Origin of the sequence: Paenibacillus sp. FSL K6-0276 (assembly GCF_037977235.1) — a bacterium.
In the GTDB taxonomy this organism is placed as follows: Bacteria; Bacillota; Bacilli; order Paenibacillales; family Paenibacillaceae; genus Paenibacillus_AQ.
The window spans coordinates 5,933,624-6,048,966 of the sequence record NZ_CP150276.1 but is presented as its reverse complement, the minus strand read 5'-3'; the positions used below and the strand labels follow the sequence as shown (position 1 = coordinate 6,048,966).

General features: G+C 43.0%; 101 protein-coding genes, 6 pseudogenes and 1 riboswitch (2 of these 108 running past the window's edge). Of the genes and pseudogenes, 64 read left to right on the top strand and 43 right to left on the bottom strand.

What is annotated here, in order from left to right:
• Both MHH52_RS28515 and MHH52_RS28510 read left to right on the top strand, forming a co-directional pair.
• Positions 1-418 carry the 3' portion of a hypothetical protein gene (locus tag MHH52_RS28515; RefSeq protein ID WP_340005842.1) on the top strand. Its footprint begins 701 nt before the window's first position, so only the last 418 of its 1,119 coding nucleotides appear in the window; its start codon lies off the left edge, out of view; its stop codon occupies positions 416-418.
• Positions 419-622: 204 nt separating this feature from the next.
• Positions 623-775, top strand: coding sequence for a hypothetical protein (locus tag MHH52_RS28510; RefSeq protein ID WP_340005840.1), 153 nt, complete (start codon positions 623-625; stop codon positions 773-775).
• 43 nt (positions 776-818) lie between these two features.
• On the opposite strand, the gene MHH52_RS28505 is transcribed toward MHH52_RS28510, so the two are convergent.
• On the bottom strand, positions 819-2,060 hold the full coding sequence (locus MHH52_RS28505; protein WP_340005838.1) for a site-specific DNA-methyltransferase: 1,242 nt from the start codon (positions 2,058-2,060) through the stop codon (positions 819-821).
• Between the two features lie 129 nt (positions 2,061-2,189).
• On the opposite strand from MHH52_RS28505, the gene MHH52_RS28500 reads away from it, so the two are divergent.
• The 12 genes from MHH52_RS28500 to MHH52_RS28445 all read left to right on the top strand — a co-directional run bounded on the left by MHH52_RS28500 (position 2,190) and on the right by MHH52_RS28445 (position 17,862).
• The gene (locus MHH52_RS28500) at positions 2,190-2,792 is read left to right on the top strand and encodes a hypothetical protein (RefSeq protein ID WP_340005836.1); all 603 of its coding nucleotides are present in this window, start codon (positions 2,190-2,192) and stop codon (positions 2,790-2,792) included.
• A 100-nt stretch (positions 2,793-2,892) separates the two neighbouring features.
• Positions 2,893-3,921, top strand: a complete 1,029-nt coding sequence (locus MHH52_RS28495) for a ParA family protein (RefSeq protein WP_340005834.1) — start codon at positions 2,893-2,895, stop codon at positions 3,919-3,921.
• On the top strand, positions 3,918-4,787 hold the full coding sequence (locus MHH52_RS28490; RefSeq protein WP_340005832.1) for an SIR2 family protein: 870 nt from the start codon (positions 3,918-3,920) through the stop codon (positions 4,785-4,787). Before MHH52_RS28495 ends, MHH52_RS28490 begins: the two co-directional genes overlap by 4 nt.
• A gap of 469 nt (positions 4,788-5,256) precedes the next feature.
• Positions 5,257-7,479 carry a hypothetical protein gene (locus MHH52_RS28485; protein WP_340005830.1) on the top strand — a complete coding sequence of 741 codons (2,223 nt, stop codon included), beginning with the start codon at positions 5,257-5,259 and terminating at the stop codon, positions 7,477-7,479.
• Between the two features lie 1,103 nt (positions 7,480-8,582).
• A complete protein-coding gene (locus MHH52_RS28480) occupies positions 8,583-9,881 on the top strand; it encodes a DUF4910 domain-containing protein (RefSeq protein ID WP_340005829.1) in 1,299 nt (432 codons plus the stop codon).
• Positions 9,882-9,961: 80 nt separating this feature from the next.
• On the top strand, positions 9,962-11,581 hold the full coding sequence (locus MHH52_RS28475; RefSeq protein ID WP_340005827.1) for an AMP-binding protein: 1,620 nt from the start codon (positions 9,962-9,964) through the stop codon (positions 11,579-11,581).
• A complete protein-coding gene (locus MHH52_RS28470; RefSeq protein WP_340005825.1) occupies positions 11,578-11,835 on the top strand; it encodes an acyl carrier protein in 258 nt (85 codons plus the stop codon). Before MHH52_RS28475 ends, MHH52_RS28470 begins: the two co-directional genes overlap by 4 nt.
• A gap of 4 nt (positions 11,836-11,839) precedes the next feature.
• Positions 11,840-12,331 (top strand): GNAT family N-acetyltransferase, encoded by a 492-nt coding sequence (locus MHH52_RS28465; RefSeq protein ID WP_340005824.1) that lies wholly within the window; start codon positions 11,840-11,842, stop codon positions 12,329-12,331.
• Positions 12,328-13,107, top strand: coding sequence for an AAC(3) family N-acetyltransferase (locus MHH52_RS28460; RefSeq protein ID WP_340005823.1), 780 nt, complete (start codon positions 12,328-12,330; stop codon positions 13,105-13,107). The genes MHH52_RS28465 and MHH52_RS28460 overlap by 4 nt, the downstream gene beginning before the upstream one ends.
• A 907-nt stretch (positions 13,108-14,014) precedes the next feature.
• Complete coding sequence (locus MHH52_RS28455; protein WP_340005821.1) at positions 14,015-15,079, top strand: sugar phosphate nucleotidyltransferase; 1,065 nt, start codon at positions 14,015-14,017, stop codon at positions 15,077-15,079.
• A gap of 97 nt (positions 15,080-15,176) precedes the next feature.
• Positions 15,177-16,358, top strand: coding sequence for a glycosyltransferase (locus MHH52_RS28450; RefSeq protein WP_340005819.1), 1,182 nt, complete (start codon positions 15,177-15,179; stop codon positions 16,356-16,358).
• Positions 16,359-16,677: 319 nt separating this feature from the next.
• Complete coding sequence (locus MHH52_RS28445) at positions 16,678-17,862, top strand: methyltransferase domain-containing protein (RefSeq protein WP_340005817.1); 1,185 nt, start codon at positions 16,678-16,680, stop codon at positions 17,860-17,862.
• Positions 17,863-18,137: 275 nt separating this feature from the next.
• Here MHH52_RS28445 and MHH52_RS28440 read toward each other — a convergent pair.
• Positions 18,138-18,455, bottom strand: a pseudogene (locus MHH52_RS28440) (integrase core domain-containing protein); the annotation flags it as partial.
• Here MHH52_RS28440 and MHH52_RS28435 point away from each other — a divergent pair.
• The 5 genes from MHH52_RS28435 to MHH52_RS28415 all read left to right on the top strand — a co-directional run bounded on the left by MHH52_RS28435 (position 18,423) and on the right by MHH52_RS28415 (position 27,799).
• Complete coding sequence (locus MHH52_RS28435; RefSeq protein ID WP_340005816.1) at positions 18,423-19,151, top strand: DUF6707 family protein; 729 nt, start codon at positions 18,423-18,425, stop codon at positions 19,149-19,151. The pseudogene MHH52_RS28440 and the gene MHH52_RS28435 sit on opposite strands and share 33 nt — an antisense overlap.
• A gap of 231 nt (positions 19,152-19,382) precedes the next feature.
• Positions 19,383-20,942 (top strand): hypothetical protein, encoded by a 1,560-nt coding sequence (locus tag MHH52_RS28430; RefSeq protein WP_340005815.1) that lies wholly within the window; start codon positions 19,383-19,385, stop codon positions 20,940-20,942.
• 582 nt (positions 20,943-21,524) lie between these two features.
• The gene (locus MHH52_RS28425; RefSeq protein WP_340005814.1) at positions 21,525-24,434 is read left to right on the top strand and encodes a response regulator; all 2,910 of its coding nucleotides are present in this window, start codon (positions 21,525-21,527) and stop codon (positions 24,432-24,434) included.
• 164 nt (positions 24,435-24,598) lie between these two features.
• Complete coding sequence (locus MHH52_RS28420) at positions 24,599-25,309, top strand: response regulator transcription factor (protein ID WP_060626247.1); 711 nt, start codon at positions 24,599-24,601, stop codon at positions 25,307-25,309.
• Positions 25,310-25,819: 510 nt separating this feature from the next.
• Positions 25,820-27,799, top strand: a complete 1,980-nt coding sequence (locus MHH52_RS28415; protein WP_340005812.1) for a methyl-accepting chemotaxis protein — start codon at positions 25,820-25,822, stop codon at positions 27,797-27,799.
• A 352-nt stretch (positions 27,800-28,151) separates the two neighbouring features.
• Here the strand turns inward: MHH52_RS28415 and MHH52_RS28410 are convergent, their stop codons facing one another.
• Positions 28,152-29,897 (bottom strand): methyl-accepting chemotaxis protein, encoded by a 1,746-nt coding sequence (locus tag MHH52_RS28410; RefSeq protein ID WP_340005810.1) that lies wholly within the window; start codon positions 29,895-29,897, stop codon positions 28,152-28,154.
• 236 nt (positions 29,898-30,133) lie between these two features.
• Between MHH52_RS28410 and MHH52_RS28405 the strand changes: the two genes are divergently transcribed.
• Complete coding sequence (locus tag MHH52_RS28405) at positions 30,134-30,700, top strand: NAD(P)H-dependent oxidoreductase (protein WP_340009867.1); 567 nt, start codon at positions 30,134-30,136, stop codon at positions 30,698-30,700.
• 126 nt (positions 30,701-30,826) lie between these two features.
• Here the strand turns inward: MHH52_RS28405 and MHH52_RS28400 are convergent.
• The 3 genes and pseudogenes from MHH52_RS28400 to MHH52_RS28390 all read right to left on the bottom strand — a co-directional run.
• A pseudogene (locus tag MHH52_RS28400) lies at positions 30,827-31,012 on the bottom strand (hypothetical protein); the annotation flags it as partial.
• Between the two features lie 184 nt (positions 31,013-31,196).
• Positions 31,197-32,021: an HAD family hydrolase gene (locus tag MHH52_RS28395; RefSeq protein WP_340005808.1), complete on the bottom strand. Its 825-nt coding sequence runs from the start codon at positions 32,019-32,021 to the stop codon at positions 31,197-31,199.
• Complete coding sequence (locus MHH52_RS28390) at positions 31,975-32,898, bottom strand: bifunctional metallophosphatase/5'-nucleotidase (protein ID WP_340005806.1); 924 nt, start codon at positions 32,896-32,898, stop codon at positions 31,975-31,977. The genes MHH52_RS28395 and MHH52_RS28390 overlap by 47 nt, the downstream gene beginning before the upstream one ends.
• Between MHH52_RS28390 and MHH52_RS28385 the strand changes: the two genes are divergently transcribed.
• Positions 32,875-33,222, top strand: a complete 348-nt coding sequence (locus tag MHH52_RS28385) for a hypothetical protein (protein WP_340005804.1) — start codon at positions 32,875-32,877, stop codon at positions 33,220-33,222. The genes MHH52_RS28390 and MHH52_RS28385 overlap by 24 nt on opposite strands.
• 176 nt (positions 33,223-33,398) lie before the next feature.
• On the opposite strand, the gene MHH52_RS28380 is transcribed toward MHH52_RS28385, so the two are convergent.
• The 8 genes from MHH52_RS28380 to MHH52_RS28345 all read right to left on the bottom strand — a co-directional run bounded on the left by MHH52_RS28380 (position 33,399) and on the right by MHH52_RS28345 (position 39,837).
• Entirely contained in the window at positions 33,399-33,536 is a 138-nt protein-coding gene (locus MHH52_RS28380) for a hypothetical protein (protein ID WP_340005802.1), read from the bottom strand.
• A 2-nt stretch (positions 33,537-33,538) separates the two neighbouring features.
• On the bottom strand, positions 33,539-34,135 hold the full coding sequence (locus MHH52_RS28375) for a glycerol-3-phosphate responsive antiterminator (RefSeq protein WP_340005800.1): 597 nt from the start codon (positions 34,133-34,135) through the stop codon (positions 33,539-33,541).
• Positions 34,135-35,367 (bottom strand): MFS transporter, encoded by a 1,233-nt coding sequence (locus MHH52_RS28370; protein ID WP_340005799.1) that lies wholly within the window; start codon positions 35,365-35,367, stop codon positions 34,135-34,137. Before MHH52_RS28370 ends, MHH52_RS28375 begins: the two co-directional genes overlap by 1 nt.
• Before the next feature lie 3 nt (positions 35,368-35,370).
• Positions 35,371-36,723, bottom strand: a complete 1,353-nt coding sequence (locus MHH52_RS28365; RefSeq protein WP_340005798.1) for an ABC transporter substrate-binding protein — start codon at positions 36,721-36,723, stop codon at positions 35,371-35,373.
• A gap of 20 nt (positions 36,724-36,743) precedes the next feature.
• Positions 36,744-37,559 (bottom strand): carbohydrate ABC transporter permease, encoded by an 816-nt coding sequence (locus tag MHH52_RS28360; protein WP_313640624.1) that lies wholly within the window; start codon positions 37,557-37,559, stop codon positions 36,744-36,746.
• A gap of 14 nt (positions 37,560-37,573) precedes the next feature.
• Positions 37,574-38,443 carry a sugar ABC transporter permease gene (locus MHH52_RS28355; protein WP_234534795.1) on the bottom strand — a complete coding sequence of 290 codons (870 nt, stop codon included), beginning with the start codon at positions 38,441-38,443 and terminating at the stop codon, positions 37,574-37,576.
• A gap of 420 nt (positions 38,444-38,863) precedes the next feature.
• Complete coding sequence (locus MHH52_RS28350) at positions 38,864-39,058, bottom strand: hypothetical protein (RefSeq protein WP_340005796.1); 195 nt, start codon at positions 39,056-39,058, stop codon at positions 38,864-38,866.
• The gene (locus MHH52_RS28345) at positions 39,034-39,837 is read right to left on the bottom strand and encodes an AAC(3) family N-acetyltransferase (RefSeq protein ID WP_313637128.1); all 804 of its coding nucleotides are present in this window, start codon (positions 39,835-39,837) and stop codon (positions 39,034-39,036) included. Before MHH52_RS28345 ends, MHH52_RS28350 begins: the two co-directional genes overlap by 25 nt.
• A 315-nt stretch (positions 39,838-40,152) precedes the next feature.
• Between MHH52_RS28345 and MHH52_RS28340 the strand changes: the two genes are divergently transcribed.
• Positions 40,153-41,865 carry an Imm51 family immunity protein gene (locus tag MHH52_RS28340; protein ID WP_340005795.1) on the top strand — a complete coding sequence of 571 codons (1,713 nt, stop codon included), beginning with the start codon at positions 40,153-40,155 and terminating at the stop codon, positions 41,863-41,865.
• A gap of 261 nt (positions 41,866-42,126) precedes the next feature.
• Here the strand turns inward: MHH52_RS28340 and MHH52_RS28335 are convergent.
• A protein-coding gene (locus MHH52_RS28335) for an IS1182 family transposase (protein WP_340003511.1) occupies positions 42,127-43,487 on the bottom strand; the annotation gives its coding sequence in 2 pieces (ribosomal slippage) (positions 42,127-42,917 and positions 42,917-43,487; 1,362 coding nt in all).
• A 243-nt stretch (positions 43,488-43,730) separates the two neighbouring features.
• Positions 43,731-45,161, bottom strand: coding sequence for a PLP-dependent aminotransferase family protein (locus MHH52_RS28330; protein WP_340005793.1), 1,431 nt, complete (start codon positions 45,159-45,161; stop codon positions 43,731-43,733).
• Between the two features lie 200 nt (positions 45,162-45,361).
• On the opposite strand from MHH52_RS28330, the gene MHH52_RS28325 reads away from it, so the two are divergent.
• Together MHH52_RS28325 and MHH52_RS28320 are read left to right on the top strand one after the other, a co-directional pair.
• Positions 45,362-45,898, top strand: a complete 537-nt coding sequence (locus MHH52_RS28325; protein ID WP_340005790.1) for a pyridoxamine 5'-phosphate oxidase family protein — start codon at positions 45,362-45,364, stop codon at positions 45,896-45,898.
• A 625-nt stretch (positions 45,899-46,523) separates the two neighbouring features.
• Positions 46,524-47,975 (top strand): IS1182 family transposase, encoded by a 1,452-nt coding sequence (locus tag MHH52_RS28320; protein WP_340005788.1) that lies wholly within the window; start codon positions 46,524-46,526, stop codon positions 47,973-47,975.
• A gap of 158 nt (positions 47,976-48,133) precedes the next feature.
• Here the strand turns inward: MHH52_RS28320 and MHH52_RS28315 are convergent, their stop codons facing one another.
• Complete coding sequence (locus MHH52_RS28315) at positions 48,134-48,979, bottom strand: alpha/beta hydrolase (RefSeq protein ID WP_340005785.1); 846 nt, start codon at positions 48,977-48,979, stop codon at positions 48,134-48,136.
• A gap of 193 nt (positions 48,980-49,172) precedes the next feature.
• Entirely contained in the window at positions 49,173-50,189 is a 1,017-nt protein-coding gene (gene adhP / locus MHH52_RS28310) for an alcohol dehydrogenase AdhP (RefSeq protein WP_340005784.1), read from the bottom strand.
• Positions 50,190-50,429: 240 nt separating this feature from the next.
• A riboswitch (glycine riboswitch) is annotated at positions 50,430-50,510 on the top strand.
• A gap of 134 nt (positions 50,511-50,644) precedes the next feature.
• Between adhP and MHH52_RS28305 the strand changes: the two genes are divergently transcribed.
• Entirely contained in the window at positions 50,645-52,003 is a 1,359-nt protein-coding gene (locus tag MHH52_RS28305) for an amino acid permease (RefSeq protein WP_340005783.1), read from the top strand.
• The gene (locus MHH52_RS28300) at positions 52,000-52,284 is read left to right on the top strand and encodes a WYL domain-containing protein (RefSeq protein WP_340005782.1); all 285 of its coding nucleotides are present in this window, start codon (positions 52,000-52,002) and stop codon (positions 52,282-52,284) included. Before MHH52_RS28305 ends, MHH52_RS28300 begins: the two co-directional genes overlap by 4 nt.
• A gap of 98 nt (positions 52,285-52,382) precedes the next feature.
• On the opposite strand, the gene MHH52_RS28295 is transcribed toward MHH52_RS28300, so the two are convergent.
• Entirely contained in the window at positions 52,383-52,613 is a 231-nt protein-coding gene (locus MHH52_RS28295) for a hypothetical protein (RefSeq protein ID WP_340005780.1), read from the bottom strand.
• A 192-nt stretch (positions 52,614-52,805) separates the two neighbouring features.
• Between MHH52_RS28295 and MHH52_RS28290 the strand changes: the two genes are divergently transcribed.
• The 6 genes from MHH52_RS28290 to MHH52_RS28265 all read left to right on the top strand — a co-directional run bounded on the left by MHH52_RS28290 (position 52,806) and on the right by MHH52_RS28265 (position 59,875).
• A complete protein-coding gene (locus tag MHH52_RS28290) occupies positions 52,806-53,879 on the top strand; it encodes an alcohol dehydrogenase catalytic domain-containing protein (protein WP_340005777.1) in 1,074 nt (357 codons plus the stop codon).
• 27 nt (positions 53,880-53,906) lie between these two features.
• On the top strand, positions 53,907-55,847 hold the full coding sequence (locus MHH52_RS28285; protein ID WP_340005776.1) for an alpha-amylase: 1,941 nt from the start codon (positions 53,907-53,909) through the stop codon (positions 55,845-55,847).
• Between the two features lie 16 nt (positions 55,848-55,863).
• Positions 55,864-57,000, top strand: a complete 1,137-nt coding sequence (locus tag MHH52_RS28280) for an extracellular solute-binding protein (RefSeq protein ID WP_340005774.1) — start codon at positions 55,864-55,866, stop codon at positions 56,998-57,000.
• A 21-nt stretch (positions 57,001-57,021) separates the two neighbouring features.
• Positions 57,022-57,681: a dihydrofolate reductase family protein gene (locus MHH52_RS28275; RefSeq protein ID WP_313637883.1), complete on the top strand. Its 660-nt coding sequence runs from the start codon at positions 57,022-57,024 to the stop codon at positions 57,679-57,681.
• Between the two features lie 74 nt (positions 57,682-57,755).
• Positions 57,756-59,120 (top strand): MATE family efflux transporter, encoded by a 1,365-nt coding sequence (locus MHH52_RS28270; RefSeq protein WP_340005772.1) that lies wholly within the window; start codon positions 57,756-57,758, stop codon positions 59,118-59,120.
• 170 nt (positions 59,121-59,290) lie between these two features.
• Complete coding sequence (locus MHH52_RS28265; protein WP_340005770.1) at positions 59,291-59,875, top strand: hypothetical protein; 585 nt, start codon at positions 59,291-59,293, stop codon at positions 59,873-59,875.
• A gap of 12 nt (positions 59,876-59,887) precedes the next feature.
• Here MHH52_RS28265 and MHH52_RS28260 read toward each other — a convergent pair whose 3' ends face one another.
• Both MHH52_RS28260 and MHH52_RS28255 read right to left on the bottom strand, forming a co-directional pair.
• On the bottom strand, positions 59,888-61,312 hold the full coding sequence (locus MHH52_RS28260; protein WP_340005768.1) for a HAMP domain-containing sensor histidine kinase: 1,425 nt from the start codon (positions 61,310-61,312) through the stop codon (positions 59,888-59,890).
• A complete protein-coding gene (locus MHH52_RS28255) occupies positions 61,309-61,905 on the bottom strand; it encodes a response regulator transcription factor (RefSeq protein WP_340005767.1) in 597 nt (198 codons plus the stop codon). Before MHH52_RS28255 ends, MHH52_RS28260 begins: the two co-directional genes overlap by 4 nt.
• Here MHH52_RS28255 and MHH52_RS28250 point away from each other — a divergent pair.
• Positions 61,895-62,222: pseudogene (locus tag MHH52_RS28250) on the top strand (nucleotide disphospho-sugar-binding domain-containing protein); the annotation flags it as partial. The gene MHH52_RS28255 and the pseudogene MHH52_RS28250 sit on opposite strands and share 11 nt — an antisense overlap.
• 58 nt (positions 62,223-62,280) lie before the next feature.
• Here the strand turns inward: MHH52_RS28250 and MHH52_RS28245 are convergent.
• A complete protein-coding gene (locus tag MHH52_RS28245; RefSeq protein WP_340005765.1) occupies positions 62,281-63,039 on the bottom strand; it encodes an SDR family NAD(P)-dependent oxidoreductase in 759 nt (252 codons plus the stop codon).
• 139 nt (positions 63,040-63,178) lie between these two features.
• Between MHH52_RS28245 and MHH52_RS28240 the strand changes: the two genes are divergently transcribed.
• From MHH52_RS28240 to helD, 3 genes are all read left to right on the top strand, one after another.
• Entirely contained in the window at positions 63,179-63,550 is a 372-nt protein-coding gene (locus MHH52_RS28240) for a MerR family transcriptional regulator (RefSeq protein WP_340009866.1), read from the top strand.
• Entirely contained in the window at positions 63,543-64,493 is a 951-nt protein-coding gene (locus MHH52_RS28235; protein ID WP_340005763.1) for an S-layer homology domain-containing protein, read from the top strand. Before MHH52_RS28240 ends, MHH52_RS28235 begins: the two co-directional genes overlap by 8 nt.
• A 292-nt stretch (positions 64,494-64,785) precedes the next feature.
• On the top strand, positions 64,786-67,209 hold the full coding sequence (gene helD / locus MHH52_RS28230; protein WP_340009864.1) for an RNA polymerase recycling motor HelD: 2,424 nt from the start codon (positions 64,786-64,788) through the stop codon (positions 67,207-67,209).
• Here the strand turns inward: helD and MHH52_RS28225 are convergent.
• Together MHH52_RS28225 and MHH52_RS28220 are read right to left on the bottom strand one after the other, a co-directional pair.
• Positions 67,173-67,677: pseudogene (locus tag MHH52_RS28225) on the bottom strand (VOC family protein). The gene helD and the pseudogene MHH52_RS28225 sit on opposite strands and share 37 nt — an antisense overlap.
• Positions 67,678-67,782: 105 nt before the next feature.
• The gene (locus MHH52_RS28220; protein WP_340005761.1) at positions 67,783-68,364 is read right to left on the bottom strand and encodes a TetR/AcrR family transcriptional regulator; all 582 of its coding nucleotides are present in this window, start codon (positions 68,362-68,364) and stop codon (positions 67,783-67,785) included.
• Between the two features lie 268 nt (positions 68,365-68,632).
• Here MHH52_RS28220 and MHH52_RS28215 point away from each other — a divergent pair, with 268 nt between their 5' ends.
• Complete coding sequence (locus MHH52_RS28215) at positions 68,633-69,901, top strand: MFS transporter (protein ID WP_340005759.1); 1,269 nt, start codon at positions 68,633-68,635, stop codon at positions 69,899-69,901.
• Positions 69,902-70,031: 130 nt separating this feature from the next.
• Positions 70,032-70,316 (top strand): alpha/beta-type small acid-soluble spore protein, encoded by a 285-nt coding sequence (locus MHH52_RS28210; RefSeq protein ID WP_340005756.1) that lies wholly within the window; start codon positions 70,032-70,034, stop codon positions 70,314-70,316.
• A gap of 195 nt (positions 70,317-70,511) precedes the next feature.
• On the opposite strand, the gene MHH52_RS28205 is transcribed toward MHH52_RS28210, so the two are convergent.
• Both MHH52_RS28205 and MHH52_RS28200 read right to left on the bottom strand, forming a co-directional pair.
• Positions 70,512-71,906 carry a HAMP domain-containing sensor histidine kinase gene (locus tag MHH52_RS28205; RefSeq protein WP_340005755.1) on the bottom strand — a complete coding sequence of 465 codons (1,395 nt, stop codon included), beginning with the start codon at positions 71,904-71,906 and terminating at the stop codon, positions 70,512-70,514.
• Position 71,907: 1 nt separating this feature from the next.
• Positions 71,908-72,618, bottom strand: coding sequence for a response regulator transcription factor (locus MHH52_RS28200; protein ID WP_340005754.1), 711 nt, complete (start codon positions 72,616-72,618; stop codon positions 71,908-71,910).
• Positions 72,619-72,771: 153 nt separating this feature from the next.
• On the opposite strand from MHH52_RS28200, the gene MHH52_RS28195 reads away from it, so the two are divergent.
• The 4 genes from MHH52_RS28195 to MHH52_RS28180 are packed head-to-tail and all read left to right on the top strand — an operon-like array spanning position 72,772 to position 77,019.
• The gene (locus MHH52_RS28195) at positions 72,772-73,668 is read left to right on the top strand and encodes a sugar ABC transporter permease (protein ID WP_340005753.1); all 897 of its coding nucleotides are present in this window, start codon (positions 72,772-72,774) and stop codon (positions 73,666-73,668) included.
• Positions 73,669-73,682: 14 nt separating this feature from the next.
• Positions 73,683-74,540 carry a carbohydrate ABC transporter permease gene (locus MHH52_RS28190; RefSeq protein ID WP_340005752.1) on the top strand — a complete coding sequence of 286 codons (858 nt, stop codon included), beginning with the start codon at positions 73,683-73,685 and terminating at the stop codon, positions 74,538-74,540.
• A 10-nt stretch (positions 74,541-74,550) separates the two neighbouring features.
• The gene (locus MHH52_RS28185; protein ID WP_340005750.1) at positions 74,551-75,657 is read left to right on the top strand and encodes an efflux RND transporter periplasmic adaptor subunit; all 1,107 of its coding nucleotides are present in this window, start codon (positions 74,551-74,553) and stop codon (positions 75,655-75,657) included.
• Positions 75,658-75,672: 15 nt separating this feature from the next.
• Positions 75,673-77,019 (top strand): extracellular solute-binding protein, encoded by a 1,347-nt coding sequence (locus MHH52_RS28180; RefSeq protein ID WP_340005748.1) that lies wholly within the window; start codon positions 75,673-75,675, stop codon positions 77,017-77,019.
• Between the two features lie 153 nt (positions 77,020-77,172).
• Here MHH52_RS28180 and MHH52_RS28175 read toward each other — a convergent pair whose 3' ends face one another.
• Complete coding sequence (locus MHH52_RS28175) at positions 77,173-77,805, bottom strand: GNAT family N-acetyltransferase (protein ID WP_313637900.1); 633 nt, start codon at positions 77,803-77,805, stop codon at positions 77,173-77,175.
• A 110-nt stretch (positions 77,806-77,915) separates the two neighbouring features.
• Here MHH52_RS28175 and MHH52_RS28170 point away from each other — a divergent pair, with 110 nt between their 5' ends.
• Positions 77,916-78,728: a helix-turn-helix domain-containing protein gene (locus MHH52_RS28170; RefSeq protein WP_340005746.1), complete on the top strand. Its 813-nt coding sequence runs from the start codon at positions 77,916-77,918 to the stop codon at positions 78,726-78,728.
• A gap of 151 nt (positions 78,729-78,879) precedes the next feature.
• Positions 78,880-79,791: an HPr(Ser) kinase/phosphatase gene (hprK, locus tag MHH52_RS28165; protein WP_313637902.1), complete on the top strand. Its 912-nt coding sequence runs from the start codon at positions 78,880-78,882 to the stop codon at positions 79,789-79,791.
• A 166-nt stretch (positions 79,792-79,957) separates the two neighbouring features.
• Here hprK and MHH52_RS28160 read toward each other — a convergent pair whose 3' ends face one another.
• Positions 79,958-81,409 (bottom strand): IS1182 family transposase, encoded by a 1,452-nt coding sequence (locus MHH52_RS28160; protein ID WP_340005743.1) that lies wholly within the window; start codon positions 81,407-81,409, stop codon positions 79,958-79,960.
• Positions 81,410-81,534: 125 nt separating this feature from the next.
• Between MHH52_RS28160 and MHH52_RS28155 the strand changes: the two genes are divergently transcribed.
• A complete protein-coding gene (locus tag MHH52_RS28155; RefSeq protein ID WP_340005741.1) occupies positions 81,535-81,717 on the top strand; it encodes a hypothetical protein in 183 nt (60 codons plus the stop codon).
• A 283-nt stretch (positions 81,718-82,000) separates the two neighbouring features.
• A complete protein-coding gene (locus MHH52_RS28150; RefSeq protein ID WP_340009862.1) occupies positions 82,001-82,882 on the top strand; it encodes an SMI1/KNR4 family protein in 882 nt (293 codons plus the stop codon).
• A gap of 122 nt (positions 82,883-83,004) precedes the next feature.
• Here the strand turns inward: MHH52_RS28150 and MHH52_RS28145 are convergent, their stop codons facing one another.
• Positions 83,005-83,442: a MarR family transcriptional regulator gene (locus MHH52_RS28145; protein WP_340005738.1), complete on the bottom strand. Its 438-nt coding sequence runs from the start codon at positions 83,440-83,442 to the stop codon at positions 83,005-83,007.
• A gap of 119 nt (positions 83,443-83,561) precedes the next feature.
• Here MHH52_RS28145 and MHH52_RS28140 point away from each other — a divergent pair, with 119 nt between their 5' ends.
• On the top strand, positions 83,562-84,149 hold the full coding sequence (locus MHH52_RS28140) for an NAD(P)H-dependent oxidoreductase (protein WP_340005736.1): 588 nt from the start codon (positions 83,562-83,564) through the stop codon (positions 84,147-84,149).
• A gap of 205 nt (positions 84,150-84,354) precedes the next feature.
• Here the strand turns inward: MHH52_RS28140 and MHH52_RS28135 are convergent, their stop codons facing one another.
• The 4 genes and pseudogenes from MHH52_RS28135 to MHH52_RS28120 form a co-directional block, all read right to left on the bottom strand.
• Complete coding sequence (locus tag MHH52_RS28135; RefSeq protein ID WP_340005735.1) at positions 84,355-85,461, bottom strand: undecaprenyldiphospho-muramoylpentapeptide beta-N-acetylglucosaminyltransferase; 1,107 nt, start codon at positions 85,459-85,461, stop codon at positions 84,355-84,357.
• Positions 85,458-86,444, bottom strand: coding sequence for an SDR family NAD(P)-dependent oxidoreductase (locus MHH52_RS28130; RefSeq protein ID WP_340005733.1), 987 nt, complete (start codon positions 86,442-86,444; stop codon positions 85,458-85,460). The genes MHH52_RS28135 and MHH52_RS28130 overlap by 4 nt, the downstream gene beginning before the upstream one ends.
• Positions 86,445-86,584: 140 nt before the next feature.
• Positions 86,585-86,904, bottom strand: a pseudogene (locus MHH52_RS28125) (catalase-related domain-containing protein); the annotation flags it as partial.
• Entirely contained in the window at positions 86,898-87,032 is a 135-nt protein-coding gene (locus tag MHH52_RS28120; RefSeq protein ID WP_340005731.1) for a hypothetical protein, read from the bottom strand. The pseudogene MHH52_RS28125 and the gene MHH52_RS28120, both read right to left, overlap by 7 nt.
• Before the next feature lie 199 nt (positions 87,033-87,231).
• On the opposite strand from MHH52_RS28120, the gene MHH52_RS28115 reads away from it, so the two are divergent.
• A complete protein-coding gene (locus MHH52_RS28115; protein ID WP_340005729.1) occupies positions 87,232-88,644 on the top strand; it encodes an alanine/glycine:cation symporter family protein in 1,413 nt (470 codons plus the stop codon).
• Positions 88,645-88,755: 111 nt separating this feature from the next.
• Here the strand turns inward: MHH52_RS28115 and MHH52_RS28110 are convergent, their stop codons facing one another.
• Positions 88,756-89,157, bottom strand: coding sequence for a RidA family protein (locus MHH52_RS28110; RefSeq protein ID WP_340005727.1), 402 nt, complete (start codon positions 89,155-89,157; stop codon positions 88,756-88,758).
• Between the two features lie 407 nt (positions 89,158-89,564).
• On the opposite strand from MHH52_RS28110, the gene MHH52_RS28105 reads away from it, so the two are divergent.
• From MHH52_RS28105 to MHH52_RS28095, 3 genes are all read left to right on the top strand, one after another.
• Positions 89,565-90,122 (top strand): TetR/AcrR family transcriptional regulator, encoded by a 558-nt coding sequence (locus MHH52_RS28105; protein WP_340005725.1) that lies wholly within the window; start codon positions 89,565-89,567, stop codon positions 90,120-90,122.
• Between the two features lie 5 nt (positions 90,123-90,127).
• Positions 90,128-90,664, top strand: a complete 537-nt coding sequence (locus MHH52_RS28100) for a DUF2798 domain-containing protein (protein WP_340005723.1) — start codon at positions 90,128-90,130, stop codon at positions 90,662-90,664.
• 240 nt (positions 90,665-90,904) lie between these two features.
• Positions 90,905-92,086, top strand: coding sequence for a multidrug effflux MFS transporter (locus MHH52_RS28095; protein ID WP_340005721.1), 1,182 nt, complete (start codon positions 90,905-90,907; stop codon positions 92,084-92,086).
• Between the two features lie 103 nt (positions 92,087-92,189).
• Here the strand turns inward: MHH52_RS28095 and MHH52_RS28090 are convergent, their stop codons facing one another.
• The 3 genes from MHH52_RS28090 to guaC all read right to left on the bottom strand — a co-directional run bounded on the left by MHH52_RS28090 (position 92,190) and on the right by guaC (position 93,985).
• A complete protein-coding gene (locus tag MHH52_RS28090; RefSeq protein WP_340005719.1) occupies positions 92,190-92,468 on the bottom strand; it encodes a hypothetical protein in 279 nt (92 codons plus the stop codon).
• Positions 92,452-92,868, bottom strand: coding sequence for a diacylglycerol kinase family protein (locus MHH52_RS28085; protein ID WP_340005717.1), 417 nt, complete (start codon positions 92,866-92,868; stop codon positions 92,452-92,454). Before MHH52_RS28085 ends, MHH52_RS28090 begins: the two co-directional genes overlap by 17 nt.
• A gap of 133 nt (positions 92,869-93,001) precedes the next feature.
• A complete protein-coding gene (gene guaC / locus MHH52_RS28080) occupies positions 93,002-93,985 on the bottom strand; it encodes a GMP reductase (RefSeq protein ID WP_340005715.1) in 984 nt (327 codons plus the stop codon).
• Between the two features lie 557 nt (positions 93,986-94,542).
• Here guaC and MHH52_RS28075 point away from each other — a divergent pair.
• The 7 genes from MHH52_RS28075 (at position 94,543) to MHH52_RS28045 (ending at position 102,531) form a co-directional block, all read left to right on the top strand.
• Positions 94,543-95,721 (top strand): hypothetical protein, encoded by a 1,179-nt coding sequence (locus MHH52_RS28075; RefSeq protein ID WP_340005713.1) that lies wholly within the window; start codon positions 94,543-94,545, stop codon positions 95,719-95,721.
• A 169-nt stretch (positions 95,722-95,890) separates the two neighbouring features.
• Positions 95,891-97,678 carry a hybrid sensor histidine kinase/response regulator transcription factor gene (locus tag MHH52_RS28070; protein WP_340005711.1) on the top strand — a complete coding sequence of 596 codons (1,788 nt, stop codon included), beginning with the start codon at positions 95,891-95,893 and terminating at the stop codon, positions 97,676-97,678.
• 197 nt (positions 97,679-97,875) lie between these two features.
• Entirely contained in the window at positions 97,876-98,472 is a 597-nt protein-coding gene (locus MHH52_RS28065) for a sensor domain-containing protein (RefSeq protein WP_340005709.1), read from the top strand.
• Between the two features lie 75 nt (positions 98,473-98,547).
• Positions 98,548-99,102: a polysaccharide deacetylase gene (locus tag MHH52_RS28060; protein ID WP_340005707.1), complete on the top strand. Its 555-nt coding sequence runs from the start codon at positions 98,548-98,550 to the stop codon at positions 99,100-99,102.
• On the top strand, positions 99,102-99,872 hold the full coding sequence (locus tag MHH52_RS28055) for a polysaccharide deacetylase family protein (protein ID WP_340005705.1): 771 nt from the start codon (positions 99,102-99,104) through the stop codon (positions 99,870-99,872). The genes MHH52_RS28060 and MHH52_RS28055 overlap by 1 nt, the downstream gene beginning before the upstream one ends.
• A 90-nt stretch (positions 99,873-99,962) precedes the next feature.
• Complete coding sequence (locus MHH52_RS28050; protein WP_340005702.1) at positions 99,963-101,186, top strand: amidohydrolase; 1,224 nt, start codon at positions 99,963-99,965, stop codon at positions 101,184-101,186.
• A gap of 286 nt (positions 101,187-101,472) precedes the next feature.
• Positions 101,473-102,531, top strand: coding sequence for a copper amine oxidase N-terminal domain-containing protein (locus MHH52_RS28045; protein WP_340005700.1), 1,059 nt, complete (start codon positions 101,473-101,475; stop codon positions 102,529-102,531).
• Between the two features lies 1 nt (position 102,532).
• Here the strand turns inward: MHH52_RS28045 and MHH52_RS28040 are convergent, their stop codons facing one another.
• Complete coding sequence (locus tag MHH52_RS28040; RefSeq protein ID WP_313637932.1) at positions 102,533-103,447, bottom strand: phosphatidate cytidylyltransferase; 915 nt, start codon at positions 103,445-103,447, stop codon at positions 102,533-102,535.
• Between the two features lie 95 nt (positions 103,448-103,542).
• Between MHH52_RS28040 and MHH52_RS28035 the strand changes: the two genes are divergently transcribed.
• Positions 103,543-104,085, top strand: coding sequence for a hypothetical protein (locus tag MHH52_RS28035; protein ID WP_340005698.1), 543 nt, complete (start codon positions 103,543-103,545; stop codon positions 104,083-104,085).
• Positions 104,086-104,236: 151 nt separating this feature from the next.
• Here the strand turns inward: MHH52_RS28035 and MHH52_RS28030 are convergent.
• Both MHH52_RS28030 and MHH52_RS28025 read right to left on the bottom strand, forming a co-directional pair.
• A pseudogene (locus tag MHH52_RS28030) lies at positions 104,237-104,494 on the bottom strand (transposase); the annotation flags it as partial.
• A 331-nt stretch (positions 104,495-104,825) separates the two neighbouring features.
• Positions 104,826-105,191, bottom strand: coding sequence for an HsmA family protein (locus MHH52_RS28025; RefSeq protein ID WP_340005696.1), 366 nt, complete (start codon positions 105,189-105,191; stop codon positions 104,826-104,828).
• A 418-nt stretch (positions 105,192-105,609) separates the two neighbouring features.
• Here MHH52_RS28025 and MHH52_RS28020 point away from each other — a divergent pair, with 418 nt between their 5' ends.
• The gene (locus tag MHH52_RS28020) at positions 105,610-106,182 is read left to right on the top strand and encodes a hypothetical protein (protein WP_340005695.1); all 573 of its coding nucleotides are present in this window, start codon (positions 105,610-105,612) and stop codon (positions 106,180-106,182) included.
• A 150-nt stretch (positions 106,183-106,332) separates the two neighbouring features.
• On the opposite strand, the gene MHH52_RS28015 is transcribed toward MHH52_RS28020, so the two are convergent.
• On the bottom strand, positions 106,333-106,572 hold the full coding sequence (locus MHH52_RS28015) for a hypothetical protein (protein WP_340005693.1): 240 nt from the start codon (positions 106,570-106,572) through the stop codon (positions 106,333-106,335).
• Complete coding sequence (locus MHH52_RS28010; RefSeq protein WP_340005690.1) at positions 106,569-107,171, bottom strand: sulfatase-like hydrolase/transferase; 603 nt, start codon at positions 107,169-107,171, stop codon at positions 106,569-106,571. The genes MHH52_RS28015 and MHH52_RS28010 overlap by 4 nt, the downstream gene beginning before the upstream one ends.
• Before the next feature lie 293 nt (positions 107,172-107,464).
• Between MHH52_RS28010 and MHH52_RS28005 the strand changes: the two genes are divergently transcribed.
• Entirely contained in the window at positions 107,465-108,019 is a 555-nt protein-coding gene (locus MHH52_RS28005) for a LemA family protein (RefSeq protein WP_340009859.1), read from the top strand.
• Positions 108,020-108,074: 55 nt separating this feature from the next.
• Positions 108,075-108,710, top strand: a complete 636-nt coding sequence (locus MHH52_RS28000; protein WP_313637923.1) for a response regulator transcription factor — start codon at positions 108,075-108,077, stop codon at positions 108,708-108,710.
• Between the two features lie 249 nt (positions 108,711-108,959).
• On the opposite strand, the gene MHH52_RS27995 is transcribed toward MHH52_RS28000, so the two are convergent.
• On the bottom strand, positions 108,960-109,625 hold the full coding sequence (locus MHH52_RS27995; protein WP_340005686.1) for a cyclic nucleotide-binding domain-containing protein: 666 nt from the start codon (positions 109,623-109,625) through the stop codon (positions 108,960-108,962).
• A 204-nt stretch (positions 109,626-109,829) separates the two neighbouring features.
• On the opposite strand from MHH52_RS27995, the gene MHH52_RS27990 reads away from it, so the two are divergent.
• Both MHH52_RS27990 and MHH52_RS27985 read left to right on the top strand, forming a co-directional pair.
• Positions 109,830-114,908 (top strand): AAA family ATPase, encoded by a 5,079-nt coding sequence (locus MHH52_RS27990; RefSeq protein ID WP_340005685.1) that lies wholly within the window; start codon positions 109,830-109,832, stop codon positions 114,906-114,908.
• On the top strand, positions 114,905-115,343 hold the 5' portion of the coding sequence (locus MHH52_RS27985; protein WP_340005683.1) for a response regulator transcription factor. It continues 215 nt past the right edge of the window; the window shows 439 of its 654 coding nt (coding positions 1-439); it begins with the start codon at positions 114,905-114,907; the stop codon falls past the right edge of the window. The genes MHH52_RS27990 and MHH52_RS27985 overlap by 4 nt, the downstream gene beginning before the upstream one ends.

Below are 115,343 nucleotides of genomic sequence, written 5' to 3'. Positions count from 1 at the left end.
TGAAAAGGGTAAGCAATTTGATGCGTACAACACAATCAAGAACATATTTGCAAATGTCAGAAAAGAGTTATTTATAGTCGACAACTATGTTGACTCTACTTTGTTTCTAATGTTGGAAACTGTAAATCTAGATGTTCGAATAAAGCTTTTGACCTCCAAAATGCAAGGCGATGCTCCTGTTGCAGTAGAAAAGTTCAAAGCCCAGAGAGGCAACTTTGAGTGGTACAAGGCCAAGGATTTTCATGATCGGTATATATTTGCCGACAATGATTGTTATTTGCTCGGTGCTTCGATTAAAGACTTTGCCAACAAAGCAACAACACTGGTGGCTATTAAGGATAAGCAAGTCATTAAGTTAATCAGAACCTATGCGGTAGATAAGTTTACAGAGAGTTCAACAATAAAGGATGAAATATGAATTAAGTAGATTGGTTTTGACAAATTTGTATTTTTAGATTATATTTCCATTATAAGGTGACAAAATCTTTAAGACAGTACATTTTTTTACTGAATTAATATATTTGTGTGTGATATATTACCGAAAATAGTTAAGCTTCTGTTTTTATAGAATGCTTGATTTTTGGAGAAATAACCAATAAATATTTAATTGAGGAGTGAGTAAATGACGAGAAAAACGCGAAGCGACAGTACAGTTGGGGCATTTGAAAAAAAGACAGGTTTACCCCCAGGTACTATCAGAAATGCTGATGGACGTGACACTAGAAGTGATAAACTAATAGGAACTATTAGAAAAGAAGCTGACAAAAAGAAGTAAGATAAGAAAGGTCTCTGGGTTATAATCCAGAGACCTTTCTTATTTATAATTTTGGGAAGATCTCTATTTGTTTAACTGAGGCCGATCGTTTCGAGTTACCATTAGGCGAGTTCTTCAATGTTTCCGGTAACCATTTATTATTTTTAATGCGTATCTTTCTTACTTCGTCTGTGAAAAGTTTATTTTTACCTTCTTGAATATCTTTAATTACCTTTTCATGAAATTCGATATCTCTAAATCGCTCTTGGATAGTATCCACTGGTCCGAGCTCTGACCCGATCCACTTCCGCTTAAGAATTTCACTTACAATAAATGTGGTTCCACTTCCTCCGAAAGGGTCGAATACGGTATCCCCTTCATTTGAGGCCATTGATATTACTCTTTCCAATAATTTCAATGGCAATTCATTACTTGTACGAGTCTTATATTTACTATGCCTAACTGGCGACAGATCGTACCAAATGTCACTCAAATTAATACCTAGTGGATTTAACTTATCTTTATATCCTCCATAGTCTCGAATGTCCCCTCCACAATGCCTACATACTTCAAGTGGGAGTCGCTCTCCATTAAAGGTATTCGGTTTTTCACCCTTTGTATAATAAAGCAATGAATAGTGAGCAGGATATAAACGATTTTGAATAGGCAATCTATATTTTATGTCGGCAGCTATCCAGTGCCTGAAAGTAAGATGCTTGTTTAAGATTTCGGAAATATGCGTACCCCAGACAGGAAGATTCCATATAAATAAAGATCCACCTTCTTTCAACAAATCAACGCAACCTAGTACCCATTCTTCAGTCCATTGTAGGTATTCTGCTTTGGTGAGCTTATCATTCATTCCGGATTCATAACTCTTATTTAAATTGAATGGTGGATCTGCAAAGACTAGATCTACAGATTCACGAGGGAGTGACCTGATGAGCGGAATGCAGTCTTCTTGATATAGCTTCCCTAGCTCTGTTTGAAAAATAGGGTTAAATTTTAAAATCGGTTTCTCTGGCTTCCCTTGTTCATCCACTTTCAGAATATCTAGTATCTGTGATGAGTGTGAAGACAAGAGCTTCATGAGATCGCTATTAATATGGCCAAGCCTAAGTTGAAGTTCTATTTCACTTAAGCCGGTTACAGCCAAAATCTTATCAATATCGCTTCTATTAGGATAAATCATTTCTTCAGCATAATATTTTAGCTTTCTGAAGTTCACTCCGGATTTCTTAGCAAATTCCTTGAGATCGGTATCATTAGTAACATTAAGAGTATTGTAAAAGTTGTTGATATTCATTGTAACCCTCCATAGTTTCTATTGTAACAATTTTTATAAGACAAGTCATTGACAGTATCTGAGCATTGGAGTATTATGTAATCCAGATGGTAATAATAAACATGCGGATCACATAAATGGAGGGATAATATGATAGTTAAACAGATAGTGCCAATAATCGAAAAGGGCGGACCCAACTCAACAAAGATCGAAGAACTCATGCTACAGATTGTGTCTTCTATCGGTCAAATGGAGCACCCAGCAGGTTCGGATCAATTCCTCCTTTACAATGAGAAAAAAGGAAATGGAGTTAAGCCGATTAAAGATACTTTCTTGGTAGATTTATTGCGGTTTAACTGGTTACTGGAACATCGTGTAGATGTTGGAGTAACCAATACGAAGCCAGGGCCTATTGACGCTGTTTATCCTATTGATAATAAATTTTTTGCCGTCGAATGGGAGACTGGGAATATCAGTTCCTCACATAGGGCTATTAATAAGATGGTAACTGGTATATTACGCAAACAATTACTGGGTGGGGTATTAATACTTCCGTCGAGAGAAATGTATGATTACTTGACTGATAGAGTTGGTAATTTTAGGGAACTCGCACCGTATTTTGATGTGTGGCGAATGGCTAATTATGATATCAGCGAAGGCTATTTGTACGTAATTGAGATAGAGCACCATGGATTGACGAATGATCCGGCTTGCAGAATTAGCAAGGGAACAGATGGACGGGCTTTATTATAGGAAGTGTTCTATGAAAATAACAAAGCAAAATAGTATGATTTTTTTCTAATCATATTGTTTATAATTGAAAAGTAATCAATATTAAATGGAGGTGTTATTTTTGAAGGTAATAACCTTTTTCAATAATAAAGGTGGCGTGGGTAAAACAACTCTTGGAGTTAATATTGCTGCATATTTTTCACTACAAATGAAGAAAAGGGTATTAGTTATAGATGTAGACCCTCAAGCAAATACAACACAAATGATAATTCCGGAAGATGAATGGGATTTACTGTATAGTGAGGATAAAAAAGAGATTAAAACATTACATGATTACTTAACACCACTTGTTCAAGGGACACCAGAAATTAACACAGCTCTTTTAAAACCTGCTACAGGAGATAAAAATCGTTTTGGAGTAGATTTAATACCAGGAGATCCTAATATATCGATTGTTGAGGATATTCTTAGTGATGCATGGAATAAAAGTATATCTGGTTCAATAGAAGGTTTTCGTAAAACTAATTGGTTAAATAGTATATTGAATCATTTCGAAGATACATATGATATTGCTTTTATTGATGTTGGACCTTCTTTAGGAGCTCTAAATAGAAGTGTACTGCTCAATTCAGATTATATAGTAACTCCCATGGGGTCAGATATCTTTAGCTTAATGGCTGTTAAGAATATATCCAAATGGATAAGGGGATGGAAAGAGGACTATTCAAATGGCGTTACCTTAATGCAGAGAAGGGGAACACCATATGAAGAGTTTAATATAAATTTGAATGTAGAAAAAGTAAGCAGTCTAATAGGATATTCTGTTCAACAATATGTTACTAAGTCATTTAAAAATGGACGCAGGCCAATCAAGTCTTATGATGCAATAATAAAAGAAATTCCATCTATTATTGAAAATAATTTACAAGAGTTGATTCCTGATAAATTAGATATTGATAAGTTGAATTTGGGCGATGTTCCGTACCTCTATAGCTTAGTGCCTTTAGCTCAATCCAGCAACACACCTATTTTTGGCTTGAAGGCAGCAGACGGAATTAGCGGTTTGCAATATGGGCATGTTGTTAGTTATGAAGAAGCTCTCAAGGGAATTTGTGAAAAAATTTCTGCTAACATGGGGGATTTATTATGATTGATTTTCCACCGAACTTAGTAAGGGAAATTGCTAATAAAAGATCAATATTTTTTATTGGATCAGGAATTTCTGCAAATTCTAAGAGCCAAAATCCACAAGCTGCAATATCAAGCCCCTTAACATGGGGAAGGTTTATTGACGGAGTTAAGGGTTTATTAAATCCGCTCAATCCAGCATTAAGTTATATAGATGATATGATATCTCAAAACGATTATCTTAAGGCATTACAGGCAATAAAAAATCATTGTGATTCGGGACGTTATGCTGATTATTTAAACAAAAATTTTGATGAACCTCATTTTGCTCCAAGTCAAATACATGAATACATCAAAGATATAAATTGCAAAATAGTAATCACAACAAACTTTGACAAAATTTATGAAACGTCATGTGGAACTCATGGATATACAGTTGTAAATTATTTTGACCAGATTAGTAAGATAGTTTCTAATATGAGATCTTCACAGAATTTAATTATTAAAGCTCATGGAACAATCGATGATGTAAACAACATTATTTTCACAGAAAATGAGTTTTTTGAGGCGAGAAGGAAACATCCAGAATTTTATTCTATACTTCAATCACTATTTTTAACTAATACGATAGTATTTTTAGGGTATAGTTTAAATGACCCAGATATAAATCTTTTATTGGAAATTGCTAATAGAACAAAAGTAGAAAGTAATCCTCATTATGTTTTCATGCCGAAAGGTATTAATCAAGAAGTACAAAGACACTGGAAAGACTGCTATAATATAAATATTTTTGAGTATGGTGATGACTATACATATTTAGAAGCGTGTATACAGGATCTGGCAGAGGAAATAAATACTCATAAGGTAACTTTCAATTTGCCGAAATAAGTAAAGTTCTCTAAAATGATTGAGGTTGTTCAACAGGCTCACTAAAGGTACCTTAAGAGGTACCTTTTTTTCTTTTGCTCTAGAATGGCTAAAAAACCGCTGAAGTGTAGCGATTATTAATTACAAAAGTTATGCTCGGTTGATGTGGATAGAAGTGCAGTAACCCTAACGAAGGGATACACCCTCAAAACACCAAGTCTAGCTATTTATATTTCTTTGTTAGACCAAATGTGGTTAAATTATCCATAGCTGTTCTACCTTACATGCAAAATCTTTACCTTAACCGCTCATAGGGCGCGGAAAGTTGCCTCTGCTTGGAGGGTGAGGGTGTGGCCAGTAAGTTCAATCTGAGACATGAAGGAAATAACAAAAGCAAAAGAGGAAAAATAACCCTTTACAATGTTCCTGGTTGTTCCTATAATAAAGACAGGAACAGTGAGGAACAGTGAGGAACATTGGAGGGTTGCGGATGGTTACATATTCGGCAAGGTTGACAAAAAGTGGAGTGAACAGCTGGGCAGTTGAGTTTAGACATCCTGTTCTGAAGGACAGGGAAGGGAAACAAGGAAGGAAGATCAGACGGGGACTCGGAGTTAATGAAGAAGAGTCTCAGGCTGTTGTAAATGACCTAAACCAGATATTGGTTGATCAATCGTATTGGTCACTAAGCGAGCAAAAGAGAGCGGCCAAAGATTTCAGCCCTAAGTCAGTTGATATTTTTTACGGTCAAATGGAAGAGGAACTTACACTTGATCCATGGGATCTAAGGGAAAAGAAAATTAGACTACCTGACCACAAAGATGGTTACTCTCGAGTTATGCTTCTTGGAACTACTGGGGCCGGAAAGACAACGGTTATACGTCAGTTGATAGGTACTGAACCAGATGAGATCAGTTTCCCAGCAATTTCTGCAAGTCGAACAACAACCTGCCATACCGAGTACGTATTCTCTGAGGGAAAATGGTATGGTGTTGTAACATTTAATTCACAAGCTCAAACAATAAAACTAATTGAAGAATGTGTATGGGAAGCTTTCAGAAGGGCCGTTTTAGGAGAAAATGAAAAAACTATAGCAAAAGCTCTATTATCTCACCCTGAGCAACGATTTCGGCTAAGTTACTTCTTGGGGCAATTTCGCACAACAAACCGTATTCATATAAAAGATTCTGCTCAGTCGGAGGAGATTCCATATCCTGATCAACAAGAGTTACAGGCGGATCTTGACTATATAATTAATGAAGTTCGGTCTTTGGCGGAGGAGGCAAAGGCTCAATGTCCCCCAGAAGGGGATGATATTGATGAGGTTATTGACCTTCTTTATGATGTTTGGGTTCGAGAGGACACAGAGCGTTTTAATGATGTGGTACAGCACATCTTAGTATTAATTAAAAAACGCTTTGATGTTATTGACCGTGGCTCATTGTATCGGGATACACGAGGCTGGCCTGAATATTGGTATCACGAATCAGAGGATAAAGCGCAAATACTAAAGACAATGAGATGGTTTGCAGGAAACGAAGGAAGGAGATTTGGCCAATTACTTGCACCTATTGTAAATGGGGTCCGTCTCCAAGGGCCGTTTAAGCCAAGTTGGTGGGAGGACGATAGTTCTCCACGAATGGTGCTAATCGACGGGGAGGGAATCGGTCATGACTCAAACATTACTACGAGTATCCCAATGGATGTTACTGCCCGATTCAAGGAGTCTGACGCAATCATACTTGTAGATAACGCAACTCAACCAATGCTTGATATTCCAAAAGTTATTCTGCGAGAGGCTGTATCTCGAGGGCAGTTGGACAAATTAATGGTTACGTATACTCGATTTGATCAAGTTCAAGGTTCCAACATGGTTGACGATGAAGACCGAATTGATCATGTGATGGGTATTCAAACCGGGGCCATTGAGGCTATGCAGGAAGCTTATAATTTAAACTCAGGCATGATCCGTCAATTGAGAGATCATCTTGCCGATCTAACATTTTTCTTTCCTAATGCAAACGAACTTCAAAGTCCACCTGAAGAGCTTGTCACTGAAATGAATCGATTTATTGAAGCTTTGGAAAGTAAATCGAGTAAAACACAGCTACACTCCACAAATGGGGATAACTCCTTCCCCGAATATGAGTTTGGAAGGCTAGTTCTTGTTATAAGCGAGACAGAGGAGCTCTTTATGCAGAAGTGGCTTGGGCTTTTCGGGCTGAGAGCTTCCTTATTTCCAAAACAGCATTGGATGCGTATTAAAGCCTTATCTAATCGCCTAGCGAACTGGCCCAAACTGGCCGAGTACAATGATTTGAAGCCAGCAGATGACTTGGCTAGCTATTTAATGCAAAGGGTAAATGAATTTCTTTACACTCCGAAAGCATGGTCAGCCACCATTCCTGATCAAGATAAAACAAGAATTGTGCAAAAGTTGTCTAGTCTGATTTCAGATAAGATTGATGAGCTAATTTACAAGCGGATGAAAATTGATAACCATACACAATGGATTATGGCGTATAACTTTAGAGGGGCTGGATCTACATTCCAAAGAGTGAGCGAATGTAGGAGCATTTTTGAAAAAGTAATTCCTCAACCTAGGATTTCGTATGATACTGCTTCTGGTGACTTATTGGACGAGATTAAGGCAATTATCGTTGAGGCTGTAGATGAAATCAAAGCAGAGGGTACTTCGATTGAGTCATTGTAATTTATGAGGCTATTACGAAGAAAAGTGGGGACAACTGAATCCTAATTAATGTAATGGTTTGGACAATTCTCAATGCACTAAAATTTAGCTGCGAGCGCTTACACATGAAGTTGTTTTTTGTAATATGTTAATTGTGAAGGACACCCGTTGGGGTGTCCTTCATTTCGCCCTATAGATGTTACGGTGAGCCGTATCATAAGTAAGGCGAAATTTTATTCATAAAAAACCAAATGACCGAGTGGAATCAGACTGAGGTGTTATTTCACCTGTGGACTGGTAATGGATGAGTTGTTTAAACTGACGCTTAAATAAGCTGCGAAGCTGGTCTGATAACAAGCTCGGTTACATTCACACCATCCGTCTACTCGATGGCGTAGGCTACGGAGCGGGCGATGGCGGAGATTGCCTAAGGGCGGATCCTGAACGAATGGCAAATAGAGCATTCCACCGATAAATATGCTGCCTCTAATTTTGATTAAGTCTGTCAAAGTTGAAGCATTTCACTAAATAGACTCAGATGGTTGGCTTTATAGCTAAATAAAGTTCAGCCCTTGCAATATACGACATATCATCGCTGGCATCTCCGCTTTGAAATTGCCAGATGGGTCACCCTGGATAATGTGCATATTCAAATGCAGTTAATCCATAAGTGCCGCCCAATGAGGGCTCCGAAGTGACAAATACCGAGATGTTTTTCGGCTGAGCAGTATGGGCTTGAACCAACGAGAATTACACCAAGTCTTCTCGGTTTGCCTTTATCCAATAGAATCGTAAAGCTGAATTGTATCATAAGTAGGATCAAGTTTTATTCGTTAATGTGGGTAGAAAAGTATTAAATACGGACTGTGTTATATGGTTCTTATCCAAAATGTTTCTCGGAAAGAATATGCTAACTCTTTCTTTAATGGTAGAGAACTATTATCTTTAATTTACGGGAAATAGAAATCTGTTGATTATACTATATAATAGAAATAAATCGATAAATTGTGATAGAGGATTATTCATGTAAATGTAATAACAATATATGAATAACGAACTCTATATCTCAAAGATCGACAACTTCTATATGTATTGAGGCAATACAATGAAAAGGAGATATAAATGTGAAAACTAGTGAACATTTTAACAGCAATGAAGGGCTATCCATGTATAAGTTGATGGAAAAATTATATCCAATCTGCCGTAGTATTACTGGAAATGGCGTTAGGGAAACATTGAGAATAATTCAAGAAGAAATCCCTTTGACCATTCATGAAATCCCTTCCGGAACAAAAGTATTTGATTGGGAGATTCCCAAGGAGTGGAATGTTAGAGACGCCTATATAATGGATAAAAACGGGAATAAAGTAGTTGATTTCCAAGAAAATAATTTACATTTGGTTAGTTATTCCATCCCTGTAAATAAGGAGCTCACTCTGGAGGAACTGCAAAAGCATTTATATTCACTGGAAGAGCAACCAGATGCAATACCATACATAACTTCATATTATAAGGAACGTTGGGGATTTTGTATAACCTATAACCAAAGAAAACAACTTAAGGATGAAACATACCGAGTATACATTGATAGTGAATTGAAGGAAGGGAATCTAACTTATGGTGAGTTAATTATTCCTGGAAAGTGCGAAAAAGAGGTATTCTTATCTACATATGTATGCCATCCATCTATGGCTAATAATGAGTTATCGGGGCCTGTTGTTACAACATCACTAGCCAAGTGGATCTTGAGTGCTAACAGAAAATATACTTATCGGATTATTTTTATCCCTGAAACTATAGGATCCATAGCTTATCTAAGTAGAAATATGGAAATTATGAAGGCAAATATTATTGCTGGATATAATATTTCGTGTGTCGGTGATGAACGAGCCTATTCGTATCTTTGTTCACGAAATGGAAATACATTAGCGGATCGAGTTGCATTAAATATTTTAAAATCGTCTCAACCGGAATTTATAAGCTATTCGTATCTCGAACGTGGAAGTGATGAAAGGCAATATTGCAGTCCAGGCATAGATCTACCTGTAGCGAGCATTATGAGGTCAAAATTTGGAGAGTACCCTGAATATCATACGTCATTAGATAATATGGAGCTTGTTACGGCGAAAGGTTTACAGGGAAGTTTTGAAATCTATAAGGAATGCATTGAATTAATTGAAAAGAACACAAAATATAAAATTAAATGTTTTGGGGAGCCTCAATTAGGAAAGAGGGGATTATATCCAACCCTCAGTACTAAAGAAACAGGTAAAATAGTTCGGGATATGATGAACTTTATTGCTTATGCAGATGGGGAACGGGATTTAATTCAAATAAGTAATATTATTCAAGTAAAAATAAAAGAGCTCTACAAGATTGTCGATAATCTATATGAGAATGATTTGTTATCAAGTGATGATTAAGTCCTATTAAAGATACCTTAATTCTCCTACAATTGTAGATTTTATCGGTGCGTAATTTTTGTACGAGAAAGGACAATTCAATGAATCAAAACATATCATGTGTAGGTGCCAAAGAGGATTGGTTAGGAGCTGGCTTTTGGAGATCAGCTGAACGCTTTCATGACAGGCCTGCTTTAGTTGTGCAAGATCAGGTTTACACATATACTCAACTTGGTGACAAAGCAATACAACTGGCACAATTAATAGAAAAGGTTGAAGCGGGGGAAGAGCAAGAAATGGCGGCCTTGTTTGCTGCACGCAGCCTAACTGCTTATTCAGGGATTTTGGGAATATTGACCTCAGGACGTGGCTATGTGCCGCTTAATCCTAAATTTCCTCTGGAGCGAACACTTTATATGTTGGAAGCTTCAAAAGTGACGACTATTATTGTGGGAGTTGAGGCATTTGAACTCCTTTTGAAATTGATACCCTTTGTAAATCGTCGTCTTAACATCATTGTACCCTTCATGGATCATAAAGAGATCCCAATTGATGTGTTAGACTGCAACCATCGATTCTTCGGTAAAGAGAATTTGCAGGAAGGCAATGAGTTGTGGAGCCCGTTATCATGCCAGCCTGAGAAGGTAGCCTATCTGTTGTTCACTTCAGGGAGTACGGGAAATCCAAAAGGTGTGCCAGTTAGCCACCGTAATGTAACTTCCTATTTGCAGCAGTTTATTAAATCGTATCATTTCAATGAAACTGACCGCTTCTCTCAAATGTTTGACATGACTTTCGACCTCAGTGTACATGATATGTTCGTTTGTTGGGAGAGTGGAGCCTGTCTACATACAGTTCCAGAACAAGCGGTAATGTCACCTGCAAAGTTCATCAAGGACCAGGAGCTGACAGTTTGGTTCTCAGTCCCATCAGTCCCTATATTCATGCAAAAACTAAGGTTGCTTAAAGGTAATGTGTTTCCAACTCTTCGTTATAGTTTCTTTTGCGGTGAAGCCCTTCCTCAAGGTGTTGCCGAGGTTTGGCAGGAAGCAGCAAACCACTCGATTGTAGTAAATTTATATGGTCCTACTGAGGCAACTATTGCAATATCACAATATCATTGGGATTTGGGGTACTCTCCTAGTGAATGTGTACAAGGATTAGTACCTATTGGACGTGTTTTTCCAACACAGGAGTGGAGAATAATTGGTGAGGACCTTCGCGAAATGCTAGTTGGTAATGCAGGCGAATTACTTTTATCTGGAACGCAAGTGACTAGAGGATACCTTAACGACGATGAGAAGACTAAGCAAGCATATATAACGTTTCCTAATGAAAACAAAAAAGTTTGGTATAGAACTGGCGACATTGTGATGCGTGACGAATCGAACAATCTATATTACTTAGGGCGTAAAGATAATCAACTTCAAATATTGGGCTACCGTGTAGAAATTCAGGAAATCGAGCATGTTCTTCTTACAACTGGAGCCACATTTGCGGTTGTGGTTCCATTACTGTTAGATAATAACAAGGCTGAGGGAGTATATGCCTTTTTACCAAAGGAAGAAGAAGCAAATTACTTAGAAATACTTAACTATTGCCATAAAAAATTGCCTGAATATATGATACCTAGGAAGTTGTTTTTTGTTGAAGAGCTCCCACTAAATGCAAATGGGAAAATTGATCGCAAACAGTTGATTAAACAATTGGAGGTATTATGATGACCGTAAAATACGAAGAAGTTGAAAATTATATATATAATATTTTACAAGATAGACTAGAACTTTTCGGGATTACACGTGGGGATTTTACCGACTCGTTTCAACTACTACCTGGTGTTATTGACTCCATTGGTTTTATAGAGTTAGTCGCTCAAGTAGAGCAAAACTTCGAAGTGGAAATGGACTTTGAGCATTCTGATCCTGAGCAGTATACAAAACTTGCAGGATTTATCAAATGCATTAAGGGGTTTTAGCCACATGGAGAACATTCAATACCTTGAGCTTTTAGCTACAGGTCCATTAATAGAACAAACTGAAAATTTGTTTGTTCGTATGTACGCTTATATGAATGAGAACGGACTGCTACTCCCATTAGTGCCCGGTGGTGAGAAAATGTGGTCAAAATCAATATTGCCAATGCTGGGTAAGTTTGGCGTTGTTTGGGTAGCTCATAATGGGAAGGATTCAATTGGTTTCGCACAAGGGACGATCAAAGTGCTTCCTAACTATTTAGGAGGAAAAAAAGTCGGTATTATTTCACATGTTTTTGTGAACTCGGATATGCGCAAACACGGTATAGGGAGTGAGCTCGTAAGTAGAGTCGAGGAGTGGTTTGTTGCGCAACAGGTAGATTCAATTGAGCTACAGGTACTTTATCAAAATGAAAATGGACGTGACTTCTGGAACAAGAATGGTTATGAATATGAGGTATGCCAAATGCGTAAGTTTATAATGGGAGCTTCCAAATGAAAAAGTTTACGAATGAGGATTTTCTGCAAGCCTTACAAGCAGCTAATGTGTACTCCGGAGATATGGTGTTTGTCCATAGCTCCTTGTTTCAATTGGGTAGGATGGAAGGCTGTCAGCCTCAGGAGATACCAGCCCAGTTATTACGTCTGTTACTTGACTATCTAGGGAGCGAAGGGACAATTGTAGTCCCGACTTTTAACTTTGGATTTATACAAGGATTGACGTATAATCGTCAGCAAACTTCATCCGAAGGAATGGGAGTGTTCTCAGAGGTTGTACGTCTACTGCCTGAAGGCCTTCGAAGCTGTCATCCACTTCAGTCAATCGCGGCGGTTGGACGACTTGCTGAGACGATTACTACTCCAGATACTAGTTCCTCATTTGATGCGAATGGTGCTTTTGGTCTAATGCTGGGTCTTGGCGCAAAAGTACTCTTGCTTGGAGCACCAATTCAGGCGGCCTCTCTAGTTCATTACGTTGAGGAACGTTTAGAAGTCCCATATCGACAATGGAAAATTGTCAGCGGTAACTATGTTGATAATGGAGAGGAAATGAAGCGTACATATAAATTCTTTGCACGCGATCTAGAACTCGATCCTCGTTTAAATTTAGAACCTATAGAGACCTGGTTAACGGAACGAAATCAATTTTATAAGGTACCGATGGGTAATGGGTATGTATCACAATGTGCATTTTCTGATTTTGTGGACGTAGTTTCTGAGCACTTAATAGATAATCCTTATTGTTTAATTAACTCAATGAAGACGAATCACTAGCACGAGATAGCATTAAAAGATGATGGGTAATTCGTTTGTCTATTTACTAGCCCATTAACTTGCAAGAGTAAAGATCCATATGCATTACGCTGGCCAGATACAGTCAGTTCTTAATGATTTATGCAAGCGAAATAAAAGTTAGAAATAGCCGATGCATACGATAAGGTGTTAGTTCAGATCGATCTGTTATGTCATTCTTAATGACATAACGGATCGGTCTTTTGTTGTTTTTTTAGGTGAATAACAGATCCATTATGTGTTTAGTTATCTTTTAGGTTAGCCTCTTTGATTTCGCTTTGTAGATGATACGGTGAACCGTATCATAAGTAGGGGCAAGTTTTTTTAGGGGTGGGCCCTCAAGGGAGCGCTCCATTCTTTTTTGTAGTTGTAGATGATAAGTGCTGCAAACAAAACTGTCACTCAGTGGTGGCGATTAGAGAAGCATCGTTATTAGCAGGCTACAATGATGTTAGCCACTTTGTAGCTACCTTTCGCAAGAAAGAGGGGAATTACTCCAGCGAAGTATAGGGAACTACACCTTTCCACCCAAGCTGGCGACTAATTTGCAGAGAGATGATGACCAATCTGATCGCAGATGTACTTTAACCGTAGCATTCCAATGACCGGTTGCATGAGCTGAATAAAAAAGAACCCGGCAGGCTTTGAACTAAACCGTGACTCGTAAGATGGAAACTTTAAAAAAGTGACCCTCCTACGGGTCATTTGTATTTTAATCTAATGATCAGAAAAAGTGGATGACGAATATATGCCTTCCGGATCATAGTTTAATAGGTTATTGCTGCTTAATATATACCCAAGCTCTCTCAATAGCTTGTGCATAAAGTATATAATAGCTATTTGCAACAAGTCTCGCAGTTTGCAAATTTAATGAGTAGGGGGGACGTTTATGAAAGGACTAATCTTGTGCGCCGGCCGGGGGACGAGACTGCAGCCTTCGACTTATACCAAACCAAAGTGCATGCTGCCTGTTAACGGGGAGTATATTCTTGTCTCAATCATTAACAAACTCGTTGCGGCCGGAATTACCGATATTGGAATCGTAGTGAACCCTTCGCAAGGAGAGATCCAGGAAATGATTGGGGATGGGGAGCGGTGGAAGGCCACTTTAACCTTTCTGCTGCAAAAAGAAGCTAAGGGACTGGCGGATGCGGTCAAAAGCGCGCAGCCTTTTGTGGAGGATTCCTCTTTTTTATTGATGCTTGGCGATAATTTGTATGAAGGTGATCTAGAGCCATTGATCCGATCACTGGATGCAGATCAATCTGCAGCTTCGATACTGCTTCAGCGGGTCAATGAGCCCCGTCAATTCGGTATTGCCGTGATTGAAGAGGGGAAGATCGTCAATTTGGAAGAGAAACCCCGTGACCCGAAATCGAATTTGGCTATTGTCGGCGTGTATGCTTTGACTGCAGCCATCTGGCCGGCCATTGAGAAACTTACGCCTTCACCCCGGGGTGAATACGAGCTAACGGATGCCATTCAAGGGGTAATTTCAGAAGGCGGGCATGTTGCGTACAGCATAGCGACTGCACCCTTTTTTGATATTGGAACCCATGAACGCTGGCTTGAGGCGAATCGGTACCAGATGGACCATGATCCAAAGAACGTCGTGATGCCGTCCTGCAATAACACCTCGGTTCAGTGGATCCCTCCGGTTAGGGTCGATCCGACCGCCCGTGTAAAGAACAGTATCATTGGACCTCATGTGTATATTGGTCCGAATAGCGTCGTCGAACATTGCATTCTAACCAATAGCATTTTGACGGATCAGGTGTGGTTGTCCCATGTTCATGCGGAGGGGAGTGTTTTTGGATCAGATGTTCATCTGGTTGAACAAGAAATTCAGGAGCAGCCTGCCCGTCATATCCTGGGAGATCGTGCAACGGTTACAAGAATCTGTCCTGACTGGCAGAACGATTCACAATTAAATCGGATCCGTACCGGGGATTAGTCCAATCCATTCACTGGGGTAATCACATACACTTAGAGTAGTCTAATGCATAAGGCGGCTATGCAAAAATACTTTTAAGGGTAGGTGATCCTTGAAAATGATTGAGTTGGTTTTGACGATCAACGATAAAGACGGGAGCTACACGGAGCATGCGGGTGTTGTTCTGGCATCAATTTTTTCCAATACCCAGCAAACAATTAATGTGCACATTGTGCATGATGATTCCTTAGGTGAAGAAAACAAGGGTAAACTCAGCCAGTTGGTGGATCTATTTCATCACAACATCTTTTTTTATCATGTTACAGTTCCTGGGGATATGCATGAAGTTGCTGCCGGCGTGCACAAGATCGACTATTGGACAATAGCTAGTATGTACCGTTTGTTGCTTCCGCTATTTATTCAGACCGACAGGATTATTTATATGGACTGCGACATTTTGGTCAATATGGATATTAACGAATTGTGGAGCATCGACCTGGGAGAACGGTATTTGGGCGCAGTGCTGGATCAAGGCCAAAATTTGCTGGAGTACTTTACTTCACTTGGCCTTAGTGCAGAGCTGTATTTTAACTCAGGCGTGATTCTGTTTCATCTGGACAATATCCGCAATAAACAGACCTGGTATGAAGAAATGCTCCATTTCTTGCGTAGCTATCCAACGATGACCATGCCTGATCAGGATGTTCTGAATTCTGTTTATAGCTCCAACTATTTGCAAATGGATCAGCGCTTTAATACGTTCGCGCATGCTGAACTCGAGTTAGAGAACAAAATTGTTCACTTCGCCGGGGACAACAAATGGTGGGATAACGATTCACCCTCAGCACCGCTATACGCTAAATTCCTTGCCATGACCCCGTGGGCTAGAGAACTTTCATCAGAGCCGGTTTACGAGCCGGAGCAGGCCAACATCGCGCCTGAGCCGCCCGCTCCAGAAATTCAGCCTGTAGCAATACAGCTACCGGAAAACCCGGTCCCTGAAGTGGTAGCCCCGGCCCCGGAGAACATTCCCGTAAAGCCGCACAGATGGAAACGCCGCAGATCGTTACGGTTACGGATAAGACGTAGACTGAAATTGAGACTGAGAAAGAAAAGAATGATCCGCGCCAAATACCGTTCAATAAAGCGGTTAAAACTGATCAAGCGTCTACATGTAAAGAAGAAAAAAGCACTACAAATGAGAAAGAAGAAACTGCAGCTGGTCAAAAAAAAGAGCAAACATGTGATGAAAATGGTACCTCCGAAAAAAAGCACATACCATTTGAAGCGTACCTCATAAGGGTCTATGAGAGCGATCCGCTCGGTGATTCGGGTGGATCGTTAGAGTTAGGGTGTTAGACAAGTCTTTAGTAGACTATTGCTAAGAAGCTGAGACAAAGACCCGCGAATTCGTTCTTCTGCAAAACTTGCCGCTTCAGCCAGCGCGGGGAACCGTATCATAAGTAGGGCGAAGTATCTAACCATAAAGGATGCCTTATTTCGAAGCCCACTCTCCTAGGAGATGGGTCTTTCTTGTTTCACATAAATCTCTTGCAGGTAACGTAACCAGATATACTAGGTTTAACGTTACTAGTTGTAAACGGGAGGGGGGAGTAAACATGAAGGAAACTACATATTTCACGACTGGACAGTTGTCTAAGTTGACGGGATTAACGCTTCGAACCTTGAGGTATTACGACCAGATAGGACTATTGACTCCAGACAAAGAGCATACAGGAGCTGTTCGAAGGTACGGAGTGGATGACCTAAGACGGCTGCAGCAAATTCAGACGCTGAAGTATGTGGGGTTGTCACTGGATGAGATCGGGGATCTTCTGGCTGCGGAGGCCGGTTTAGGTTGGAAGATTCGGAACTCGCTTCTTGCTCAGTTGGATGTGGTGCGGCAGAAGATGCTCCATACCGAGAATGTCGTGAAGGTGATCCGAGGGGTGTTGGAGGACGCCGACGGGTTAGGCGAGGGGGGATGGAACCATCTGGCGGACATTATTCAGGCCGTACAGACGGAGCAGAAGTGGGGGGAACAGTATCGGAATGCATCTCGGTTACAATCCAGAATACACCTCTATGACCGATTCTGTACCAATCCACACGGATGGCACAAATGGGTATTCGATCAGCTTGGGCAGGAGCCGGATGTTCATTTGCTTGAGCTAGGCTGCGGAGACGGTTCCTTGTGGCTATGCAATGCTGATCGTATTCCGAAGAGTTGGCGCATCACGTTAACGGATGTGTCTGAAGGAATGCTGGAGGAGGCGCGGAGCCGCCTCAAAGGCTTGCCCCAATTTAAGTTCTTGTTGGTGGACGCGCAAGAAATTCCTTTCCATGACGGACAATTCGATAAAGTAATCGCCAACAATATGCTCTACCATGTGCAGAATATTCAGCGGGCTATCCAGGAAATACACCGTGTCATGAAACAAGACGGCCACTTCTACGCCACGACGATGAGCTTGCGGCACCTGCAGGAGGTGGTGCAACTGGGGACATCTTATGACCCGGGAATGGAGGTACTGGACCGCGTCATTGAGAATTTTCATCTGGACAATGCGGGCGGGCTGCTCTCGCCCTTTTTCCGTGAGGTTGAACCGTTTATTTATGAGGACAGCCTAAGAATCACCGAAGTAGAACCTCTGATTGACTATATGATTTCTACTCCCATGAATGCACGGTTACGACTGCAGGGTCATGTATTGGATCAATTTCGAGCCTATGTTGAGGAAATCCTAAAGCGTGAAGGCGTCCATTATTTTCCATATTGTGATATTATAAATGAGTTGAGTTAATACGAATGGTCATTTTAGCAGAAATAATAAATTAAATGTTTAGAATTGAGAAATTGAAGATTCCCTTCGGAAGTGTCTGCTTACTTAAGGTCGAACATCGTTGAATCTAAGATTTAGCTTGCCAAAGTTCAACACGATTAATATTATCTGGAGCTAGATGATCGGGACAAAAGAGCTTATTGAACTTATTTAACAAGAAATGAGTAGTTTTGAAACATTATGGTGCTATACGATGTCAAGACAGTTATTTTGATATAGTTAAGGTGTGAAAGGATTCACATGACCTTGTGGATAAGGACGGCTTCTTTGTTATACACAGCAGAAGGTGTATGGTTTTGAAGCGATTGATGGGGCAAGTAGTGGTTGTGAAGATGGATGTAGCCCTTCACAACCTGCCGGGTCTCCCGCGGACTTTTATAGTCACGGAGATAGATTTCATTGTATTTCAAGCTGCGCCAGAATCGCTCAATCACGATGTTATCCTTCGCCCGCCCTTTGCCGTCCATGCTAATACGTACTTCTTTCTCCTTCAAGAGGTCGATATATTTAGGGCTCGTGAAATGGCTGCTTTGATCGCAGTTCACAATGGCTGGCTTCTGCCTGGCGAAGGCCGGTTGCATGGTCTCAAGGATGAATCCGATCTCCAGACTTTGGTCGAAATTTTATATACTGAAAGGAAAGTAAAAATGGATACGCAAATTTTTGAACAAATAATGGAGCAATGCCCTAAAAAAAAGGTTGTAAGCTTATGTAAAAAATTGATAAAAAAATGCTCTTTTAAAAGCGGTGCAGATATCCAAAATCTTAGTCATCTTGCTTATTGGCTTTATGTACATGGTGAGCCTCAGCTATCTTTAAAATGCATTTCATTTACTCATGATGTAGTTTTTGATCAAAATTACAATGTTTGGGACTTTATTCATGCTATGTGTGGACTGGAAATTCGACTTTTAAAAGAACAGAATAAACTTGATGAGGCACAGAAAATAATTGAAATAATTAATAATCATTTTCTAACGCCCACTAAAATCGGTACACCAGAGGATACAAAAACAAGAGAAGCAAAACGTCGTGAAAGGTTTACTTATGAAAGTGTAATTAGAAAAGAAAATATCGAAAGAGATTTACAAGACAATGATATTAAAAGTGCAAATGAGTGGAGATTTATTGCACTGTTTGGCATGATTGGCAATACCGAAACCGGACTGTATCCAAATTTAAATGAACGTAAAGATGAAATTGAGCAAAAGATTACTGAATACATTACTGAATTAACTAAAATAAAGTAACTGTTCAAAATAAAAAGAACGAAACCGCTGCGCGGTGGAGAATCAACCGAATAAGTAGCACAACCGAGAATCCTTTCATTGCAGCATTCCAAGGGTGCGGAAAGTGAGTGGATACATAAATTCTATTGGTCTGTTACGGTGACTTGTTATGGGAAATGGAGAAGTACAGGGAGTGTGAACGTTGGCTTCAGCTTGCCATTGACCGCATTCGAACACTGAAAGGAGTAACATATGTCGATACAACCAGGTGATGTATTCGGATTCTGGAATCCGCAATTGAACGCTTATGTCGCAAGTCAGATTACGCATATTGTGCCGGCAGACAAACCGGACGAAAAAGACAGCTATGCTGCATTGATGCTGCATTGGACCGGGAGGGAGCTTCCTTCCATTGATCAGCTGAAACAGGTAATGCCGCTTGTGATCAATTTTTATTTTTGGAGTGATCATCTGGATCATCTCATTAGTGCAGGTCCGATTCATCCGGAGTTTACCTATATTGGAAATTTTGAGATCCTTGTGGAAGAGCAGCCGAGAAGCTACGGAGAATGGAATCGTGGGAGCAGGCTGTATTGTCAGCTACAGTGGGAACGCATTCCAGAGAACAAACGACATAACTTCAAAGCTGCCAGCAAGGCAGATAGCAGCCAGCAGGTGGAAATTGCCGGAGTCATGGTGCGATGGGGCACCCGATCGCTTTCTCTGGACCGTATCCCGGACCTAACCGACTACACGGAATTGGATCGTCTGCCTTGTCTGACATCCTTGACTGTTTTCGATTGGAGCTCTGCACTGGAGAACTATGTAAGAACGCATGATTTTATCTACAAGCTGGAGCTGGAACTCAAGACAGCCGTGGAACGGATTGATTTGCAGCACACGCTCATCACAGAAATCACAATGAAGCCGCAAAACATCCATGAGCTGCTTGCTCCTAACGACATGGATCGGATGACGTTTGAAGGAAGTTTGCAGCATGATGTTTATATCAAGCACGAGCGGGAAGGGCGCGGTATCACGCTTCGATTGAATGGCGAGGCGGTGAAGTCCTATCGTTTCTTGTGGGGTCTCAAGCATTTGTCTGTGCTGGAGCTGTACTCTGCCGATGACATCGATCTGGGAGACGTCATCGATCGGTTTCCTTCGCTACAGAGCTTACGTATGTGGGGCAAGCCAGGCTACATCCGTGGTATGGAGCAGCTGTACAAGCTCGAACAGCTTCAAATGCTCACGACGGTGGACATGTTTGGCTTTTCAGGCGAGCATTTTCCACATCCGCATCAGTTGCCTCAGCTGAACACGTTGTGGTTGACCAGCTTGCCGGATGATGCTGCCAAGACGATCAAGCAAGCCTACAAACAAGCAGCGAAGCAAGGTCTGGATTTGTCCATTCGCCAACCTCGCAAGCCGGAATGGCTAGCCGATAATCTCGATAACCCTTTTCGGGCGTGGGACGGTCGAGAAGGAATTACACCTGCACAAGCGAAAAAGGCTGCCTCGCTGTATAAACAGATACGCGGGCAACTGCGGGAGTTTGCGGCTCAGGCGCAAACAAGTGATATGTCCTCCCAGGACGTGCAGCTGCAGCTCGAACACATCTTTTCCACCTATATCGAAGGGTTCAACAAACTAGACAAGCGCAAGTTGTTTATTTTTACTGAGGAACGAGAGGAGATTTTTGGTGCCGTAACTCCGCTTATATCCGGGCTTGTTAAGGAACTGCAGGCGATTCAGATCGAAATTGATGAACATGCGCTGTGGGAATATACTGACCAACTCCGCGATTTTTGATCCGAACAAAGAGTGCTGTCCGTATTGGAGAAAAAATGAGACGGATTAAATTAACAACAACCTCTCTCTCTGAATTGAATTGAATTGATCATAGTACTAAGGAGCTGACCGCGACAGCTCCTTTTCGCATTTTTCGCCGATAACTCGTTAAGCTGAACCTTATCATAAGTAGGGCGAAATTTTGGACTTAATCTCTTGCATGGTGTGATTTTGATGTATCGGTCCAATACGGAGCTAACCAGCCTGAATATGATTTGGTCATTGTTTAATTCGGACGGTTTCCATGTACTGCTCCCGAGTTTTGTCTTGCTAGCTCCCTTATAATCTACAAAGAAAAAGATGATCGTCACCAAACCCCTGGAAGCAGCCCGATATGACAGAACTTAGATAGTTAGTTAACTGACCTTGTATCTGCGCAGGATCTAGAACAGTATCAACCACGAAAAATAATTTTGAACTATATAATAACCGCACAAAGGAGTCTATCCGTAAATGAAATAGACCTTTAGTAATAAAGAGTAGTGCTCCCTGGCACATCATAGTATTCTTACTTTGAAGCATGCACAAATAAAGGGGTAAATCATGAAAATTTTTGAAGAAAATTATGCGAAAAAGTTGACTTATTTGATATTAATTACGATTGTTATAGCCTTTGTCCTAACGGGAAACATTGTATTGTCACAAACAAACAAGATAATAAAGGATGAAATTGAGAGCAAGCTAACATTACAAAGTAAAGCTCTGGCAGATCAGATGAATGCTTTTTTTATGCAAAAAGGAGCTATGGTTCGGCAAATGAGTACGAACCGTACGATCATTAATTATTTGAAAACGGCACAATCAATAAGCGACGTACGTACCAACACTAATTATAAAGATGTATCCTCAGAATTGGATGCAATTAAGGCGTTGGATAACAATGTGGAATTTGTATGGGTTGTGAGCAAAACAGCAAACTCTTTAATTGGAAGTGAAGGTGCAGTAGCAACGTCGGACTGGAACACTCAGGAACGTCCATGGTTTAAAGATGATCTTAGTTCAGAAGAGGTCACCTTTACAGAGCCGTACATAGATTATATAACGGGAAGGCTTGTCACTAGTGCTATTCTAAAAATCGTAGAAAACGAAGTCGTACTTGGCTTTATAGCTGTTGATCTATTGTTGGATGACATTCCAAGCATCATGGAAGCTTACCCAATCGGTCAAACCGGGTATACCATTTTACTTTCAAAGAATGGCACAATTATGTATCACCCCAGACAAGAGCTGGTTGGTAAGGACAAACTTTCGGAGCAACCAGGTGGTCTGGGCAATATAGGCGGAGAGATGATTGCTGGCGAGAAAGGGTTACAAATTGCTACTGTTAACGATCACAAAGAATACATAGGATATGCCCCTGTACCTTACTCTGGTTGGTCGGTTGCAACTGCACTGCCTACTAGCGAAGCGTTAAAACAATTAAATAATGCTCAAAGACTATCCCTTATCATAAATGTGATTTCTGTATGTATTGTTGTAAGTTTGCTGTATTTATTACTAAATTACATGTTGAATGGGCAAAGACGGATACAGGCGGAGCTGGTACAAGCAAAAGAAGAAGCTGAAGAGGCTAACAAGGCAAAGACACATTTTCTTGCCAGGATGAGCCATGAGATTCGGACTCCAATGAATGGGATTATCGGCTTGTCAGAGTTAATGCAAAAAACAAAAATGACGGTTAAGCAACAAGACTATCAAGGGAAGATTTATACTTCGTCCCATGTATTATTGCGATTAATTAATGAAATTCTGGACTTTTCCAAGATAGAAGCAGGGAAGCTGGATATAGAGAAAGTGGCCTTTTATCCCGAGGAGATTGTACGACGGCTATCTGATATGCTAGGAATTTATTTGGGGACAAAGCAGTTGGAAATCATTATCGAGACTGAGTCTGAAATACCCATGGAATTAATTGGGGACCCGCATCGTCTTGAGCAAGTATTGCTAAATTTGTGCAGCAACGCGATCAAGTTTACGGAACGTGGATTTGTTTCTCTAAGCATAACGGTGGAATATCAGCTACAGCATGAGATGTTCCTACGTTTTGTTGTTGAAGATACAGGGGTCGGATTGACGGCAGAACAGATACTCACTCTATATGAACCCTTTACACAAGCAGATGATTCAACGAGTAGAAGGTATGGGGGAACAGGGCTTGGGCTGGTGATCTCACAAAATCTGATTAAGATGATGGGTGGTAGATTAGATGCTTCTAGTGAATTAGGCAAGGGAAGTGTTTTTTCATTTACTCTACCTTTTGAAATATCATCAAATCAGAGAGGGAATAACCTCTATCTGAATCAAGGATATGGGGATCTGCCAGTCTTGATCGTAGAGGATCATGAGAGGATGCGGAATAATCTAGCTAATATAGTGAAATCCTTGGACTTATCTCCGACATGCTTGACTGGTTGGCAGGAGGCAATCCATCACTTGGAGCAGCAAGCGGGAGAAATTACATATAGCTTTATCTTTCTCGATATGGAAGCGGAGGATATGTATGGAGTAGAGACTTTAAGTCGTCTGGCAGCACTTATGCGGGGGAGCAATAGTATAACTATTGCAATGACGACAGAATACGGAAGGGATGAATTAGCGAGGATTGAAAAGGCAGTACAGCCTAATGCGGTCCTGATAAAACCGATCAATCGAATTGATTTATTTAGGTCTCTTCAAGCGGCTTTTGAGCAAAAAAAAGAGTCGTGTTTTGTAACTAACCAGCTTGTGCACAAGGATGATTTTCTTATCAGCGGTTATAAAGGAAAGATACTCTTAGCAGAGGATCATGAGATTAATCAACAAGTAGCAGTGGAATTGTTACAAGACCATGGATTTTCGGTCACGATTGCTAGAAATGGGCATGAAGTATTGAAAAATCTGGATGGAACAAGATGGGATCTCATCTTAATGGACGTTCATATGCCAGAGATGGATGGTTGTGAGGCGACTTTGCTTGTTCGCCAGGATAAACGGTATAAAAGCCTACCCATCGTGGCGATGACAGCAAGCGTCGTCAAAGAGGAGCACAACAATTGCTATCGCGTAGGGATGAAAGGTGTGCTTACTAAGCCAATTGATCCTAAAGTACTGAAAGATATGCTAAGCGAATATGTCCCACTACCCTACCTAGATATTCCCAAAGCTATGGAGCGACTGGATGGGAAAATACCAATTTATCACCATATGCTTAAAACGTTTGCGTGGGAATATGTAAGTTTTGTTGATCAACTTCAGGAAACGATACGAACGGAGGATTACTCTACAGCTAAACGGATGATTCATACACTAAGCGGAGTTGCGGGGAATCTTTCAGCGGAAAGACTATTTATAGCTTCTAAACAGTTTGAAGAAAAGCTTAACAACTCAATAGATTTGAAAAGGTATCAAGAATATATGAAGGAGCTTCGGCAACAATTAAATGATGTGTTAGCTCTAGTACATGAAATTTTATGATTAGCAGACAAAATCCCTAACATTTCCCTGAATAAATGCTTATAATAAAGTATAAATATCTGATTATTCGACAAAATATGAGGAAAATTCTAGGAGAGTATTAAGAAATATTTTCTAGTAAATCGTTTATTAATATTGTTTCTCTGGGAAAAGTGAGGGATGTTATGTACAAAATATTAATAATAGAAGACGATCAGATTATGGGTGAAATGTTAGCGATGTATTTGTCTGAAGAGGGGTTTGATGTACAGACGGCTGACAACGGCCGCAAAGGGATTGATTTGGCTAAAGAGTTCTCACCCGATGTTATCCTCTTGGATATGATGTTACCAGATACAAGCGGAATTGAATTATGTAATGAATTACGCAGTTTTTCAACCGTACCTATCCTGGTCGATTCAATGAAAACAGAAGTATCTGAACGAGTGGATGCTTTATTGGCAGGTGCAGATGATTACATTTGCAAACCATTTAGTATGAGAGAATTAACAGCGAAAATCGGTGCGATGATTAGACGAACTCATTTTTATCAGTCTACATCAGAGGTCAAGGATGAGATTGCAACGACGCTAAGTTGTAATGGCGAAGCGATTATGCTTGATGTCGAGAAAAGAGCGATCTACGTGAATAGTTTCTTTGTTGAAACAACCTTTTCTGAATTTGAGATTATGCGATTGTTTATTACTAATGAAGAAAAGGTCTTTAGTAGAGAAGAGTTACTCAATGAATTACGGGGGTTTGATTCGTTTGTTACAGAGAGAGCAATGGACGTTCATATTGCTAATTTGCGCAAAAAAGTCGAGATCAATCCTAAAGAACCGAAATATATTAAAACGGTTTGGGGCATAGGATATAAATTTGTCTCCAAAGGATAGAAGAGTGAGGAAAAAGCATCATCCCATGTGATGATGCTTTTTTGCGTTTGTTTATGTATAAATTCATACTTTTCTGAAAGTTACTCATCAACTCTTTTAATGTCTTCTATCTATAATATATTACATAGGTGTTTAACGCATGAAGGGTGAAAAATGTCATTAAAGATAGTGAGGTTAAACAGAATTAAGAAAGAATTGAAATATGCACAATCCTTAGAACTAGAACTAACTTTAGAACTAGAACTAACAGAAAGCGCTCAAATATCTTTTATAGACCAAGAGATGAATACATACTTTACAGCGATTAGCCCACCAGAGGAGTAGGATTGCCTTAGACGATTTTGGAATGCAATACCTCGCTTCAATACATAACGATTCTTCCGCTGCTGTATCATTTGCAGCAATGGGAATGCGACTGTGTTCAGGGATACCTATGAAGTAAGCCGCTTTGTGAACAAGATATACCGTCTTTTTTTGGAAAATTTAAATGAAGAATGGAGAAGGAAATTTATGTTTAAGTGGTTGAGAGGGCTCAGAGGAACGTTAAGGGCAAAGTTAATTGGTTCGTTTGCTATAGTTCTACTAGTACCAAGTATATTCATTGGCGTACTTTCATATCAGAGTGCCAAAGGGCAAGTGGAACATGAAATCCTTAGTAGCGCGAAGGACACGGTTCATTTTCTAAACAATACGATTGATCAGCTGGTTAGTCCTAAAATTCATCATATAACGTATCTCGCGAAAAGCCTGGAAGCACGGGAGGAGACACCAAGCCAACTGGAGCTAGTACAACTCCAGCTTGAGCAATATCAAAATCTTCAAACAGATGTTTTGTTCACCTATTTTGGATCGGAAACGGGCAGGTATATCGCGACTCCAGCTAGTCAATTGCCTGAAGGATTCGACCCGAGAGAACGAGATTGGTATCAACAAGCAATGGCTAGTAAAGGCCAAGTTGTCTTTACGAATCCTTATGAAGATGCCAGTTCGAAAGAGGTTGTCGTTACTATCGCAGCGGCATTAGCTGATGGATCGGGTGTTATTGGAATGGATCTTAGCCTTGAGAAGCTTCGTGAAGTGACTGGGAAATATACAATTGGCGAACAGGGATTTGCTTATATCTTAGACAAGACGGGTAAAATTATTGCTCATCCGCAATTAAGTAATGGTGTAGAAGCGAAAGGCAGTCTTTATGATCCTTTATTTAAGCAGGAGACAGGTCAGTTTGAATATACAGAGAATGGGGAGGGGAAGCGAACCATTTTTGAAACAAGTAAACTAACAGGTTGGAAGCTAGCGGGTACAATGATGTACTCAGAAATAGAACAAGAAGTCCAACCTATCTTTAACACAACACTACTGGTCGTCGTGATTTCCTTATTGTTAGGAACAGCTCTGATCATATTTATAATTGCTTCTATTATGAAGCCACTTCATGCTTTGATGGGAGTCACAGAAAAGATCAGTACAGGTAATCTGTCTGAGCGGGTCATCATTAAGAATAAAGATGAATTTGGGCAACTAGGTATTCGATTTAATCAGATGATAGATTCACTTTCCACTCTAATTATGGGGGTTCATCAAACGGTAGACCACTTAGCTTCATCCTCGGAAGAGTTGAAGGCCGGTGCGAAGCAAACGAGTCAGGCAGCCGAGCATATCGCTGAATCCGTACAGGAAGTAGCTATAAGTGCAGAAACGCAAGTTAAAAGTGTTCTAGAGAGTGAGCAATCCATTGAGCAATTCTCTGTGGGAGTCCTGCAAGTATCGAACAATGCTCAGAATGTAGCATCTACTGCTGCTCATACGTCTGAGTTAGCAGAACAAGGAAGCGTGTCCCTGGAAACTGCTGTTCAACAGATGGACAGAATTCATAATACGATCACTCATGTTTCCGAAGTGATACAAGTATTAGGGGTTCGTTCAGAGGAGATTGGTGAAATTGTAGGGGACATTACAAACATTGCTCAACAAACGAATCTACTTGCCTTAAATGCGGCGATTGAGGCTGCTAGAGCAGGGGAACATGGCCGAGGATTTGCCGTCGTTGCAGATGAAGTGAGGAAGCTGGCCGAGCAATCATCTCATTCCGCAGCCAAAGTTATTAAACTGATTGATACGATTCAAGATGAGACGAATCAAGCGGTGGTCTCTATTGATCTGGGGACAAAGGAAGTTATGACTGGGATGGAAGTTGTGCATACGGCAGAGCAGTCATTTGATAGAATTAAATATTCTATCCAAGATTTGAATGGACAAATACAGGAAGTGTCCGCAGCCTCTCAACAAATGTCTGCTAGTACTGAACAATTGTTAAGCACTTCAATCCTGATTAAGGAAGCTTCCTTGAAGACAGCGGCTGGAGCAGAAGAAATTTCTGGGGCTAGTGAGCAGCAGTTGGCTGCAATGGAGGAGATTGCTTCATCTGCTACCTCACTCTCTTCCGTGGCAGAAGAGTTGAAAGAAATGGTTAGCAAATTTCATCTGTAGAAAGATGAGATAAGAGCTAGATTGTGCTGAGATAAAGGACCATCCACTAGGATGGTCTTTTCCATGAGCGATGATATTCCAAATTAATGGGATAATGAACCTGAGTGGCTCATCAATTTGAGAGGGAGATTGGTAGAAAGATTAAAAGGCCAACGATCTTATTTTGACCAAGAAATGCCGAATCAGAAATGAAACATCTGAATACCAATTAATGTGGAACTTTGTGACGAATGAATAGAAATCCTGTTATAAAAGCTAATTCAAAAATACAAAACAGTAGCCGCACAGCTTTGGATGAGAATCCTATAAGCTGTGCGGCTATATTTATGCGATCAATCTTCATAGAGCTTTCTTAGACTTTATACGTACTAATCATCTCTTTTAGTTTTTGCGAAGCATCAGATAAATCAGAGACTAAGTGCTTCATTACATCAGAGGAGGCGCTAATCTGCTGTGCCGATGCCGATACTTCCTCTATCCCCGCAGCATTTTCCTCAGATATAGTAGCGACTTCCTCGAATGAAACTTTAAACTGGCCTTCTTTATTGGACATTAGTACTAAATGTGTTGCCATGGAGTTAACTAACTCATACATATTGGATATAACCAGCGATATATCTTGGAACGCATCTTCTGTCTTATGTATATTAACTCGTCCTTCATCAACTAACTCTAAGCCTACGTTAAGGACTTTTACCATATTATCCGAACTGTTATGAATATTACTCACAATACTAGTTATCCCGTTTACTGAGTCAGACACTTGTTCTGATAGTTTTCTGACTTCACTCGCAACAACGGCAAACCCTCTTCCGTGTTCACCTGCTCTTGCTGCTTCTATTGCGGCATTTAAGGCCAGTAAGTTGGTTTGTTCGGAAATACTACGTATCAATGTAACAAGTGTTTCCACTTCGCTATTTTGGGATTCTAAAGTTTGCACTTCGATTACTGATTGGGAGACAATGCTATGTATTTCTTCCATCTTCACGATAAAGGAGTTCAATAATTGAATTCCCATTTGGGTATTATTTAAGACTACATCCGTAGACTGTTTGATCTCGTGGCCTTGTTTATTTGTAGCCATAATAATATCCGTAAGCTCATTGATATCTTCTGAAAGGTTAGATGCTAAGTTGGCTTGTGATTCTGCACCAGATGCCATTTCATCCATTGTTATAGATACCTGGCTTGTTCCCTCATTTACTTCATCAGAAATGATATTTAAATTTGTACTTTGTTGATATAACGTTGAAGATACTTCATGTATCTTTATTATCATATCGCTTAAAGATACAGTCATTCCAGTAAATGACTTGTAGAGTTGGCCTATCTCATCTGACGAATTAATTCTATTATTTTGAATTAATGTCTTAGCCACTACAAGATCACCCATAGCGACAGCATTGGATACTTTTGTCAAATGAGTAAGGGGATTAAGTTTCCTTCCTAGAAAATAATAGACGATGATGAGAATAATAATATTAAGCAAGATAAAAATACTTATAATGATTGGAAAAGATTGTGAGGTAACTTCCTTCGTAACGGATTTGACAGCATTAGCGTCTATATCAATCGCAAGAATTCCCATAACCTGCCCATCGTCATCTTTAATGGGTGCAAAGACCGACATCATCTCACCATATTTCGGATCTTCTACAATTTTAGTACTGCTAGTCTTACCTAGTAGTACTGGGGACACAATTTCAAGGCTAATACCCTCTTCTTCTCCAATGGGACTGGCTTCTGCAATACTGGGTGCTCCCTCTATCATAACTTGAATGGTGTCATCATTCAGTGCCAATGTATATACGTAACGAGCTCCTGTTTTTTCCCTAAAGTCATTTAATTGAATCTGAATCTGCTTGTATGAGTCATTCACCTCGGGATGATCAAGAAAAGATTGATAGACATCGGGATCAATTGCAGAAGCTATTCTTTCAGCGTTCTCTATTCCGGTCACGGTTAGCGTTTGCTTAATCGAGTTAGAGGCATTCAAATACAAAGTAAATAAACTTACGATGATCAAAGATGTGATTAACATAAACAGCATTAGAATTAATGATGTTTTTAAAGATTTATTCTTTGGGATTTTTATCACAATCGTTCACCTCATGTCTGATTATAAGAAAACATAAAATATCTACAAAATAAGTATAAAGTATTAATCTTCTCACATAGTTGCTTCTCGCTAATCGCTTCGGATTTCATATCTTTGGTTATCTCACTAGTTACTTGATGAAGCGGCCGTGAAGGCCACGAATTTCTGAAATATTTCATTCTTGTCCATAAAATCACCTCTATATGAAACGATAGCAAAATGATTATCATAATACAATTATCTTTTTAAAACTAAATTCAAGTTATGCATTTTTAGAGGAAGTCATTCGCGATAGCCAGGAGAATACTACAATAGAAGAGGTTAAGGTACTGGATTTATATGACGTAGGCTTTAATCCGATCCTAGTGTTTAATAAACAGAAACGTAGAAGAGATATGCATAGTGACCCGGACTTTGCTAGGTACAAGGAACAGCTGATGTGGGCTGATAAAATTGTCTTTGTATATCCGATTTGGTGGGGACTTCCTCCGGCTATGCTGATGGGATATATAGATCAGATGTTTTCTTCCGGTTTTGCGTACAAGGAAATGGGCAAAATGTTACCAGAGGGACTTCTTAAGGGGAAGTCAGCGGTTTGTATTTCCGTTATGAAAGGCCCAACTCATTATCCGTTATTATGGCTAAATATTTCCCATAAAGTATTAATGCGCAAAGCACTGCTTAATTTTGTGGGGATCAAAAAGGTGAAGTTCTTTGAGTTTGGTAATATGGAGAGTCCAAAGGGGAAACATAAGGAGAAAATGAACAAGATCAATCGCTATTTCAAAACAGTGGAGCAGTAAAGGTTGATGTGGATGAACTGGTGTACCCTGCGCCACGTCTCTGATTAATGAAAATAACGAAGGCGGCGGTAGCACCGAATAGGTGACTTCGGCCGTCTTCGTTTGTGCATATGAACAATCCCAAATCATCCCTATTAATTGGAATAGCCCAATTTCTTTGCTACGGTGTTTAATAAAGATCGTATTGGCATAGAAAATAAAGATGGAAACAATAGCGACAAGTAAGATGGAGGCGGTCTTTATTGAAGCTGCTCCTTTAACCGACCCCTTTGTTTGGTGTCCATGGCGGGGTCATTATTGTAACGTGACGAATTTGCCCCGCTTCGAGCGAATGCATGGGCTCCGCGCATCTTTTCATTTGCCTTCGTTTTTTCGTTAACCGTTGTTATATCATCATGATTCATTAGCTGCCGTTCTATCGTTATGGATCATGAGACGTAATATTTAGCTATATTGTACCGTACTGCAAGATCAACTTAAACTGAACTTATCTTGCTTACCCTTCGCTATCCTGCAGCCACTGTTCCAGCTTTATCGCGACGCCATCCTCGTCGTTGCTCGTCGTCGTATCCGTCGCAATGGAAGCCAGCTCAGGAATGGCGTTGTACATAGCAACCGAATGACCGCAATATCGGAACATCGCCATGTCGTTATAGTCATCGCCGAACGATCCGATCTCCCCGCTGGATAATCCATGCCTAAGCGCGATTCCTTCAACGCCGGACGCCTTGCTGATCGTTCTTGGAGCCATCTCCACACAAGGCGCGCTGGACAGCCTATATACATTCAGCTCGTTTTGGAAGGTTTCGGACAAATTATCCATATCATAGACGCGAGGCAGAAGCATCTTGGACGGCTGCAGCTCCCGAATGGACTGTTCCGATAAAATAATGGGGTCCAATTGATCAGCGGGACCTAGGAAATAAGCTTTTTCCTCCTCGTAGAGCGGACGGTTGGCATGCCAGCGATCAGCCACCTCCCATATACAAATGCCATCCGAATGATGGTTCAGTACATGCCGATGGAACCGATACGCTGTATCGTTAGAGATGGGCTGCTCTACACGCCAGTCACCCCCGGTATTGACCACAACTGCTCCATTGTTATAGATGAAATAGTCCGCTACCGCCAATTGCGGAAATAACGGGAGCACCAGCCGCGGTGGTCTTCCAGTCGCTATGATGATGATGCCGCCGCTAGCGCTGTATGCTCGAAGCGCTCGCTCCGTGCGCGCCGACAAGGTTCCGTCCGAACGCAGCAGCGTCCCATCCATATCAAAGGCCGCCGCCTTGGGCTTCTTCCTCGTTACGTGAATCGACATCCACATTCCCCCCTATAATCTCCCAGTTTGACGTATAATCGATCCGCAGCATGCGCTGTGAGCCGGCGTTACTCTCCAACAGCCGAGCAAGCGGCTCCTCAATCCCGTATTGCCTCTTCATTCTACGAAGCATGGGATACCGGGAAGCCTGCCCAGCCAAGTAGTCGGTCATCACAATCGTAAAGGAATCGGCATGCCGCACCGCTTGTCCCTGATAGTGACATGCACGAAGACGCGATCCAATGGGCCGCGATAAATCGATCGTGTACTGAACGCCTTCAAACATGATGAACTGGTACAGCAGAAGCTGCGGCTTAAGCCAATCGGCGTGCGGCTCCTGCGATTTCTCATCATACCAGGAGGCGCTGACTTCCAGAGCGGAGAGCAGCTCCGCGCCCTTTATTTGAAACACGCTGAGAGAATCCATATACGGAAATATCCGCTGGATGTCCCCTCGCGTCAATTGTCCCGATGAAAGCTTCAACTGCTTCTCGCCCGCATAGGCTACAGCAGACAGCTGCGCGCGGCTCTCCTTCAACTGCACCCGGTGCATCCACTCCACAATGGGATGCTCGCTGCACGTCAAGTCGTGCCAATCATGGAGCTGCAAGCGCGAATCGCACAGACATAACACCTTGCCAAGCCCTGCTTCCGCTCTGTCGCGGATCTTTAGCACTTCTGCCACTACCTCTGCAGACTCCACTTGCCCGGTTATATCCGTAATCCGTCCTTCCGACACCATCTCTTTCGAATCTTCCCCAGTCAAAAATGTAAGCGTAACTTCCCCTATATCGGTACCGTGCGAGCCAGGCTGAAGCATCAGCGTCTTCCCCTCCCGCCGAACAAAGCGGTCATGCTGATGGCCCGTCAGCAGCACATCGATTCCTTCCACTTCGCGCGCCATGCGAAGCGCGGCATTCTCTTGATCCGGCGCGCCTTCCCGCTCCACTCCGCCGTGATAGCATACAACGACAGCATCAACGTTGGAACGAATATGATCTACGATCGCCTTGACCGTCAATACTTCGTCATGCCACTCCCAGCCCTCCAGCCGATCCGGGTATTGCCATGCCGGAACGCGCGTCGTAACGCCGATGAAAGCGATCCGCCTAGCTCCGAATTCCTTGATATGACAAGACTCCGCCAGCCTTTTCCCCGAACGATGGCGAACATTGGCGGCCAACCACACGCAGGAGGATGACGCGATGACACCCTTCAAATAAGGAATGCCGTAGTCAAAATCATGATTGCCGGGCACCGCCATATCCACTCCGCTTGCCCGAAGTAGATCACCAACCATCTCCGCTCCGCATTCTCCTTCATTCTGAGCGACATGACTCGCAAGCGGCGTGCCTTGTAACAAGTCGCCATTGTCGATCATCCATACATGTTTATGCGAATTCCTAATGTTCGCGGCATATTGGGCGGCGCAAGCGAGCGACCCGCCCGACTGACCGTCAGCGCGCGTCCAATGCCCATGCATATCGCTGGTGTACAGCAATGTAATGGTATCATCGTTATGGGGCATGGTGTTCCTGCTCCAGCATCTTCCATTCAATCGACCACAGCTCCGATTGGCTGGTCGACACCGCACAAGCGCCAGCTTCATATAGCTTCCCGACTTCCTCAGGCAACGTAATGAGTCCGCTCGCGATAATCGGCACATCGTATTGCTCGGACAGCTCGCGGACGCTCTTCGGCAAGTTGCCTGGAGCGATGTTAATGGCGTCCGGCTGCAAATCGGTAATCACCTTGCCGCTTAGCTCAAGTGAATAGCTATCGAGCAGGAACATCGTTAATATGCCGAATACGCCGAGTCTCTTCGCTTCTTTGACCACATGAGCCTTGTTGCTCACAATTCCACAGACGGCGACCTCATTCAGCAGAAATTGAACGGCTTCCTTATCCTGTGACAATCCGCGGATCATATCGAAATAGACGAATAAGCGCATGCCGCTTTTTTCCGCTTGCTTGCTGTACACCTTTAATTCGCTCAACGATGATCGAACCAGAAACACATTACGCACGCCCATGCGCTCGGCTCTCGCCATATCCAGCTCTGTCTTGACCGCCGCAATAACCGTAAAAGGGCTAAACAGATGATGTAATTTCATTAGGCCACTCTCCTATCGATAGATTGAATACGCAGCACCCCGAACAATGCCATTGTAAATACAAGAAACAAACCCGTTACCACCATAATGGCGTGGCTGAACGAGGCGTACTGCTGCAGCGCACCAATAAGCCAGGTGGAGCAAGCTCCTCCCGCGAAGCCGCAAGCAAAAAACAAGCCCATGCGCGAAGCTGCAAGCTCTCCCCAATAATGAACAGCCAGTGCGGTCATGGTAGGAAAAATCATCGCAATCGCTATTAAAAACACCGCGTATCCGAAAGCGCCAAGCACGCCGGGGACAAAGCTTCCCCATATCAGGCACAGGATAGCAAGCGCCGCACATCGGATGAGAACGCCGCTGTAGCCCCATCGCTTCACGCTACGGCTGACGCCAAGCCGCAGCGCCGTTAAGCCGGCAAACGCGACCGAGTACAGCAGCGTTGCAAGGGAGGGCTCCAAGCCATATTGTTGGAGGAGCAAGGGGCGATACCACACCGTAAGGCCAACCTCCGCTCCAACATAACAAAAGTACAGAAGTCCGAAGCAGGCAAGCGGCAGAACGGAACCGCTATTAATCCGTTGCACAGGCGGAGCCTCGCCCTTAGTCTTCCCCGCGAGCTCGTTCCTCCCGGGCTTGCTCCCCACGCTTGGCCAGGCAAGCCTACTCCCGGCAAAGGCGAGCAGCGAGCCGAATACGGCAAAAGCGAACAGGATCAGCGGCCAAGTCACAGCAGCCTGCGCAGTGGACTTCCCGCTTACGGTCAACTCAAGCGCAAGCGGTCCAATCATAAAGCCGCAGCCCATCATAAAATGTAGCCGTCCCAGCAATTGTCCCGCTCGCTCCGGTGAAGCGAGCGGCAGCGCTACGTTGCACACCATACCGACGATTCCGTTGGCGTAACCCGTCATAAGGAACAGTCCGCACCATGCTGCTGCAGAAGAAGCGGACAGCAACGCCAATAGGGCCATGCCTGCTGCAAAGATCACTTGATGTATACTAAAGGCTCTCTGCCATCCCCACAATGCCGTTACACGGCCGGCAAGCACATTGGCCCCCAGCAATCCAGCGGAGCTAAACGCAAAGATTAGCCCGCTTGTTTGCGCGTCAAACTGGTATTCGTTCAGAAAGAAGTCCGGCAAAAAACCTTTCATGGACTCCATCATTCCAGTAACCAGCATCGACAAGCCTGTTAGAAGAGGCAGCGCCCAACCAATCGCAGCTGAACGCTTCACCTGTTACCACCCCAGTATCTTTTTGATTTCGGCGGCGGCCTTATCGAGCGCTTCATCGCCAGTCATGTCGCCGGAGAAAGAGCCCTGAATATGATCAAGCAAGGTCCGCGTCGCGCGTGTGCCCGCATCGCCCGGCCAGTTGAACCATGGCACAATATCTTGCGCTTGCTTATAAGTAGCGGCCGCCTTCGGGTTTTCCTTCAAGTAATCGGCCATCAGCTCTTCGCGAGCGCTATTGCGCACGGTCATATACCCCATATTCTGCGCCAGCAGAGACGAGCTTTCCGGCGAAGTCGCGTACTTCACGAAGTCCCATGCCGCGGCTTCCTTCTCTTCGCTGCCTTGGAACACATACAGTCCCGCTCCGCCAGCAGGCAAGCGGCGAGGCGTTTGTTCACCCTCCCAAGTTGGAAGCAGCATAATGCCCAGTTTGAAGGAAGAGTTCTTCGACAAATTCGCTAAATTGCCCGTAGTAGCTACCAGCATGGATAGGTCGCCGCTTTGGAAAGCTTCCGCCGCTTGCGTGCCGTTCATCATCGGAATCGACTTATCCTTTTGCATCATATCCAGCCAGTAACGAAGAACTTCTTTGCCGGCCTCGTCATTGAACTGAACATCCTTATCCTTAACGGATGCGTAGCTTCCGCCTTTGGTTTCAAGAAGTGTCTGGAACATCCATGTATCAAAGTCCATCTGGAAGTAGACTCCGCCGCGGTCTGGCGCCGCCGCCGCAAGCTGCTTCGCCCAGCCGCGTACCTGCTTCCAGCTTTCAGGCTGCTCCACAACCGGAATACCCGCTTTCTCAAAGTGATCCAGGTTGACATAAATCAAAGGCGTACTGACGAGAAACGGCAGAGACTGCTGTTTGCCATCCGCGTCTTGTCCTAGCTTAAGCATCTGAGCCGTGTAGTCTTCGGTCGAATACCCTTCCTTTTCAATAAAGGTATGCATCGGGCGGATTGGCATCCGGGTGGACATAAACTCCCCGTTTGCGTAGCTGCCAATCGCGACCTCTGGAAGCTGCTTGGACACCGCCAGCGTTTGAAGCTTCTCCAGCAGTCCGTCATAGAAGCCCTGCGTCTGCTCGGCCTTTACAATGACCTTGTTCTGGGAAGCGTTATAACGATCCACCATTTCTTTAATCGCCTCGCCCTGCGTTCCGCCAAATACATGCATAAATTTGATCTCTACCGCTTTCTCCGTCTTGTCCTCTTTATTAGAAGAGGCTTCTGTTCCTGCCGGCGAAGCCGAAGGAGCCGCATTGTTCCCAGAATCGGCGTTCCCTTGTCCGCAGCCAACCAAAAGCCACATTAACGCTACTACCATCATTACATTCAAGCCGATACGTTTTTTCATTTCTATTCCTCCTGAAGTTCTTATTTAATCCCGCTTTGCAATGAACTTTCTGTAAAGTAGCGCTGCGCCAGTACGTATATTCCGATAACAGGCAGCACAGACAAAGTGGCAGCCGCCATCGTCGGCACCCATTCGATATAGCTGTCGTTGCGGAATTGGACGATAGCCACCGTCAGCGTCATTTTCATTTCATCGTTCAAAATGAGAAAGGGCCAATAATAATCATTCCAGTTGTTAACAAATTGAATGAGTCCGACACCAAACAAGGTAGGCACCGAGGCCCTTAAATAAATGTGATACAAGGTTTGGACGGAATGACAGCCGTCCACTCTCGAAGCCTCCTCGAGTTCTCGTGGAATAGCCATAAAGAATTGGCGGAGTACAAAAATGGCGTACGCGCTTGCGATATGAGGTATGATCACCCCCTTATATGAATTGACCCAATCAAACGAGTTGACGACCAAATATACCGGCAGCATAATAGCCTGCGGGGGAATCATCATCGTGCACAAGACGAAGAAAAATAAGGTTTCGCGTCCTCTGAAACGGTATCTGGCGAAGGCGTACGCGGCCAATACGCCGAGCATCAACTGACCCGCCGTCAATACGCTCGTCAACAGCACGCTGTTCATAAACCAGCGGGCTAACGGCGCCTGCTGGAACACTTGCAGGTAACCCTCAAGACTAAAGCTTGTCGGAATGAGAAACGCCACGCGCCGGAACGGATCGGAGCTTGGGGACAAGGATACCGTCAGCATCCAGATGAACGGCACCAGCACCACCAGTACGGATAACAGCAGAAATACATTCAACAACAGATGATTTCGTAACTTCAAGTTGCCAATCCCCCCTATACCCATTGTGTGCGCTTCTGCATCCAGCGCACCTGAATAACGGTCAATCCCAGCACAATGACAAACAAGATCGTCGCCGCCGCGCTCGCCGTACCCGTGTTAAAAAATTGGAACGCCTCCTGCCATATGAAGAAAGCCCAGACGTTCGTCGAATTGTTGGGACCTCCGAGCGTCATAATTTGAACTGTGGCGAACACCTGCAAGGAATGAAGTAGTGTGATCGTCCAGACGAACATATGCACCGGCATAAGCATCGGGAACGTCATATGGCGGAAGGACTGCCAGCCGCTAGCTCCATCAATCGCCGCCGCTTCCTTCACCTCGTTATCCAATTGCTTCAAGCCGGAAATGTACAAGATGACGTTGTAGCCAAAGGACATCCACACCCCTACAATAGCCAGCGCGTATATTGCCAGCTGCGTGTCCTGAAGCCATGCCTTCTCACCGATTCCGAATAGGCCAAGCCATTCGTTGATCAACCCGTTCTGAGGCGAGAACATGAGCGAGAACACTAGACCCGCCACCGAGACGCTGACAACCACCGGAACAAAAAATAATACCCGGTACAAGGACCTCAGCTTGCCCGCCCGCTCAATAGCCAGCGCGTATACCAATCCGAGCGCTGCGGACAGCGGCACCGTTAACGCCATGTACAGCAGCGTATTGCCGATCACCTTCCAGAACAACGGCTTGCCAAGCACCTCTTTATAGTTGCTCAAGCCGACAAACTGTTTCTTATCCAGCAGCAGATCCCACTCCATAAAGCTGATATAGAGGGAGAAAAAAAACGGGAAAACAAAAAATATCGCGTAAAGCACTAACACGGGGGATAAATACAAATAGGGCTGCCATGGTATTCGTCTCATCTTATGCCTCCTTTAAGCTGAAATAAACGCAACAAAGCCCGTGACTCCCCTTATGGTTCCATCAAGAATGGAGAAGGGGAATCACGGGCATTCTCTGCAATTAAGCCCATTGCTATCAGATATTCAATTGCTTGTTGACTCTACTTTAACCCAGCAATGTTAACGGAGTGTTTGCTTTATGTTGAAAATTGTAAATGTTACTAGCTAGTCTTTTTGAAGGTACACTAAATGAATCAGGAGGATGCCTCATGACGAAAATAAATCAACGTTCTTGGATAAAGCGTATAATTCACGTAACAGGCTAACGACTCATCCGGAGATATTACGTGTTGGAAGAAGTACCTCGATGAAAAGAGCATAATCAACCCGAAGTACGTGCAGGGCATGTAGAGCGCTATTTAACCCCAAGTCTAGCGAGGTTCAATACGTCCATTTCCAATAAAATGGTAACCCCACACTGGGTACTAATAAATTCGCCGTTAGAGTGATACGGAGAACCGTACCATAAGTAACGGCAAGTAATTCAGGCGAGGCAGGGAACAGCCTCATCTCAGTATCAGGGGGGCTGCAGCTTGCTGTCGTTAAAGTTCCTACACCCTGTTTCTTTCCATCCATGCAGCAGCCCAATCTACCAGCGGCCGTTGCTCCAGAAATCGGACTTCGGCGTTTCCGACTCTATGAATCTTGATATTCATTTCTTTATCATATTCGTCCCCCAAACGGACAAAATCTCCGTCGTCCACAGCCTGGGTTTCGTAAGTCACCCATTTTCGAGTTCCTTCCTCCATAATTGCACTACTTTCATGGACAAACTTCTTGGCAGGGAAAGTGGCTATAGTTTCAGCCAGGTGCAGCGACGTATTTTTATCATAGCCGACGCCTATTAAGAGTACATAACCATTTAGATGATATAATTTATCCAATGGGGAGCTCTTGCCGAAAATGTTGCATAAATCATGGTTCTTAGTTAGATATTCCGCATGCTTGCCTAATGCGGCAATTGATCGTGCCGGGTGATCCGACCTTTTGGCCCCCGGCCACTTGCGGAACATTTCAGCCACGACACCCATACCGATTGCAGGGGTTATTTCTTTATCATAGGCAGGCCAGTTTTCGCGAATTATCGGCCACCATTCCATAGGTGCTTCCCAGTGGACTCCCGTTGAAGGATCAAGATTCTTCCATGTCTGGGACGGCATCATCAAGGTCCCTTCTTCACCGACAATTTCAAGAAGGGACCTGATTAAGGTTTCGGGTCCGCCTACAACAAAACCAAGTTTGCTGAGAGAAGTATGTACGAAGATGTGTTGACCTTCTGTTAATCCGCAGTTTTTAAATGTGTGGATTAGATCTTCTTTCGTGAAGATGGCTCTTGTTTCTATTGGTTCAGTCATGTTTACCTCCGCCTTTCTTTAAAATAAGACAACCCCGCTATAAGTAGCGGGGTTGTCACTAGCGTGGCCAGGGAAACAGTGCCCTTCAATTGATTTCTTATATTATACAACTGTGATTCGTTTGCAACAATAGCAGAAAAACTTGCCGTTACAGACAGCGCGGAGAACCGTACCATAAGTGACGGCGAAAAAAATGTTGTGGAAAAAACAGGTGAGGGAGCCAATTTCCAATACCTACATCCCATCTGGTAGAATAGGGAAAACCATATTTCTCTATATTCTAGTAACTTGATTATACGCTTGGGGAGGTAGACCATGGACAAAGAACTAATCGCACAGCTGACGCAGTGGCATGAAGATGATGAACACCAGAAGATTGTAGACACCCTGATGGAGATTCCTCCAGAGGACAGAGATTACGAGGTGGTCAGCAGTCTGGCAAGAGCGTATAACAATCTGGGACGTTATGAAGAAGCGCTTGAACAGTTTGCGATGATTGCCGAACAGGGACAGAATGACCGTTTGTGGCATTTTCGTGTGGGATATTCCTACTACTATTTGAATCGATATGAGGAAGCAGTAAGAGCGCTGGGTATCGCCCATGACCTCGATCCTGACGACGAGAATACGGCCATGTTACTGAACTTCAGCCAGCGCAAGCTACGCAAAGAACAACACGCCGCGGCCAGACGGGCAATCAGAGAGCAGCATAATGATTCGGGGACGGCTGCAACTCCTTTTGAAGGAATGGATCTCTCCGACTTTTGGGACGATAGCGATTATGCGCTAAAAGAATATGTTTCTGCTCCGCCTACGAATGAGCTGATTGCTTCTGTAGAAGAAGAACTCGGTTACAAGCTTCCTGCCTCTTATATCAGTCTGATGAAGCAGCACAATGGGGGAGTTCCTTATAATACTTGTTTTCCGACGGAGGACGCGACCTCATGGGCCGAGGATCATATTGCGGTTACGGGCATTATGGGCATCGGTCGTGAGAAAAGCTATTCAATCTGCGGCGATCTCGGTAGCCCGTTCATGATTGAGGAGTGGGGGTATCCTGACATCGGCGTGGTAATTTGTGACTGCCCTTCGGCAGGCCATGATGTCGTGATGCTGGATTACCAGAACTGCGGGAGGGACGGCGAACCCGAGGTGATTCATGTGGATCAGGAAGACAATTATGAGATTACGTTCCTGGCCCAAGACTTCGAGACGTTTATACGCGATCTGGTGAGTGAGGAGGAATACGATACTTCTCAAGAAGATAAAGAGGAGGATCTGCGCAAAGTAGCCGTAGGCAAATTCTCGCCTTTGCTCGCGAAGCTGTGCAGCCGTGTGCCTGAGGTGGACCAGCTTGAGCAGAAGATCCGTAAAGTCTGTACTCGAATCGTTGAAGAGAAGGGACACTTTTCCTTTCATGCGGATGAGCTTTCTACTCTGATGTACGATGTGCAGTTCTGGCTGTACACAAGCTCTTATCCGAATACGAGCCGTCAACAATATCTGGATGTATATGAGAAAATGATCGCTTTTGGCGGCGAGTTCGGTCAAGGCGGGTATGCTCCCGGCTGGATCAGCGACTGGCTGGATGGGCGGATACGGGAAGGGCTGATCGTTCAGGAAAACGGGGTGTTATGCTTCACGGATCAAGCCCGCTCAGAGGTCATTGCACGGCTGGAAGCGGAAGCCGTAGAAGAGGACGTTGCCCCTTTTATACTCGTGGATCAGCAGGGTGGAGGCATGTCTGTCATTCTAAATGTCGGCAGCTACCGATCGGAACTGTTCGAGATCCGGGCAGACGAAGGGTTTGAAGGCAACGGGTACGATTGGGCTTCTTTAGCGGCTGTGTTTGTGAACGAATATATGCCTGAATGGGTAGATACGATTCATTTTGACCCGGAAGCGGATATGTTCTGTGCTTATTCGGAGAATAGCGAAGCTATTAAGCGGTTCGCGGTGCGGTTGAAGCAAGCCTGTGAGGATGAGACGGTGATTCGGGATCTATTCTCCCGCGCGGAGCTCGATTGATCACAACAGTATTCAAGGGCTGGATCACGCAGAAGGTTGAGAACAAGAAACGATTATGAAAAGAAAAAGGGTGAAAATTTTGATGGTAACAGGCTGCCGCAACGCTAGCCTGTTGAACTATCGCATACGTTGGTTGAATATTTCAAAGAAAGGGCCATCCCACAAAGGATGGCCCTCAGAGTGTCGAGAAACCCAGGTCATTTTACGACCGCGGGTTTCTTTTTAGGTTCTGGCATAAGTAGAATCGGAAAAGGGCGGGGGTTACCCCCTCTGTTCCAGGCGATCCAGGTGGATCGCCATCTTCTTCATGTTCTGCACGGCTGCCGTCATCAGTGCCTGTTCTCTGACATTCGGAAGTCCGCGCAACCGGCAATAGCGAAACCCATGGAGCTCTTTAGCATCCGCGAAGCTTCGCTCAATCGTCTCTTTTCGTTTGCGGTACAGTTGCTTGCCCGACTTACTGAGTCGGTTATTCCGCACCCATTCCTTGCTGTCCTCCCAGACGTGCCGGGTCACCACCTTTCGGTGATTTCGGGACTGAGTGCATTGGTCCAGCAATGGGCAACTCTTACAATGGTCCGGATCAGAAGCATACTGCCGGTAACCCTTTCGGTCTGTGGTCCGGTAATTCAGTTCATGACTGGCTGGACAAACATACAAATTTCGCTCGGCATCAAAGGTGAACTTCCATTTCGGAAACAATCCTTGCTTGGGATGAAATCTCCGGTGTGCAATCACCGCAAAAATCTTTCGGCTTTGTAATCCTCGACAAATCGGTGTGGTTAAGTAACCTGAATCGAGCGCAACGGCTTCAATCTTAAATCCAAAACGTTCTTGCTGACGGTCTAAACGCGACAAATATGGCACGGAATCATGAACATTGCCGGGCGTTACATGTACATCGGTAATGAGATTGTATTTGGTATCTACGGTACGGTGATCTAGATAAAAGAAGCCCTCCGGTTTGCCATCCCGGATCATATATCCACTATCTGGGTCGGTCTTGCTCACTTTAATCTCTTTCTCCTCGTTCACTTCCTCTCTTGGTTTCAGGGCTTTTTTCCATGCTCTTTCCGGTCTTCGGCCACAGCAGCGTTGAGTTCATTCACGTAATCTTTGGTGTTCTGCAGTACTTGTTGTTTGGTGTACTGGTGTTTATTCGCATTTGCTTTTACATGGGTTGAGTCGGTCACGAGAACCCGTCCACCGACCATCCGGTGCGAAATAGCCTGAAGAACAATCTCATCGAAAATGTCCTGAAAAATGTTCGTATCTTTAAATCGGGTTCGCCGGTTCCAACTAATAGTCGTATGGTCTGGAACCTTGTCGGTTAATCCCAGTCCTAAAAACCAGCGGTACGCCAAATTGGTTTGGATCTCTCGCTCCAATTGACGTTCGGAACGAATGCCGTAAAAGTATCCAAGAAAAATCATCTTAAATAAGATAACTGGATCAACAGCAGGACGTCCGTTATCTGCGCAGTACAACGGCCTAACTTTTTCATCGATAAAGGAAAAATCAATATACTTATCTACTTTTCGTAGCAAATGATCTTGAGGAACTAAATCTTCGATAGAGACAAACTCGTACGCTTGTTGTTTTTCTCGGTTGGAACGCAACATACAAATCACCATCCGTTCTATAAATAGTTACCTATATTATACAACATTAACGCGGTGTCGTGTAAAATTATTAAGACATAAAGAAGGCTGTCGAGACTTTCTCGACAGCCTGAGGGCCATCCCACAAAGGATGGCCCTAAAACTTGCCGTTACAGACAGCGCGGTGGCCTTATCATAGGTAGGGCGAAATCTTTGGATAAAAAGAGCATAGAGACACAGCGTAATTTACTTGTGGAGATGATTCTATAGGATCAACTCCGCAAGACGATGAATTCCCTGCTCAATCGCTGCTTCATCTACTTTTGCAAACCCCAATACCCATCCCTTTCTTTTGCTATCCAAACAATAGGGCCCAAGAGGGTACACACGTATTCCATGCTGTAGGGCTAACTTTGTCACGGCTTCTTCGTCGTATGATTCCTCAGCCTCAAGTAACATATGTAACCCTGTTTCTACTCCACTGAGTGTGAAACGCTCCCCTAAACCGCTAGCCATAATAGCTTTTGTCATGACTTCGTGTCTTCGTCGGTACACATTTCTGACTCTTCTCATATGTCGCATAAAATGACGATTCTTAATGAAGTGGGTTAGTGTTAGCTGATCCATAATCGGAAGATGACGGTAAGTCAGCTCCTGTACCTTTGCTAGTTGAGCAATTGCCTCGACTGGACCAACAATAGCCGAGATCCGAATGCCTGGAGCAATCATTTTAGAGAAACTCATGAGGTACAATGTATTATTAGACGCCTGACTAAATAGTGTTGGAAGCGGCTCCCCACGATATCGAAACTCACTATCATAATCGTCTTCAATGATCCAAAATTGTTCTTGAACGGCTTTATGTAGCAATTGTTGCCTCCGGGGTTCCGACATAACGACCCCTACTGCGCACTGGTGAGAAGGGGTGGCAAAGATCAGTTTGGATTGTGGGTGAATATGCTCAACGACTAGACCATACTCATCAACGGGAACGGGTACCACATTCATTCGGCGATATTTCATCGCCATCCAAGCAGCTGGGAAACCTGGATCTTCTACTGAGACAGTGTCCCCATCAGCTAAAAGTGACTGTGCGATTAAGTCAATACTATGCTGAGCTCCTGAGGTCAACAGAATCTGATTGGTTTGGATATGTATGCCCCGTTCAAGTGATAAATAACGCTGAATTTGCTCACGTAATGGTGTGAAACCATAGCAATTACCGTAAGCCCAGCTTGATAAATCCATCTCAGCAGATGCGTGGAGCAGCGATTGCCGCCAGTTCTTTTGAAATTGTTCATCCAAATAGGGTTCATGGGGACTGAAATCAATATCCACTTCTAACTGTTCTTTACCTCTGAACCAGTCATGTAATTGATCGACAGCTGAGTTCAACAAGGAAAGTGAAGGAGGGGTGGGACCCTCTGTTTCTATTTCCTTCGTTGACACAGTGACTTGCTTCCATTTACTAACTCGCGTTCCTCCTCGGCGAGAGGTAACTGTATAACCTCGACTTAACAATTCCTCATAGACGATCTGTATAGTTGAGCGTGAGACACCTACGATGTGAGCAAGTTCGCGGGTAGGTATTAGTAATTCTCCTGGCGCCCAGACTCCGCTAGTAATATTATGAATCGCTTGATCGAGCAATTGCTGCCAGATCGGTCTCTTATCATTACGAATTACTTTCATCATCGTACACACCTCCAAATAAATAGAAGCCCAATCATAATAATACTAATTATGGATTGCTCTAAACAGCGATTTTTGGATGTTTTAATGCAATCCATTCATTGATATACTACCGTAACAACGCTGGTATTCGCAATTTGGTCGTTGCCGCACTCTAGAAGATTAACGGAGTTAAGACAATTGAAGTAAGGAGAGATATCGATATGGATTCGGTTCGTTACAAGATCAGGGAATGCCAGGATCAAAAAAAGATTGAAAGGTTCCTTCACCAAGCGAGAATGGGTTATCTTGGGTTAGTTGATGGCAATCTACCCTATGTTGTGCCGCTTAATTATGTATGGACTGAAGGGAAACTCTATTTTCACGGGGCTGGAGATGGAAGGCGTAATCGGGTCATGAGTGATAATCCAGAGGTATGTTTTACGGTATGTGAGGAATACGGAACCATTACGGATCCTGTACCTGCCAAAACGGATACAGCTTATATGAGCGTAATGATATTTGGACAAGCAGAACCGATCACAGATTTGGATGAAGCCACTCATGTACTTCAGGAAATGATCAATAAGTATGTATCTGGTTACTATAATCGTCCCTTGTCCAAGCAGCATGTGGAAAAGTATAGGTCGGCTGTATTCGGCGGTCCGGTTCAAGTTTATCGGGTAATTCCGCACCGTATGACGGCAAAAGCAAGTCCTATTGAAGCAGAAAAAATGTATAAAACGGGCATGGGTACTTGACGAGAAGTTTAACCACAAGATACTGTTACAAGCGGAGTTACGCCAATTCCGCCTTCGGCAGCACATGCAGTCCTGCTTACTTAGTCAGCCAATAGAGCTTCCAAAATGTGACCTCTATTCCCCAATCGATGGGTATAGCGTCAAAGCCCCAATTTCGCTCTATAAATGTTAAGATGAGCCGTATCATAAGTAGGGCGGAGTTTTCGCCTTTAGATACAATGGTAAAACTCATTTGGGAGAAACCAAAGGGGCAGGAAATAAAAAAACACTAAGAATCAAGAGGCCACTGAAAAAGTCCAGTTACTAATTTAACTTAAGGCTATACATTTAAGGAGTAGGTTTAACTACGGGGAATATTTGGACTACCGGCCGCTGTTGTCTCCAGATTTCTTGATTAAATCGCTATTTGCGGTTGAAATCCGGAGACAAAGGCGGTCGCTATCGCTCCTCCAGTTCCAAATTTCCCCTTCGCTACACCCCTCTAATGTTTTTAAGTTCAAGTTATAAAGGCGCCTTTTAGAGGCCCATGAAAACTCCATTCCAGGACACCCATCCTCGATCTTTTCGAGGATGGGTGTCCTGTTTTGCTGTATAATGATTGTATTAATTTCAGGTGGTGACTCGGATGATTTCAAACCAACAATCCCTTAACCTCAGTCCATTTATGGCGATTTACGATATCGTCGTACCTAAAGATAATATGCTACGACAAATAAATGACCTCGTAGATTTTTCTTTTGTTCATGAAGAATTACAGAATAAATATTGCCTAGATAATGGTCGCAATGCCGTGCCTCCTATTCGTATGTTCAAGTATTTATTACTAAAATCGATTTTCGATTTATCCGATGTGGATGTCGTAGAACGTTCTAAATATGACATGTCGCTCAAATACTTCTTAGATATGGCGCCTGAAGACGATGTCATCAACCCTAGTTCACTCACGAAGTTTCGTAAACTTCGGTTGAAAGATGTGAACCTGCTCGACATGCTGATTCAAAAAACGGTGGAAATTGCATTGGAAAAAGAAATCATTAAAAGCCGCGCAATTATTGTGGATGCTACCCACACGAAATCACGATTCAATCAGCAATCACCCAAAGAAATATTGATGGAGAAGTCTAAGCTGTTGCGCAAGGCCGTTTATCAAATCAATGAAAACATGAAAGATAAATTCCCGCCAAAAACAACGACAAACGAATTAGTGGATGAACTGGACTATTGCCAAAAAGTAATTGACGCCGTGGAAAAAGAAGAAAGTATCCGCGAATATCCAAAGGTAAAGGAAAAGTTGAACTACTTAAAGGAAATCGTAGAAGATCACGTGGAGCACCTTCAATTTTCTAATGATCCAGATGCACGTGTGGGTCACAAAACAGCCGACTCTTCTTTTTTTGGCTATAAAACACATATTGCAATGAATGAAGAACGTATTATTACAGCTGCAGTAATTACAACAGGTGAAAAAAGTGATGGAAAACAACTTCAATCCTTGATTACTAAAAGTCGTAAAACGGGTATGGAAATCGATACGATCATTGGAGATACAGCCTATTCTGAGAAAGAGAATATCCAATATGCCCATGAAAATGGATTGCAATTAGTATCCAAATTACACCCATTAATTACGCAAGGAAAACGTAAAAAAGAAAATGAATTTGAGTTTAATAAAGATGCAGGAATGTACGTTTGTAAAGCCGGACAGATGGCAACTCGCAGGGCACGTACGGGGACAAAAAATGTAGGAGCAAATCAAGTAGATACCTATTACTTTGATATCGATAAGTGTAAGCAATGCCCCTTAAAAGAAGGTTGTTATAAAGAAGGAGCAAAATCGAAAACCTATTCAATCAGTATCAAATCAACGGAGCATAGCGAGCAGCACGCGTTCCAAGAAGGAGAATATTTCAAAGAAAAGTCAAAAGAGCGCTATAAAATTGAAGCGAAGAATAGTGAATTAAAACACCGACATGGGTATGATGTGGCAACTTCCTCAGGTCTTGTTGGCATGCACATGCAAGGGGCAATGGCCATATTCGCTGTCAATCTCAAACGAATATTGACGTTAATAAAGTAAAAAACATGAAGAAATCATAAAATAAAGGCGAAATCTTACTCGGAATGGAGTGAAATTTCGCCTTTATCTATTTAGGTACATTTTACAGATTCTTAAAGCATACGTTTTTCAGTGCCCTCGGAATCAACTTAGTGTTTTTCGTTATACAAAGGAAAACCTCAATTGCCCTCAAGAATCCACTTGCTTAGCTCTTTGTCAAAGGTTCGAGGTTCTTCAAACATCGGATTGTGACCCTCAAAGATCACTTTTTTCACGTGCTCATAGGTTTCATCAACAGAATTCCAAAGTGAAACAGGCGCTACCAAATAATCATACCTGCCTAAACCGATAAATACTGGTTTGTTGAAGTTAGCGAGCGATTGTATAAGATTCAATTCTCCGAATGCTTCTCCCCACAGATGATCGATAATTGGCATATTCGTATATACATCTTCCCACATGTAAGCTGCGTCAAATGTATAGTCATAAAAGCTTTGGGCTCCCATCCGAATACACATGTGAACGAATCGTCGTTCAGGATCTTTCTGAATGTCACTTTCTAACAAAGCAATATCCATCTCGAACTGTCTTTTTCTCTCTGGACTCGCTGTCTCATTAAAAAATGAAAAACTTTGACGCTGTCTTTCCTCGCTATTTGTAGGTGCCGAATTCAATAAGGCAACTTTTTGGACATGGTAGGGATATTTTTTAGCATATTCCAAAGCCATGAAAGCATGTCCTGAATGCCCTAATAGGATGAAATTTGTTAAGTTAAGATCCTGCCTTGCTGTCTCTATATCATCTAATACTTTGTCTAATCTATAATCTTCGGATTGCAGAGTTCGGGGCGGCTTCACAAATCCTCTATGATCAAGGAAAATAAACTGGAATGTATCATATAAATCTTCTGAGAATAGTTGAGGATAATAAACACTGCTGCCTATCACCAAAATAGGTTTCCCAGTTCCTTTTACACTATAATTCAGTTCAAATCCATCGCTATTTATAGTTTGGTATTTATTCATTGTCATCGTCCCTTTTTCATTTTTATTTTACACATCACTCCTTCCTTTCACGGATTCCATTACATTCTCCATGGAACGTTCTAACATTCCGATCACCTCAAATTTTGTGGCTTGTAATAAATATTATGGTAGCATACTTTTTATTGTTAATCGATTGCAGTGTTTAGACAAAATCAAGCGGTAAAATACTTGATCAATTCGTCATGTCAAGGACGATTCGACCATTGATTTTTCCTTCTAACATAAGATCGTAAATCTCATTAATATCTTCTAATTTACGTGTCTCAATAATGGTTTTTATTTTTCCTTCCGCAGCGAATTGTAATGTTTCTTGCAAATCTTTGCGAGTGCCGACAATTGAACCGACTACCTTTGTACCGTTTAATACCGTATCAAAGATCGGGACATCCATGGATTCAGGAGGCAGCCCAACCATGACGCAGGTACCACCGCGACGAATGGCTCGATAGGCTTGGTCGAATGCTTTTTTTGCAACCGCTGTACAAACGACACCATGCACTCCGCCGATTTCTTTTTGAATCCAGTCTGCTGCATCTTCTTTTAATGCGTTTACGGTTTTGTCTGCACCAAGTTGTTTCGCAAGCTCCATCTTTTCGTCCGACGTGTCGATGGCCACTACGTTCATTCCCATTACTTTTGCATATTGTACGCCAAGATGACCCAATCCTCCGATGCCGAAAATGGCTACCCACTCACCTGGCTTTACACCCGATACTTTCAAAGCTTTATAGGTCGTAACGCCAGCGCAAAATAAAGGTGCCGCTTCGATGAAGGTTAGATTATCAGGAACTTTCACTACATAATCGGCAGCCGCCACACAATATTCTGCATATCCGCCATCTACGGAATATCCGGAATTTTGCTGATCCAGACAAAGAGTCTCTCTTCCTGTAAGACAATACTCACAATGACCGCAGGCTGAATACAGCCACGGAACTCCTACTCGGTCTCCTACCTTTAAGTGTGTAACTCCTTCACCTATTTCTTCAATAATCCCGACGCCTTCATGTCCGGGAATAAGAGGGAGTTTCGGTTTGACAGGCCAATCGCCATGAGCAGCATGCAAATCAGTATGACACACTCCGCACGCCTGAATGTGGACAAGGATTTCTTTGTGTCCGGGTTTTGGTTTAGGTACGTCTTGTAGCTCTAACTTTTCTTTAAATTTCTTTACTACAGCGGCTTTCATCAGCATACTCCTTTAGTTTTTTGCTTTTCAGAAAGTAGTATGTTCATGAAGCTTACTTTAAATTCTTGTGGAGGAAGAAGGTGTGAGAAGCCCGTCCCATAAAATACAAAGAGACTTTTATCACTGATTAACACTCACATCGCAAGTAATATGTTAGAATATCAGAACAGTTTTACTGCGTTACCGCTTTATCAACTTCATAATTCACGAGCTATGATAGCTAAGGATTACACTTTAGCAGGAGCAGCTTCTGGAGAGACTGCGGAAATTCCGCGGCGCCGAAGGGTTCACAATCTCAGGCAAAAGGACAGAAGAGTACTGAATATGTATTTGTCATGCTGATCGCCATCAGCAGGGCAAATATTATTTGATATTCTTACGATCTGGGAGATTGGATGACATCCAATCTCTCTTTTTTTATTCCAATATATTGTACTCACAAGGGGGAACTAGGTATGGCACAACCAGAATTAAAGAGAGAGCTGGCCAATCGGCATGTTCAACTTATCGCCATTGGCGGCACCATTGGTACAGGATTATTCTTGGGATCAGGCAAGGCGATAGAGAAGGCAGGCCCATCCATCATGATCACGTATTTAATCGTGGGTATTGCTGTGTTTTTTGTGATGAGAGCACTGGGAGAACTCCTATTATCTAAAGCGGGATATCAATCGTTTACGGATATTGCTGAAGACTACCTTGGATCACGGATCGCATTCATCACCGGTTGGACCTATTGGTTTTGCTGGATCATGACGGCTATGGCTGATGTCATTGCTGTTGGCGTATATGTACAGTATTGGTTTGATATCCCACAATGGGTTCCAGCCATCGCCTGTCTAGTCGTGTTATTAGGACTTAATCTATTAACTGTAAAGAGCTTTGGAGAACTCGAATTTTGGTTTGCTTTAATTAAAGTAATCACGATTCTCGCCTTAATTGGCCTTGGGGTCATTTTACTGATCATAGGGTTTAAGACGGATGCAGGATCGGTGACGATACGCAACCTCTGGGAGCATGGGGGATTTTTTCCGAACGGCATATCAGGATTCTTATTTTCTTTTCAAATGGTTGTATTTGCTTATGTCGGTGTGGAATTGGTGGGTGTGTCGGCAGCGGAAACAGCGGATCCGGAGAAAAATATCCCTTCAGCGATTAATAAAATTCCTTTAAGGATTCTATTTTTCTATGTCGGTGCGCTTTTCGTCCTGCTATGCATTAACCCTTGGACGGAGCTCAGTCCGGCAGAGAGTCCTTTTGTAAAAACCTTTAGTTTAGTAGGGATTCCAATTGCCGCAGGGATTATTAATTTTGTTGTACTAACCTCAGCTGCTTCCGCTTGTAATAGTGGGATGTTCTCGACAAGCCGAATTCTCTATAATTTGAGTAGAAACGACCAGGCGTCACCTCATTTGGGCAAACTGAATAAAAACCATGTACCAGGCAACTCGTTATTCATTTCTACAATTGTCATATCTGTAGGGGCTCTTTTGAGTAAACTAATTCCGGAGCAGGCTTTTGGAATCGTGACAACGATAAGCGCTATTTGTTTTATATGGGTGTGGGGCATTGTTCTCATCTGCCATATTAAGTACAAGAAAACCCGGCCAGACTTACAGGCGAAATCAAAATTTAAAGCACCGTTCACGCCGGCTATTAATTATGTTGTCTTAACATTGTTTGCTGGGATCCTGATCATCATGCTGTTCGCTGGAGAGACACGACCGGCTTTATTGTGTACTCCGTTATGGTTTATTTTATTAATCATTCTGTATTCGATTAGAAGCAGAAAGGGGAAAAGTAATCAAGCTTGAGTGAGGCCAAACATCAAGTAGCGGCAATTGTGTTGATGCTATGGATTGAAGAAGGGGATCTAGATCATTCCATCCTCGACAGGATGTTGGATTATTGCGGAGAAGAGAACATAACTCCCCTTGGCAATGGCGAATTCTATGCCTATCTTGATTTTATTGAAGATGATTATGGTTACGGAATCCTAATGAGCTTCGGGGATAAATGCCAATGCATTGAACCTGAGCATGTGCGCAATGAAATGAAGAGACGGCTTAAGGATTCAATAAGAGCATATTTGTGAAGTACATAGCAATGGAACTATAAAAAAGCGGCAGTCTAGGACGTTACTACTCGTCCAAAGGCTGTCCGCTTTTTTAAAATCAGTCTAAAAATTCATGTTTATTTAAAATCAACTTTGATCAACGCTATCTCACTATTCGTACCAATTCGTAATGGCGGCCCCCAAGTACCTACACCTGATGTAACGATGACGTGAGGACTGTCTAAATTCTTCTGATAGTGTCCATAATCTACTGTAAACATAGCGTTGGTGATTAGATTTGCAGGGAATACTTGTCCTTGATGCGTATGTCCGCTAAGTATTAGATCGTACCCTATCTTTAAAATCATTTTCAAACAAGAGCCTGCAAAACAGGCCTAGTAAGGGTACACCTTCCCTGATTCGCGGGGGAGGTGTTTATACTATCTACTTTTTAAAGCGCTTACTTATGTGAAAGTTATATATAAAAATGTAATCAATAACATTTTACGACAATATTAACCTTACTTTTACATGGAAGGTATGATATATTCTGGTCGAATATGGATAATACAAAGGCGAAAGGAAGAATGCGTATGGAAGCGCTGGTGTGGACATCTAATCATAAGCTGGAGCTCTGCGAATGGGAAGAGCCGCAGATTGTAGCCCCAGATGAAGTTAAGATCCAGATTGAGATGACAGGCATTTGTGGAACAGATCTAGCGGTTATAACCGGTAAAGAGGAAGGCGTCCCAGAGGTCATTCGTGGTCATGAGGCTGTGGGGACTGTAATCGAAATTGGCAGTAACGTTGACCGTGTTAAGGTGGGGGACCGCGTAGTTATCGATCCGAATCAAAGCTGCAATGAATGCTATTTTTGTTTAAAAGAACAGCCACATCTATGTATGGGTCCCGATGGAAATGGGATGCCTATTGCTGGTTTGAATCGGAATGGGACATTCACTTTTTTTTACTCTACTGCACAAACGTTTGCACACCTTCTGCCTGATCATATGAGCTGGGAGACAGGGGTATTAATCGAGCCGCTTGCCTGTGTGCTGCACAACTTTAAAGAGGCTAATGTCACAGCAGACGATAAGGTGCTCATTCTTGGATCGGGTCCAATGGGACTGCTAAGTCAAATGGTGAGTAAATCAAAATCTGCGCTCACGGTAGCGACTGAAATTAATCCCTATCGGTTGGCTTTTGCCAGAGAAATCTCAGATTTTGCTCTAACACCTTCCCAATTAAATCAAGCTACCGTAGACGAAATCTGCGCGGGACATAAGTTTGATGTGATTATCGATACGGTGGGCACTCAGCTCGAAGTGGCGGAGGAATGGATTGAGCGTGGAGGGCGCATCGTTCCTTTTGGTATTAATGCGAAGTATCGGTACACCTTTTCCCCTACCAAATTCGTACAGCATGCAATCAAAATTATCGCAGCAGGTGAATACCGCTACATGTTCGAGGAGGCTTTGCGGTTTGCCGCTGAAACACCTGAACTGGAGAAACTGGTGACCAGAAAAGTTAAGCTCAATCAATATGAAGTAGCGATAAACGAGTTGATCGGCTATGAATTGAACTCTTTGAAGGTGGTTGAGAGTGAAACCGTAAAGACGGTTTTTGTTCCGTAAACGTAGAACGAGAGGTGGCGCCTGTTAATGAGCAAAGACAGCAAATTTAGACTTGTTCAGGATTACTTGTCTACACACAAAGATAAAGACGTAGAGCCAATTTGGATACCTGCTGTGTGGAACGAGTGCCAATATGAGCATGTTCTCTTCGAAAAAGACAGTGAAATATGTGTACATCCGTATGATTTTTTAACGGAGCATTTGAAGTATGTGGACAGGCTTTCGTGGAGGTATTTGCTCAAGGAACGTACGAATCTCGACGACAGCGCGATCTATTCTTCGCTTATTCGCTATTCGACGGCTTGGGATTACAACCATGACGGAAAAATTGAATCCGGTACTTTTTTAAGATTCTTTATTCTTTTGCCGCTGCTAAAAAAAATGGGCATCAATATTCTCTACATGCTTCCAGTTAACCAGTACAGCAAGTTAAACCTGAAGGGCGATATCGGATCACCTTACGCGGTGCAATCGTTATTCCACTTGGATCAGAACCTACACGATAGCCTGTTGGACGGCATGGAGGAGTTCTCGATCCACGATGAGCTCAGCGCTTTGGTAGAAGCTTGTCATCTGCTTGATATTAAGACTGTTGTTGATTTCATTCCCCGCGTAACGGCGAAAAACAGTGCGTTCATTACTGAACACCCTGATTGGGTGTATTGGATCAAGATTGAGGAACTGGAAGGCTTTGCGCCGCCCTCGATTCCCGAGCTTGGATTTTTTGAGGAGTGTACGCCTGACAAATTGGAGACGGTCTACCACAGCCAGGAGACCACATCGTTTCTACGGAAGTTCTCACCGCCGCCCAATGAACTTCATCCGATCCTTTGGCAGCACTTGAAGGAGAAGGCTGCTAAAACTGGGGAAGAACTATTAACTTTGGTGGAGCAAGAGATGGGGATAACGACTGCTCCAGCGCATTCAGATTGGATTAATGACGTGCAGCCGATTTGGACAGACATTACGTTCTTACGCCTCTACAAGGATTTCTCTCCGCAAGTGAGACATCTTTTAAGTCCGGATCAGGCGCCATATGTCCTTTTTGATACGATTAAATGCAATGACTACCCGGGAGAGGAGCCGAATCTGGAGCTGTGGGACGTTCTGGAGCAGGCAGTACGGTTCAATCTCGAAAGGTACGGGATTGACGGCTTCCGCATCGACATCGGACATGTGCTTCCTATTCCGTTGTTGACTCGTATTTTTGACACGATTAAAGAGATCAATCCGAATGCGATCTTGATCAGCGAAGACTTGTTCAACCGCAACCACAAGAAGGCAGCGAGCACCGGCTATAACATTATGCTTGGCAGCGGATGGAACGTCATGACGCAAATTACCAAGGAGAATCTCGTTTCATTCCTAGAGGAGCTGCCTGAGTTGAATATTCATGTGTTTGCCTGTGCAGAAACGGCAGATACTCCCCGGATCACGAGCCGTGGCGGTGTCGAGGTGGCCCGTATGATCGCGGTATTTAATCAATTTCTTCCGAACGCAATTCCATACGTAACGACGGGCTATGAAATGAATGAGGAGCAGCCCCTCAACTGCGGTCTTGGAGACAACACGAACGGAGAGGAGATTTCCCGCGCTTTTTTTAACGTCATGCAAATTAATTGGACCAATCCTGCACCGATGCTACCGCTGCTGGCGGAGCTAAGTGATTTCAAGAAAGATTGGCGCCATCTAGTGAAGCCGGAAAACTTTTTCGTGGCTCAATCCCCGGAAGGTACTGTGCTATATGGATATATGCATGGGGATCAGACGCTGCTGTGCTGCTTTAACTTGAGTGCTGACGCTTCCTGCCAAGTCGATTTGAAGGCTGCGATACCTGGTCGATGCCCAATGACCGTGACACTAGATAGTTCCTTAACTGGCAGCAGCGTAGGTCAGACGTTCGACAGCTTGCTACTTGCGCCAAATCAGGCTCTAGTGCTCGTAAACAATCATAGAAAAGTTAGTTAAGGGAGAGAGGCTAGCGATGGAAAAGAACAATAAAGAAATCGTGTTATGGCATGAGTTTGATGGTCCGGGAGATACCTCGATTGAAGTGCTGGAGGGAATTTGCAGGCTGTATACAGAGCGCTTCGGCGTGCAAATTACGCCACAAGTGATGAACATTACGGAGCTGACTGCGCGCCTGAACCGAATTAAGGACACCCATCAAGGTCCGCATCTGGCGATGGTTCCTGCCGATATGTCCTCCTATGTTGAGAACGGCCTTTACTCTGAAGTACCGGGCTGGCTGTTTGACGATGCACTGACTGAAGGGGACCTTTCAACGATGCAAATGGATGGTGTTCAGTATGGTATCCCGGTATTGCGGGGCAATCATCTGGTTGTGTATTACAATCCAGAGATTTACGCTAGTGCGCCGACGACATGGGACGTGTTCGAAGAGGCGGTAGAGAGGCTGTCCGCTCAAGGCATCGTACCGATTGGAGCAGATTTGCAGCAGGGCTATTGGTTTATTCCGTTCCTTACAGCTTTCGGTGGTTGGCCTGTACAGCATGGAAAGCCGAATATCGTCACCCCTGAAATGAAGCAAGCGCTTGAGTTCATCCGTGATAAAATGGATCAAGGCGTGCTCGTCAGTCTCGACGGCTCCACAGGACTGCTAGAGCAGTTCATCGACGGTAAGATTGGCGCTATTATTTGTGGAGAGTGGATTTATAACCATCTGGATAAGCAGATGAACAACAGGCTTGCGGTCTGCCAGCTTCCGGTCATAGAAGGCCAGCAATCGCTATCTATGTCTTCTTCTATCGGCCTGATCTACCCGAATCATTCGTTAACATCGGAGGAGCGGGAAGATATCTTGTCATTCACGCATTTTATGCTGAGTGATGAATGCCAAACCATGTGGACGCTGGGTGTGCAACGGATTCCGGCTCAGGAAGAGGTGCTGAACCGTCTAGCTGCCTCTGCTACGCCTAACAAAAAGATGATATTGTCGCTGTTGGATCACGCACGGCCGATGCCGACTTACCCCTTCATGATCCATGTATGGGAGGCACTAAATGCGGGTCTGACCGAGCTGTCCTTGAGCAGTCCTGAACAAGCATTGAAAAAAATAGAACAGACCATCCAAGCATCCTGGGGCGCATATAAAAGTTAAAGAGAGAAGGGGAGAAGACAAATGAAAACAACGATATTCAGCCAAATTTCGATTGACGGTAAGCTCACTATGGGAGCTGGTAATTCGAGTAAGGAGCTTTTTTCTTTGTTTTCCAGTGAGGATATGGAATTCATCCATCTATTCCGGGGGAATGTGCAGGGCATTATGGTTGGCAAAAATACAATCCTGACGGACAATCCCTTTCTTACTAATCGGTACGAGGAGAATAAAAATCCAATCCGTATCATTCCGACGACCACCTTGGATATTCCGCTGGATAGCAATGTGCTCTCGGATGAGGGGAAGACGATTATTGTCACCACCGAGAAAGGACGGGATGAAAATAAAATCAGGCAGATCCGGGAAAGAGGGAAGGAGTGCCTCATTTGCGGTGAGGATAAAGTCGATTTCGTGGAGCTTGAACGTCAGTTGGAGGACAACTTCGGGATTACCAGCTTGATGGTCGAGGGCGGCGGATTTTTGAACTGGCATATCTTCGATCAGGACATCGTCGATGAAATAATTCTGATGCAACTCCCAATCATCATAGGCGGTTCCACGAACATTACTTTAGTGGATGGAGACGGGTATCAGCAATTGTGCTTTACGAAAAAGTTCAAGGTTGTAGAAATTCAGCCAAAAGATAATTATACGCTCATGCGCTACAAAAAAGTGATATAACCTCACACTAAGTCATAGACTGCGAATGGCTATGGACGCTGTGAAATCGAGAATATGGGGGTTGTGAACGATCCATGTCAGAGAAAGAGAACTTCTACAAAAGTGTGTATAAAATCGCTGTGCCCGTTACGCTTCAAAGCTTACTAATGGCATTGCTCAATTTGACGGATCAATTGATGGTCGGGCAACTTGGAGATGTGGCGATTGCCTCGGTGGGAATGTCCACCAAAATATACGGGATCATCGCGGTTGTCTTGGCCGGTTTATCGACGGGTGTATCCATTTATGCAGCCCAGTTTTGGGGGAATAAAGATTCCAAAAGCGTCTCTCAGGTGCTGGGTCTCGGACTGATCGTTGGCTTCGCGATCTCGTTCGTGTTCTCTGCGGCTGTTTTTATCGATTCGCCGCTTTTTCTGAGAATGTTCACGACAGATGCGAATGTAATAAATGATGGGTACATTTTCCTGCAGATCATGTCGATCGGCTTTGTACCTGTCATGCTCACGATGATGTATTCCGCGATTTTACGCAGTACTGGACATGCTAAATGGCCGATGTATGTAAGCTTAATTGCAGTTGGTTTGAATATTATACTGAATTATGTGCTTATTTACGGTCATTTCGGCGCTCCTGAGCTTGGTCTGAAGGGCGCGGCCATTGCTACCCTTATTTCCAGGGTTTTAGAATGTTTGTTGATCATTGGTGCCGTATATCGGTATCGTTTGCCGGGAGCTGTTGGGTTAAAGAACTTGTTCATCATTCCTAAACCGCTCATCCGCAAGTTTTTTGGAACGACGTATCCGCTGCTGCTGACTGAATTGATCTGGGTACTGGGCGAAACAGCATATGCGATCATCTATAGCCGCATGGGAACGATGGAGATGACAGCGATGACCATTACCTTCCCATTGCAAGGGCTTTGCATCGGCTTATTGTCCGGTCTGGCTAGTGCAGCCGGAGTATTGGTTGGCAACCGTTTGGGCGCGAACGAAACGGACATCGCACTCGATCATGCGAAAAAGTTCATTCGCCTTGGCATCATTATCTCTCTGATTGTCGGGGTTATCATTGCGGCAGGCTCGAGGCTGTATGTCTCCGCGTTCAATATCTCCGAGGATGCTAAACAGATGAGTATATATATCGTTATCGTGTTCGCTGGATTTCTATGGGTCAAAGTTTCCAATATGATTATAGCAGGCGGCATTCTAAACAGTGGGGGAGACAGCAAGTTCGTGTTCAGCATGGAATCGACCGCGACGTGGCTGATAGGTGTCCCATCCGGGCTGTTGCTGTCATACGTCTGGAAGCAGCCTGTCTACCTTGTATATCTCGTCATATCGCTTGAGGAGGTTGTCCGCTTTGGCTTCGGTTACGCCCGGATTTACTCCCGGAAGTGGATGAGAAATTTAGTTAACGATTTGGCTGAAAAAGCGATGTAGAAATCAAAGTTAGTCACATTCGACTTGATTGGATCGCCCAAGGCTCCCGTGTATTCCCGCCTATGGGGATATTACGGGAGTCTTTTTGTAACTAATGATATGATTGTCGTATGGGGTGACTTTGAACTGGTGATAATTAATTAAACGAGTCTAGTCAGAAAGGAACTGCTATGCAAGAGACTTCTAGAAACCATAGGTTCAATTATTTTTTTGAATTGATTCTCTACATCATATGCGGAGTATCGATTATTTATTTTGGCATGACTGGGAATTATGGCAAGACATTTCAAGCGGGTCTTATCATTTTCGTCCTGTTACTCTTTAGGGGCTTAATCACATGGACCAAAAGCGAGCTGCCTCCCGCACTGCGATTCTCGGTGCTGGTCTTTATCACGATTACGATGATGCTCGCCAATTTATTCAGTTTGTATGGTGTCATCCCTTATTTAGACAAGATTGAACATCTGCTGTCTGGCGTTATTTTATTCTTCGTAGGACAATTCATCTTGATCAAGATGGCGAAGCGTAAAAGACTGGGAGGTCTGCCTTCCAACATCATCGTCTGGTTCGCTTTCTTTTTTGCTGTTGCAATGGCTGGAATGTGGGAGATTTATGAGTTTACGGTGGATCATCTATTCGGGCTTAATTCGCAAAATGGTAGTTTGACCGACACGATGATTGATATGATCTGCGGAACATTGAGCGCTCTCGTCGCGTCCTTCTATTTATTCGTAAAAGCACGCAGAAAAACGTAGATTTGATCAACGTTAATTCTCACGGTCACTAGGGGGCTTCTTAGGAATTCTTATCTGAAAAATGGTTTCCGTCACTGCTACATCCAGCAATCGCACGCTGCCATGGTGCAATTCTGCGATTTCCTTGACGATTGAGAGCCCGATGCCGAGCCCTTCGCCCTTTCTACCACCGTCGGCCCGGTAGAATCGCTCGAAGATACGCTCACGATCTTTCAGTGCGATGCCTTTGCCCCGGTTTTTGACCGTGAGAACCACTTCCTCTTGTTCCTCTGTCAATCCAATTCCCAGATAATGTCCCTCTTCACCGTAACGAACGGCATTGTCCAGCAAGTTGCGCAAAGCGCGTTCGATCAGCGGTGCATCAATCATGACCTCGATATCCGTATCTTGGATGTCTGCCTCCAACACGACGTTCTTATCGTCCAGGAATAAGAGGTACTCGGCTGCGATCTTTCGCATTAATTCCGAAAGGTTATGCGGAGCGAGCTGAAGCCGAAGTACATGCTCTTCTTGATGGGTAATGTCGAGTAACTGATCAAGCAGCTTATCCATGTAGCGAGACCGCTGCAGGATGATTTTGGCCCCGGACTGAAGCTCGTTCTCATTCTTGTACGCACCGGTTCGGATCATCTCGGCATAACCCAAAATCATAGTTAACGGTGTTCGCAAATCGTGGGACAGGTCCGATAAGAGCAGTCTTCGACGATTTTCTAACTGTTCAATTTGGGCAGACTGGCTCTGGATACGCTTTGCCATTGAATTGTAGTGATGGGTCAGCTGCGCAATCTCGTCCCTCGACTTATCCTCCAGCACGATGACATCGCTTCGGATTCCGACTTGGTTCAGCGCGGTGTTCAGTTTTGTAATGCGTCGATCGGTGGAGGAGAAAAACCATAAGGAAAGAAGATAAGGCAGTAACAACGCCAGCAATAGAGGCAAGATGAATGTTAGTAGAGCTTTATACGTTCGCAGAAAAAAATATATTTGTCCTGAGGTCATGTCTTCGCTGGATAAACTCAATAGCATGTAATAGGACCGATGGTCATGGGCAACGGAATAAGTGAGTGTGATCGGAGTATTTTCACCCCAAAGATTATTTGGCATATGGTCAACACGGTCGGCTAATTTGCGGAAGTCGTAGGAATTATTCTCGCTGGCGGTATCATAGAGCGTCGACCCGTCTTCAGCCAGCCACTCTAGGCGGATCTTGGAATGCGGGCGTAGCACTTCTTCCAGAATGGGCTGAACTTCTGGCCCCGAGTAGGCGTCGTGCCGTTCTATAGCCGTAAGTGCTTCTTGCGAGATGGCGTTTAACGTCTTCAGATCATATCCCGGGGTCCAAGTCTTCCCGGTCATTAGGGTAATCGTAATAAACAAGACGATGCTTCCTGCGGCACTGGACAGCATCATCAGCCATAGCTTAGTTCGTCTCTTCATCGTCCGTCACCTGAGAGGCGATAGCCGATGCCGCGAATGGTATGAAGATTAGATTGGGATCCGGGTGCGCTTTCAAGTATTTTTCGGATACGGCTGATGAAGACACTGAGGTTGTTGGCGTCATAGTTTTCATGCTGCCAGACTTGTTTGTAGATTTCTCCTTTTGTTAGTACGCGATCAGGATTGAGCATGAACACTTGCAGTAGATGGCATTCGACTGGAGTCAGTCCATGTTGTAGCCCATCATTATGCAGTACGTAATTGTCGATATCCAGAACAAGTTTATTCAATTGAATAACATTGGGCCGGTTGGATGTCTCGGGATGGCGCCTGCGAAGATGGGCCTGTATCCGCGCTAGCAGTTCCATTGGACTGAAAGGCTTGGTCATGTAATCATCGGCTCCCAGTCCGAGCGCGTCGATTCTGTCCTCCACCTCTCTTCTCGCACTAAGCGCAATGACCAGCGTTTCCGGACGATGTCCCCGCAAGTAGCGTAGAACTTCCAAACCGTTACCGTCGTCCATCATGATGTCCAGAACGATCAGTGAGAAAGGCTGCGCTTGCAGTTGTAAGATCGCCTGCCGCAACTTCATCGTTGAAAATTATGTTCCACAGACGGATATATTACAGTACGCATGAAGGTCTCTACTACGGGGTTCCGCTAATTGTAATCCCACAAAGCGCGGATCAGCCGATCATTGCGGAGCAAGTCGTCAATATTGGAGCGGGCATTAAATTACAAATGCAAGGATTAACTGCAACTGGACTTCGTGAAACTGTAGAGCATGTGCTCACCCTTCCGTCATTCCAAAAATCTGTTGCAACGATTAGAGATTCTTTTCGAACATCCGGTGGGTATCATCAAGCTGTTGATGAGATTTTCGAAATGAAGAGTCAATATCTTGGTTAGTGTGCATGGCCATCCGTTGAAGGATGGCCATGTTCATAACTTACCTTACTAGACAAGCCTATCGCGTGCTCACCACATAATTAAAAATAGCATCTCTCAACTCAAACTCGTACGTCAAACCATTCACAATCCCCACCACATGATTACTGTCATACAGATCAAGCATGAAGCCAGCCATTTCCTTCGCGGTATGGAATTTCGGCACAGCACCGTGATATTCGAAATCCGTGATATCAAAAGCACGCTTCGCGAATTCTGTTTCTGTTGCGGCAGGTGCCAACACTTTAGCTTGCATAAGTGCACCTTGACTCTTTAACTCATGAGATAGACCTTCAGTAAATGCACTCACATAAAACTTGGTCGCGCAGTACGTTATGGCATTGCCCACAATCGTATAGCCGCCACCAGATGAAACGTTAATTAATTGTGTTCCTTCAACATTGGAGTAGTCACGAACGAAAAGAGAGGAGAGTATGGTTAATGCTTCTATGTTTAGGTGTAGCATTGTAGTTATTTTATTTAGATCTTGCTCGGCCACTGAATCAAAGTTCCCAAATCCAGCATTGTTGATCCAGGATTCGATGGGGTACCCTTGCAGGCTTTCGTAAAGCGAATAAGCATTCTCGATAACGGATAAGTCAGCCGTTTGAATGACAACCTCTACATCAGGTTGAATACGAGCGATTTCAGACTGTAATTCCTCCAGCTGTTCCTTTCTACGTGCAATCAGAATTAAGTTTTTTCCACGAGCGGCAAAAGCTAGAGCAGTTTCATAACCTATCCCTGAACTAGCGCCGGTAATTACAGTGTATTTCATGTCATTTCCTCCTATTTTTTCTACGAGAATGTAATTCGATCCTACAGCGATTTGATTATATAGGTTAGAGTTTACTCTAAGGCAAATGTTTTTTATAATCAGGGTGACTTTTAAAATAAAAATAGATTCGGGGATTGGTATGTATACGATTAGCGAGGTATCCAAGTTATTGGAGATAACAGCATATACACTGAGATATTATGAAAAGGAAGGGATCATTACTCCAATACGCAATGCGAATGGAGAAAGGGTATATGAGGATACCCATCTTGCCTGGCTGCGATTTGTACTGAGGTTGAAGCAAACCCAAATGCCCATCTCACAAATCAGGGAATATGCCCAGTTGTACTTAGAAGGCGAGCATACAAGCCAAGCCCGTTTGAATCTTCTCGAGGATCATAGAAGCTCAGTTCAAGATCAAATAAGACACTTAACAGATACAGAGAAGATGCTGAACGACAAAATTGCCAATTATAAAGTCTTCATTAGTAAAGGAGACACGCTTGATTGACGAATATTCAGAAAATAAATATATCAAATCCGTGATTTCTATTCCTGCTAATGCTTCCAGCAAGGAACTGATAATGACGATTGAGAAAGTACTCCATACGCAGAATCTTCTCAGCAATAATGAAATTTTTGTAAGCCCGATCTATGAGGTTCTAAAAAACTTCGCGGAGAACTTTAGTAAACCAGTGACGCTAACCTTTGTGTTCGATTCAGGACAAGTGAAGAGCGGCGAAACTGTAGCGATCTTTTATTATGATGAAGTGAACAAGAGCTGGGTGAAAGTTAATGGTGGCAAAATAAATGGAAATCATATCGCTGCAGATGTGGATCACTTCACGAAGTTTGCTGTACTCGTAGTGGATCAAGCAACGGGTTTACCCGTAACAAATTCATCTACTGAACAGACAACAGAAGCTGGGTTCAGCGATATCTCCGGTCATTGGGCGGAGGCTAATATTAAGCGAGCGGTGAGCGAAGGGATCGTCAAGGGCTATACCGACGGAACGTTCAAGCCGAATGCTACGGTGACACGCGCTGAATTTGCGGTGATGCTGATGAATGCGCTGAAGCCTGCTGGAAACGGTGTGGAACTGGGCTTCACAGATACAATCCCTGCTTGGGCCGAGAAGTCCATTGCACAAGCCTTAGAGGCGAAGATTATACGCGGCTATGAGGATGTTACCTTCCGTCCGGCAGCGAGCATAACACGTTCAGAGCTAGCGGTTATGATCGCTAGAGCAGCAGGAGTAGATTTAACAACAGCTGTATCAACAGGATTTGCTGATGATAGGGAAATTCCTTCCTGGGCACAAGGTGCGGTTGCAGCCATGAAGAAATTAAGCATTGTGAGCGGACGTAACGGCAATGTATTTGCACCAAATGAGACAGCAACAAGAGCAGAGGCAGTAACCATCATTATGAATCTGCTACAAACTAAATCCTAAACTTGAGAAAGAGAATAGACCGTCCGAGGGACGGTCTATTCTCTTTGTCTGCCTATGCTTGGTATTCAAAAAAAGAAGAACCAGCAGACTATGCCGGTTCCTCTTACTTATATAAATAATTTGCATGCAAAGAAAGTTCGTGATAATATTAGATAATCACTGTTGATTTCAGGTATTTACGCATAAGTATAACATCTTATCTACACTATTATAATACCATGTGGATTAACAGTTTGTCAAATTTTATTTTTGCTTCTTTATAACCAGAATGAAAAGGAGCGTGTTCGTGAAGATGGTAGACGTAAAGGATTGGCAGCAAGAACAAGAGCGGCTTGATTTGGTTACGGAAAAGCTGCGATTAAGAATCGCAGAACTAGAACCGGAAGTGACTGGGTTACGTGATCAGGTGGTGGACATTCGCAAGCGGTTTTGGGAAGAAGTCACGGTCAATACGAGCACAGACGAAGATTTCGAAGAGACCTTTTACAGCATAAAGCAGCAAGAAGCGTTGCTCTCCGAGCGGGAACGCAGTCACCGGCAACGGGTACAGCGTTTTAAAAATATGAAACGGCTACTGCCGTCCCCCTATTTTGGGCGAATGGATTTTCAAGAAGACGGCTTGAGCTTGAGTGAGAAAATTTATATCGGAGTGGCTTCTTTCGTCGATGCAGACGGTGTGGACTTTCTAGTGTATGACTGGCGAACTCCTATTGCAAGCATGTACTATGACCATTCCCCGGGGCCATCCACTTATGAAACACCGGGAGGACAGATTACAGGTGAGATGATGCTGAAGCGGCAATATCAGATCCGTCACGGTCAGCTTCAGAGCGTGTTCGATACGAGCTTAACGATCGGGGACGAATTGCTTCAGCAGGTGCTTGGCAAAGGCGCAGATTCACAAATGAAGAGCATTGTGGCGACCATCCAGAAGGAACAGAACGCCATCATCCGTAATGACAAAAGCCGTATGCTTATTGTGCAGGGGGCGGCTGGCAGCGGAAAGACGTCCGCAGCGCTACAACGGGTAGCCTATTTATTGTACAAACACCGCGATAGGCTCAAGGCGGACCAGATCGTTCTTTTTTCGCCAAATCCGATGTTTAACAGTTATGTATCGACGGTGCTTCCTGAGCTCGGTGAGGAGAATATGCAGCAAACGACCTTTCAGGAGTATCTTGCTTATTGGCTTGGAGCCACGGTTCATCTAGAGGACCCCTTCGAGCAAATTGAATATGTACTGACGTCACAATCCTCGCAGGGCTATGAAGCACGACTAACGGGAATGCAATTTAAGGCTTCTGAAGCTTTCCTGCATGCTCTCCAAAGCTACGCGTTATGGCTAGAGAAAGAAGGTATGCTCTTCCACAATATCCGTTTCCGGGACCGCGAGTTGATTACTGCGGAGCAAATGAAATTGCAATTTTACAGCTATGACAGCTCTATCCGATTGGCGAATCGCGTCGCTTTACTGCGTGAATGGCTGCTGCGCGAGTTAACTAAGCTAGAGCGTCAGGAAATGGAAGCACCCTGGGTTCAAGATGAAGTAGATTACTTAGACAACGATCAATATGCCGAAGCCTACAGTGAGGTGCTTAAGAAGTACCGGCGAGAAGAAGCTGTCTTCGATTTTACGGAGCAGTATCTTGAAATCTATGGTGATTTTCGTATTCAGAAGGACGGGGAAGAGAATGTCTTTGACTTTAGTCTGCAGGAAGAAGAGCTGCTGCGTCGCATGATCGTGAAGGAGCACTTCAAACCGCTGAGACGGGATGCCAACCGATTGAAGTTCATAGATACGATTGGTCTATATGATCAGTTGTTTAGTGATGAAGTCACTTATCAGAAAATGACGGGTGAGGCCGAAGTGCCCGATCAGTGGTCAGAAATTTGTAAGCAAACGAAGGAAAAGTTGAGCCATATCGAACTGTTTTATGAAGATGAGACCCCATTCCTGTATTTAAAAGAGCTTATCGAGGGTTCTCGCACGAATACAATGGTGCGGCATTTATTTATTGACGAAGGACAGGATTATTCGCCGTTCCAATTCGCGTTTCTCAAACAATTGTTTCCCCGCGCCAGCATGACAGTACTCGGCGATTTCAGTCAAGCGATATTCCCGCAAGCGACGAATCTGCAAGAGGTGGATTCTCCTTTGATCCGGCTTTATGGTGAAGAGGAAACGAGTCTATTTCGTCTAATCCGAAGTTATCGTTCCACTCGCGAGATTGTGGAGTTTACGAAGGCGCTGCTAACTAGTGAAGAGATCGTGCCTTTTGAAAGGGGCGGCAAGAAGCCGCACCTAGTGGAGGCTAGTAGTGATGTGGAGCGGGCGGTGCGGATAAAAGAGGATCTTGCGGCGCTTATGGCCGAAGGTCTCGACTCCATTGCCGTTATTACTAAGACTGCTGCGGAAAGCCGCGAAGCCTATGAAGCATTGCTTGCACAGGGGGGCGAGAATCTGCGGCTTATTACGAAGGAGACGCTCACCTTTGAGAAGGGAACACTAATTATTCCTGCGTATCTTGCTAAGGGTGTAGAATTCGACGCTGTGCTAATCTACGATGCTTCTACGCAAACGTATCATCGGGAGAGCGAACGTAAACTCTTTTATACAGCTTGTACGCGCGCGATGCATCGGCTTCTGCTGTACACGACAGGCGATTGGTCGCACTTTATTCAAGCCTTGGATCCCTCTTTGTATGAGGTAGTGTAATTAGACCTATCAAAATCAACCTCTTCAAGAAATTCGATAACTTCTCCATTGGGGCTGTGAATGATCGCGTTCTTGATCAGAAGAGGTGGTTCGCCAAGAGAAAGAGAAGCTAGTTCTATAAAAGCCTTTGCTCCATGAGCAAGGGCTTTTTGGTACATTTCATCAACATTATCCACGTAAAAGGCGAAATGTAATAACGCTCCGTGAGCTATATCCTCTTCAGACAAGGCTTTTTTCCCTTGAGCGAGCGGCAATGACTGCATCATTATCAAAAATCTCTATGCAGGTTCTTTGGTCAGGTGAAATAAGCATCGAAACTTCGTTGATTTGAAAGGATGGCAGACTCCAATAATGACCTAACTTGAACCCTAAAACGTCAATAAAAAATGAAATAGTTGCTTTATAATCTTTGGCTTGGATCGCTATATGTGCAAGGCCTTTAAAATTTGAGGTAGGGCGGTTGGTGATAGTTGAAGAGGAGAGAGGGAGGGTTGCATCTGAAAGAGAGCGACCCACTCTCTATTAATGATAGAACCAAGAGTGCTGCTTCGTTAAAATTGAACTCACTCTGAATTAATTAAGCAATGTAAGTGTCACCGCTATCGCGTTATCAACAAATGATCGCTCTGGACGAGATTTCAAGAGTACGGTAAGTCCAATTAACGATACGATTAGCGCTTGTGACAAAGCCTTCGCATTTACACTACTCTCGAGTTCACCTGATTGTATACCTCGTTCAATGGTTTCTTGAAATATGACCGATAGATACATTTGATGTTCCCTTGTAAGAATTTCGAATTTCTCATCATGAGGTGCCAGTTCGACCATTGTATTGATGCAAAAGCATCCTCGGTTGACACTATCTGAATACTCCTCAGCCACCAAATCTTCAAAAAAACTGCGAAAGGCTTCTTTTACGGATGGATTGCTTTGAAGTCTGGCTCGAACACGAGAAGCATGGGACATCGTGTATTTGCGTAGCGCAGCTTCGAATAATTCTTTCTTGTCTCCAAAAGCTGAATATATACTGGGGCGTTGAATCCTCATTCTGGAAGTTAAATCGCTTAATGAGGTGGCCTCATACCCCTTCTCCCAAAATAATTCCATTGCTGATTCTAATACTTTTTCTTCATCAAATTCGCGGTTTCGTCCCATTATTAACACCCCTCATTACATTTGAATTTTTCTTAACAGATAAATGGTTCAGAACATTTAATTTTTATTATTACTTACCGAACAGTATATTATAATGCTACAACTAGCCGTTTATATTGTCAAATGAAGGTCGGAGTATTCTCCCAATGTAAATATTTATATTGACATCAATTATTTTGTGAGATAAATTTACTGAACATAATAACATACTGATCGATATAGTATTATGCTTGGATTTTAAATTTAATAGAGAAAGGACGTGTACAAAATGGAGGGGATTAAAGAGAAAGTAGAAGTTATCGCTGCTGTTAAGGTGCATTCGTCACGGGAGATGCGTAACCCATCTGATTCTATCCATGGTTCTTCCATGCCACGTTATATGACGCTTTTGTTTGCAGTGGCCTGCGGGATGTCTGTTGCAAACATCTACTTTGCACAACCGTTACTCGATCATTTGTCGAGAGAATTTGGTATTGATTATTCAAGCATTGGTATTCTTATTACTATCACTCAGATTTTTTATGCATTGGGACTATTACTGCTCGTGCCACTGGGGGATTTACTGAATCAGCGCCGCCTGATTATCGGCCAAATGTTATTATCTGTGGTGGCTCTGATTATCGTTAGCACTGCTTCTTCCAGCACGATACTATTCGTAGGTATGGCCTCAGTGGGACTACTTGCCGTTGTAACGCAGACGCTTGTTGCGTTCGCGGCGACAATGGCTGCCCCTGCCGAACGGGGACGAATCGTGGGCATGGTCACAAGTGGAATTGTGATTGGTATACTTCTTGCGCGATCCATTTCAGGAATACTTACAGATCTTGCAGGATGGCGTTCCGTATACCTTGTTTCTGCTGCTTTAATGCTTTTTATGGTGTGTACATTATTTAGGGTGTTGCCAAATGTGGAACGTGAGGTAAAATCACTGTCTTACTCTCAGCTGCTTAGATCGGTGTTTATGTTGTTTGTACAAGAGAGAGTATTACGTATCCGCGCTATTCTGGCTTTGTTGATTTTTACTGCTTTCAGTATTCTGTGGACTTCTGTGGTCTTGCCTCTTAGTGCTCCACCATTATCACTTTCGCATACTGCAATTGGGGCATTTGGTCTCGCAGGAATCGTGGGAGCATTAGCTGCTGCACGGGCGGGAAAGCTAGCTGATCGGGGTTATGGACAGAGAACGACAGGCATAGCTTTGCTTCTATTGTTGATATCATGGTGGTTTATCAGTTTTACGGAGCGGTCGCTGTTGGCATTGGTCATTGGTATTGTTCTTCTTGATTTGGCTGTGCAGGCCGTGCATGTCACAAATCAAAGTATAATTTTTGCATTGCGTATGGAGGCACGTAGTCGACTCACCGCAGGATATATGGTATTTTACTCCATTGGAAGTGCTACCGGCTCAATTGCTTCGACTCAAATATATTCATACTATGGCTGGAACGGGGTATGTTGGCTTGGAGCTTCTGTTAGTGCTGTAGCTCTTTTGTTTTGGGCAATAACCCTACGTGCTACGAATGCCGCGTTACAATAGCTGTGTCTATGATATACAGAATTGAAGACACAACAGCGCCCTGCTTGGAAATAATCGGAGTAAATCAATAAGGGTGGAGGTTCCGTTTTCCGGGTATGTTACTTAAAACATGTTGCGGAGGGGATAAGGAATGTCTAGAAGAAACAGGAAATATGCAGTGCCGGGAGTCAGCCGCGGAATGCAAATGTTTAAAGCCGAGGTGATGCGGCGCGAGGGTTATGATGTAGATCCGGAGCGGCCTGATGATGTGAAATACGAAGTCGCAAAAGAACTTGGTGTCCCATTGGAGCACGGTCAAAATGGCCATTTGAGCACAGAATCAGTGGGTCAGATTGGCGGTGAAATTGGTGGATCGATGGTCCGCGAAATGATTCGTCTCGCTCAGCAGCAATTGGTGGACCAGGAAAGGCAGTAGCATTTTTCTAATATAATGTTGCAGAAATCGTGGAAGGGGGCTTTGGCTCTTTGCCAAAAAAGTCATGCAAAGTATGGAGCTGTGTGGCGGCATCATAGAAAGAATTCGTATTCGATTCGATGACATTACAAAAAGATACCCACAGACTGAACACCTGTTTTCTAAGTGTCCAGTCTATGGGTATCAGAATGACATTCATCTTGAAGGAAAGCTCATTCGAAATATAGCTCCACCATGATCTCCGTTATGAGCAGATATAGCGCCATCGCACCTTTCAACAATTGCACGTGAAATGGCGAGTCCAAGGCCTGTTTCTCCATTCTTACCTTTGATAAAACGCTGAAATAGCTGAGGCAGTAAATGATCAGCAATACCTTCACCATCATCAATGACATCGATCTGCACTTGTCCATCCTGCTCCGAAATTTCTATATACACGGCTTGTGCTGCATGTCTGATCGCATTGCTCATAATATTTAGTACTGCTTGTAAGAGTTTTTCCGAATCCCCATCAATATGAAGTTTGCTCGGCTTATCAACTTCGTACTTTACCTTGATGTCCACTTCCTCATTAATAGCTAATGGACGTATTCGATCGACGGTTTGATCGATTAATTGTTCAACTGACACTTCTTCTTGATCGAAAATACCATCTTCGCTTTCAAGCTTGGCTAACAAGATCATCTCTGTGACAATTCGCTTAAGTCGTTCACATTCGCTCGAGATTACATCGAGACCATTGTCAGCACGATCCCCGGTGAAAATACCATCTCGAATTCCCTCAGCATAACCTTGAATAGTCATTAGTGGGGTCTTAAGCTCATGAGAAGCATTCTGGAAAAATTGCCTTTGAGCATGATGGTATTGCTTAAGCTCTCCAGCGAGATGATGGACACTTTGGGCTACCTCACCAATTTCTCCGCCAGTTTGAATGAGCTGCACCTCATCAAAATGGCGTTTTTCAACTTTTTTGAGCTCAAGCTTTAATTTCTCTAGGGGAGTAACGAGACGTTTGGTAATAAATAAACTTAGGCCAAAGGCAATAATTCCCCCAATTACCATAATGAACATCGTTCTTGTAAATAGCTCTGATTGATATGATTTCAGTTTGCTTAGCGGTGTAGACAAGACAAGTGTGGCTGGGGCTACAGCACTAGCTGGATCAAGACTCTGTGGATTAGAAGTTAAGGTCTCAACAATATATTTCTCCTGTCCATTTTCCCATAAACCCTGCTGATTGTGAGTTGAGTACTGTTCAATGAGCGGTAACCATGACTTTGTCTGCACTTCTGTCATTGTACTAAACAATATATTATGATTCGGTTCTATGAGTAACGCATCTATTGATCTATTAATCTCTTGAGCCGGCTGTGTGATAACTGCTGCTGATGATGACTGAGTCGGTGTTAGGTTTTGAACAGGTAACGAATTGACCAACTCCATCATTGCATTGCCTTGTGATCTTAGTTCTTCTCTTTGATTATCGATTAGCGTGTCCAATAGCAGGGGATAAACGAATGTAGCTGTAAGCACGAGTACGCACACCAGTAATATTCCAAATGATAAATGAAGCTTATAGATTAGTTTCATGTTATGTCTTCACTCCATCCACTCGCATTCGATAACCATAGCCCCAAACGGTTTCAAGAGGCAGGTCTTCCATTTTACGGCGAAGTCTTTTGACTAAATCGTCAATCGCTCGATCGCTACCGAAATAGTCATCACCCCACACTAATGTTAACAACTCATTGCGCGAAAAAGCACGATTCGGCTGCGCTGCTAAGGTATGAAGCAATGAAAATTCTTTTACCGTCATTTCAATCTCTTTAGATTTCCAGTACACCAGACGACTATCTAATACTAGACGAAGCTCATCGATGATGAGGTCGTTTGATTTTGAAAAGACTATATTCTGTTCTGATTTTTCAGTAAGTGAGTTAAGCCGATGGAATAAACGATTCACTCGTGCGACCAGCTCACGTGGGCTGAAAGGCTTAGTTAAATAATCATCGCCTCCAAGCTCAAGTCCAAGTATCTTATCTACTTCTTCATCACGAGCAGAGATCATAATAATTGGAACTTCGGCTTCCTTGCGAATTTGCTTGCAGAATTCATAGCCATTCATACCTGGTAGCATAATATCTAGAATCCACATATCCGGGCGCTCTGTGTTCCATAGCATGAGCGCTTCTTCTGCTGAACCTAACGATATAGTTCTATAGCCTTCCTTCTGTAAATAAGTCTCAACGATATCTCTTATATGACAATCATCTTCAACGATTGCGATTTGATAGCTCTTCATCAACAGACCTCCTAACCGATTCATCTATTATTCTAACAAAGTTGCTCTTTCAAGCGGGCTTTTCCATACTTTTTCCACAATTACTCCAAATTAATACCGAAGCTGATCTATAGAATAGTTATTTGTACGGTAAATATGTTTCATTCTGCTTGTATGGAACAAGCTCGAAAGGAGGGAGAGGCTGTGAGAATTTCATATTTGGCTCGCAAGGAGATTCTTGTGGCGTTCTGCTTTCTTGCTCCGAGTTTGATTGGTTTTGCGCTATTTTATTTGATTCCGTTTGGTCAAAGTGTTGTATTTTCATTTGAGAATCCAAGCGGTGAGGCAGGATTATCGCTTGCAAATTACCAGAGCCTATTAGCAAGTTCGTCCTTTCAAAAGGCAGCGGGGAATACATTCTGGTTCACTATTATTGGCGTTCCGATCCTTATTCTGTTGTCACTTACTCTTGCCATGCTGCTTAACAAACGAGTCTTCTTTCGAAACTGGCTGCGCACCTCTTATGTGCTACCACTGGTTGTTCCAGTAGCGTCAATTGTGCTCGTATGGCAGATCCTATTCGATTGGAATGGTTTTTTCAATCATGTATTGGAGTGGGTTGGAATTGAGCGAATCGATTGGATGAAATCAGAGTGGGCGCAAGGTGTCATTATTTTTATCTATGTATGGAAAAACATTGGCTATAATGTGGTTCTATTCTTGGCCGGGTTGCAAAATATTCCTGATCAATACTATGAGATAGCAAACCTGGAAGGCGCAAACTGGGTTCGCAAGCTCCAGATCACCTTGATTTATTTAATTCCGACAGGGTTTTTAGTTATGCTGATGTCGATTCTGAACTCATTCAAGGTATTTCGGGAAATCTATTTAGTTGCGGGTGACTATCCACATGACAGCATCTATATGCTTCAGCACTATATGAACAATATGTTCCTATCGCTCGATATTCAGAAGCTGTCGGCTGCAGCTTTCTTAATGGTGCTCTGCATTCTAGTCATTGTGTTGATGCTCTTCCGAGTTGAACATAAGTTCCGTTCATTTATGGAGTAAAGGGAGGTGTGTAAATGAACAAGAGACAGATAAGAACACTGCTGCTTACTATCTTCTTAACCGTAATCGCGCTTGTAATGTTATTTCCTGTTGTACTGACAATGGTAAGCTCCTTGATGACGGAGAAGGAAATTATGCTGAATTACGGCATGTTGGGTAAAACACAGATGAATGACTTTGTGAATTTGAAGCTAATTCCAGATTGGGTTTCGCTAGAGCAATTTTATAAGGTGCTTATTTCAACCTCGCAATTTCTTCGTATGTTTTGGAATTCTGTATTTATGGTGTTTCCAATCATTATAGGCCAGGTCGTAGTGGCGACATTAGCGGCATTTGCATTTGCCAAGCTGCGATTTCCTGGCAGAGAGCCATTATTTATTGTGTATTTGATAACCATGCTCATGCCGTTTCAGGTCACACTTGTGCCGAATTATATCATATCTGATCGATTGGGGCTTATTAATAGTCCGAGCTCTATTATATTACCAGGGATATTTGCGGCGTTTGGTGTGTTCCTGCTCAGACAATTTATGCTCCAAATTCCAACTGCTTATATGGAAGCTGCCCAAATGGATGGGGCAGGCTATTTCCGTTCCTTCATCAGGATTGTCCTGCCTATGGTGAAACCTGGTATGGCAGCGCTTGTTGTTCTGCTGTTTGCAGATTACTGGAATATGGTGGAGCAGCCACTAATCTTTCTACAGGATGCCTCTTTGCAGCCCTTGTCCATTTTTCTATCTCGTCTGCAGGAAGATGCGCTTGGGGTATCCTTTGCGGCTGCGGTCTTGTATATGACGCCTATGATTCTCTTGTTTCTTTTGGCGGAACGGTATTTTATTGAGGGCATAGAGCTTTCTGGAATTAAAGGATAGGGGAAATGAGATGACAAGCACATCTAAGCGACAACGATTAACGGCTGCTTTGTTTGTATTGTTCTTTGCGATATTGGCTGGTTTGACTTTCTTTAGCAGCACACTCGAAACGATGACGCTGCCCAAAGGAATTACGGAGAAGCTTACCTCCAAATCATTAGTTCATCATGTTAAAGGGAGTGGAGTCTTAACACCTCGAAAGCAGGTGGATTTGTTGAATGAGGCTGGCTCTAAAATTGTGAAGGTTCATGTAAAAGAGAATGATGAGGTTAAGAAGGGGCAACAGCTCGTGACATTCGACAGCTCAGGTCTGGATGAGCAGATATACCAAGAGGAGACGGCACTTAAGAAACAACAGCTAAATCGGGAGATTCTGGAGGAGGATATGCTTAATGCTTTGATAGGTGGTGATGAGCAAGTGATTGCCAAGGCTGAGCGAGCTCTTGAACTGGATAATATGGATCTTGCAATGGCGCAAAGAAAGTTGAATAAGCTGCGTAAAGAAAAAGCGGATAAACAAAAGCTGACTGCCCCTTTTGACGGAAAAATCACAAAGATTACAGCAGAGGATAGCATGAATGCTTCACAAGGGGGAAAAATCCTGACCTTAATGGATAGTGGCAAGGGCTTCGAATTTTCATTTGCTGTCGATTCGGAGAATACGGCATTATTCGAGATTGGATCTAAGGTTTCTGTTCGATTGGCGAAAGACAATAAATTGGTTAACGGTATAATTCAAGAGATTAAAGCTGCATCTAAAGATAACAGTGAAGATTCATCCGACGAATCCAGTTATAAGGTTGTCGTTTCCGTCTCCGATGATGGTCTTCAAGGCGGCGAACAAGTCAGTCTAGATATAAAGAAGGAGTCAAATGAAAAAGGTTATGTGTTATCAAAGAAATGGATTCATAAAGATACAACCGGAAGCTATGTCTATGTAGTTGAGAAGAAGAAAAGCTCACTCGGCAATACGTTTAATGCACGCAAAGCTTATATTATAACAGGTGATTCAACCGAGGATGAGGTTGTAGCTGTGAGCGGATTAAGTCCTGATGATGAGATCATTATTGAATCAAGTGAACCACTGCAGGAAGGTAATAGAATCAGAGTATATTGAAGGGGATGAATGAATTTGAAAAGATGGGTATTAGCCTTATTAGCAATGATAGTCGTATTATCGGGGTGCTCTAGCAGTAGCGTGGGATCAGGTGCAGGAGGATCATCTAATGAACAATCAGGTCAGGATGGCAAAACGATTGAGATTGCGACCATGGCGGTAACTCCTTATTTAGATGAGGCGGTTAAGCAATATAAAAAAATTCGCCCAGATATACAAATTGAAATCAAAGAGTATCTAGCTAGACCTCAAACGGAGGAAATGACATCGACTGAAGCATTCTCCAAGAGTGATGTTGAGAAATATGTACAAACGGTGAGTACACAGATGATGTCTGGCAAAGGGGCAGATATCATCGTAATGAACGATCTACCACAGGACAAATATGTCGCCAAGAACATGCTGACTAATTTCTATGATCTAATGGACCAGGATTCTGACTTTGATCGAAATCAGTACTATCAGAATATCTTTAAAAACTCTCAGGATGGTGATGGTTTGTATGCAATGCCATTCTCATTTGTCATCGACGCACTTACTGGCAATACAGAGTTGTTAGAACAAGCTAATATTGAAATCGATGATAAGACCTGGACATGGGATGGGTTTAAAGAAATTTCAAAGAAGCTTAAGGAACAAGTGGGTGAGGATTATGTGGCATTTGTTAATCTATTCCCGATTCAAATGTTAGCGGAGTATATAGAAGCAAATTATGATAAGCTCATTGATCAAGGTCAAGCTAATTTTGATTCCGATCTGTTTCGAGACATGATGAAGCAAATCAAATCGATGTATGATGAGGGCGTACTTAAAGCTGAATTTTCGTACGACTATTCCAAAACTTTGTTCAACAAAGCTAACCTTTTCGATCCAATTTCAGGCTTGTCTCAAGTCCTTGATCCAAAGCTTAAACTATATCAAAATCCAACAGTCAATGGAAAATATAACGGAACTCCATTTAAGTCATACTTCACTTTAGGCATTAACAGCAAATCTAAGGTTCAAGATGAAGCTTGGAAATTTATTAAGTTCATGCTTTCCGAGGACATGCAATCTTCACCAGTGGTACAAGGCTTTGCGATGCATAAGGGCGTTGTGGAGAAACAGCTTAATGATGCTAAGCAGCAGGCAGTAGCGGGTACACTACCTCTTCTAGAGCAGAAGTTTGATGCTGAGACTGTAGAAAGCAAGATCCAAGAATTACATCAGCTATTAGATGGAGCGAGTAGGAATTTATCTAGTGATCAGAAGGTCGTTTCAATTGCAATTGAAGAGTTTGATTCGTATATGAGCGGTCAGAAATCCGTTGAAGACGTCAGCGAGCTGATTCAAAACCGAGTCAACACTTACATTAACGAGTAAATAGAACGTCCTAATCGAGCTATCTATAACGTAATATTCTATGTATGACGAAAAGCATCCTATGCCCGCAAGCTGAGGATACTAATCGTGAGGCGTTCAATCATTCAACGGTGATTGAACGCCTTTTGTTTACTTGAAGTAAGCTTGCAATCGTTACTTAACATGATGACCATATAGAAGAATAAGAAGTTTATTCTGGATGGAATCCAGATAGATTTCTTTTTCGTTCAGCCGCTTAAAGTTCTGACTTTCGTAAAAACCATAGTTGCATCTGTTATCTGTATACACGTAGATCGAATCTACATCCATACTTCTCATGTAATTAGACAAATGTTGCATCAGCGTTTTTCCCACACCAAGACCTCTAGATTCCTCAGATACAATGAACAACTCGATATAACCTTGGAAATCGTCTTCTTTTCCTTGAATAATCTCTTTATACGTATGTTGAACCCTCGCTAGTTCTTTAGCGGATTTTTTATTTTTTTTATTTGCCGTGATGATTTTGATGAAGGTATTCGCAAGACTTAAAAGATTATGGGTTTTGGCTAAGCGATGTTTATCCTTTTGGGCTTTGCCCAGAATAATACCAATGACTCTGTTGTCTTTTACAGCGACTTTGCTGAAAGAACTACCCAGAATACAGCTTTGCAAATATAGGTTCAATATAATATCTAAAAATTGTTTATCTTGAACAAGGTCATGGATACCGAATGCTTCATCAATTAATTGTTTGATGCGGTCATAATCGTCCTTCATAATCTCTCTATAGATAACCTCAGACATGTTGATACACTTTCCTTTCTTAGGGGGACTTTCTTTATAATGATCATAAGGTCTCCCCTTAGGAGAGAGTCAAGGATGGGGATGGACAATGTAACGGAGGAGGAATTTAAATGGAAAACCTGTTTTCAATCGGTGAAGTTACCAAAATAAAAGAGGTATCTATAAAAGCCCTGAGATATTATCACAAAATGGGCATCCTGGTTCCCAGGTATATCGATCCCACGACAGGATATCGGTATTATTCCTTAGATCAATTTATTTATATAGACATCATTAAAGGCTGCCGGTCTTTTGGCACCAGTATCAATGAACTTCAGGAGATTTTTAAAGAAAGTAACACTGACAAATTAATCGAATTTCTGCAAGTGAAGAAACAGGAAGCGGAAGAAAATCTGAAACAAGTGAAAGAGGTTATTCAAAATATTGATAATTTAAACAAGAGTGTCGAGTCCTCCAAAGAAATCTTGAATCAGGATCAGATCATCATTCAATTTATAGAGAAGCGTTATGTGTTGACGGCTCCATGTAGAGAAGCGGGTAGTCTCAGAGAGCTCTTGTATTATTCGGACTTGGAGAAGATCATACGGAGTCAGACCAAGAAAATGACCATGGAGAGAGGCATTCTATACACCCTGAATGCAGAGGGAAAACTCGAACCTCGATATGTGTTTCATGGTTTTGAAGGGGACGAAAGCACAGAAGTCGATTCACATGTGCAAATCCTTCCGGAAGGAAGGTATGTAACTGTGGCTTATCGTAAGGAAAACGAAGTGGAACGCGTAAATAAAATACTAAGCTATATAGAAGAAAACAATCTGAACGTAAAAAATGTTATCGAGATAGAATTATATAACGATTTGTTTGATACTGAATCCTACGGTTGTCAAATCCAAATGCTGATCGAAAATGATGAGATGGATTAAAGTGGAGCAAACAACCCGCCTGTTGGAGACAACGATCTGGTTTTCCTTGCCTATAGTAGTGCTTTTGCAGGAATCATTCCGTTCTTCGTTGAATATATCCCGGTAACCGTATTGCGTATTCAAGATACGTAACCACAGGAGGAGAACAACATTGAAATCGACTACCGTCCAAAGCCTAACGGAAACGTTTAAGCTGGAAGTGCTTGCAGGTGCCAGCTGTATGGATCGTGAAATAACTCGTTCAAAGACGCATAGACCTGGCCTGGAGTTCGTTGGTTACTTCGATTTTTTTCCAATGAAACGGGTACAAGTATTGGGTTGCAAAGAAATCAATTATCTGTTGAAGCTAAGCGTTGAGCAACGCAAGTTACATATTGGTAATATCGTCAAATATCATCCACCATGCTTTATTGTGACGACAGGTCAGCAGGAGATTCCTTATTTAACGCTATTCTGCGAGCAAGAAGGTATACCGCTGCTTCGGACGGAGGAGACGACGACAGAGTTCATCGCAAAGATTGACACCTATCTGGTGAAGGCGCTGGCGCCAGAACTTTCAATTCATGGGGTATGTGTAAACGTGTCCGGTATAGGTGTCCTACTCAGGGGCAAGTCAGGGATTGGAAAAAGCGAGACCGCGCACACGCTCATTAGAAGGGGGCATCGGTTTGTGGCGGATGATATCGTGGTGCTTAAGAAGCTGGGACCGGCGACGCTTCTCGGCACACATAACGAGACGACCCGCGAGTTCCTAGCGCTGCGCAGTATCGGTCTGATCAATGTCGTACGCCAGTACGGGCGTAGAGCTTTTCAGGAAGAGACGCGAATCGTACTCGATATCGAGTTGTCTCCATGGCGAGAGAATTCCTTGAACAATGAGCTTGAACTCGAACCTAAGTTCACGGAATATCTCGGCGTCAAAATTCCGCATATTGAAATCCAGCTTCAGCCCGGCCGCGACGTAGCCGGCCTGATCGAAGCAGCCGCTAACAACTGGTATCTGAAGCAGCTTGGCTATAGCGCCGTTGAAGAGTTCATGCAGAGGATCGAAAACGGACAGTGAAGGGTGCTCATAAATTTCTGTATACGCAAACAGACCGGATCAATCCTGGAGGCCACTGAAAAACGTGTGTTTTAAGAATCTGTAAAATGAGCTTAAACAGCTAAAGGCGAATCCCCCTCCATTCTGAGTGAGAATTCGCCTTTATTTTATGTATTCCTCATGCTCTTTACTTTAATAGCGTCAATATTCTTTTGAGATTTACTGCAAATATAGCCATTGCTCCTTGCATGTGCATGCCGACGAGACCTGAGGAAGATGCCACATCATACCCATGTCTGTGTTTTAGTTCACTATTCTTTGCTTCAATTTTATAACGTTCTCTTGCCTTCTCTTTAAAATATTCACTTTCTTGGAAAGTTTGCTGCTCGCTATGCTCCGTTGATTTGATACTGATTGAATAGGTTTTCGATTTTGCTCCTTCTTTATAACAACCTTCTTTTAAGGGGCATTGCTTACACTTATCGATATCAAAGTAATAGGTATCTACTTGATTTGCTCCTACATTTTTTGTCCCCGTACGTGCCCTGCGAGTTGCCATCTGTCCGGCTTTACAAACGTACATTCCTGCATCTTTATTAAACTCAAATTCATTTTCTTTTTTACGTTTTCCTTGCGTAATTAATGGGTGTAATTTGGATACTAATTGCAATCCATTTTCATGGGCATATTGGATATTCTCTTTCTCAGAATAGGCTGTATCTCCAATGATCGTATCGATTTCCATACCCGTTTTACGACTTTTAGTAATCAAGGATTGAAGTTGTTTTCCATCACTTTTTTCACCTGTTGTAATTACTGCAGCTGTAATAATACGTTCATCATTCATTGCAATATGTGTTTTATAGCCAAAGAAAGAGGAATCTGCCGTTTTGTGACCTACACGTGCATCTGGATCATTTGAGAATTGGAGGTGCTCCACGTGATCTTCTACGATTTCTTTTAAGTAGTTCAACTTTTCCTTTACCTTTGGGTATTCGCGGATGCTTTCTTCTTTTTCCACGACGTCAATTACTTTTTGGCAATAGTCCAGTTCATCCACTAATTCGTTTGTCGTTGTTTTTGGCGGGAATTTATCTTTCATGTTTTCATTGATCTGATAAACTGCCTTCCGCAATAGCTTAGACTTCTCCATCAAAATTTCTTTTGGTGATTGTTGATTGAATCGTGATTTTGTGTGGGTAGCATCCACAATAATTGATCGGCTCTTAATGATTTCTTTTTCCAATGCGATTTCCACCGTTTTTTGAATCAGCATGTCGAGCAGGTTCACGTCTTTCAACCGGAGTTTACGAAACTTCGTGAGTGAACTAGGATTGATGACCTCATCTTCAGGCGCCATATCTAAGAAGTATTTGAGGGACATATCATATTTAGAACGTTCTACGACATCGACATCTGATAAATCAAAGATCGATTTTAGTAATAAATACTTGAACATACGAATGGGAGGCACGGCATTGCGACCATTATCCAGGCAATATTTATTCTGTAATTCTTCATGAACAAAGGAAAAATCTACGAGGTCATTTATTTGTCGTAGCATATTATCTTTAGGTACGACGATATCGTAAATAGCCATAAATGGACTGAGGTTAAGGGATTGTTGGTTTGAAATCATCCGAGACACCACCTGAAATTAATACAATCATTATACAGCAAAACAGGACACCCATCCTCGAAAAGATCGAGGATGGGTGTCCTGGAATGGAGTTTTCATGGGCCTCCAAAAGGCGCCTTTATAACTTGAACTTAAAAACATTAGAGGGGCGTAGCGAAGGGGAAATTTGGAACTGGAGGAGCGATAGCGACCGCATTTCTCTCCGGATTTTAACCGCTAACAGCGGTACAATTCAGGAAATCTGGAGACAACAGCGGCCGGAAGTCCAAATATTCTCCGTAGTTACGACTGACTCCTTAAATGTATGATCTAGAAAGAACTTTTTCAGTGGCCTCTCAATCCTGCGGTCTGTTTTTTTAAAAAAAATTAAATTATGCCTGTGTATACTGAAGAAGTTTAATAAAAACAGTGTGCAGGAGAAAGTGCCTGTCTTACGAGAGCTGCATATTCCGCAAATTCATTCGCAGCGCAAAGGGGAATTGTCTTTTGACTAGTACCTAAGCAGGACATGCGTTATTGGCTGGGCATAGTCCATAAATGGTATAATTTCTAATAGGTATTTAGAGTGATCGTTACTAGGAGGAATAAATGATGAGTGATGAGCTTTTAGCACAACTGGATACGTGGCATGAAGAGGACGAATTTCAAGAAATCGTGGATGCAATAACGGAAATTCCTGAAGAGGAAAGAGATTACGTACTAACTAGTCATCTGGGTAGAGCGCTTAATAATCTCGGGCAATATGAAGAGGGACTAGAGCAGTTCTTGACCATTGCAGAGGAGGGTGAGGAGGATCCGCTCTGGCATTACCGCATTGGGGTTTCTTATTACTATCTGAAGCAATATGAGGAAGCCTTAAAAGCATTTACGGCCGCAGATCAATTGGAACCCGATGATGAGGATACCTTGGAGTTTCTGGGATGGATCCGGCGTAAATTGGCCAAAAGAACTGCAAAGAAGCCTATGAACAAGCCTGTAAAGAAACCAGTAATGGCGTTCGACTTCTCAAACTTTTGGGATGACAGCGAGTATGCGTTAGAAGAATATGTTTCCGACCCGCCTACGGATGAAATGGTAGCTTCTGTGCAAGAAGAGCTGGTCTTCAAGCTGCCTGCTTTCTATGTGGATATGATGAGGTTACATAATGGGGGAATCCCAATTAACAATCGGTACCCCAATTCGGAAACAGGAGAGTCTATTACGATTTCAGGTATCCTGGGCATTGGGCGAGAAAAGAATAAATCGCTATGTGGAGCCTCAGGCAGTCGCTTTATGATTGAAAATGGAGGTTATCCTGAAGTTGGTGTAGTGATTTGTGATTGTCCTTCTGAGAATGAAGTAATCATGCTGGATTACCGCGAGTTTGGAAATGATGGCGAACCCGAGGTTATTCATGTAGATCGAGATAACAAATACAAGATCACACGCTTGGCTGACAACTTTGAGACCTTTATCCGCGGAATCACGAATTAGTAAATCTACGTTAGCAAGCAACTTGTTCCAAAACAAAGAGGACTGTCCCAAGATGCCATTTCATGGCTTATGGGATAGTCCCTTTTTTATTTTCCGAATGCGGTTCGCTTATACTGTCCCAATCACTTATCCCTGTTAAACACCTTGGATTGAAGCACATCCAGCGCTCGGTTGATTTCTTCTAATTCTTCTTCGGAAGCATCTTTAATCCGGCTCAGAAACCGTTCACCGATCCGTTCAAAAGCCCCGTTCATCATCGCTTGTCCAGCGTCAGATAACCGAATCATCTGCTTACGCCGATCCTCTGCGACATCAAACTTTTCACAAAGATTCTTTTCTGTTAATTTCTTGAGCTCACGGCTCGTGTTTGGCATAGAGATATTCTTGCAATCGCTAATTTGACTGAGAGTAACGGGCTGGCTAACCGCAATATACTCCAGAATACTATATTGAACAGGCGTGATATCGTCCGGTTTAATATCTTTGGTTAAGTCATATGTTACTTCATGGACTGCCGTCGTAAAGGTCACAATTTTTTGGAAAAACGCTTCTTTGTCCATAAGGATCACCTCATATTAAACCATAGCAAACTAATTATCATAATACAATTATCATTTGACAACTAAATAAGGGGTGTGATACCATTTAGTTATCAAATGATAATTAAAGAGGTGGGGCAATGAACGTCTTAGTCATCTATACACATCCGAATCATCAAAGTCTAAGTTATGCATTTTTCAACAAAGTCATTCAAGGAAGTAGTGACAATAATCAGATCTCGAAGATTGAGGTGCTTGATCTATACGAAGAGCAATTTGATCCGGTGCTGGTCTTTAATGAAAATAAACGTAGAAGAGATATGCATATCGATCCCAAGCTAGAGAAGTATCGTAAGCAGATTCGTCAGGCCGACAAGATTGTGTTTGTGTATCCGATCTGGTGGGGACGACCTCCGGCTATGCTACTCGGTTATATCGACCAGATGTTTGCTTCAAATTTTGCGTATAGAGAAAAGGGTGGACTTATGCCCGAAGGGTTGCTGAAAGGGAAATCGGTGGTCTGTGTTTCCAGTATGAAGGGTCCGACGCTCTATCCCTTATATTGGTTGAATAATGCCCACAAAGTGCTCATGAGAAAAGCGTTGTTTCAGTATTGCGGAATCAAGAAAGTGAAGTTCTTTGAGTTTGGGAATATGGAGAGTCCGAAAGGAAAGCATGAGAAGAAGTTAAATCAGGTGTATCAATATTTCAGATCCGTGGCGCAGTAGTACGATTGTCAGCGCAATAAGCTGCTGTGGTTGGCAATGTGAAGGATGGTCTCTGAAATGGATCTTTCAAATAACCCCATCGATGAATGATCCAAACCAACGATGGGGTTCTTATCTATTTGAGCAGAGACTGCCCAAAATAAACCAAAATACAGACCACAGCGATAAAGCAGAGGAGTAACCAATTAGCTAGCTTCATTCCCATCTAAACCTTGCCTAGCTTTATCATTCTTAAGTCTTCACCACTTACTTTCTTGATTAAATTCATTACCTTATAAGCTCCTCTGCCGTTCTCATAAGGTTTCATTCTATCTTTGTAAGTAGAGCGGTTCTCGTATAGTTTCATAATCGAATGAACAAAGCTTTGAATGGTCATTTCTTCTTCAAGTAACATTTCAGCGAGTCCAATTTGTTGAAAATACTGGGCCTGGGCAAGTTGACCAGAGCGGCTCCCACCATTTGTATGCGGAATTAATAACATTGGTTTTTGCATAGAAAGAAGCTCCATCATAGAGCTTGAGCCTGCACGTGACACGACAACATCGGCCATAGCTAATAAATGTGGCAACTCGCAGCTTGTAATGAATTCATAAGATTTGTAACCTGACATAGAGAGGTGATAATCAACCTTTCCCTCCCCGCAGATATGAACCACTTGAAATTTATCTATCAACTCAGAGAGTACATTGTTCACCATTTGGTTAATGCTGTGCGCCCCTTGGCTTCCTCCCATAATAAGAAGAACAGGCTTAACAGAGGTAAATCCGCAAAAGGCTAAACCACGTTGTTTATCAGCTAATTTGAATTGCTCCTTCAAGAGCGGTCCCATATGAACAGCTTTGAGCGAAGCAGATTTGGTTACAGTATCCAGAAAATTTGTACACAGGTGAGTGGTAAACGGAAGTGAGATTTTATTAGCTAGTCCAAGATTTAGGTCTGGTTCATAAATAATTATAGGTACTTTATTGAGCTTGGCTCCTATTACAACCGGTACAGATACAAATCCACCTTTGGAGAAAATGACATTTGGCTTGATGGTTCTTAGGAGTCGGTAAGATTGAAAGATACCTTTCATGATTCTGAACACATCGGTCACATTCTTCCAATCGAAGTAGCGTCTCAATTTTCCTGTAGAAATGGGATGGTAGGTTACCTCCTCCTTGTAGTCAGACAAAAGCTTGCGCTCAATTCCTTGTTCGGAGCCTATATAATGGACGTCCCAATTCTCTGCTAGACACTTAGGGATCAACACGAGGTTACCGGATACATGGCCTGCGGAGCCCCCACCTGTAAATACGATCGAGGTACTCATGCTAGAAACCCACCTTGTTGTAACATTTCTTTTATCGCGGGTTTACTCATCAACACATGATCCGAATCATAACTTTGGAAGTCCACAGGAGGGTATGAGGCATAAACTTCCTGTAAACCTTCAATAGGAAAAGGAGGGAGAATCACATAATAGTGATCATCCAGATGAATAGAAGATGCACTCTCAAATTCCGAAATAAGTGCCTCACTTAAGCTTTCACCTGGACGAATGCCCGTTTCCTTGATTTGGATCGTGCTAGTTGATAAGTCGTCAATTAAGACTTGGGCAAGATCCTTTATGCTGCAAGCAGGCATCTTGGTCACAAAGACTTCTCCGCCTCTGCTTTCTTCTGTCGCTTTAAGGAGTAGGGTAATCGCGTCATCTATAGTTAAGAAAAAACGAGTCATTCTAGCATCCGTAAGGGAAATGTCTACCCCATCCTCAATACTTTGTTTGAAAATAGGAACCACGCTGCCCGTTGATCCGAGTACGTTGCCACTCCTCACACATACGAACTGGGTTTTGGTTTGTCTGAGATTGGCATGGACCATTAGCTTTTCGCCTAGTGATTTTGTCATTCCGTAGGTACTCGATGGATGTGCTGCTTTATCGGTCGACACATAGACCACTTTTTTAATTTCATGTTTAATAGCTGCCTGAATCACATGCTGGGTTCCGAGTACGTTAGTCTTCATCGCACTGTCCGGTTGTTGTTCACAGATCGGGACATGCTTCAAGGCCGCTAAATGATAGATATAATCCACTTGATGGCAAGCCTGCATTATTTCATGCTTATCACGAATATCACCAATGATAAACGTTAGTTTGGGATTATGATGATATTCCTGTTGTAGTTCAACTTGAAGAGACTCATTACGGGAAAATATTCGAATTTCTTTAGGGTCTCTTTCCAATAGACGTTTCACGAGTTGTCGTCCCCAAGATCCGGTTCCCCCAGTAATTAATATTGTTGTATTCTGCACGGTTTGTTCCTCCTATGACCTTAGTTACAAAATAATTATAGTATTCGTATGTTACGTGAATATGGCAAAGTGAAAGATCCCAAAATCAAAAAAAGGGTTAAAGAACCATACAACAGGTCCCTTAACCCTTTTATTAACCTTTAATAGCCATCCGTTTGTTTTCCTGATTGCTTTGCAATTTCGGCGCCATCTCTATTATCTGATGAACCGAGATGCGCGAAGTCGACTTTAGTTTGAGCAAGACCTTCAGCTACTCGACGACCGTAGTCTGGATCAGCTTTTGTGAAATGTTCAATCATATTGTTCTGAATAACGGGCGCACATATTTTCAGTGCATCGACCAAGTTATGAATCAATTCATCCCGTTCCCAATCTTCGAACTTGCTATAAGTGTCTCCAGCTTGCCCGAAGGGGCTGCTTCCTTCAACCCGCCAAGTGAGGACGGTTCGTAATTCACATATCTTCTCGATAAAGTGCTAGTTTTCTGGCGTCGATGGCCCGATTTCCTACAGTTCGTATATTTTGATTATCTGTAATCGGATGACCCTGTCGATCCGTTAAAATCATATCTTTTTGTTCCTTATTCATGTGGCTAAAATCCACCTCTCTGCAGATATGAATAGTATTTTCTACCATAATTCTGAAAAGTATGCAAAATCCTACTCAGAAGTGATGTTATGAAAGTTACTTTTTTATTGGCATTTGAAATAATGACTGTTATATTTGAAAATACTATGTGTTATTAGCTTAGCAACTTGGTATCGACAGAATGGAGAGGCGGAATTACATGCAACAATTTTTAGATAATATGATTAGCGTAACAAATGACTTTCTGTGGTCGAAAATACTGGTGATCCTTCTTATTGTTTGTGGACTTTATTTCACCATAAGATCGAAATTTGTACAGTTTGGTATGTTCAAAGAAATGTTTAGGGTCCTCAAAGGGTCCAATGAAAGGTCAAAAGATAGTATTTCATCGTTCCAGGCCTTCTGTATCAGTATGGCAGCGAGGGTAGGGACAGGTAATATAACGGGGATCGCAATTGCTATTGCAATAGGTGGACCAGGGGCTATCTTCTGGATGTGGGTGATTGCCATTATTGGATCAGCATCCGGATTTATTGAAAGTACTTTGGCACAGGTATATAAAGTGAAGGATAAGACCGGATTTCGCGGTGGTCCTGCCTATTATATGGAGCAAGGCCTGAACAAGCGCTGGATGGGATCGATATTTGCGGTTCTGATCACATTATCCTTCGGTCTTGTATTTAACGCGGTCCAATCGAATACGGTGACAGTGGCCTTTGAAAATTCTTTTGGCACTAATCGAGCTGTTCTTGGGTTTATAATCGCTGCTGCCTTTGCGGTGGTTATCTTCGGCGGTGTTAAGCGTATCGCTAGAATGTCTGAATATATTGTAGTGGTAATGGCAGGAATCTATATTGGGGCTGCTCTTATTATCATGCTAATTAATATTACGGAACTTCCGGCAATTCTGGCGCTCATTGTGAAAAGTGCCTTCGGATTTGAACAGGTCGCAGGTGGATCTTTTGGTGCAGTGATTCTACAGGGTGTGAAACGTGGTTTGTTCTCTAACGAAGCGGGTATGGGTAGTGCGCCTAATGCTGCGGCAACGGCAACCACAAGTCATCCGGTGAAGCAGGGGCTAATGCAAGCCCTTGGGGTACTTACTGATACATTACTTATTTGTTCGAGTACGGCGTTTATTATCTTGCTGTCCGATGCGTATAAGCAGCCGGGGCTAGACGGAATTAAGCTGACACAAGCTGCATTAAGCGAGCATATTGGTTCATGGGCATCCGGATCATTGGCGATTATGATTTTACTATTTGCCTTCAGCACGTTAATCGGAAATTATTACTATGGCGAAACCAATATAGAATTCTTGAACTCTAACAAAAAAGTATTATTATTCTACAGATACAGTGTCTTGGCGATGATTGTTTTTGGCTCTGTAGCAAAGGTTCAGTTGGTATGGGATTTGGCTGACTTATTTATGGGTCTCATGGTTATCGTAAATTTGATTGCCATCCTTCTATTATCCAAAGTAGCCTTTGCTGCCTTGAAGGATTATAAGCGGCAGAAACGTGAAGGGAAAGATCCTGTCTTTTATAAAGATAGCATTGAGGGTCTGGAGCAAGTGGAATGTTGGGATAATTCTTCAGATATAAAAAGATAAAAATTGTATTTCAAGGGCTCAGGAAACTGAGCCTTTTTTGTTGTTGTAAAGGGCGCTCTATTAGAAAAACGAGCCTTTAGAATCGCTTCTAAGGCTCGTTTTGTGCAGGGTTTAACCTGCAGCCCAAACATCTAATTCAATTTTTAATTTAGGTAAACCTAATCCTTTAACATAAGCAATGGTCATTGAAGGAGGTGTCATCCCGAATACTTCATTCCAAATTTCATAGAAATGATCCCAATCGATTTCTTCCGTGGCCCAAATGTTGATTTTGATTACATTATCAGGAGTTAGCTTTTGAGAAGAAAGGACTTCAACTATATTACTCATCGTATTTGTTACCTGCTGATTAAAATCTGTAGGGATATGATTGTTTTGATCGATTCCAATTTGGCCAGAAAATACATACATTTCAGCATTTCTACTTATTTTTGTTACATGACTATAGTTACCAACGGGTTTCGCAATATTTTCTGGATTATATCTTGTAATCACATTATTGTTTAAGTTCATTTTTATGAAGTCTCCTTTAAATAGAAGATACATAACGATAGCTAGGTTATATATCTCCACTGTTTTTTAGTTTATCTTAATTTTTGACAGATCTATCCCATCAATAATTAATTCTAGAAAAAAACAGCAGTAGAATACCCAATACCAAAAGACAAATATTTTAGCGATCTCTTTTTCATCAGGTATTCCTCCTTTAAAGCAAGATAACTTCATCAGAATGATATCATTAATCCAAGTGGGACGGCAACTTTGCCTCCACCGGCACAACATGAGTAGGGACTTTTTTTGCTGTGTTAAATGAAAATTTCAATGCTTTTTTGAAATAAAGCAAAAAAACTTACATTAACGGATATTATATTGTTATAATAACAAACAGACCGGTTGGTATGTTAGGGGGATACGTAATTGTGGATACGAAATCGCTAATGATTGATAAGGCAACACTCCTTTTTCAACAAAAAGGTTATAAGAGTGTAGGCGTTAGTGAAATTTTAAAAGCTTGTGATGTTACAAAAGGAGCGCTCTATCATCATTTTCCAAATGGAAAAGAAGAACTATTAATTGCTTGTTTAAAGGGATTAAATGAAGCAATAACAATAGATATGGAGGACATTTTCAAAGGGCATTCTTCTACGCAAGAGGCCACGCAATTCATGCTTAATAAGTTAATTCACAACTTAGAAACCGAGGGCAAGCTTACAGGCTATACATTTAGCAGTATTGTCAGTGAAATGGCTACGGTCAGTGAACCTGTCCGCCAAGCATGTAACTCACTTTATGAGAACATTCAGACTATTTACTACACGAAGCTTGTAACTGAAGGCTTCTCGAATGAAGTAGCTTCTGATGTTGCTTTATTGATGACAACCTCGATTGAGGGTGCGATCATGCTGTGTCAGACACAACAATCTACAGCACCCCTAAAGACTATCTCCAAACTATTACCGACAATATTGAAAGGATGAACATCATGAATCAAGAAGTAAGATTACCGAGAAACGGCAAAGAGGGTGCATTATACGGCGCAATCATCTGTACATTGACTGTACTGTTTATGTCTTCAATAAATATCATTTTAGGGGTTGGAGAATTCAATGGTGAAGTTGCCTTAACGATTCTTAAGGTGTTTCCGATCATTTGGGTAATTGTCATGATTATTGAGCCTGTTGTTATTGGTCGTATTGCAGAAAAGCTGACAGCTAAATTCACACAACCCACCGATAGCTTCAACGCCAAAATTCTATTCCGCATCTTGTTCACTATATTAGGAATGTCATTTTGTATGACGTTTATTGGAGACATTATCGGAAACGGTTTGAGTTCTCAAACGTTTAATCACTTCTTAGCGAATTGGCCAAGAAATTTCCTAATTGCACTGTTCGCAGAAAGTATATTGATACAGCCATTTGCAAGATTTGTGATGGTAAAGCTACATGCTTCTCAAGAAAAAAAGAAGTCCAGCGCCGCTGGTATAACTGTACATGGATTATCGGAACAAAACTCATAACATAAATATGCTCTCAGGCGAAGCGAGCGTTTCGTTTGAAAGCTTTTCTATTACCGTATATAATGATATTTTATTTGAATAATTGAAACCCTCCTATATAACAAAGAAAGCTTAACAATGAAAGGTAATATCGAACATGATGATCTATAGTCGTCTTGTCATAATGATGCCCCCATTTCCCTAGCTAGGCTCATATTCTTGTTGTTCTAGGATATAAGCTTGTAGGAGGGCGAATTTAATATGAAAAAATACGCAGCACCATCTTTACTACTAATGATTGTTCTTGTGGCTTTTCCGCAAATTAGTGAGACGATCTACACTCCATCGTTACCGGATATTGCCGTAGCACTTGGGGTCTCTAATAGTTCTGTACAATTAACATTAAGTATATATTTTATCGGATTTGCTTTAGGTGTTTTCTGTTGGGGTTGGCTCTCTGATTTCATCGGACGGAGACCTGCCATGCTGGGTGGCCTCATTGTATATGGTGTAGGAAGCTTGATGTGTTTTTACTCGGAATCCATTAATCTACTGTTAGTGAGCCGTTTCATTCAAGCGTTTGGAGCAGCGACAGGCTCAATTATTACCCAAACTATTCTTCGGGAGAGTGTCTCCGGGAATAAACGACATGCCATGTTTGCCCAGATCTCGGCGGTGATTGCTTTTACTCCAGCAGTAGGGCCACTTATTGGCGGATTTGTGGACCAAGCTTTTGGTTTTCGAGCGGTTTTCTTTACATTAGTAATGATAAGTGTGTTGTTATTTATGTATGCTTTTTGGAAGTTGCCAGAAACGACTGATGTTTCCGCGAGAAAAAAGGTAGCAATTCTACCTATATTTAAAAGAATGCTCGCGTTGCCACGTGTACTGGTGTTCGGAGTGCTAATAGGAGGCATTAACGGGATCTTGTTTAGTTACTATGCTGAAGCACCCTTTATATTCATTGAACACTTTAACATTTCGCCGGGAGTCTATGGTTTCTTAGGCATTATTGTAGCCCTGGCATCGATTATGGGAGCGATGATCTCCAAAAGATTATTAACTGTCTATGCTCCGGAAAAAATAATTCACATCGGCTGTCTAGTGATGACCAGCGGAGCTTTGCTATTAACAATCGCAGGCAGCCTTGCCTCGTTGCCGGATATGATAGTGATGGTAAGCATTCTAATAACCCTTTTTGTCATGTTAATGGGGGCCGGTATTGCCTTACCTAATTGTCTAAGTCTTGCGCTTGTCAATTTCCAGGATGTTGTGGGAACAGCAGGTGCGATCTTCAGCTTGGGGTATTATTTGCTGGTTAGCTTGGCGACGTGGGGAATGAGCGCTCTGCATAATGGTTCATTACTGACAATGCCCATCTATTTCTTAGGGATTAGCGGCGGAATGTGGTTATTAAGTAAAAAGTTTATTGTAGCGGAATAGAATTTTTATAAGTTATTTGCAAAAAGAAGATATGGAACGGGGCATCCATAGATTAGATTAATGGCAGTCTGGAACTATTTGAGTTCCGGACTGCTTTTATTTGTTAGTCCACTTCCGGCACAATGACTTGGATATGACGAGGGAGAACACTTAGCGTAATCGGTAAAATCGGACCTTCTTCACCATCTACATTGGTTCTTACGGCTTCTGGAGAGCTTACACTTACAATTTGGGCCGTGAAATAGACAACGTCTTTATGATCCTTAAGGTTGCCAAGTAGTAAAGATATACTGGCTGTAATGGTATTAAGTATACTGAGGTCTTGAATAATAAAACAGTGAAGCAGACCATCGTCAACCGCAGCATCAGGTATCAGATTCACGAATCCACCGACTGAGTTGGTTAACACGGCGAGGAAGAGTGGGGATTCGCCTTGCATGTCTTCTCGTCATAATGAACTTGGTTTTCTCTTCGGTTGATACGGAGGATAATGATCCGGCGATTGAACCTACAGCAACAACGTTACCGAATAAGCGGTCATTCAAGCAACCAATATCTACTGTCTTTACGTTAGAGGAAGCAAGGGTTTGAATAGCTATTTCGGGATTCAGCGGAATCTGTAACGCGCGGGCAAAATCATTAACCGTTCCTAAAGGGACTACACCTAACTTTGGGTGTTGTTTCTGATTCATAAGACCATTAATGGTCTCGTGAAGCGTGCCATCCCCGCCAGCTTCTTCTTTACCGGATGAGGGGTTAATAATAATCATAGCTTGCCGCATAGGGATTATCCTCTCTTGTTCAATCTAATAGCCTATTAGATGATTACCCCAAAGTGGTATAGCGGAAATCATAACAACCTAAAAAAAAGGTGAGCAAGAACGACCTAAGTCGTCTTACTCACCTCTTTACGATTTAATAGACCTTGTCACCATTAAAAATGGAATTCTTAACGATAACATAATCTACTTTACGAATGGCTTCTAATTTATTGCCTCCAGCATAAGAAATCGAGGACTGAAGATCTTGCTCCATCTCTCTCAATGTTTCTGCTAAAGCGCCTTTGTGTTCGACAACTATTTTTTTGCCCTCAACATTCTTCTTTTCACCTTTTTGGTATTCAGAAGCGGAGCCAAAGTATTCTTTATACAGCTTTCCATCGATCTCGATGGTATCACCAGGAGATTCTTCATGCCCAGCAAATAAGGAACCGATCATGACCATGGAAGCACCAAATCTAATGGATTTGGCGATATCACCATGCGTCCGAATGCCTCCGTCAGCGATAATAGGCTTACTTGCAGCCTTGGCACACAAGCGCAGTGCAGCCAATTGCCAGCCACCTGTACCGAATCCAGTCTTAATCTTCGTGATACATACTTTCCCTGGTCCAATCCCTACTTTAGTAGCGTCGGCCCCAGCGTTCTCTAATTCTCTAACGCCTTCAGGAGTTCCCACGTTTCCAGCAATAACGAAACTGGTAGGTAAATACTGTTTAATATGTTTGATCATTCGAATGACAGCCTCGGAATGACCATGTGCAATATCGATCGTAATGAATTCCGGAATCAGCTGTTCGTTTGATAATTGTTCAACGAAATCATACTCTTCTTCTTTGACTCCGACACTTATGGATGCGATTAATCCGCGGGAGTGCATATCTTTGATGAAAGACGTACGCTTCTCCGGTTCAAAACGATGCATAATGTAGAAGTAGCCATTTTCCGCTAAGAAGCTGGCGATCTTCTCATCTATGATGGTTTGCATATTTGCGGGTACCACAGGTAATCTAAAAGTATGACCGCCTAAGGTGACTGTTGTATCACACTCAGAACGGCTATTTACGATACATTTTGCAGGAATTAACTGAATATCTTCATAATCGAATACTTTTTTCATTATATACACCTCTAAATGCGAACATTATAGTATTTTGGTTTATGAATTGTTCGTCTACTTTGTAATGTACAGCATTCCGAACAAGAAGTCAAAATTCTAGTACATTATGGTGTGAATTGGACTTAATTATACGACGATTTGGTGTACAGAAAGATTCTTAAAAAAAGCTTGTAAGCAATATACGCTGCAACGATCCAAATGATGATCACAGAGATAGCTCAGTTTGTCGTTAGGAATCTTGGCAATGACTTTGACGATTCGTTTATTTAAGCTGCTCCATAAAAGCACGATTTCTTCGATAGATGTATTCTGATAATCCTGTAAATCCACCCACTGATCTTGATTATATTTGGGTAGGACGTATGCTGGATGCTGTTCGCCCCACTCATCTTAAATCCCACTCCTTATGTGCCTGTGATTTTCTGGCTAAATAATATGTACAGTCATACAATGCGGACTTTCATATAAAAAGATGTTTAATCTAATCTTGTTGTCCCTTAAAAAAGGGAGTAAAGTAACAGGATACATACTATATATGGAAAGAAAGGTTGATATTTTTGAAAAAAGGAATATTTACAGGTTTGCTTGCTCTCTTGCTGGTTACCGTAAGTGCAGTGTCATCTACTGTCGTAGAAGCTGCTGGAACAGTAACGAAATTACCTAATTCGGAGTGGAGTCAGCTGAATGTTGTGGGGGAATTAGAAAGTATGGAAGGGGGTCCTGTGGAGGTTCCCTCATTAAATACAGTGTATCTCCACACAAAGGAAGAGCATGCTACCCAAACTAAGATATGGTTGGTGGATACGCTGAAATCCTATGACACACAGACAGGGAAGCTGAAGTGGTCAGTTAATTTTGCAGACCCGGGCACAGCGATGTTTCGTGAATCCAAGGATTATTTAGTGGCGCCAGAAGGAACGGTATACATAACCTTTACAGATAATCTCTCTCCTGACGCCACTCAGATCTACGCTGTGGGACCTGACGGAAAACGGAAATGGAAAGTGAATTTGTCTCAAACAGAGGGATACTTATATAGACTTGATAACGGGAGCTTAGTCTTTGCATCCCAAGGTAACTTTGATGACGATGGAAATTATGCTGGGTCACTAACTTTAATTAATAAAAATGGAACTAAAATAAAAAATATTTCTTACAAAGGAACGGTATTGGCGCAAGGAAATCGTATCTTAATTCAAACGAATTACGGAGGTGGGAAAGGTTCACGCATCCAGGCTCTTGATTCTTCGTTAAATTCAGTGTTTACATATCAATTACCAGCTGATTCGTACACTGAAGTGTCTTACAATCAGGTGCTTTCCGATGGAACTGTATTAGTCCGTGCCAATATACCAAAGACAGGGAATCGGTTGTTCGGATTCAACCCTAAAGGTAAATTACTATGGGGAAGAGATATTGCAGGAAATGCTGTCGTCTCCTCACTTGGTGAGGTTTATGGGATTTACTCCAATGGTAAGTTGTCCCTATATAATGTCAAAGGATTGGTTAAGTCGGTAGCTCTTCAAGATGAGACAGAATTTTTTGTTTCGTTGAACCGATTACAGGATGGCAATATTGAGCTTGGCTTCCCGGGTTCCGCCACATATGTTTTAAATCCTAAAACACTCGCAGTAGATTATGCTTTTAAGCTGAAGGATGATTTTAATTTCAACTATGTGGGCAACGGCGTGGGATATGTAAAGACAGACAATGGATTTTCACGAATTAAGTTTTAATTCGTGATATGAATAGAGGATTGATCAAGGATGCTGCCCCTAAAGGGACGACATCCTTTTTGCATTAATGCTATGTCATCCCAACTCATGACCTTTTGTAACTAGTAAGGCCTCAAGGGGTTACACTATAATAAAGGTCTAGTCAGCACAGTATATAGGGGGCAATTCAGTGTTTAATCTGGTTAAGCAGTGGTTCTGGTACGATTGGCTCGTCCTCCTGTTTCGGATTTGTTTTTCTACTTCTTTATTGATCACCATGTGTTATCTTTCGGAGGATTTCACGATTCCGTTCTGGATTGCGTTTGTTTGGGGGCTGATCTCTTTTTCAGTGCCTTGGTTTTGTTTGCAGCTTCATTATAAATATTATCTGATTGCGGAGATTCTCCTTTCGGGTGGTCTATGCTTATATTTGGCTGCTCTATTTCCTGAATCATATGTAACTTTTCTACCTAGCGCTTTTATGATCGCCAGCAATAGTGCACAGAAGTCTTATCGTTGGTCAGCTCCGATCACGGTTATTTTGATTCCAATTATGTTATCTAGATTGTCACAACAAGTGGATGCTGTATCGATGATCCTGAACATTGGTTTGGTGTATACGCTTGGCTTTGCTTTTCATTTACTGGTAGTGAATCATAAGCAGAGCGGAATTATTAAGGACCAAAATGCTGTTTTGGAGCAGTATATCTCACAAGTCGAGCGCATGACACTTCTGGAAGAACGCAATCGGTTATCCAAAGATCTGCATGATACGGTGGGGCATTCTTATACTTCGATTCTTATGGGGTTAGAGACTTTACGTACGGAGGTGAACACTTCGGATGGGGAGCAAAAGATAGATGCCTTGTTAAAGCTAACCCGTAATGGCTTGGATGACGTTCGGCGATATTTGCACCATGTGGGCTCTTCGCAGGATTCGTTGACGCTTATACAGTCCCTGCAGAAATTAGTGGATGATTTCCAGACCTTCTCGAAGGTTAAGATTCGCCTAAGAACGTTTGGAGAGGCATACACAGTATCCAAGCAGGCCCAAATGACTTTATACAGATGCTTGCAAGAGTCGATAACCAACGCTGTACGTCATGGTCGAGCCAGTGAAATTGTCATTAGTCTACATTACGAAGAGAAGTTGATCCGGCTGGATGTGCAGGATAATGGATTAGGCGCAGAGGATTTAAAAGCAGGATTTGGTCTGAACGCGATGAAGGAACGAGCTTCTAACTTGCAAGGGCAAGTATATTTTTACTCTAAGCCAGGGGAAGGAACCTTAGTGACCTGTAGTTTGCCAAGGCTTGAAGAGATACGAGAGGAAATGGTTCGTTTATTGCTGGTAGATGATCAGCCTTATATCCGCGATAGTTTACGAATTATACTGGAGCAGGAGCCGGATTTTGAGATCATAGGGTTAGCAGAGAATGGTGAGCATGCAGTAAGCTACTGTGAGCAGGATCAACCTCACGTGGTGCTGATGGACTTAAATATGCCAGGCATGGACGGTGCGGAAGCGACGAAGCTTATCAAGCAAAAGTGGCCAGGGGTACGAGTGTTGATCCTGACAACTTTTCAAGAAACAGATATGGCAGTCGAAGCACTGCAAAACGGGGCAGATGGCTACTTGTTAAAGTCTACAGAGCCGCAGGAGCTATTCGAAGGTATACGTCTCGTACATCGGGGTGTGAAGATGATAACACCAGCTATTACGAATATATTAATTGATCATTATGAGATGCATCCAGCTTCTGAAGCGCAGACTGAGCAGAGTAATGAATATGGGCTGACCCCGCGTGAGCTGGAGATTCTAGAATGCCTGTCAAAGGGCATGCGTTATAAGTCCATTGCCGCTAAACTATATTTGTCCGATGGGACGGTGAGAAATTACGCTTCTACCATCTATGCTAAGCTGGGTGTCCGGAACCGCGAAGAGGCTGTAGAGAAAGCCTTTGGAACGTTGGATTAACCATAACCGAATCATTTGAAATTGACGAGCGAGCACCTTGTTGTCCATATTCCCTTGCGGGAGTAGGCAATAGGGTGTTTTTTTGTATGAAATGACTGTCATATGACATTATGGCACTGGTCGATTTTACATCGGGAGCATTAGCATAAGAGCTGCGTAGATGAACAATTTTTTATTGCAGAGAGGGAGAGAAGAGTATGAATCAAATGATCCGCAAACATGTGAGGAATTTCTGTTTTTTACTAATTACTTTTACCACCGGGCTGTTTTATTTTTGCTTTTATTTGGTGGGCATCACCTTTGGAGTTGCGATGTCTTTTACCCTAGTAGGGATTCCGATCCTTTATTATGTTTTACGTTCTACCGAGACTTTTTTACAGCATGAGCGAATTCGAACGAAAATCTATACGGATATCTCCGTTCGCACGCTCCCAACCCGATCTCAAGAAGAAGGTAGCTTGTGGGAAAAGGTTAAGGCAGAATTTCTGAATGAACATAACTGGAGAGCGATTATTGGGTTGATGCTGCAATTTGGAATTGGGATGCTCAGTCTCATATGTGCAACTCTTTTTTACTTGGCTCCAATTATTCTCTTATTGTCACCTGTCTTGTATTTTATCGATGTCTCTTCTATATCGTTATTCGGGATTGAAAATAAAACACTCAACACCTCACTTCTGTTCATGCTGTTAGGTGCGGTGTTTCTATGGATAGGTGCTTATCTTGGCAACGGTTTAGTAAAGATGATCGGCAGGTATACGCGGCGTTTAGTGAAGGATTTCGCTAGAAGATAAACTTAAAACAGGAAAGAAGGAAGAATGATGGTAGCCTCCGTTTCATTTATAAAATTATTCTCTCAATCCCTTTGGATGATGTGGGAGAACATATTTGCTGTTGTCACCAAATTCCGCAGCCAGTCCGTGTGGAGATACGGGATATGTAAATTGGTGGTGCTGAAGTATCACGGTGAAAGTGTAGTCTGCCAAGATGGGCACCAAATACTTCCGGGAGATTGGGTCGGTGAGCTTCATCTGGATAATCGTCAGGTAGTGCAGCTTACGCGTACACTCGGTACTGATCGGGCCGGAATCCGTACTGCACGCATGCTTCGCGAGGCCATGAAGGAGATCAGTCGTGAGCTAGATAGCAATCCAGAACTAAGCAAAGTACAGGCGCTAACTGGGATTACGTTACTTCACCGAGGGATCATTCATGGAATAGGGTTTGAGCAGCATCCTATCAAGTCCAACTGGCAGCGGAAATGGTATGGATTCTATCTTCGGTTCTTACTTCGTATGCTGCATCCGGAGGGGAAACAACGCGTAGAGGACAGCACCGAGAAGTTAACTCCCATGATGCTTGTGCTTAGTAAGCAGTCTTTGAAAGCGCGGTTTGCCCCGCGAAGGAAAGAGGCGGTTTCCTGATGTGGACGCTCATTATTTTAGCTATAGATGTGATTATTCTTTATATGATCGTTCCTTTTGTGACTACTCGAATATTGGGGTGGGGTGTTGTATCCAGAGGAAATGCTGCCAAGGAAGTTGCCTTTACTTTTGATGACGGACCTGACCCTTGCTATACACCTCAAGTACTGGACTTATTAAAGGAACATGACGTAAAGGCAACCTTCTTCGTATTAGGCAAAAAGGCTGAGCAATTCCCGGATTTAATCCAGCGAATGCATCGGGAAGGACACCAGATTGGCATTCATAACTATACTCATACGTCCAACTGGTGCTACTTGCCATGGACCAATAGACGGAAGCAAGTGGATCGCACCGCTGACATTGTCAAGCGAATTACAGGAGAGCGGCCTATCTTTTATCGACCTCCCTGGGGGCTCCTTAATTTAGGCGATCTTGTTTTAATCAGACGTTCCTATCGGATTGTGTTGTGGTCTGTAATGGTGGGAGACTGGAAAGCGTCTGTTAGCGCAGCGCAATTAAAGCATGACTTATTGAAAAAGATTAAACCCGGTTCTATCATCGTTCTGCACGACAATGGTGATACACCGGGGGCAGATCGAGAAGCGCCGCTGAACATGGTCACAGGACTGGAAGAAGTCTTGAAGGAGATTCCTAGAAGGGGGCTGAAGGGCCTGCGGGTGGATGAGCTACTCGATAAAGAGGCTGGGAGTATTGGAGAAGCTCAATCCCGGGCTAATGTCACAGTCAGGTCCACACGCAGCTATTGATCAATATTTTTTATATAGGAAGAGCTATGGTACCATTTAGGATAAAGCGGTCATACCTATATTAAATGGTTGAGAAAAGGATGGGGTAGCATGTTAAATGCTTCTTACTGGTTAACCAATATAAGTTTAGAGCAGGGTTATGTTATTGAGGATGGACAAGTGGTTGGTACGGATACGAAGGTTTGTCATATCCGAATTGATGGAAATACGATTTCTGAAGTTATTGGAGCGGAAATGGAGCCTCAAGGGCATCTACCTAAATATGACTGCAAAGGGTTATTGATGCTTCCTTCTTTTGAGGAGGCGCATATCCATTTAGATAAAACATATTATGCTGGACCATGGAAGGCGGTAAAGCCTTCTACCAGTGTATTCGAACGGATTGAGGAAGAGAAGGTATTATTGCCTAAGCTGCTGCCTATGGCGAGACAACAAGCGGAGAGTATCTTGAAGCTTATACAGAGTTTCGGTACCACGCATGTACGTAGTCATTGTAATATCGAACCTGTCAGTGGTCTGAAGCGTTTGGAAGCAACCCTGCAAGCATTGGATACCTTCTCCGGAAAAATTTCATCTGAAATTGTAGCCTTTCCACAGCATGGTCTGCTTCGCTCCAATTCTGTTGAATTGGTAAAGCAATCTCTGGCAGAGGGGGCAACCTATGTAGGTGGTGTCGATCCATACTCAGTGGATGGAGATATCGAGAAGTCACTTCAGACCATGGTCGAGTTAGCGGTTATGAACAATGCCAGCATTGATATTCACTTACATGATGGAAAAGAAGCAGGAAAGCAGACGTTGTCGCGTTTGGCTGATCTGACAGAAGAAGCTGGCTTGCAGGGCAAGGTGACCGTTAGTCACGCATTCTGGTTCGCAGGTGCTCCGCAGCAAGAGGCAGAAGAAATGGCTAAACGGATGGGCTCGTTAGGTATGACTATTGCATCCACGGTGCCTATTGGGAGAACCATGATGCCACTGCCGATGTTATATAGCCAAGGTGTAAAAGTGAAGTTGGCAACGGACAGCCTTACGGATCACTGGTCTCCTTTTGGAAATGGGGATCAATTGGAGAAGGCGGGACGGTACGCAGAATTATATGGGTGTAATGATGAATTGTCATTATCTCAATCCCTTGGATTCATAACAGGGGGGATAACGTCTCTTAATCTAAAAGGTGAGCAGGTATGGCCAAAGGTTGGAGATACTGCAAACTTTGTGCTGCTGCATGCTAGCTGCTCGGCTGAAGCAGTAGCAAGAAGATCGGAGCGTCAAGCGGTATGGTACGAAGGGCATCTCGTGAGTGGGTCATTATAGGGACATGAGAGGTGGATGACATGCTCATCTCTAACATGCTTCAGCTTATGGTGTCTGAGGGAAAACTCGATCAGCGGCGCTGTTTATGGGGATTTCCTCATCCTTCTGGAGCGAATGGACACAGATTCAAGCAGTTTGCTAGCCATCAAGAGGACATGACAAAGACGCTCCAAGATCATTTATGGAACGGCTGAGTTATCAATCTTATCGCAACATTTTTCCTGAACCTCACGTTAAGAATGATAGAGTAGCACAATTTCATTCATCTCAGGAGGTATAACTCACTATGAAAACATTTAAAGTAATCGGAGCTGTCCTGGCTGGCACGCTCATAGCATCGAACGTCATCTCTGCTGCCCCAATCCAGCCAGCCCCAGTCAAACCAGCGACCAATTCCTCGGTTCCGCAGGATTCTTATGGTGGTCTAAAATATGTGCTAGTCATTGATGGCAACGGTTTCTCACCAGTCGATGTTCCGCTATACGTAGGTTCAAGCAAGGAAGTTATGATCCCCATCCGTACAGCAGCTGAAGCGCTTGGATATAAGTTAACATGGACTCAAAGCCTTCAATCGCTAGGTCTTGAGAAAGATAGCCAGTCGATGTCCTTTCAAATTGCAAAAGATGCTTACCGTAATGGCACAACACTTCTTTCGCTGGGTGCTGTACCAGAGCTAAAGAATGGTAAAACCTACGTTCCACTATCTTTCTTCGAAAAAGTAATGAAGCTTGAAGTTGTCGCAGGCCCAACTGGAACCATCTCGATTAATTCCAAGGAACAAGGCAATGGAGAGACCTCTTCAGACACGATCAAGCAAGGATCAATCACTAGTATCTATAAGGGTGGAAAAAATGCTGAAATCGGCCTCAACGGCTATGGTCATGGCGTTCGCCTGGGCATTTCTGATGAAACGGAAATCGTATCTGCTGATAATAAGAAGCTAACCTTCGCTGACCTGCAGCTGGGCATGTCCATCGAGGTCGAGCACAGCATGGTCATGGCTATGAGCATGCCACCGTTGACGAGCGCGATCAAGATTGTTGTGAAAGAACAAGCTCCCGAACAGCAAACCTTAGGAACGGCTGGCGTGATCGAAGAGGTTACTCCTTCGGATAACGGTTTGACCCGAGTTGTGATTAAAGGCGATAAACTCAGCGATACTTCTGTCGAGACGATTGATCTGAACATCTCAGACACTACGTCTATTCTCGGCACGAAAGACAATCAGAAGATTGCCGCAAGTGAGCTGAAAAAAGGTGACAAAGTGTATGCTTTCTACGGTCCGATGTTGACTAGAAGCTTGCCACCCATCGGTCAAGCAACCAAAATCGTCGTAGAAAACTAATCTACATGAAATCGAAGAAATAACGGATGACATGGAAAAATACCGGTGAGGTGTAGGTCAAGCTATCGACACGGCTTAAATAGCTTTCTTTTAAAGCTACAAATTTATCGCCATCACCGATGAGCAAATCTCGCTTCAGCACGGAAACCGTTAAGCTACCCAAGAAGCCGCTCAAACTGATCAGCATGCCTGACAGGAAACCGAAGGTCGGGTTGAGCGGCGTCAGGTAGGGATAGATCAGATATGAGGCCCCTGTCGTAACAACAAATGCACAAGCGAAACCTTCCCAAGTTAAATACGGATTGGCAGTGGGCACCACCTTCCTCTTTCCCACATAGAGTGACGCCAAATAGTGAACGACATCATTCAACTGAGTTAACACCACTAGAAACAATACAAGCCCAGCCCCATACTCCGGTGTAGCAAATTGAAAGTAGGCTAAGTGACTAAGCCCAAAAACCATCAGCATTAGTCCCCATTGCGTTGAACTAACGCTGCGTAGAAATCCAACTGTTCCTTTATTGATCAATCTAGGGAGCGGTAGGAGCAAGAATACATAGACTGGGATAAAAACAATAAACATCCCATACCACTCGATATAAATCCAGTAGAACTGTAGAGGAATGGATAAGTACGCCCACAGAAATAGTCTGCGGTCGGATTTTCGCGACTTTATCATGGAGAAATATTCTTTGAGTGCAAAGAAGGTCAGCACCATTAGCGACAGTAGTGAGACGACTGGATTAAAAAGAGTAGCCAAACAAAAGATAAAAAGCATTCCCCACCAGGTTTTGATGCGGAAGCCGATACCTGTATAGTCTTTACTCGGCTGTAATCTGCCTATGACTACATACATCAAGTGAATGGCCGATAAGGCTGCAAAAATCAGGATTATCGTTAATAGAGAGCGGTCGATAGCTAATCACCAACTTGTCGTAGAGTGGATTCCATTAATGGGTTCATATGTTATTATGAAGGAAACGTTCAATCTTGATAAGGGGAAATTTGTAAATGGCAGCTGATCAATCGGTCTTTATCTTGCTTACGAATACCGGAACGCTCTTCACGAAGCTTATTCAAGGCTATACGAAAGCACCTTATAATCATGCCTCGATCTCCTTTAATCGGGAGCTTTCCGAGTTATATAGCTTTGGTAGGAAGCATCCGAGCAATCCTCTGAATGGCGGATTCGTGAAGGAGGATATTAAGACAGGCACTTTCAGTAAGTATCCAAATACGACGTGTGTTCTTTACGAACTTCAAGTAACAGCCCGCGAAGTAGAGAAAATGGAGCGGGTACTCAAAGTCTTTATCCGAAGTCGCCAAAAATATCTCTATAATATTCTAGGCGTGATTGGCATCGCTCTGAAAGAACCTGTCGAATTCAGCAACTCTTACTTTTGTTCGCAATTTGTAGCGGAAATTCTGGAACGCTCCGGCATTAAGCTATGGAACAAGCTGCCTGCGCTCGTTACGCCGGATGATTTTCGGCAAAGTGATCGGCTGAAGCTGATCTATCAAGGCAAATTAAGTGAGTACGAACCTGAACTCTAATAAAAACCACTCATTATTCTTTGAGGGCGCTGAAAAACTTACATTTTTTCATAAATTAGACCTAAATCAAAAAAAAGTAGACTTTCCAGCCTTGTTAAAGATTGGATGTCTACTTTTGTAGCTCTATTCTTGTCCAGTGTCTTGGGGATTTTTAGTCCTGTAACTTTAATATTCGCTTTAGGTTCACTGCGAATATCGTCATTGCACCTTGTAATTGCATGCCAATCAGACTCGAGGATGTGGCTACATCATACCCGTGTCCATGTTTAAGTTCGCTGTTCTTCGCTTCAATTTTGTAACGTTCCTTCGTTTTCTCTTTAAAATAATCCGTTTCCTGGAACGCCATTTGTTCCGAGTGCTCTTTGGATTTAATCGTCACCGAGTAGGTTTTGCTTTTTGAGCCTTCTTTGTCTACCAATTCATTAATTTGACGCAGCATATTATCCTTTGGTACGACGATGTCTTACAAGCCCACATAAGGGCTCAGAACCAATTTTTATTGTTTTTGAATCATCCATTTTCACCCGTTTTTTTATGATATTTCAATTATACGTCAAAAAAGGTACAGCCTCCTCAATTTTATTGAGAAAAGATGTACCTTTCTGATTAAAACAGACTTTTTCAGCGCCCTCATAGTAGCAGTAGAAGGTTTTGATTTTTCTACTGTCTACTGTGATGGGAGCATATCATTATTGCCTTAAGCAAAGCTTAAAGAATCTTATCGTGGGATCAAACAGAGATTAAAACATACTCATAGCTACCCCGATTCCGTAAGGAATCAGCCATAGAGCCCATACGATAATACTGAAGCGGTGAAAGCTCTGTTTGGATTTGTCTGAACCTTTCCATTTCACAACGATAGCCCAGACTGCATGGATGAGCATCAGTATTAAGGCGATAGCTCCAGTTATAGCATGAGCGGCGTTGTCTCCGGTTCCTTTAGCGATTTCGCTCATTAAGAGCGTCCCAGTTGTATCGCAAATCAGACCCAAGATAAAGAAGAATAGATGTTTGTTTGTAAGCGTACCAGCTCGCTTCTCACCCCATACCCCGATGGTGTAAAAGACAAGCGCCAAATTAATAAATATAATTGCTGTTACCAGCATGATCATCACTCCCATTTGAATTACTTTATTTGTTGTTATAACTTTGTGATATTTGTATCATACTAACTTTGTATGAACGGAGCGTGAACACAATAGGATTACGACACAGGAAAATCAATCCAAAAGCGAGCCTTATACTGTGCTTTTTATTCTGAATTTTTTTTATGATGCACTTAAAAATATATAGATATGCATTGTACTTTTGAGACACAAGAAAGAAGCGAAGCAAGCTTGGCGCGTCACGCATAGCATAGATTTGAATGAAAAAGCTTCTTTAACAGGGGGCTTTTTTTGCTTATCAAGGTGTGATCCTAAGTCAGCTTATCTCCGTCTAGAGGATGAGATCAATTCAGGTCAGAGTCTGATTACAGGTGACCCCCTGGGCTGTACAATTTAAGTAATTGAGAAGGGGGACGGGATGGATATGAAATGGCATAAATATATCGCACGCTGGGCAGATTCTAGAGGACTAGATGGACGAGAAATTGATTATCAATGGCCATCTCCTTCATTTCCAGTCGTAAGCATTCGTAGCAATTTAGGTCGATACTCAGGTCAGGGGTATGGTCATGGAAGCAAACCACAAGTGAAGACGGCTGTTGGATTAATTGCCATTGGAGATATAGCTGTTGGTTTGATATCCATAGGTGCGGTAAGCGTCGGTGTACTGTCCGTGGGTGCAATATCACTGGGGATGTGGTTAGCCATCGGAGCGATAGCCATTAGCTGGCTTGGCTTCGCCGTGGGAGCGATTGCGATAGCTGGTGTGGCGGTGGGAGCGATCGCGATAGCTGAAAAAGCGTTGGGAGCAGTCGCCATAGGTGATACGGCATTTGGGGCGGTAGCCATAGGACGGATTGCTGGGGGAGCAGTAGCCATTGGACAATGGGCGTATGGGCTAGTCGCCGTGGGTGAGCATGGTTTTGGGTTAATCCCCATCACAGGAGACGTGTGGAATTGGTTTCGGCGTTTGTTTGGATCGGGGAGTTAAACAGACCTCCAGTCCTAAAGGCTGGTCTCACTTCCGGGATAGTTGATAAAAAATATCTATCAAATATAAATTTTTATGCGACTTTATACGCAATCAGGCTACTCTTTTGGGGTAGTTTTTTTGTGTTTACTTTCATCTAATGTGTAGTTTTTATTTGGTAGATGTCTGAGCAGGAGTTAGGCGCTTTTGGTTTCGCTGCTCTGCAAGTAGACGTTTCATCCATTGCTGAATATTTCTAGTCTGCTGTGTTGCAAAGGTGGGGTGGGCAAGGTTATATGCCTCCAAAGGATCTTCTGTTAAGTTGTACAGCTCATATTCGTCAGTTACGGGTTCTGTTTTAACCCTTGTGGTCCATTCACCCGGTTTGTCCTCCACAGGCTGAAGAGTCACATCCTGTACCCCGAGTTGACTCCAAAACTTAGGATTATCGAAATAGCGGATGGGCTGTGTCCAAGTATCGATTCGTTTTGTGTCGGAGAGGGAGCAATCGCAGGCATAGGCTTGACCTCGAACCTAAAATTAGGTAAATGTGCAGTTAGGGCCCCGTATAGAACAATATCATGCGGATTTACAAGGGAAGAAACGAGCAGCCAGGGTGGAGCATTTTTATTCTGGTTTTTTTGGCGATCCAGCGCTTGAATGAGTTCCACGGTTTCTGCACCGTATACCTCGTCGCGGCCACTTAATCCGATAGTAGCAGAGGAAGCAGAATTTCGCGGATTTTCACCAATAGGACTGACGCCATGGAGTGATGGATAGTGATCCGTAAACAGGGTTGCCCTGCTGGGGTAGCAGGCGGTAGTTCCAATATAGTGTCTGTGGAACTCTAGGCTATGCGATTTTAATAATTGTTGTGTGACTAGGTTCTGTTGTCTCCATTCCCTTATTTCGGGGTGTTCATAAATGGGGGGATATCGTTCCTCATCTACGAGAATTACAATAAAATTGGGTCTCTCTAAATAGCGTGATGATTCTGTAGCACTGCTCATGGGCATACACATCCTTGGTTAATTAGGTTGTTGCCTTAGGTTATGTGGGAAACAGTAGCACCCTTAGAAACCCCTTTTTCATACTTATATTATAAAATTATCCATTTTGTAATATGACAGAAGTAATGACAACGCTCACTATAACCTGACAAGTCTTTTAATTATAATTAATCAGAAGTACGTTGAATTTATATCATTTTCCATTTACGGCATAAAACGGAACTAATCTTTTTGTTGTATACAGGAGGGCGGTTCAACTATTTCGGCCCATTAATTCAAATACACTAGAGGTGATGCAGATGTTAGGAGTCGGATTGATCATCGTTGTTATAATCGGAGCTTATTTAATGGTTGCTTACAATCGATTGTTCGGCATGCGTAATCGTGTGAAAGAATCTTTTGCTACCATAGAAGCCCATTTACAAAATCGGTTTGAGGCGTTAACAGAAGTTGCGGAAATGGTCATTACTTATGCTACACATGAACGCGAAACATTGGCACTTGTGCATAGAATGCGTGCTGGTTTAAGGGATCATCAATTTCCGGTTGAGAAGTTGACTAGATATGTGAAAATGGAAAAGTATCTTCATACGATAAATGTTCAGGCAGACCATTATCCAGAGCTTAAAGCCAGCGATAAGTATATCAAATTGCAGCGAAGCATTAATATTTTGGAGGAAAATCTATCTATCAGTAGACGTATCTATAACGCAAATGTGACAAGCTATAATACGATGATTAGTGCGTTTCCTAATCTCTTATTTGCAGAGACTGTTGGATTTAAGTCGGAAATCTTGCTCAAGATGGAGGGCGCCAAACGGGCAGATGTTAATTGGACGGTATCCTAAGAGGATTTAATTCAGAGAATTAGAGAATGCATGAATTTTAGAGGGAGGTGTTTCTGTGAAAATCGTCATTGTTGATGATCATCCTTTAGTTAGAAGAGGGCTGGCATCTGTCATTTCAATGCAACCGAATGTGCAATTTGCTGGTGAAGCTACGAATGGTCAAGAAGCATTAGATGTGATTGAAGCGACAAAGCCAGATATTGTTCTCATTGATCTTAAGCTTGCTGATGAATCGGGACTGGATGTCATTAAGACAGTACGTGCTCGCGGCATTGTTAGTAAGTTCATTCTGTTGACTTCCTCTGCGAGCAGAGAGGATTTCTTAAGGGCTGAAGAGGTGCTGGTAGATGGATATGTCCTAAAAGAGGCACTGCCGGAGGAATTACTCTTTGCTATCCAGTTGGTGCACAAAGGGAGAAAGTATTATGATCCTGGTCTAATGGAAGAAAAGATGCGTACGAGCGGCAGCAGTCCGACGAATGAATTGACACCGAAAGAGAAGGAAGTACTGATTGAGCTTGGACAAGGCGCCTGCAATAGAACGATTGCCTCACGTCTTTTTATTAGTGAATTCACGGTCAAGAAGCATGTCAGCCAGATTTTAGCGAAGCTGCAGGTTAATGATCGGACACAGGCAGCACTGTACGCAAACGCGATAGGGCTAACGAAATATGCAATGTCTTATGAGTAAAAATATTGCCTTCGCATTACATACGAGGAGGGGTCCCAGCAGCCATTTCATAGCTCTTGGGACCCCTCCTGAATTTTTCTTTTTTTGTATGCAATGTATCTAAGAAGTAGCTATCTTCTCGCGCTAGTCAGGATGATTCGAATCTGTGCAGCTGCCTCCAGCATCTGTAGTAGCTTCTCAGAAGGACAGGATTCGGCTTCCTCGATGACAATGGTTCCTCCTTTTGCCGCAATGACCTTGGTCTCCCAATCAACGGTCTGCTACATTTAATACCAGTAGCGGGTATTGTCCGTTCGTTGTTCGGTAATGAAGTGCCCTTGCTACATTTACCTTCCCTGTACCGGGTTCACCTATCACGACAACATGGGCCCGCTCCATTGACAGGCGTTCAATCCATCCGAGAAGTGCCCGCATTTCGGCACTTTCTCCGATCAGCTCACCGTAACGCTCTTGTTCCTCGGATTCATGTAGCTTCATTATAATCTGACTTTTCGTATGTTCTTCCAGTACACGTTCGTTGGAATTTTGGATTCTCTTGATCATGGATTCGATGATCTGGCTGCGGAACTCGCGATTTTTGTCCATCAACAGCAGCATGCCATTCCTGGATACGGATATCACATGAACGTTATCGATCGTTTCTACATTTGCACTGATGGGGTCTCTGGTAAGACAGGACATTTCCCCGAAGAACTGGCCTTTCGAGAGTATAGCCAGTTCTACCTTTATTTCCGTACTAATAAATACTTGTACCTGACCGGATACCAAAATATAAACCCGCTGGCTGACCTCGCCCTGTTGCATGATAAGCTTGCCGGGTTCATAATGCTCTTCTTGCATTTCTGGGGCTAACTGCTGTAATTCTTCATCGGACAGGTGCTCAAGCATAGGGTAGTTTATGTAGGAAAGATGCAATTTGAATCCTCCTTATGTTGGGGATGATTGAGTATTTTTTCCTATATTATCACAATGAAATTTAATAGATGTCATATGACAAAACAGATGACAAAGTTAATTACAACATAGGATTCTACGGCGAGATCAGATGATATAATGAGTATAACTACTTTGCGATATTGCGTATTCTGTCTACCTAATTGTAACTAGGGAGTGCTGTTCATGTTTGAGTTGCAAGGATACCAAACTTTAGATCTGATAGAGACTACCTCAGATATCAGGCTGTACAGACTCCTACGTCAAGAAGATGGTCTTAGGGTTATCGCCAAGACAACTACAGGCGAGTACCCGGGATCTACTATGGTTGATGCTTTTCGTTATGAGTATGGCATGCTTAAGCGACTTAGCGGTCGTGGAGCAATCGAGGCGTATAGTCTGGAAATCACGCCGGATCGGCCAGTCCTTCTCCTAAAAGATATAGAGGGGAGTACGCTGGATCAGATACTGCGTACACCTGATTCACTGGAGCTTCCAGTGCTGCTTCGGATCGCCATCGCTGTTGCTGATTGCCTTATGCAAATTCATCGTGAAAAAATAACACTAAATGAACTAACCCCCGCTCATCTAATCGTCAATCCAAATACTTTTGAAACGAAATTTATTGATATACGAATGTGCTCCACTGAAAATGATACCAGTCCATTGTCACCGTTAAGCGGGCGGCCGGATGCCTTGCTTCCTTATATATCGCCAGAGCAAACGGGTCGAACTGGGTTGAACCCGGACTATCGTTCTGACTTTTATTCGCTTGGAGTCATTATGTATGAATGTCTCTCAGGCAGTCGCCCTTTTGAGCTTCATGATGTTGTTGATATTGTCTATCGTCATCTTGCAGATACACCTGAGCCTTTACATCGCAGGTTTCCCACTATCCCTCTATCTGTCTCTGACATTGTTGGCAAATGCATGGAGAAAATGCCTGATGCGAGATATGCCAGCGCCTTTGGAATCAAGTCGGATCTTGAGGAATGTCTATCCCACCTACAACAATACGGGTACATCGAGCCCTTCCTGTTAGGAAGCTGGGATATTCCGGAACGCTGGATGGTATCGGAACGATTCTACGGAAGACATTTTGAGAAACTAAGCTTACGAGAAGCGCTGAAACGAGCATCACAAGGTGCTGTAAAGACGGTCTGGCTTAGTGGCGAGAGTGGTATCGGCAAAACAACCTTTCTAAAAGAAACGCTTAGAAATTCGATTTCTTTGGATGGTTTTTTCGCCAGAGGCAAATTCGAATCTCTACATACCTCACTCCCTTATGGCATCTGGCATCAAGTTATAGAAGATTTGGTCAGTCAACTGCTGATGGAAACGAAGCTGCAGGTGGAGGTTTGGAAGCTGCGTATTTTACAAGCAGTGGACAGTTACGGGCAATTGCTGATCGAACTTGTCCCTAAGCTTGAGCTCTTGATTGGCCCCCAACCTTCCGTACCTCCGTTGCCGCCGCTGGAAGCTCAGCATCGATTTCAATTAATCATGAGCCGGTTTATTCAACTCTTTCCTCATGAGGATCATCCTTTGATCTTGATATTGGACAATCTGCAATGGGCGGATGAAACATCGCTGCAATATCTCACTTCACTTATAGAGGACACGGCCACGAGTCATCTGCTAATCGTTCTTTCCTATCGTGATCGGGAAATCACGAGGCTGCACCCACTCAGTAGGCTGGAAAAGCATTTGATAGACCGCAACGTAGTGATGAGTAGAATTTCTCTACAAGCGCTTGAACTCACCGATTTAAAACAACTGCTACTGGATGTTATGCGTTACGAGGCTGCTGACTTGGACGAGCTAGCGCGGGTACTTCTGCATAAGACAGATGGGAATCCATTATTTATTAAGCAATTCCTTCAGGATTTGATTGATGATCAGAGAGTGGAATTTGACGAGGATCTTCGAAGCTGGAAATGGGACCTCCAGCGCATTACCGAATTGAATGTTCCCGATAATGCAGCAGCATATCTTTCAAGTAAATTACAGCAATTTCCCGATCAGACGGTGTATGCACTTAGTAGAGCTGCTTTACTGGGCAGCATATTTGATGTGGGTACGCTTGCTGAAATTACGGAGATTCCGGTAGATACATTGACCGAAGCATTGGAAGTTGCTGTAAATGGACGCTTGCTACAACCTGTTAACGGGGAGGAATATACGTATTTTAAATTTCAGCACAACCGCATTCATCGGGCGGCTTATGCTCTTGTTCCCGTAGAGGAGCGCCCAGAGCTGCATTGGAGGATTGGCATGCTATTGCTAGGCCGCAGCTCTCTTAGTGAAGGAACAATTCTATTTGAAGCTGTCCATCATTTGAATCAGGCGCTTGCGTGGATAGATCACCCGGAGCAGAGGCTTCAACTGGTGAAACTGAACTTACGGGCAGGGATAAGCGCAAAGCAATCAACCGCTCATGAGACATCCTTGCAATATATGCTTCACGCGACAGCGCTATTAGAGGAGCACAGTTGGGAGGAGCATTATGGACTAACCTTCCGTGTATTTCGTGAGAGGGCCGAGCTCGAATACTTATGTTCACATTTTGACAAGGCTAATGAATTATTCCATCTGTTAATCCATAAAGCTGCGACAAATACGGATAAGGCTTACATCTACGCGATGAAGGTTCAGTTGGAAGCAAGTAATGATAACCATGAAGAAGTTATCTCCTTAGGTCGGCATACATTATCGTTACTGAAAGTGAGCCATCAATTTGATCCTAGCTATGTTCAATTGACACTTCAATGGTTAAGATTGCGGCGCAGACTACAGAAGGTCTCACTCGAATCGCTTAATCTTTTACCGCCGATGACGGACGAGGCTCGTAGAGTCGCAATGTCCACTTTAGATCATACGAGCAATGCCTGCTTCTATGTCAACCGAGATGGGTGGCTCGCTTCTTCCTTCACCATGATTGAATTAACGCTCGATTATGGGATGACTCCGGAAGCTTCCATTGGGTTCATAAGCTACGCAATGTTTCAATACTATTACTTTCGTAATGATGAAGAGACGTTCAAATGGGGCATGTTAGCGTGCAGCTTATCTAAACCCTATCCGAAGCTGTATGTGAGAACTTTGACCGCATTCGCAATGTGCTTCGACAGCTGGCGGCATTATGATCCATCTATGCTCCATACGTTTACCGAGCATGCAGGTAAAGTTGGACTGGAATCGGGCGATCTATGGCAGGGTAACCAGAGTATACTGATCAATTGTGCCTCACTTTTGCAATATGGTCATCCGCTAGGTGATATCTATGATCGGTTAATTACTCATTCTGGCGAATTGCTGCGCCATAACAACAGTCTTCATTGTAAGCAGGCTATCATAGCTGTGGCCACTCTAGTTCGCTTAACAGGTTATCGCTCTGAAGATGATCCATTTGACATCGCTGAGATTCACGAACCTGAGTTTGCACAGTCGGTTCATGGAGACACATTTAATTTTATACAAGAAATGGTCTGGATCTACCACTATATGACGGGCTATGTGTTTGGGGAGTACCGAAAAGCCAGTGAGGCATTGAGCAAGTCAGCCGCGATTATAGAGTCACGTGAAGATGGGGCAGATCATGCCATGCAGATCACTTATGAGACTTTAGTCTGGGCTCAGCTGTATGAGGAACATACTGTTGAAGAGCAGCGTGTCTATCGGGGGGAAATGCGCAAGCGGCTGAAGAAGATGAAGAAGCTTGCTAGTCGTTGCCCGGAAAATTATCAACATAAATACCTGTTGATGAAGGCTGAGCTGACTCGCCTATCGAGAGATCCTCGACAAGCGGAAGCATTGTATGAGCAGTCTATTGAGACTGCTCGTATCAACGGTCATATTCACGATTTAGCGATGGCGGCAGAGTGCTACGGCAAATATGGGCTTCGTCATGGCAAATTGCATCTAGCAAGAATCTATATGACCGAGGCCTACGAGGCTTATCTGCAATGGGGTGCAAAGGCTAAAGCGGCTGACCTTGAGCAGCAGCACAGCCATTTACTGCATATTAAACGGGAGCCCGGGCTCGATCGAGTCGATTCTCTTTCTGTAGTGATGTCTGCACAAGCTTTATCGGGCGAGATGGAGATGAGTCGATTATTGGCCACGCTGATGCGGATCATGCTCCACAATGCTGGGGCCGAGTATGGAGCGGTTATTTTTGATCATGATGGCAGATGGATGGTTGAGGCTTATGGGACATCGGAGACTCTGCATATCGAGTCTGTTCCACTTGGGGAAGAATCGGATCTTGTCCCGGCGGCAATTATAGGCTATACGGCAAGAACGCAAGAACAGGTCGTGCTGCACGATGCAGCTAGTGATGGAATATTTACGCGTAACGCCTATATTAGGGACAATGGGCTGAAATCGGTGCTTTGTCTTCCGATCATGAATCAGAATAAATTGATTTGTTTGCTCTATTTGGAGAATAACTTGTCACCAGGCGTATTCACCCCACAAAGGCTTGATGTGCTCAAGTTGCTGGGCTCTCAATGCGCAATCTCCATCGCCAATGCCAAGCTATACTCGGGAATTCAATATCTTAAGAAGAATCTAGAGGATCAAGTCACAGAAAGAACCCTTAGCCTGGAGCGTTCGATGCGTGAGACGTCCGCGGCTTTGGCTGAAGCTACTGTCTATGAGGAACGAAATCGTATTGCACAGGAGATACATGACATTGTTGGGCATACGCTCACATCGACGATTCTGCAAATTGAGGCTGGAAAGCGCCTGCTCCAGAAGAAAGATATAGATAGCGGCGTTCAGCGTCTGGTTGAAGCACAGGATCTTGTTCGGCATAGCTTGAATGAAATCCGTGGCTCTGTCCATATGCTGAAGGAGGACAAGTATTCCGACCTCTCGGTCATGTTGAAGCAACTGATTCGTGATACAGAGCGAAATGCAGGCGTTGTCATCCATACCGTTATTTATGATCTGCCGGAGCCCATGTCAACAGCCTATAAGAAGGCTATCTATCATGCTTTGCAGGAGGGCTTAACGAATGGGATCAGACACGGCAAGAGTACGGAGTTCCATTTTAGTCTGGAGTCTGTCGGAGCGAATTTGCAGTTTAGGCTCAAAGATCGTGGGTCAGGTGATAGTCCCATTGTGATGGGGTTTGGACTTAGGACGATGAAAGAACGGGTTGAGCAACTGGGAGGTAGCTTATCCATTGATTCAGAAATGAATGAAGGCTGTTTACTGGAGATCGATCTGCCAATGCGAAGGGTTGGGGGAAGAAAATGAGTAAGATAAAGATTGTAATTGCCGACGATCAATTGTTGACACGTGAAGGACTACGCACCATTCTGGATCTGGAGGATGATATGGAGGTGGTCGGGGCTGCCAAGAACGGGGAGGAGGCGTGCGAGATGGTGGAAACGTTCCAGCCCGATCTGGTACTGCTCGATGTTCAAATGCCGGTTATGAATGGGATTAGTGCACTAAAACGAATCAAGCAGATTCGTCCGGACATATTTATTCTGATTTTGACCACTTTTATAGAGACAGATTATATTGTTGAGGGCATGGCATTCGGAGCAAGCGGGTATATGCTGAAGGATATGGATGCAGACAAAATGATCACCTCGATCCGTGATACGATATCAGGGCAATTTATCCTGCCAGCCCCGGTAGCAGCCAAATTGGCGACGAGGATGAGTAGATTGACGGAGGAGTACG

Excerpts from the sequence above, each read along its gene's own strand:
- MHH52_RS28095 (WP_340005721.1), top strand. The coding sequence starts at position 90,905 with ATGAAAAAATACGCAGCACCATCTTTACTACTAATGATTGTTCTTGTG.
- MHH52_RS28190 (WP_340005752.1), top strand. The coding sequence starts at position 73,683 with ATGAACAAGAGACAGATAAGAACACTGCTGCTTACTATCTTCTTAACC.
- MHH52_RS28325 (WP_340005790.1), top strand. The coding sequence starts at position 45,362 with ATGGATTCGGTTCGTTACAAGATCAGGGAATGCCAGGATCAAAAAAAG.
- MHH52_RS28110 (WP_340005727.1), bottom strand. The coding sequence starts at position 89,157 with ATGAACTTAAACAATAATGTGATTACAAGATATAATCCAGAAAATATT.
- MHH52_RS28265 (WP_340005770.1), top strand. The coding sequence starts at position 59,291 with ATGCAAGAGACTTCTAGAAACCATAGGTTCAATTATTTTTTTGAATTG.
- MHH52_RS28055 (WP_340005705.1), top strand. The coding sequence starts at position 99,102 with ATGTGGACGCTCATTATTTTAGCTATAGATGTGATTATTCTTTATATG.
- MHH52_RS28135 (WP_340005735.1), bottom strand. The coding sequence starts at position 85,461 with ATGAGTACCTCGATCGTATTTACAGGTGGGGGCTCCGCAGGCCATGTA.
- MHH52_RS28120 (WP_340005731.1), bottom strand. The coding sequence starts at position 87,032 with ATGAATAAGGAACAAAAAGATATGATTTTAACGGATCGACAGGGTCAT.
- MHH52_RS28160 (WP_340005743.1), bottom strand. The coding sequence starts at position 81,409 with ATGATTTCAAACCAACAATCCCTTAACCTCAGTCCATTTATGGCTATT.
- MHH52_RS28045 (WP_340005700.1), top strand. The coding sequence starts at position 101,473 with ATGAAAACATTTAAAGTAATCGGAGCTGTCCTGGCTGGCACGCTCATA.
- MHH52_RS28170 (WP_340005746.1), top strand. The coding sequence starts at position 77,916 with ATGGAAAACCTGTTTTCAATCGGTGAAGTTACCAAAATAAAAGAGGTA.
- MHH52_RS28035 (WP_340005698.1), top strand. The coding sequence starts at position 103,543 with ATGGCAGCTGATCAATCGGTCTTTATCTTGCTTACGAATACCGGAACG.
- MHH52_RS28350 (WP_340005796.1), bottom strand. The coding sequence starts at position 39,058 with ATGGATGGAAAGAAACAGGGTGTAGGAACTTTAACGACAGCAAGCTGC.
- MHH52_RS28220 (WP_340005761.1), bottom strand. The coding sequence starts at position 68,364 with ATGGGACGAAACCGCGAATTTGATGAAGAAAAAGTATTAGAATCAGCA.
- MHH52_RS28005 (WP_340009859.1), top strand. The coding sequence starts at position 107,465 with ATGCAGATGTTAGGAGTCGGATTGATCATCGTTGTTATAATCGGAGCT.
- MHH52_RS28500 (WP_340005836.1), top strand. The coding sequence starts at position 2,190 with ATGATAGTTAAACAGATAGTGCCAATAATCGAAAAGGGCGGACCCAAC.
- MHH52_RS28100 (WP_340005723.1), top strand. The coding sequence starts at position 90,128 with ATGAATCAAGAAGTAAGATTACCGAGAAACGGCAAAGAGGGTGCATTA.
- MHH52_RS28435 (WP_340005816.1), top strand. The coding sequence starts at position 18,423 with ATGGCTGCTTTGATCGCAGTTCACAATGGCTGGCTTCTGCCTGGCGAA.
- MHH52_RS28020 (WP_340005695.1), top strand. The coding sequence starts at position 105,610 with ATGGATATGAAATGGCATAAATATATCGCACGCTGGGCAGATTCTAGA.
- MHH52_RS28060 (WP_340005707.1), top strand. The coding sequence starts at position 98,548 with ATGATGTGGGAGAACATATTTGCTGTTGTCACCAAATTCCGCAGCCAG.
- MHH52_RS28245 (WP_340005765.1), bottom strand. The coding sequence starts at position 63,039 with ATGAAATACACTGTAATTACCGGCGCTAGTTCAGGGATAGGTTATGAA.
- MHH52_RS28475 (WP_340005827.1), top strand. The coding sequence starts at position 9,962 with ATGAATCAAAACATATCATGTGTAGGTGCCAAAGAGGATTGGTTAGGA.
- MHH52_RS28320 (WP_340005788.1), top strand. The coding sequence starts at position 46,524 with ATGATTTCAAACCAACAATCCCTTAACCTCAGTCCATTTATGGCGATT.
- MHH52_RS28485 (WP_340005830.1), top strand. The coding sequence starts at position 5,257 with ATGGTTACATATTCGGCAAGGTTGACAAAAAGTGGAGTGAACAGCTGG.
- MHH52_RS28425 (WP_340005814.1), top strand. The coding sequence starts at position 21,525 with ATGAAAATTTTTGAAGAAAATTATGCGAAAAAGTTGACTTATTTGATA.
- MHH52_RS28270 (WP_340005772.1), top strand. The coding sequence starts at position 57,756 with ATGTCAGAGAAAGAGAACTTCTACAAAAGTGTGTATAAAATCGCTGTG.
- MHH52_RS28200 (WP_340005754.1), bottom strand. The coding sequence starts at position 72,618 with ATGAAGAGCTATCAAATCGCAATCGTTGAAGATGATTGTCATATAAGA.
- MHH52_RS28395 (WP_340005808.1), bottom strand. The coding sequence starts at position 32,021 with ATGTCGATTCACGTAACGAGGAAGAAGCCCAAGGCGGCGGCCTTTGAT.
- MHH52_RS27990 (WP_340005685.1), top strand. The coding sequence starts at position 109,830 with ATGTTTGAGTTGCAAGGATACCAAACTTTAGATCTGATAGAGACTACC.
- MHH52_RS28345 (WP_313637128.1), bottom strand. The coding sequence starts at position 39,837 with ATGACTGAACCAATAGAAACAAGAGCCATCTTCACGAAAGAAGATCTA.
- MHH52_RS28510 (WP_340005840.1), top strand. The coding sequence starts at position 623 with ATGACGAGAAAAACGCGAAGCGACAGTACAGTTGGGGCATTTGAAAAA.
- guaC (WP_340005715.1), bottom strand. The coding sequence starts at position 93,985 with ATGAAAAAAGTATTCGATTATGAAGATATTCAGTTAATTCCTGCAAAA.
- MHH52_RS28140 (WP_340005736.1), top strand. The coding sequence starts at position 83,562 with ATGAACGTCTTAGTCATCTATACACATCCGAATCATCAAAGTCTAAGT.
- MHH52_RS28430 (WP_340005815.1), top strand. The coding sequence starts at position 19,383 with ATGTCGATACAACCAGGTGATGTATTCGGATTCTGGAATCCGCAATTG.
- MHH52_RS28195 (WP_340005753.1), top strand. The coding sequence starts at position 72,772 with ATGGAACAAGCTCGAAAGGAGGGAGAGGCTGTGAGAATTTCATATTTG.
- MHH52_RS28385 (WP_340005804.1), top strand. The coding sequence starts at position 32,875 with ATGCTGATGGCCCGTCAGCAGCACATCGATTCCTTCCACTTCGCGCGC.
- MHH52_RS28185 (WP_340005750.1), top strand. The coding sequence starts at position 74,551 with ATGACAAGCACATCTAAGCGACAACGATTAACGGCTGCTTTGTTTGTA.
- MHH52_RS28065 (WP_340005709.1), top strand. The coding sequence starts at position 97,876 with ATGAATCAAATGATCCGCAAACATGTGAGGAATTTCTGTTTTTTACTA.
- MHH52_RS28240 (WP_340009866.1), top strand. The coding sequence starts at position 63,179 with ATGTATACGATTAGCGAGGTATCCAAGTTATTGGAGATAACAGCATAT.
- MHH52_RS28415 (WP_340005812.1), top strand. The coding sequence starts at position 25,820 with ATGTTTAAGTGGTTGAGAGGGCTCAGAGGAACGTTAAGGGCAAAGTTA.
- MHH52_RS28010 (WP_340005690.1), bottom strand. The coding sequence starts at position 107,171 with ATGAGCAGTGCTACAGAATCATCACGCTATTTAGAGAGACCCAATTTT.
- MHH52_RS28460 (WP_340005823.1), top strand. The coding sequence starts at position 12,328 with ATGAAAAAGTTTACGAATGAGGATTTTCTGCAAGCCTTACAAGCAGCT.
- MHH52_RS28420 (WP_060626247.1), top strand. The coding sequence starts at position 24,599 with ATGTACAAAATATTAATAATAGAAGACGATCAGATTATGGGTGAAATG.
- MHH52_RS28445 (WP_340005817.1), top strand. The coding sequence starts at position 16,678 with ATGAAGGAAACTACATATTTCACGACTGGACAGTTGTCTAAGTTGACG.
- MHH52_RS28375 (WP_340005800.1), bottom strand. The coding sequence starts at position 34,135 with ATGAAATTACATCATCTGTTTAGCCCTTTTACGGTTATTGCGGCGGTC.
- MHH52_RS28275 (WP_313637883.1), top strand. The coding sequence starts at position 57,022 with ATGAAAACAACGATATTCAGCCAAATTTCGATTGACGGTAAGCTCACT.
- MHH52_RS28490 (WP_340005832.1), top strand. The coding sequence starts at position 3,918 with ATGATTGATTTTCCACCGAACTTAGTAAGGGAAATTGCTAATAAAAGA.
- MHH52_RS28450 (WP_340005819.1), top strand. The coding sequence starts at position 15,177 with ATGATTGAGTTGGTTTTGACGATCAACGATAAAGACGGGAGCTACACG.
- MHH52_RS28380 (WP_340005802.1), bottom strand. The coding sequence starts at position 33,536 with ATGATACCATTACATTGCTGTACACCAGCGATATGCATGGGCATTGGA.
- MHH52_RS28290 (WP_340005777.1), top strand. The coding sequence starts at position 52,806 with ATGGATAATACAAAGGCGAAAGGAAGAATGCGTATGGAAGCGCTGGTG.
- MHH52_RS28315 (WP_340005785.1), bottom strand. The coding sequence starts at position 48,979 with ATGAATAAATACCAAACTATAAATAGCGATGGATTTGAACTGAATTAT.
- MHH52_RS28145 (WP_340005738.1), bottom strand. The coding sequence starts at position 83,442 with ATGGACAAAGAAGCGTTTTTCCAAAAAATTGTGACCTTTACGACGGCA.
- MHH52_RS28025 (WP_340005696.1), bottom strand. The coding sequence starts at position 105,191 with ATGCTGGTAACAGCAATTATATTTATTAATTTGGCGCTTGTCTTTTAC.
- MHH52_RS28260 (WP_340005768.1), bottom strand. The coding sequence starts at position 61,312 with ATGAAGAGACGAACTAAGCTATGGCTGATGATGCTGTCCAGTGCCGCA.
- MHH52_RS28505 (WP_340005838.1), bottom strand. The coding sequence starts at position 2,060 with ATGAATATCAACAACTTTTACAATACTCTTAATGTTACTAATGATACC.
- MHH52_RS28355 (WP_234534795.1), bottom strand. The coding sequence starts at position 38,443 with ATGAGACGAATACCATGGCAGCCCTATTTGTATTTATCCCCCGTGTTA.
- MHH52_RS28365 (WP_340005798.1), bottom strand. The coding sequence starts at position 36,723 with ATGAAAAAACGTATCGGCTTGAATGTAATGATGGTAGTAGCGTTAATG.
- MHH52_RS28115 (WP_340005729.1), top strand. The coding sequence starts at position 87,232 with ATGCAACAATTTTTAGATAATATGATTAGCGTAACAAATGACTTTCTG.
- MHH52_RS28175 (WP_313637900.1), bottom strand. The coding sequence starts at position 77,805 with ATGTCTGAGGTTATCTATAGAGAGATTATGAAGGACGATTATGACCGC.
- MHH52_RS28210 (WP_340005756.1), top strand. The coding sequence starts at position 70,032 with ATGTCTAGAAGAAACAGGAAATATGCAGTGCCGGGAGTCAGCCGCGGA.
- MHH52_RS28330 (WP_340005793.1), bottom strand. The coding sequence starts at position 45,161 with ATGATGAAAGTAATTCGTAATGATAAGAGACCGATCTGGCAGCAATTG.
- MHH52_RS28255 (WP_340005767.1), bottom strand. The coding sequence starts at position 61,905 with ATGAAGTTGCGGCAGGCGATCTTACAACTGCAAGCGCAGCCTTTCTCA.
- MHH52_RS28455 (WP_340005821.1), top strand. The coding sequence starts at position 14,015 with ATGAAAGGACTAATCTTGTGCGCCGGCCGGGGGACGAGACTGCAGCCT.
- MHH52_RS28305 (WP_340005783.1), top strand. The coding sequence starts at position 50,645 with ATGGCACAACCAGAATTAAAGAGAGAGCTGGCCAATCGGCATGTTCAA.
- MHH52_RS28470 (WP_340005825.1), top strand. The coding sequence starts at position 11,578 with ATGATGACCGTAAAATACGAAGAAGTTGAAAATTATATATATAATATT.
- MHH52_RS28465 (WP_340005824.1), top strand. The coding sequence starts at position 11,840 with ATGGAGAACATTCAATACCTTGAGCTTTTAGCTACAGGTCCATTAATA.
- helD (WP_340009864.1), top strand. The coding sequence starts at position 64,786 with ATGGTAGACGTAAAGGATTGGCAGCAAGAACAAGAGCGGCTTGATTTG.
- MHH52_RS28150 (WP_340009862.1), top strand. The coding sequence starts at position 82,001 with ATGAGTGATGAGCTTTTAGCACAACTGGATACGTGGCATGAAGAGGAC.
- adhP (WP_340005784.1), bottom strand. The coding sequence starts at position 50,189 with ATGAAAGCCGCTGTAGTAAAGAAATTTAAAGAAAAGTTAGAGCTACAA.
- MHH52_RS28295 (WP_340005780.1), bottom strand. The coding sequence starts at position 52,613 with ATGATTTTAAAGATAGGGTACGATCTAATACTTAGCGGACATACGCAT.
- MHH52_RS28340 (WP_340005795.1), top strand. The coding sequence starts at position 40,153 with ATGGACAAAGAACTAATCGCACAGCTGACGCAGTGGCATGAAGATGAT.
- MHH52_RS28205 (WP_340005755.1), bottom strand. The coding sequence starts at position 71,906 with ATGAAACTAATCTATAAGCTTCATTTATCATTTGGAATATTACTGGTG.
- MHH52_RS28085 (WP_340005717.1), bottom strand. The coding sequence starts at position 92,868 with ATGCGGCAAGCTATGATTATTATTAACCCCTCATCCGGTAAAGAAGAA.
- MHH52_RS28215 (WP_340005759.1), top strand. The coding sequence starts at position 68,633 with ATGGAGGGGATTAAAGAGAAAGTAGAAGTTATCGCTGCTGTTAAGGTG.
- MHH52_RS28285 (WP_340005776.1), top strand. The coding sequence starts at position 53,907 with ATGAGCAAAGACAGCAAATTTAGACTTGTTCAGGATTACTTGTCTACA.
- MHH52_RS28280 (WP_340005774.1), top strand. The coding sequence starts at position 55,864 with ATGGAAAAGAACAATAAAGAAATCGTGTTATGGCATGAGTTTGATGGT.
- MHH52_RS28050 (WP_340005702.1), top strand. The coding sequence starts at position 99,963 with ATGTTAAATGCTTCTTACTGGTTAACCAATATAAGTTTAGAGCAGGGT.